110 protein-coding genes, 2 tRNA genes, 2 pseudogenes and 1 riboswitch (2 of these 115 running past the window's edge) are annotated in these 115,343 nt (G+C 35.4%); of the genes and pseudogenes, 72 read left to right on the forward strand and 42 right to left on the reverse strand.

All coding sequences use genetic code 11. The features are described from left to right. Both rmuC and ABWU74_RS01930 read left to right on the forward strand, forming a co-directional pair. On the forward strand, positions 1-297 hold the 3' portion of the coding sequence (rmuC, locus tag ABWU74_RS01925) for a DNA recombination protein RmuC (RefSeq protein WP_038199773.1). Its footprint begins 1,035 nt before the window's first position; 297 of the gene's 1,332 nt are visible here — the last part of the coding sequence; its start codon lies off the left edge, out of view; its stop codon occupies positions 295-297. Between the two features lie 85 nt (positions 298-382). Next, positions 383-577 (forward strand): annotated as a pseudogene (locus tag ABWU74_RS01930) (IS256 family transposase); the annotation flags it as partial. A gap of 760 nt (positions 578-1,337) precedes the next feature. Here the strand turns inward: ABWU74_RS01930 and ABWU74_RS01935 are convergent. After that, positions 1,338-2,510 (reverse strand): NADH-quinone oxidoreductase subunit D, encoded by a 1,173-nt coding sequence (locus ABWU74_RS01935; protein ID WP_010962676.1) that lies wholly within the window; start codon positions 2,508-2,510, stop codon positions 1,338-1,340. A gap of 275 nt (positions 2,511-2,785) precedes the next feature. Between ABWU74_RS01935 and ABWU74_RS01940 the strand changes: the two genes are divergently transcribed. The 5 genes from ABWU74_RS01940 (at position 2,786) to folD (ending at position 7,046) form a co-directional block, all read left to right on the forward strand. After that, entirely contained in the window at positions 2,786-3,964 is a 1,179-nt protein-coding gene (locus tag ABWU74_RS01940) for an aspartate aminotransferase family protein (protein WP_006280246.1), read from the forward strand. 88 nt (positions 3,965-4,052) lie between these two features. Next, positions 4,053-5,336, forward strand: coding sequence for an HlyC/CorC family transporter (locus ABWU74_RS01945; protein ID WP_010962674.1), 1,284 nt, complete (start codon positions 4,053-4,055; stop codon positions 5,334-5,336). 13 nt (positions 5,337-5,349) lie between these two features. Further along, positions 5,350-5,616 carry a DUF2312 domain-containing protein gene (locus ABWU74_RS01950; protein ID WP_010082293.1) on the forward strand — a complete coding sequence of 89 codons (267 nt, stop codon included), beginning with the start codon at positions 5,350-5,352 and terminating at the stop codon, positions 5,614-5,616. Then, positions 5,609-6,184, forward strand: coding sequence for a UbiX family flavin prenyltransferase (locus ABWU74_RS01955; RefSeq protein ID WP_010082294.1), 576 nt, complete (start codon positions 5,609-5,611; stop codon positions 6,182-6,184). The genes ABWU74_RS01950 and ABWU74_RS01955 overlap by 8 nt, the downstream gene beginning before the upstream one ends. Further along, on the forward strand, positions 6,168-7,046 hold the full coding sequence (gene folD, locus ABWU74_RS01960) for a bifunctional methylenetetrahydrofolate dehydrogenase/methenyltetrahydrofolate cyclohydrolase FolD (RefSeq protein WP_209472766.1): 879 nt from the start codon (positions 6,168-6,170) through the stop codon (positions 7,044-7,046). Before ABWU74_RS01955 ends, folD begins: the two co-directional genes overlap by 17 nt. A 523-nt stretch (positions 7,047-7,569) precedes the next feature. Here folD and ABWU74_RS01965 read toward each other — a convergent pair. Genes ABWU74_RS01965 through ABWU74_RS01985 form a run of 4 tightly spaced genes read right to left on the reverse strand, consistent with a single transcriptional unit; the run spans position 7,570 to position 8,613 of the window. Next, complete coding sequence (locus ABWU74_RS01965; RefSeq protein WP_141456809.1) at positions 7,570-7,734, reverse strand: IS3 family transposase; 165 nt, start codon at positions 7,732-7,734, stop codon at positions 7,570-7,572. Continuing rightward, the gene (locus ABWU74_RS01970; RefSeq protein ID WP_010082071.1) at positions 7,727-7,888 is read right to left on the reverse strand and encodes a DDE-type integrase/transposase/recombinase; all 162 of its coding nucleotides are present in this window, start codon (positions 7,886-7,888) and stop codon (positions 7,727-7,729) included. Before ABWU74_RS01970 ends, ABWU74_RS01965 begins: the two co-directional genes overlap by 8 nt. Positions 7,889-7,891: 3 nt before the next feature. Continuing rightward, complete coding sequence (locus ABWU74_RS06675; RefSeq protein WP_144078574.1) at positions 7,892-8,326, reverse strand: IS3 family transposase; 435 nt, start codon at positions 8,324-8,326, stop codon at positions 7,892-7,894. Continuing rightward, on the reverse strand, positions 8,311-8,613 hold the full coding sequence (locus tag ABWU74_RS01985) for a transposase (protein WP_209472831.1): 303 nt from the start codon (positions 8,611-8,613) through the stop codon (positions 8,311-8,313). The genes ABWU74_RS06675 and ABWU74_RS01985 overlap by 16 nt, the downstream gene beginning before the upstream one ends. 270 nt (positions 8,614-8,883) lie before the next feature. On the opposite strand from ABWU74_RS01985, the gene ABWU74_RS01990 reads away from it, so the two are divergent. The 3 genes from ABWU74_RS01990 (at position 8,884) to ABWU74_RS02000 (ending at position 11,352) form a co-directional block, all read left to right on the forward strand. After that, positions 8,884-9,225, forward strand: coding sequence for a hypothetical protein (locus ABWU74_RS01990; protein ID WP_213862869.1), 342 nt, complete (start codon positions 8,884-8,886; stop codon positions 9,223-9,225). 39 nt (positions 9,226-9,264) lie between these two features. Beyond that, positions 9,265-9,906 (forward strand): fructose-6-phosphate aldolase, encoded by a 642-nt coding sequence (gene fsa / locus ABWU74_RS01995; RefSeq protein ID WP_007552982.1) that lies wholly within the window; start codon positions 9,265-9,267, stop codon positions 9,904-9,906. 336 nt (positions 9,907-10,242) lie between these two features. Beyond that, positions 10,243-11,352 (forward strand): ankyrin repeat domain-containing protein, encoded by a 1,110-nt coding sequence (locus ABWU74_RS02000; RefSeq protein WP_209472768.1) that lies wholly within the window; start codon positions 10,243-10,245, stop codon positions 11,350-11,352. Positions 11,353-11,361: 9 nt separating this feature from the next. On the opposite strand, the gene secA is transcribed toward ABWU74_RS02000, so the two are convergent. After that, positions 11,362-14,022, reverse strand: a complete 2,661-nt coding sequence (secA, locus tag ABWU74_RS02005; RefSeq protein WP_353289360.1) for a preprotein translocase subunit SecA — start codon at positions 14,020-14,022, stop codon at positions 11,362-11,364. Between the two features lie 219 nt (positions 14,023-14,241). On the opposite strand from secA, the gene ABWU74_RS02010 reads away from it, so the two are divergent. Beyond that, positions 14,242-16,812 carry a tetratricopeptide repeat protein gene (locus ABWU74_RS02010; protein WP_353289361.1) on the forward strand — a complete coding sequence of 857 codons (2,571 nt, stop codon included), beginning with the start codon at positions 14,242-14,244 and terminating at the stop codon, positions 16,810-16,812. Continuing rightward, entirely contained in the window at positions 16,751-17,740 is a 990-nt protein-coding gene (locus ABWU74_RS02015; protein WP_353289362.1) for a tetratricopeptide repeat protein, read from the forward strand. The genes ABWU74_RS02010 and ABWU74_RS02015 overlap by 62 nt, the downstream gene beginning before the upstream one ends. A 38-nt stretch (positions 17,741-17,778) precedes the next feature. Here ABWU74_RS02015 and odhB read toward each other — a convergent pair whose 3' ends face one another. After that, positions 17,779-18,951 (reverse strand): 2-oxoglutarate dehydrogenase complex dihydrolipoyllysine-residue succinyltransferase, encoded by a 1,173-nt coding sequence (gene odhB, locus ABWU74_RS02020; RefSeq protein WP_010962667.1) that lies wholly within the window; start codon positions 18,949-18,951, stop codon positions 17,779-17,781. 891 nt (positions 18,952-19,842) lie between these two features. On the opposite strand from odhB, the gene hemC reads away from it, so the two are divergent. Continuing rightward, complete coding sequence (hemC, locus tag ABWU74_RS02025; RefSeq protein ID WP_010962666.1) at positions 19,843-20,721, forward strand: hydroxymethylbilane synthase; 879 nt, start codon at positions 19,843-19,845, stop codon at positions 20,719-20,721. After that, positions 20,712-21,599, forward strand: coding sequence for a UDP-N-acetylmuramate dehydrogenase (murB, locus tag ABWU74_RS02030; RefSeq protein ID WP_209472776.1), 888 nt, complete (start codon positions 20,712-20,714; stop codon positions 21,597-21,599). The genes hemC and murB overlap by 10 nt, the downstream gene beginning before the upstream one ends. Before the next feature lie 174 nt (positions 21,600-21,773). Here the strand turns inward: murB and ABWU74_RS02035 are convergent. The 5 genes from ABWU74_RS02035 to ABWU74_RS02055 form a co-directional block, all read right to left on the reverse strand. Next, positions 21,774-22,606, reverse strand: a protein-coding gene (locus ABWU74_RS02035) for an IS5-like element ISWpi1 family transposase (RefSeq protein WP_209472412.1) whose coding sequence is annotated in 2 segments (ribosomal slippage) — positions 21,774-22,237 and positions 22,237-22,606 — 834 coding nt in all. Because the reading frame shifts where the segments join, the coding sequence is not laid out codon by codon here. Positions 22,607-22,783: 177 nt separating this feature from the next. Beyond that, complete coding sequence (locus ABWU74_RS02040) at positions 22,784-23,716, reverse strand: Rpn family recombination-promoting nuclease/putative transposase (protein ID WP_015589057.1); 933 nt, start codon at positions 23,714-23,716, stop codon at positions 22,784-22,786. 315 nt (positions 23,717-24,031) lie between these two features. Next, positions 24,032-25,852, reverse strand: a complete 1,821-nt coding sequence (gene glmS, locus ABWU74_RS02045) for a glutamine--fructose-6-phosphate transaminase (isomerizing) (RefSeq protein ID WP_353286553.1) — start codon at positions 25,850-25,852, stop codon at positions 24,032-24,034. Positions 25,853-25,932: 80 nt separating this feature from the next. After that, complete coding sequence (yajC, locus tag ABWU74_RS02050; RefSeq protein WP_010081840.1) at positions 25,933-26,304, reverse strand: preprotein translocase subunit YajC; 372 nt, start codon at positions 26,302-26,304, stop codon at positions 25,933-25,935. Positions 26,305-26,441: 137 nt separating this feature from the next. Then, a tRNA-Asp gene (locus ABWU74_RS02055) sits at positions 26,442-26,518 on the reverse strand. A gap of 191 nt (positions 26,519-26,709) precedes the next feature. On the opposite strand from ABWU74_RS02055, the gene rpsB reads away from it, so the two are divergent. Genes rpsB through ABWU74_RS02090 form a run of 7 tightly spaced genes read left to right on the forward strand, consistent with a single transcriptional unit; the run spans position 26,710 to position 31,305 of the window. Continuing rightward, positions 26,710-27,558: a 30S ribosomal protein S2 gene (gene rpsB / locus ABWU74_RS02060; protein ID WP_010962661.1), complete on the forward strand. Its 849-nt coding sequence runs from the start codon at positions 26,710-26,712 to the stop codon at positions 27,556-27,558. Further along, the gene (tsf, locus tag ABWU74_RS02065; protein ID WP_070356839.1) at positions 27,539-28,399 is read left to right on the forward strand and encodes a translation elongation factor Ts; all 861 of its coding nucleotides are present in this window, start codon (positions 27,539-27,541) and stop codon (positions 28,397-28,399) included. The genes rpsB and tsf overlap by 20 nt, the downstream gene beginning before the upstream one ends. Positions 28,400-28,415: 16 nt before the next feature. Beyond that, positions 28,416-29,153 (forward strand): UMP kinase, encoded by a 738-nt coding sequence (gene pyrH, locus ABWU74_RS02070; RefSeq protein WP_369800793.1) that lies wholly within the window; start codon positions 28,416-28,418, stop codon positions 29,151-29,153. A gap of 7 nt (positions 29,154-29,160) precedes the next feature. Continuing rightward, positions 29,161-29,718 (forward strand): ribosome recycling factor, encoded by a 558-nt coding sequence (gene frr / locus ABWU74_RS02075; RefSeq protein ID WP_010962658.1) that lies wholly within the window; start codon positions 29,161-29,163, stop codon positions 29,716-29,718. Positions 29,719-29,723: 5 nt separating this feature from the next. Beyond that, on the forward strand, positions 29,724-29,987 hold the full coding sequence (locus tag ABWU74_RS06680) for a hypothetical protein (protein WP_010962657.1): 264 nt from the start codon (positions 29,724-29,726) through the stop codon (positions 29,985-29,987). Between the two features lie 6 nt (positions 29,988-29,993). Beyond that, on the forward strand, positions 29,994-30,689 hold the full coding sequence (gene uppS, locus ABWU74_RS02085) for a polyprenyl diphosphate synthase (RefSeq protein WP_006279327.1): 696 nt from the start codon (positions 29,994-29,996) through the stop codon (positions 30,687-30,689). Next, a complete protein-coding gene (locus ABWU74_RS02090; RefSeq protein WP_209472786.1) occupies positions 30,679-31,305 on the forward strand; it encodes a phosphatidate cytidylyltransferase in 627 nt (208 codons plus the stop codon). Before uppS ends, ABWU74_RS02090 begins: the two co-directional genes overlap by 11 nt. Positions 31,306-31,321: 16 nt before the next feature. On the opposite strand, the gene ABWU74_RS02095 is transcribed toward ABWU74_RS02090, so the two are convergent. Beyond that, a complete protein-coding gene (locus ABWU74_RS02095) occupies positions 31,322-31,513 on the reverse strand; it encodes a zinc-finger domain-containing protein (protein WP_209472782.1) in 192 nt (63 codons plus the stop codon). A 68-nt stretch (positions 31,514-31,581) separates the two neighbouring features. Continuing rightward, positions 31,582-32,088, reverse strand: a complete 507-nt coding sequence (gene coaD / locus ABWU74_RS02100) for a pantetheine-phosphate adenylyltransferase (protein ID WP_006279325.1) — start codon at positions 32,086-32,088, stop codon at positions 31,582-31,584. Between the two features lie 79 nt (positions 32,089-32,167). On the opposite strand from coaD, the gene ABWU74_RS02105 reads away from it, so the two are divergent. From ABWU74_RS02105 to ABWU74_RS02115, 3 genes and pseudogenes are all read left to right on the forward strand, one after another. Then, a tRNA-Phe gene (locus tag ABWU74_RS02105) sits at positions 32,168-32,240 on the forward strand. A gap of 218 nt (positions 32,241-32,458) precedes the next feature. Next, entirely contained in the window at positions 32,459-33,322 is an 864-nt protein-coding gene (locus ABWU74_RS02110; protein WP_353289363.1) for a gamma-glutamyl-gamma-aminobutyrate hydrolase family protein, read from the forward strand. 221 nt (positions 33,323-33,543) lie between these two features. Continuing rightward, positions 33,544-33,922: pseudogene (locus ABWU74_RS02115) on the forward strand (IS4 family transposase); the annotation flags it as partial. 89 nt (positions 33,923-34,011) lie between these two features. On the opposite strand, the gene ABWU74_RS02120 reads toward ABWU74_RS02115, so the two are convergent. Genes ABWU74_RS02120 through ABWU74_RS02140 form a run of 4 tightly spaced genes read right to left on the reverse strand, consistent with a single transcriptional unit; the run spans position 34,012 to position 35,055 of the window. Next, a complete protein-coding gene (locus tag ABWU74_RS02120) occupies positions 34,012-34,176 on the reverse strand; it encodes an IS3 family transposase (protein WP_084741697.1) in 165 nt (54 codons plus the stop codon). Next, complete coding sequence (locus ABWU74_RS02125) at positions 34,169-34,330, reverse strand: DDE-type integrase/transposase/recombinase (protein ID WP_010082071.1); 162 nt, start codon at positions 34,328-34,330, stop codon at positions 34,169-34,171. Before ABWU74_RS02125 ends, ABWU74_RS02120 begins: the two co-directional genes overlap by 8 nt. Before the next feature lie 3 nt (positions 34,331-34,333). Next, on the reverse strand, positions 34,334-34,768 hold the full coding sequence (locus ABWU74_RS06685) for an IS3 family transposase (protein ID WP_144078574.1): 435 nt from the start codon (positions 34,766-34,768) through the stop codon (positions 34,334-34,336). Next, entirely contained in the window at positions 34,753-35,055 is a 303-nt protein-coding gene (locus tag ABWU74_RS02140; protein ID WP_209472831.1) for a transposase, read from the reverse strand. Before ABWU74_RS02140 ends, ABWU74_RS06685 begins: the two co-directional genes overlap by 16 nt. A gap of 85 nt (positions 35,056-35,140) precedes the next feature. Here ABWU74_RS02140 and ABWU74_RS02145 point away from each other — a divergent pair, with 85 nt between their 5' ends. The 3 genes from ABWU74_RS02145 to ltrA all read left to right on the forward strand — a co-directional run bounded on the left by ABWU74_RS02145 (position 35,141) and on the right by ltrA (position 37,469). Further along, positions 35,141-35,404 (forward strand): hypothetical protein, encoded by a 264-nt coding sequence (locus tag ABWU74_RS02145; RefSeq protein ID WP_010082214.1) that lies wholly within the window; start codon positions 35,141-35,143, stop codon positions 35,402-35,404. A gap of 660 nt (positions 35,405-36,064) precedes the next feature. Further along, positions 36,065-36,193: a hypothetical protein gene (locus tag ABWU74_RS02150; protein WP_353289250.1), complete on the forward strand. Its 129-nt coding sequence runs from the start codon at positions 36,065-36,067 to the stop codon at positions 36,191-36,193. Continuing rightward, the gene (gene ltrA / locus ABWU74_RS02155; protein WP_006280268.1) at positions 36,156-37,469 is read left to right on the forward strand and encodes a group II intron reverse transcriptase/maturase; all 1,314 of its coding nucleotides are present in this window, start codon (positions 36,156-36,158) and stop codon (positions 37,467-37,469) included. Before ABWU74_RS02150 ends, ltrA begins: the two co-directional genes overlap by 38 nt. Positions 37,470-37,830: 361 nt before the next feature. Here ltrA and gatA read toward each other — a convergent pair whose 3' ends face one another. Continuing rightward, the gene (gatA, locus tag ABWU74_RS02160; RefSeq protein ID WP_010962643.1) at positions 37,831-39,300 is read right to left on the reverse strand and encodes an Asp-tRNA(Asn)/Glu-tRNA(Gln) amidotransferase subunit GatA; all 1,470 of its coding nucleotides are present in this window, start codon (positions 39,298-39,300) and stop codon (positions 37,831-37,833) included. 389 nt (positions 39,301-39,689) lie between these two features. Here gatA and mtaB point away from each other — a divergent pair, with 389 nt between their 5' ends. Both mtaB and ABWU74_RS02170 read left to right on the forward strand, forming a co-directional pair. After that, on the forward strand, positions 39,690-40,916 hold the full coding sequence (gene mtaB / locus ABWU74_RS02165) for a tRNA (N(6)-L-threonylcarbamoyladenosine(37)-C(2))-methylthiotransferase MtaB (RefSeq protein ID WP_341820273.1): 1,227 nt from the start codon (positions 39,690-39,692) through the stop codon (positions 40,914-40,916). Positions 40,917-40,982: 66 nt separating this feature from the next. Continuing rightward, the gene (locus ABWU74_RS02170; protein WP_264329852.1) at positions 40,983-41,894 is read left to right on the forward strand and encodes a P44/Msp2 family outer membrane protein; all 912 of its coding nucleotides are present in this window, start codon (positions 40,983-40,985) and stop codon (positions 41,892-41,894) included. Positions 41,895-41,901: 7 nt separating this feature from the next. Here the strand turns inward: ABWU74_RS02170 and ABWU74_RS02175 are convergent, their stop codons facing one another. The 3 genes from ABWU74_RS02175 to ABWU74_RS02185 form a co-directional block, all read right to left on the reverse strand. Continuing rightward, entirely contained in the window at positions 41,902-43,389 is a 1,488-nt protein-coding gene (locus ABWU74_RS02175; protein ID WP_353289364.1) for a type II secretion system protein GspD, read from the reverse strand. 134 nt (positions 43,390-43,523) lie between these two features. Continuing rightward, a complete protein-coding gene (locus tag ABWU74_RS02180; protein WP_012673105.1) occupies positions 43,524-44,888 on the reverse strand; it encodes an ankyrin repeat domain-containing protein in 1,365 nt (454 codons plus the stop codon). Positions 44,889-45,591: 703 nt separating this feature from the next. After that, entirely contained in the window at positions 45,592-46,266 is a 675-nt protein-coding gene (locus ABWU74_RS02185; protein WP_209472799.1) for a septal ring lytic transglycosylase RlpA family protein, read from the reverse strand. 26 nt (positions 46,267-46,292) lie between these two features. Between ABWU74_RS02185 and murC the strand changes: the two genes are divergently transcribed. The 5 genes from murC to fumC all read left to right on the forward strand — a co-directional run bounded on the left by murC (position 46,293) and on the right by fumC (position 51,865). Continuing rightward, positions 46,293-47,789, forward strand: coding sequence for a UDP-N-acetylmuramate--L-alanine ligase (gene murC / locus ABWU74_RS02190; RefSeq protein ID WP_038250394.1), 1,497 nt, complete (start codon positions 46,293-46,295; stop codon positions 47,787-47,789). Positions 47,790-47,793: 4 nt separating this feature from the next. Continuing rightward, a complete protein-coding gene (eno, locus tag ABWU74_RS02195; protein WP_010082238.1) occupies positions 47,794-49,068 on the forward strand; it encodes a phosphopyruvate hydratase in 1,275 nt (424 codons plus the stop codon). Then, positions 49,056-50,078 (forward strand): Obg family GTPase CgtA, encoded by a 1,023-nt coding sequence (cgtA, locus tag ABWU74_RS02200; protein WP_006280016.1) that lies wholly within the window; start codon positions 49,056-49,058, stop codon positions 50,076-50,078. Before eno ends, cgtA begins: the two co-directional genes overlap by 13 nt. Before the next feature lie 33 nt (positions 50,079-50,111). Then, entirely contained in the window at positions 50,112-50,249 is a 138-nt protein-coding gene (locus ABWU74_RS02205) for a hypothetical protein (RefSeq protein ID WP_156518039.1), read from the forward strand. 221 nt (positions 50,250-50,470) lie between these two features. Then, entirely contained in the window at positions 50,471-51,865 is a 1,395-nt protein-coding gene (fumC, locus tag ABWU74_RS02210) for a class II fumarate hydratase (RefSeq protein WP_264706075.1), read from the forward strand. A 193-nt stretch (positions 51,866-52,058) separates the two neighbouring features. On the opposite strand, the gene grxD is transcribed toward fumC, so the two are convergent. Both grxD and ABWU74_RS02220 read right to left on the reverse strand, forming a co-directional pair. Further along, a complete protein-coding gene (grxD, locus tag ABWU74_RS02215; RefSeq protein ID WP_006280013.1) occupies positions 52,059-52,382 on the reverse strand; it encodes a Grx4 family monothiol glutaredoxin in 324 nt (107 codons plus the stop codon). Positions 52,383-52,397: 15 nt separating this feature from the next. Further along, on the reverse strand, positions 52,398-52,616 hold the full coding sequence (locus tag ABWU74_RS02220; protein WP_006280012.1) for a BolA/IbaG family iron-sulfur metabolism protein: 219 nt from the start codon (positions 52,614-52,616) through the stop codon (positions 52,398-52,400). A gap of 266 nt (positions 52,617-52,882) precedes the next feature. Between ABWU74_RS02220 and ABWU74_RS02225 the strand changes: the two genes are divergently transcribed. After that, positions 52,883-53,653 carry a P44/Msp2 family outer membrane protein gene (locus tag ABWU74_RS02225; RefSeq protein ID WP_317585890.1) on the forward strand — a complete coding sequence of 257 codons (771 nt, stop codon included), beginning with the start codon at positions 52,883-52,885 and terminating at the stop codon, positions 53,651-53,653. A 14-nt stretch (positions 53,654-53,667) separates the two neighbouring features. Here ABWU74_RS02225 and ABWU74_RS02230 read toward each other — a convergent pair whose 3' ends face one another. Continuing rightward, positions 53,668-54,990 (reverse strand): malic enzyme-like NAD(P)-binding protein, encoded by a 1,323-nt coding sequence (locus ABWU74_RS02230; protein WP_077188090.1) that lies wholly within the window; start codon positions 54,988-54,990, stop codon positions 53,668-53,670. 134 nt (positions 54,991-55,124) lie between these two features. Here ABWU74_RS02230 and pgsA point away from each other — a divergent pair, with 134 nt between their 5' ends. The 14 genes from pgsA (at position 55,125) to ABWU74_RS02300 (ending at position 67,996) form a co-directional block, all read left to right on the forward strand. Next, positions 55,125-55,658: a CDP-diacylglycerol--glycerol-3-phosphate 3-phosphatidyltransferase gene (gene pgsA / locus ABWU74_RS02235; RefSeq protein ID WP_010962629.1), complete on the forward strand. Its 534-nt coding sequence runs from the start codon at positions 55,125-55,127 to the stop codon at positions 55,656-55,658. A gap of 120 nt (positions 55,659-55,778) precedes the next feature. After that, on the forward strand, positions 55,779-55,919 hold the full coding sequence (locus ABWU74_RS02240) for a hypothetical protein (RefSeq protein WP_244662726.1): 141 nt from the start codon (positions 55,779-55,781) through the stop codon (positions 55,917-55,919). A gap of 83 nt (positions 55,920-56,002) precedes the next feature. After that, entirely contained in the window at positions 56,003-56,719 is a 717-nt protein-coding gene (locus tag ABWU74_RS02245) for a hypothetical protein (protein WP_353289365.1), read from the forward strand. A gap of 60 nt (positions 56,720-56,779) precedes the next feature. Further along, on the forward strand, positions 56,780-57,487 hold the full coding sequence (locus ABWU74_RS02250) for an outer membrane protein assembly factor BamD (protein WP_209472811.1): 708 nt from the start codon (positions 56,780-56,782) through the stop codon (positions 57,485-57,487). A 60-nt stretch (positions 57,488-57,547) separates the two neighbouring features. After that, entirely contained in the window at positions 57,548-58,282 is a 735-nt protein-coding gene (locus ABWU74_RS02255) for a YebC/PmpR family DNA-binding transcriptional regulator (RefSeq protein ID WP_209472813.1), read from the forward strand. Between the two features lie 3 nt (positions 58,283-58,285). Beyond that, positions 58,286-59,224, forward strand: coding sequence for a M23 family metallopeptidase (locus tag ABWU74_RS02260; protein WP_353289442.1), 939 nt, complete (start codon positions 58,286-58,288; stop codon positions 59,222-59,224). Between the two features lie 7 nt (positions 59,225-59,231). After that, positions 59,232-60,143, forward strand: coding sequence for an SPFH domain-containing protein (locus ABWU74_RS02265; protein ID WP_264706173.1), 912 nt, complete (start codon positions 59,232-59,234; stop codon positions 60,141-60,143). 76 nt (positions 60,144-60,219) lie between these two features. Continuing rightward, a riboswitch (TPP riboswitch) is annotated at positions 60,220-60,322 on the forward strand. Next, positions 60,311-60,586 carry a SemiSWEET family sugar transporter gene (locus ABWU74_RS02270; RefSeq protein ID WP_006280002.1) on the forward strand — a complete coding sequence of 92 codons (276 nt, stop codon included), beginning with the start codon at positions 60,311-60,313 and terminating at the stop codon, positions 60,584-60,586. It overlaps the preceding riboswitch by 12 nt. Continuing rightward, the gene (locus ABWU74_RS02275; protein ID WP_353289366.1) at positions 60,567-61,223 is read left to right on the forward strand and encodes a thiamine diphosphokinase; all 657 of its coding nucleotides are present in this window, start codon (positions 60,567-60,569) and stop codon (positions 61,221-61,223) included. The genes ABWU74_RS02270 and ABWU74_RS02275 overlap by 20 nt, the downstream gene beginning before the upstream one ends. 490 nt (positions 61,224-61,713) lie before the next feature. Continuing rightward, positions 61,714-61,890, forward strand: coding sequence for a hypothetical protein (locus ABWU74_RS02280; RefSeq protein ID WP_353289251.1), 177 nt, complete (start codon positions 61,714-61,716; stop codon positions 61,888-61,890). 512 nt (positions 61,891-62,402) lie between these two features. Then, positions 62,403-63,797 (forward strand): malonyl-CoA decarboxylase, encoded by a 1,395-nt coding sequence (locus tag ABWU74_RS02285; RefSeq protein WP_209472817.1) that lies wholly within the window; start codon positions 62,403-62,405, stop codon positions 63,795-63,797. A gap of 75 nt (positions 63,798-63,872) precedes the next feature. Beyond that, positions 63,873-65,669, forward strand: a complete 1,797-nt coding sequence (gene lepA, locus ABWU74_RS02290) for a translation elongation factor 4 (protein ID WP_353289367.1) — start codon at positions 63,873-63,875, stop codon at positions 65,667-65,669. A gap of 683 nt (positions 65,670-66,352) precedes the next feature. Then, positions 66,353-67,309 (forward strand): IS5 family transposase, encoded by a 957-nt coding sequence (locus ABWU74_RS02295; protein ID WP_353285926.1) that lies wholly within the window; start codon positions 66,353-66,355, stop codon positions 67,307-67,309. A 312-nt stretch (positions 67,310-67,621) separates the two neighbouring features. Then, positions 67,622-67,996, forward strand: coding sequence for a TrbC/VirB2 family protein (locus ABWU74_RS02300; protein WP_006279664.1), 375 nt, complete (start codon positions 67,622-67,624; stop codon positions 67,994-67,996). Here the strand turns inward: ABWU74_RS02300 and ABWU74_RS02305 are convergent. Both ABWU74_RS02305 and ABWU74_RS02310 read right to left on the reverse strand, forming a co-directional pair. Then, the gene (locus ABWU74_RS02305; protein ID WP_353289369.1) at positions 67,972-68,970 is read right to left on the reverse strand and encodes a pyruvate dehydrogenase complex E1 component subunit beta; all 999 of its coding nucleotides are present in this window, start codon (positions 68,968-68,970) and stop codon (positions 67,972-67,974) included. The two genes, ABWU74_RS02300 and ABWU74_RS02305, sit on opposite strands and share 25 nt — an antisense overlap. Before the next feature lie 547 nt (positions 68,971-69,517). After that, positions 69,518-70,618, reverse strand: coding sequence for an ATP-binding protein (locus ABWU74_RS02310; RefSeq protein WP_265023312.1), 1,101 nt, complete (start codon positions 70,616-70,618; stop codon positions 69,518-69,520). Positions 70,619-71,337: 719 nt separating this feature from the next. On the opposite strand from ABWU74_RS02310, the gene ABWU74_RS02315 reads away from it, so the two are divergent. The 4 genes from ABWU74_RS02315 to ABWU74_RS02330 all read left to right on the forward strand — a co-directional run bounded on the left by ABWU74_RS02315 (position 71,338) and on the right by ABWU74_RS02330 (position 75,990). After that, a complete protein-coding gene (locus tag ABWU74_RS02315; protein WP_265023311.1) occupies positions 71,338-71,511 on the forward strand; it encodes a hypothetical protein in 174 nt (57 codons plus the stop codon). A gap of 270 nt (positions 71,512-71,781) precedes the next feature. Continuing rightward, complete coding sequence (locus ABWU74_RS02320) at positions 71,782-72,987, forward strand: MFS transporter (RefSeq protein ID WP_244663081.1); 1,206 nt, start codon at positions 71,782-71,784, stop codon at positions 72,985-72,987. Between the two features lie 249 nt (positions 72,988-73,236). After that, complete coding sequence (locus ABWU74_RS02325) at positions 73,237-75,060, forward strand: ankyrin repeat domain-containing protein (RefSeq protein ID WP_353289370.1); 1,824 nt, start codon at positions 73,237-73,239, stop codon at positions 75,058-75,060. Between the two features lie 189 nt (positions 75,061-75,249). Continuing rightward, positions 75,250-75,990, forward strand: coding sequence for a hypothetical protein (locus ABWU74_RS02330; RefSeq protein WP_341817853.1), 741 nt, complete (start codon positions 75,250-75,252; stop codon positions 75,988-75,990). A 71-nt stretch (positions 75,991-76,061) separates the two neighbouring features. Here the strand turns inward: ABWU74_RS02330 and ABWU74_RS02335 are convergent, their stop codons facing one another. Genes ABWU74_RS02335 through secG form a run of 3 tightly spaced genes read right to left on the reverse strand, consistent with a single transcriptional unit; the run spans position 76,062 to position 78,419 of the window. Beyond that, positions 76,062-76,469: a nucleoside deaminase gene (locus ABWU74_RS02335; protein ID WP_209472967.1), complete on the reverse strand. Its 408-nt coding sequence runs from the start codon at positions 76,467-76,469 to the stop codon at positions 76,062-76,064. Positions 76,470-76,494: 25 nt separating this feature from the next. After that, positions 76,495-78,099: a CTP synthase gene (locus ABWU74_RS02340; protein WP_353289371.1), complete on the reverse strand. Its 1,605-nt coding sequence runs from the start codon at positions 78,097-78,099 to the stop codon at positions 76,495-76,497. Next, the gene (gene secG / locus ABWU74_RS02345) at positions 78,099-78,419 is read right to left on the reverse strand and encodes a preprotein translocase subunit SecG (protein WP_007548880.1); all 321 of its coding nucleotides are present in this window, start codon (positions 78,417-78,419) and stop codon (positions 78,099-78,101) included. Before secG ends, ABWU74_RS02340 begins: the two co-directional genes overlap by 1 nt. Positions 78,420-78,563: 144 nt before the next feature. Between secG and ABWU74_RS02350 the strand changes: the two genes are divergently transcribed. Next, on the forward strand, positions 78,564-79,079 hold the full coding sequence (locus ABWU74_RS02350; protein ID WP_209472963.1) for a gamma carbonic anhydrase family protein: 516 nt from the start codon (positions 78,564-78,566) through the stop codon (positions 79,077-79,079). A gap of 50 nt (positions 79,080-79,129) precedes the next feature. Here ABWU74_RS02350 and ABWU74_RS02355 read toward each other — a convergent pair whose 3' ends face one another. Next, a complete protein-coding gene (locus ABWU74_RS02355) occupies positions 79,130-80,338 on the reverse strand; it encodes a hypothetical protein (protein ID WP_353289372.1) in 1,209 nt (402 codons plus the stop codon). A 249-nt stretch (positions 80,339-80,587) separates the two neighbouring features. Between ABWU74_RS02355 and ABWU74_RS02360 the strand changes: the two genes are divergently transcribed. The 6 genes from ABWU74_RS02360 (at position 80,588) to ABWU74_RS02385 (ending at position 88,907) form a co-directional block, all read left to right on the forward strand. After that, positions 80,588-83,038 carry a valine--tRNA ligase gene (locus ABWU74_RS02360; RefSeq protein ID WP_209472959.1) on the forward strand — a complete coding sequence of 817 codons (2,451 nt, stop codon included), beginning with the start codon at positions 80,588-80,590 and terminating at the stop codon, positions 83,036-83,038. Between the two features lie 66 nt (positions 83,039-83,104). After that, on the forward strand, positions 83,105-84,619 hold the full coding sequence (locus ABWU74_RS02365; RefSeq protein WP_353289373.1) for an AAA family ATPase: 1,515 nt from the start codon (positions 83,105-83,107) through the stop codon (positions 84,617-84,619). Positions 84,620-84,787: 168 nt separating this feature from the next. Beyond that, complete coding sequence (locus tag ABWU74_RS02370) at positions 84,788-85,906, forward strand: hypothetical protein (RefSeq protein WP_209472955.1); 1,119 nt, start codon at positions 84,788-84,790, stop codon at positions 85,904-85,906. 168 nt (positions 85,907-86,074) lie between these two features. Then, positions 86,075-87,439 (forward strand): hypothetical protein, encoded by a 1,365-nt coding sequence (locus ABWU74_RS02375; RefSeq protein ID WP_353289374.1) that lies wholly within the window; start codon positions 86,075-86,077, stop codon positions 87,437-87,439. A gap of 30 nt (positions 87,440-87,469) precedes the next feature. Continuing rightward, entirely contained in the window at positions 87,470-88,144 is a 675-nt protein-coding gene (gene pyrF / locus ABWU74_RS02380; RefSeq protein WP_209472951.1) for an orotidine-5'-phosphate decarboxylase, read from the forward strand. Between the two features lie 49 nt (positions 88,145-88,193). Then, positions 88,194-88,907 (forward strand): hypothetical protein, encoded by a 714-nt coding sequence (locus ABWU74_RS02385; RefSeq protein WP_353289375.1) that lies wholly within the window; start codon positions 88,194-88,196, stop codon positions 88,905-88,907. A gap of 253 nt (positions 88,908-89,160) precedes the next feature. On the opposite strand, the gene ABWU74_RS02390 is transcribed toward ABWU74_RS02385, so the two are convergent. Continuing rightward, on the reverse strand, positions 89,161-89,454 hold the full coding sequence (locus tag ABWU74_RS02390) for a hypothetical protein (RefSeq protein ID WP_010962608.1): 294 nt from the start codon (positions 89,452-89,454) through the stop codon (positions 89,161-89,163). Between the two features lie 48 nt (positions 89,455-89,502). Here ABWU74_RS02390 and ABWU74_RS02395 point away from each other — a divergent pair, with 48 nt between their 5' ends. Then, positions 89,503-90,702 carry a phage major capsid protein gene (locus ABWU74_RS02395; protein ID WP_065094900.1) on the forward strand — a complete coding sequence of 400 codons (1,200 nt, stop codon included), beginning with the start codon at positions 89,503-89,505 and terminating at the stop codon, positions 90,700-90,702. A 390-nt stretch (positions 90,703-91,092) separates the two neighbouring features. On the opposite strand, the gene ABWU74_RS02400 is transcribed toward ABWU74_RS02395, so the two are convergent. Genes ABWU74_RS02400 through ABWU74_RS02410 form a run of 3 tightly spaced genes read right to left on the reverse strand, consistent with a single transcriptional unit; the run spans position 91,093 to position 93,099 of the window. Further along, positions 91,093-91,725 (reverse strand): amino acid ABC transporter ATP-binding protein, encoded by a 633-nt coding sequence (locus tag ABWU74_RS02400; protein WP_353289376.1) that lies wholly within the window; start codon positions 91,723-91,725, stop codon positions 91,093-91,095. Continuing rightward, a complete protein-coding gene (locus ABWU74_RS02405; RefSeq protein WP_022626279.1) occupies positions 91,718-92,365 on the reverse strand; it encodes an amino acid ABC transporter permease in 648 nt (215 codons plus the stop codon). The genes ABWU74_RS02400 and ABWU74_RS02405 overlap by 8 nt, the downstream gene beginning before the upstream one ends. Further along, entirely contained in the window at positions 92,365-93,099 is a 735-nt protein-coding gene (locus ABWU74_RS02410) for an ABC transporter substrate-binding protein (protein WP_038198776.1), read from the reverse strand. Before ABWU74_RS02410 ends, ABWU74_RS02405 begins: the two co-directional genes overlap by 1 nt. A gap of 125 nt (positions 93,100-93,224) precedes the next feature. Here ABWU74_RS02410 and ABWU74_RS02415 point away from each other — a divergent pair, with 125 nt between their 5' ends. Then, positions 93,225-93,680: an arginine repressor ArgR gene (locus tag ABWU74_RS02415; RefSeq protein ID WP_010081874.1), complete on the forward strand. Its 456-nt coding sequence runs from the start codon at positions 93,225-93,227 to the stop codon at positions 93,678-93,680. A 53-nt stretch (positions 93,681-93,733) separates the two neighbouring features. On the opposite strand, the gene tatC is transcribed toward ABWU74_RS02415, so the two are convergent. From tatC to ABWU74_RS02430, 3 genes are all read right to left on the reverse strand, one after another. After that, the gene (gene tatC, locus ABWU74_RS02420) at positions 93,734-94,495 is read right to left on the reverse strand and encodes a twin-arginine translocase subunit TatC (RefSeq protein WP_182320250.1); all 762 of its coding nucleotides are present in this window, start codon (positions 94,493-94,495) and stop codon (positions 93,734-93,736) included. Next, on the reverse strand, positions 94,492-95,580 hold the full coding sequence (locus ABWU74_RS02425; RefSeq protein ID WP_209472945.1) for a type I glyceraldehyde-3-phosphate dehydrogenase: 1,089 nt from the start codon (positions 95,578-95,580) through the stop codon (positions 94,492-94,494). Before ABWU74_RS02425 ends, tatC begins: the two co-directional genes overlap by 4 nt. A gap of 367 nt (positions 95,581-95,947) precedes the next feature. Continuing rightward, positions 95,948-96,124: a hypothetical protein gene (locus ABWU74_RS02430; protein ID WP_353289251.1), complete on the reverse strand. Its 177-nt coding sequence runs from the start codon at positions 96,122-96,124 to the stop codon at positions 95,948-95,950. Positions 96,125-96,834: 710 nt separating this feature from the next. On the opposite strand from ABWU74_RS02430, the gene ABWU74_RS02440 reads away from it, so the two are divergent. The 3 genes from ABWU74_RS02440 to ABWU74_RS02450 all read left to right on the forward strand — a co-directional run bounded on the left by ABWU74_RS02440 (position 96,835) and on the right by ABWU74_RS02450 (position 99,290). Continuing rightward, positions 96,835-97,368: an HK97 family phage prohead protease gene (locus ABWU74_RS02440; protein ID WP_006280514.1), complete on the forward strand. Its 534-nt coding sequence runs from the start codon at positions 96,835-96,837 to the stop codon at positions 97,366-97,368. A 135-nt stretch (positions 97,369-97,503) separates the two neighbouring features. Then, a complete protein-coding gene (locus tag ABWU74_RS02445; RefSeq protein ID WP_353289377.1) occupies positions 97,504-98,880 on the forward strand; it encodes a hypothetical protein in 1,377 nt (458 codons plus the stop codon). After that, positions 98,850-99,290 carry a hypothetical protein gene (locus tag ABWU74_RS02450; protein ID WP_213863558.1) on the forward strand — a complete coding sequence of 147 codons (441 nt, stop codon included), beginning with the start codon at positions 98,850-98,852 and terminating at the stop codon, positions 99,288-99,290. The genes ABWU74_RS02445 and ABWU74_RS02450 overlap by 31 nt, the downstream gene beginning before the upstream one ends. Here the strand turns inward: ABWU74_RS02450 and ABWU74_RS02455 are convergent. Together ABWU74_RS02455 and ABWU74_RS02460 are read right to left on the reverse strand one after the other, a co-directional pair. After that, positions 99,274-100,449 carry a CCA tRNA nucleotidyltransferase gene (locus tag ABWU74_RS02455; RefSeq protein ID WP_353289378.1) on the reverse strand — a complete coding sequence of 392 codons (1,176 nt, stop codon included), beginning with the start codon at positions 100,447-100,449 and terminating at the stop codon, positions 99,274-99,276. The genes ABWU74_RS02450 and ABWU74_RS02455 overlap by 17 nt on opposite strands. 99 nt (positions 100,450-100,548) lie before the next feature. Next, a complete protein-coding gene (locus ABWU74_RS02460; protein WP_209472929.1) occupies positions 100,549-101,481 on the reverse strand; it encodes a hypothetical protein in 933 nt (310 codons plus the stop codon). Between the two features lie 117 nt (positions 101,482-101,598). Here ABWU74_RS02460 and ychF point away from each other — a divergent pair, with 117 nt between their 5' ends. From ychF to ABWU74_RS02485, 5 genes are all read left to right on the forward strand, one after another. Further along, complete coding sequence (gene ychF, locus ABWU74_RS02465; protein ID WP_353289379.1) at positions 101,599-102,693, forward strand: redox-regulated ATPase YchF; 1,095 nt, start codon at positions 101,599-101,601, stop codon at positions 102,691-102,693. Positions 102,694-102,960: 267 nt separating this feature from the next. Continuing rightward, entirely contained in the window at positions 102,961-104,154 is a 1,194-nt protein-coding gene (locus ABWU74_RS02470; RefSeq protein WP_070356816.1) for an ankyrin repeat domain-containing protein, read from the forward strand. Next, a complete protein-coding gene (locus tag ABWU74_RS02475; protein ID WP_353289380.1) occupies positions 104,147-105,952 on the forward strand; it encodes a pentapeptide repeat-containing protein in 1,806 nt (601 codons plus the stop codon). The genes ABWU74_RS02470 and ABWU74_RS02475 overlap by 8 nt, the downstream gene beginning before the upstream one ends. Next, positions 105,936-106,544 (forward strand): guanylate kinase, encoded by a 609-nt coding sequence (gmk, locus tag ABWU74_RS02480; protein WP_209473330.1) that lies wholly within the window; start codon positions 105,936-105,938, stop codon positions 106,542-106,544. The genes ABWU74_RS02475 and gmk overlap by 17 nt, the downstream gene beginning before the upstream one ends. 282 nt (positions 106,545-106,826) lie before the next feature. Beyond that, on the forward strand, positions 106,827-109,469 hold the full coding sequence (locus tag ABWU74_RS02485) for an ankyrin repeat domain-containing protein (protein ID WP_209472925.1): 2,643 nt from the start codon (positions 106,827-106,829) through the stop codon (positions 109,467-109,469). Here ABWU74_RS02485 and sdhA read toward each other — a convergent pair whose 3' ends face one another. Both sdhA and gltX read right to left on the reverse strand, forming a co-directional pair. Then, positions 109,470-111,269 carry a succinate dehydrogenase flavoprotein subunit gene (gene sdhA / locus ABWU74_RS02490; protein ID WP_264706107.1) on the reverse strand — a complete coding sequence of 600 codons (1,800 nt, stop codon included), beginning with the start codon at positions 111,267-111,269 and terminating at the stop codon, positions 109,470-109,472. A gap of 763 nt (positions 111,270-112,032) precedes the next feature. Beyond that, on the reverse strand, positions 112,033-113,454 hold the full coding sequence (gltX, locus tag ABWU74_RS02495) for a glutamate--tRNA ligase (protein ID WP_010962590.1): 1,422 nt from the start codon (positions 113,452-113,454) through the stop codon (positions 112,033-112,035). Positions 113,455-113,603: 149 nt separating this feature from the next. On the opposite strand from gltX, the gene ABWU74_RS02500 reads away from it, so the two are divergent. Next, entirely contained in the window at positions 113,604-114,359 is a 756-nt protein-coding gene (locus ABWU74_RS02500; RefSeq protein WP_353289381.1) for an ankyrin repeat domain-containing protein, read from the forward strand. Between the two features lie 72 nt (positions 114,360-114,431). Then, on the forward strand, positions 114,432-115,343 hold the 5' portion of the coding sequence (locus ABWU74_RS02505) for an acetyl-CoA carboxylase biotin carboxylase subunit (RefSeq protein WP_353289382.1). Its footprint extends 1,164 nt past the window's final position; the window shows 912 of its 2,076 coding nt (coding positions 1-912); the start codon lies at positions 114,432-114,434; the stop codon falls past the right edge of the window.

Here is a 115,343-nt window from a genome sequence, read left to right on the forward strand (position 1 = left end):
TATGGATGGAAGCAAGAGATGATAGCTGAAAACGCAAAGAAAATCAGTGAACTAGGTCATATTTTATATGAGCGCATTTGCACAATGGGTGAAAACTTTGATAATTTGCGCAGGAGCTTAAAAAGTGCTGTTGATCATTATAATAAAACTGCTGGCTCTCTTGAAGCAAGGGTGTTTCCTGCTGCTCGAGAATTCAATAAGCTTGGTATACATGCAAAAAATAAAAGTTTAAGTGCTGCAAAGGAATTAGAGTCTTTACCACGCAGTTTACATACTGAGGAGCTGAAAGTAGATTAGGCATCTTAACAGGGAATGTTCAAAAAAGTGTGTCAAACCAAAAAAAAAAGTAATAAATTGATATAAAAAAAATGGAGGTTTGACAATGAGTCAGAAAGTAGTAAACAGAACTACCGGTTTGGTAGATTACAAAGAACTGGAAGCAAATATACTGTCATCAATAAGGGAAGGCAGACCATTAACAGGAAGGGATGGAGCATTTACACCATTTATAAAAAAGCTGCTGGAGGCAAGTTTGGAAGGTGAAATAGAAAATCACTTATTAGCTGAAAGTGAAGAGAGGGTTTGGTTGGAAGAAGTGGAGTAGCGAATGGATATACAAAACGCTGGGTCTATATTCAGACTATAGAATAAGGTATTACAAACCGAAAGCATCACCAGCACAATATGTTATAAACTTTGGTAAAGAATCTGCTAGGAAAGCGTAGTGCGGATGCTGCGTTTGACGAGGCGGGAGCTGGAAACGTTAACATGGGAATTTGGATTGAGGCCTATTGTGAAAACAATGGATCAGCCACCAAACCCTAAAGTAGGCGCGCCAGTTCTTGACCCTACATATTTTTTTGAAGGTTAAATCCAGCTTAGGGTCGAGAAACTTAGATAAAGCCATAGCCAAAGTGTTTAAAAATATTAATAATTATACACACAATTATTCAACCATATTTTTGAAGATAGCTATGCCGCCGCGGTATCTCTTAGCCGCTAACAAGTAGCGGGATGACGATTGTTGGTAAATCTAAGTCAGTTTAGCTATAGGCAGCAATTTTCTGTATTTATTTTAAATTGAAGGAAGCTCAAATGAAAGATCATGTTTTGCTAAAAATCACAGAATGCAGTCTAACAGTGAACGGTTACGCTTTTGATCAAAAATGTTGTATAGTACACAATCAATTTTTCTGGATCCAAGTAGTCAAGGCACTGCCTTTGTGTTTGAGGCAAAATCGGCTATAACACTTAACATACTGCCTTTGCAAACAAATGTTCGTACAGTTATGTGTCAGCTACTTGCATGACGCCATTGCCTGAACGGGTACCAATGATTACCTATCAATCTCACCAAAAACTATATCGAGTGAGCCAATAATTGCTGCAACGTCAGCAAGCATGTGTCCTTTTGCCATAAAGTCTAAGGCTTGTAAATGCGCAAAGCCAGGTGCTCTTATTCGGCACCTATAAGGTCTATTGGTACCATCTGAAACTATATACACTCCAAACTCACCTTTTGGTGCCTCAACAACTGCGTAAGCCTCACCTTCTGGTACGTGATATCCTTCTGAATAGAGCTTAAAATGGTGAATCAGAGCTTCCATAGATTTTTTCATCTCTGCTCTTGACGGTGGAGAAATTTTTCTATCTTCAGTTTTTATTTGCCCTTCAGGCATTTTCTCTATGCACTGCTTCACCAAACTGATAGATTGCCTAATCTCTGCCATTCTAACTAGATAACGGTCATAACAGTCGCCATTTTGGCCGATCGGTATATCAAAATCTAGTTGATCATATATCTCATATGGCTGGCTTTTTCGCAAATCCCAAGCAAGCCCAGCAGCGCGCAACATTGGGCCACTAAAGCCCCAATCAAGTGCCTGTTTAATTGATATTTCACTAATTCCTACAGTGCGTTGCTTCCATATCCTATTTTCTGTTAAAAGTTCATCAACATCGTCTATATATTTTGGAAATTGCTCTATAAACTTTGCAATATCCTCAATCAAATCTTCTGGAACATCTGCTGCAATTCCACCTGGCCTGATGTAAGCTGCGTGAAACCTTGCACCTGAAGCTCTTTCGTAAAATTCCAGTATTTTTTCTCTTTCTTCAAAGAGCCATAAAAGAGGGGTCATTGCTCCAACATCAAGTGCTTGAGAAGAAACGTTCAGTAAATGATTTAGTATTCTCGTCAGTTCACAAAACAAGACACGTAAATACTTTGCCCTAATTGGCACTTCACATTGCAACAATTTCTCCACACAAAGTGAATATGCATGCTCTTGTGACATTGGTGATACGTAATCAAGGCGATCAAAATAAGGCAAAGCTTGAAGATACGTTTTATGTTCTATTAATTTTTCAGTACCGCGGTGCAAAAGCCCAATATGGGGATCTGCCCTCTCGATCACTTCACCATCCATCTCTAAAACAAGACGCAACACTCCATGTGCAGCTGGGTGCTGAGGTCCAAAATTTAACATCATTGTCTTTAGATCGGGCATGTCCAGTAGTTTAAGATATTAAAATTGTATAGGCTAAAGTGCGCTCAAAGTCAATAAACTTCTTGCATAGGCTACAACTATCATTCAATAGAAACAAAAACTTTTACAATGGCTAATAAGTGTTGGTAAAACCAAGTCACTTTAGCTATAGAATGACAAAAAAGGTTTGCATTAGCCAAATTTTTAGTTGAAGTAGCATAAGAGGTTAAAGGAAAAGCTTTGTGTTAATGGATTCATTTCAGGTATAGTATAGATAATACCACAATACTTATAAAATGGATCATGTTGTTAATGCGTATAATAGACTTGACACTCCTATAGTCAGGGGAGAAGGGGCATATCTTTTTGATAAAGATGGTAAAAAATATTTAGATTTTGCTGCAGGTATTTCTACAACTTCTTTAGGGCATTGTCATCCATACATTACAGATAAGCTGAAAGAGCAATCGAGCTCATTATGGCACTGCTCTAACATTTTCACTATTCCCGAGCAAGAAAGGCTTGCCGAGCGTTTAACAACCCTTACTTTTGCAGATAAAGTTTTTTTCTGCTCAAGTGGGCTTGAAGCAACAGAAGCTGCAATTAAGTTTATTCGTCGTTACTTTTATTCAAAAGGGCAAGCAAAACGTAATCGTATTATTACAATTGAAGGAGGCTTTCATGGCCGCAGTATTGCTGCAATTTCTGCTGGAGGCAATGAAAAATCACGCGAAGGTTTTGCTCCGCTCCTTTCTGGTTTTGATAAAGTGCCAAGAAATGACATTAAAGCATTAGAAGAAAAAATCAACAATGAAATAGCTGCTGTATTTTTAGAGCCCATACAAAGCGAAGGTGGAGTATATCCACTAGACGTAGAATATCTTCAAAAAGTAAGGGAAATAACAAAAGCTCAAGGAATAATTTTGTGCTTTGATGAAGTGCAGTGCGGATATGGACGCATCGGTTCTTTATTTCATTATCAAAATGTCGGCATTGAACCTGATATGCTAACCTGTGCGAAGGCTATGGGTAACGGTTTTCCTGTAGCTGCATGTTTAGTGAAAGATTATATAGCAGAAGCAATTACTCCAGGAACTCATGGATCAACCTATGGTGGCAATCCACTTGCCATGACTGTTGGTAATGCAGTGCTCGATATAATGCTAAAAGAAGGCTTTTTTGATCATGTTAAAAGAATTAGTAAATATTTAAAAGAAAAGCTGTTGCTTTTAGCTAAAGAATTTCCTGAGATGATTTTAGAAGTTCGTGGAGAAGGGTTACTAATGGGAATAGAACTAGCAACTCTTGTAGCTGATAAAATTATTAGTCGATCTCTTGATAAAGGTTTAATAATAACTAGGGTTTTAAACAACAAAGTAGTAAGGGTAACCCCACCACTTATCATTGAGGATGAGCATGTGAACGCAGCGTGTAATATGCTTTATGATTTGTTTTTTAAGATTAAAGGTATATAAAATTCGGCAATATAAATTCAGGCTTGCAAATGCCTCTCATAACATGTAAAATTAATTTTATTTTTTATCACAATAACATCGTACTTTAATGGATTGGTTATTGGTCTTAGTATCATCAGCAATTTTTGTTTTGTTAGTTTTATCGTTTTTGTTCTCAGGAGCAGAAATAGGCTTAACCTCAATTAGCCGTTCTCGAGTTAATAAGCTAAAGCTAGACGGTAACAAAAAAGCCAGGGTAATAGATCGCTTATTAAATAGGAAAGAATTGACAATAGGAACGGTATTGCTCGGCAATACAATTATTAATATTACTTGCTCTGCTTTATTTACAGCAATATTTATCAATCTTTTTGGAAATGAGGGCATTCTCCTATCAACAATTATAATGACATTTTGTATTTTATTGTTCTGCGAAGTTCTACCAAAAACTTATGCTATTCAAAATCCTGAAAAATTTGCATCATTTTCTGCTTATTTTGTATTGTTTTTTGTAAAGATTTTTTCTCCATTGACACTAGGTATTCAATTTATTGTTAACCTCATCCTAAAATTATGTGGGCTGCATAAAGATAAGGAAGTGATATCTGCAGCGGATGCAATGCGTAATATGATTACTCTTCACCGCAGTGAAGGAACTATGTTGCAACAGGATTTAGATATGCTAAGCAGCATACTTGATTTGGCTGAGACAGAGATATCACAAATTATGACCCATAGAAGAAACCTATTTTCTCTTGATATAGATCGGAATAAAGAAGAGTTAATAAGAGAGATTTTAACCAGCAGTCACAGTAGAGTACCTTTATGGCAGAAGGAACCAGATAACATTGTAGGTGTAATTCACGTGAAAGCTCTAATAAATGCTTTGCGTGAAAAGAATAATAAAGCGGAAGAAGTTGACATTACCCAAGTTATGTCAAGGCCTTGGTTCATACCAGAAAGTACACCGCTCAGCGTGCAACTTCACAACTTCCGTAAGAACAGGAAACACCTTGCATTTGTTATTGATGAGTATGGAGCACTGCAGGGAATTGTAACTCTTGAGGATATACTGGAAGAAATAGTTGGAGAAATTTCGGATGAACATGATTTGATTACGGAGAATTTTATAAAGAAAATATCTGATAATATGTATCACATAGAAGGAAAATCTACTATTAGGGACATTAACAGGCAGTTATACTGGAATCTCCCTGATGAAGAAGCTACAACTCTAGCAGGTATGATTGTGAATGAAATAGAGCGCATTCCTGACGAAGGCGAGGAGTTTTCCATGTATGGTTTTCGCTTTAAGATTTTAAAAAAAGATAAAAATATTATTACTGTTGTTGAAGTGCAAGTAAAAATTGGTAATATTAGTGGCAGCAATTAATTAGTGGAGTTTCATGGAAGATACAGTAAAAATAACGGCTGAAGAGTTGAAGGGTTACATAGAGAGAATCGAAAAACTTGAACAAGAAAAGAGGGATGTGCAAGATCACATTCGTGATGTATATGCAAAAGCCGCAGATGAAGGTTGGGATATAAAAGTGATGAAACAAATTATTAGGCTGAGGAAGATGGATGATGATGACAGAGAGGAACAAGAAATATTGCTTGATACCTATAAACGTGCATTGGGAATGAGCTACGAAGAAGAGTTAAGTGAATAGCAGAATTGTAATTGGAATAAGTGGAGCATCTGGTTCTATTTACGGTGTGCGTATTTTAGAAGCGTTGAAAGACGTCGATTATGAAACTCATTTAGTGATAAGTCGTGCTGGGAAAGTAACTTTAGCTCACGAGATTAAAGAAAAACTTGAAGATATTACATCACTTGCAGATTTTTACTATTCTGAAGAAAAGATTGGAGAAAAAATAGCAAGCGGCTCATTTAAAACCTCAGGGATGATTGTAGCACCATGCTCTATGAAGACAATGTCTGAAATCGCATCAGGTGTTACTTCCAATCTATTGACAAGGGCTGCAGATGTAACGCTAAAAGAAAGAAGAAAGTTAGTTCTTATGGTGCGAGAGTCACCACTGCATCTTGGGCATTTACAAAATATGTTAAAATTAACGGAGATGGGAGCAATTATTGCTCCACCAGTGCCTGCTTTTTATATTAAACCGAAATCGTTGGATGATATTATTAATCATTCTGTTGGCAAAGTATTGGATTTATTTGATATCAAATTACCCGACTTTAAGGAGTGGCAAGGAAGTGACAATTATTATTGATGGTAAAAAAATAGCAAACGACCTATGTGAGAGGCTATCACAAAAAATTGATATTTTAAAGAGAGAGTATAACATTTTTCCTTGCCTGAAAGTAATTCTCATGGGTAGCAATCCAGCAAGTCAGGTTTATGTTCGCAACAAACAGAAAAAAGCAGAATCAATAGGCATAAGTTCTGAGACCATTGTTTTGCCTAATAATATTTTAGAAGATGAATTAATTGAAAAAATCAATGAATTAAATGAAGATCCATCTGTGCATGGCATTTTAGTGCAATTGCCTTTACCAAATCATATTAGTGCAAGCAGAGTAATTAACACAGTAAGTGTTGAAAAAGATGTAGATGGCTTTCATGATGAAAACGTTGGCAAATTAGTTAAAGGTGAAAAAAACTGCCTTATACCTTGCACTCCTAAAGGTTCTTTGCATTTAATTAAGTCAATTGAAGAGAACCTTTCCGGTAAAAACGCAGTGGTAATTGGTAGGTCAAATATCGTGGGCAAGCCAATGTTTTACCTGCTATTGCAAGAAAACTGCACTGTCACCATCTTGCATTCACAAAGCAAGGATTTAGCTGAATATTGCTCTAAAGCGGATATAGTAGTTGCAGCAGTCGGAAAGCCAAATTTTGTTCAAGCAGACTGGATAAAGAAAGGTGCAATAGTGATCGATGTTGGCATAAATAGCGTTAACGTAGGAAAGCTTGTAGGTGATGTTGACTTTGAAGGAATAAAAGGGAAAGCCAAAGCTATGACCCCAGTACCCGGGGGCGTTGGCCCAATGACCATTGCATTTCTAATGATGAACACTGTTATTGCTGCTTGCTTGCAAAAGGGAGTTGATGCTTCTGATTTCATTAGTTGAGGTATGAAGAGGAAAGCTATATGAAGATAGAATGTACCATATCACAATTAATAAAAAATTGAGATTTTTGAAATTCCTCAGTAGTCAAATTTATTAAATATTTAGGATCATCATCTATTCTTTTTTCTCTACAAGTATAGCTAAAGTGGCTTAGGTTTACCTACAATTTGAAAAACAACAAATTCGTCATTCCGCTACTCGTTAGCGGAATCTATGCTGAGATACCGCGGCGGTATGACGTAGGGAAACCTTTCTTGGGTTAGCTATAGTTAGTGGAATTGCAAAGTTTCTAGGCATAAAAAGCTTTGAACCTAATATATGAGCCAAACTTGATTTTCCAACCGTAGATACACCTGTAATAAAAATAATAGTCTTCATTTTGTGAATTTACTTGCTATATGAACTATCGGAGAAATTTTTTTATAGTTTATAGTATCTGACCTTACCCAGAAAAAGTGGAGAGAAAGTTTGGAATGTTTTTCACAAAGAGAATGATGAATCAAAATGCTCAGGAATGCAATAGTTAATAGTGACGTTGTTTGTTATAAAAAATTTCTATATATTCAAATATAGCAGTTTTGATATGCTGTTTAGAGTGCCGAGAGGTGTCTATTGGTAACTCCCTTTTTAGAGAACTGAAGAAGCTTTCCACAACAGAATTGTCGTAACAACAGCCTTTATTACTCATCTATATTCTTTACAGCTAAGAGATATTGATACCCTTGCGCAGTATATTGTGAACCTTGGTCACTGTGCAGCAGTAGATTTTTAACAGGTTTACGCCTATTAATGGCCATTAATAAAGAGTTCATAACCAATTGTTTATTTATTGCACTACTCATTAACTACCATACGTGAGAATTATTGCTGCCAAATATAGCCATCCCTCCTTGGTTTTGATGTAAGTAATCCCATACTTTATTTGGTTGATCAACAATAAAGTTTTGATCTAGTATATTGGGAGCTACAGCTCTATTATCTGTTTGTTGTTTTTTAATTTTAAACTTTCTTCTCAGTATAGCCCTGATGTCATTTTTCTGCATAATACTTTGCACCGTTTTCAAATTGCAACTTTTACCCAAAGCCTTCAATTCAGCATGAATTTTAGGAGCTCCATATCTACATTTAGAAACTTGATATATTTTTTGAATAGCTTCGAGTAGCTCTTTATTTGCTGATTCTCTACTGCTTATTTTTCTTGTGGTCCACTTATAGTAGCCACTAGCAGAAAATCCTACATAATTCCTGTACTTTATAGCAGTTACTATATAAAAAAATATTTTACTCTTTTTGACTGGCCAGGGCTTTTTTTTAAATGTCTCTTTCCCTTGTTACTCTTGCTTTGTAAATCAAACCTCTCTTTGTCGTAAGGAGCCATGTTACCTCTACCTGGAAATGCATTTGCCGCTGACTTTTTTTCGTTATATTTCTTCATCCATTTTCCTAATAAACCACCCTTTATTCCTAAATCTCTTGCTATTTTTGTAATTGTTTGACCTGCCTTTCTTTGTTCATTTGCCAGTTTAACAGCTTCCAATTTGAATTCTGCCGTATATTCTCTTACCATTTCTAATCCTCCAAAATTTTATTTTACCCAAAAAAACTCTTTTCTTTCTCTCCACTTTTTCTGGGTAAGGTCAATATACCAGTGCCGAAAATAGTTGACAAAGATTGTGTATACTTATTACAATTGTTTGGGTACCAGAAGTTTTTACGGCAACAAAGTATGCACTAACTATAAGTAAGGAAGACTTTAAGCAGGCAATAAAAAAAATGAAGTAACGTTTAAAAGAGATTGAAGGAGAGAAGAAAAAGGTAAAAGGGAATACGGCAGAAAATGAATCTTATTACAAATAGCATAAAGGGCTTTTATTCTAGTGTTAAATCGGACCTAGATTGGCAAGCCAAACGTAGTCTTATTAGAACATTAGTAAAAGAAGTCAACATTGATCTTGATAAAGTAGATGTAGTATTTAAGATCAAAGAACTTGAAAACCCCGCCCAGAATGGACAAAATCAAAAGATGGTACATTGTCTAAGGGGTCTGGGCACTGGGATGACATCTTTTTTCTTGGTACAAATTACTCTTATGTCTCAATATTTGTACAGTTGTGTTATCGGCTGTTTGATGTTTACAACGCAGAAAGTTCATACGGTTGTAAGTCAAGCGGTAGGATGACAAGATTTTGCAAGGGTATTTTTTTTATAGGAGATTAATATGGAAATTTTTCTTGATAGCGTTGATTTAAATGAAATTAAAGGACTAAAGGAGTTCATTGACGGCATAACAACTAATCCTTCTTTAATAGCAAAGTCCGGGCGTAAAGATAAATACGAGGATTTAGTGCGTGAAATATGCTCTATTATAAAAGGGCCTGTTAGTGTTGAAGTTGTTGCAGATAGCCATGAAGAGATGATCACAGAAGGTCTGAATTTAGCAAAAATTGCTGATAATGTTGTGATCAAATTACCTCTTACACATGAAGGATTAATTTCTTGTAAAAAGTTATGGACAGAGCATAAAATACCTGTTAACATCACATTATGTTTTTCTCCTGGACAAGCACTGCTTGCCGCTAAGGTCGGTGCTTGTTTTATTTCCCCCTTTGTTGGTCGCCTTGATGATATAAGCTATGATGGCTTATCGCTAATAGAAGATATATGTACTATATATTCTAATTACGGTTTTGATACTAAAGTTCTTGTTGCATCAGTGAGAAGCCCAGCGCATGTAATAGAAGCTGCAAGGCTTGGTGCTGATTCAATTACTGTGCCAGCAAAAGTACTTAGACAATTAATTAATCACCCACTTACTGACCAAGGGCTAGCAATATTTGAAAAAGACTGGGGTGTAAAATAATAGACGGTTACAAATGAACATAAAAATTGGCGTATCCGTTCAGGCAATGGCGTCAACTTAAGAGCCTTCATTAGCAAACTCTCCTAAAGACATGATGGCGTTTGCTACCTTATTGCGGCTGCCCTGGTCGAATTTTAACTTTATAGCTAACCCAAGAAAGGTTTCCCTACATCATACCGCCGCGGCGCTAACGAGTAGCGGAATGACGAATTTGTTGTTTTTCAAATTGTAGGTAAACCTAAAGCTATAGAAAAAAAGAAGAACCAGTTTCTTAGTTCTTCATTGACATAATCCACTCCATATGCCATAATAAAATTTTATATCTTGGAGAAGGAAATGACATTAAGGTTAATACTACAAGAAGTCAACAGTAGTCCAGACCTGAGTGCAGAAAATGTAGTTGAGAAAATCAAAGATGAACTACAGCAGAAGCTTCCAGATATCTACAGTGAGTGGGAAAGTAACCAGTTTGATATAAATCACACATTTGAAGTACTTAATTGTGGTTTATTACTTATAGCAGCTAAAAATGGTTGTGGAAAAGTAGTAAAACACCTAATAAAAAGCGGGGCTAATGTTAATGTACAAGATGTATGGAAAAAAACCTCTTTACATTATTCTGCTCAGTATGGGTATACGCAAGTAGTAGAAGTTTTGCTAGAAGAGGGAGCAGACGTTAATGCACAAGATGAAGATAAAGAGATTCCTTTACATGTAGCTGCTGGCAAAAGAGATATAGAAATAGTGCAAATGTTATTGGAGAAAGTGGCAAATGTTAATCTACAGGATAAATCTGGAGGAACTGCTTTGCACTATGCTACATGTAATGCTAACATATGTACTCCTATGAAGGATGATAGTGCAGCAAAGATAGCGGGACTTTTATTACAAAGAGGAGTAGATGTTAATATAAAAGACGAGGATGGAAAAACTCCTTTGCATTATGCTATTGGTTATGAACTTATACAAACAATAGAAATGCTATTAAAAAAAGGTGCAGATGCTAATATAAAAGACAAGGATGGAAGGGCACCTTTATACTATGCTACTCTTAATTATAGTTACCGTAATATAAGGTTAGGAGGAAAACTGCTACTAGATTGTGACACAACTTTACTAGGTAATTTTTATGAACCTTACAAACCTAGTCCAAGGATGGCAAAACTCCTGCTAAATTATGGTGCAAATCCATCATGCATCCATAGACCTAAAGCTATAACAGCAGGAATTACTGTGGGTGTTATATCTGCTGTTGTAGTTCCACTAGTACTTGCCTATGCCACTGCATTACCTGCACTAGCAATAATTGGAATTACTGTAGCATCTGTACTGATAGTTGGTGGTATTACCTATGGAGTTGCATATAAGTCATCAGAGCATTCATTAAACAGTAAGCTAAGTGAGGTTAGCTGCAGTAATGTTGATGGAAATAAACAAACTGTATAACCATAATTATTAGTTCACCACAGTAACCGCACCATGGCAGTGTTTGTATTTCTTTCCGGAGTTGCAAGGACATTTGTCATTTCTTGAGACTTTGGGAAGTCTGCTATTTCTAGCAGAATGTAACCTATTGCCTATCTCTTGGTTGTCTGCCAACTTAAAGTGTGCTAAGCGGTGAATGGTGAGTTCCTTCCATTTTTCAAGCATTGACTCAAACATCAAGAAAGCTTCGCGTTTAAATTCATTCAGTGGATCTTTCTGCCCCATAGCACGTAAGCTTATGCTTTGTCTTAGGCTCTCTAGAACTGAAAGGTGTTCCCTCCATAAATGATCAAGTGTCATTATCATCATTTGCTTCACGATCGTATTCCACAAATCTGTAGTGTGCTGACTGTTGAAATATTTTTCTTTCTCAGTAAAAAATTCTTGTATCTTATCATTTATATAATTCAAAGCTTCTTGTTTATTCAAAAACTTTGCCAAGTCTTCTTTATCAAGCGTTATTCCATACCTTGTATGGAATTCTTTGGCTATATCTTCAACATAATCTTCGTAATAGCCACTTTGGATTATACCTTCTACTACGCTCTCATTTACTTCGCTATACACTTCAAATATATCATTAATTTCGTTGCCTAAGATATTGTTTCTCTGCTTAAAAATAACTTTACGTTGGTTATTGATTACGTCATCAAACTTAAGTAGAGATTTCCGCACGTCATAGTTTCTAGCTTCAACTTTCTTTTGCGCTTTCTCGAGTGCCTTATTGATCCATGGATGATGAATAGCTTCGTTATTCTTTAACCCTACTTTTTGTAAAAAGCTTCTCATTCTATCAGAGCCGAATATTCTCATTAGGTCATCTTCGAGCGATAAAAAGAACTTAGAAAGTCCAGGATCCCCCTGACGACCAGAACGGCCGCGTAATTGATCATCTATTCTCCTGCTTTCATGTCTTTCGGTTCCAACCACACATAAACCACCAGCTTTTATAGCAATTTCCTTATCTTTTTTTACTCTTTCAACTATTTCTTGGTATTTTTTTTCTCTTTCATCAGCATTTTTTATCTTCTTTAGCTCCACCTTTGCAATCATTTCAGCATTTCCACCAAGCTGAATATCAGTTCCACGTCCTGCCATGTTAGTTGCTATAGTGATACTACCTGGCACTCCAGCTTGCGCTATTATGTACGCCTCTTGTTCATGATAACGAGCATTTAATACTGAATGCTTAAGAGAATGGCTTTGCAAAAGCGCAGAAAGCTTCTCAGAGTTTTCGATGTTCACCGTGCCAACAAGGACCGGTTGAAGGCGTTTGTAGCATTCTTCTATAAACTTCAACACAGCATTAAATTTTTCCTTTTCTGTACCGTAAATTTCATCATCAATATCAACTCTTTTTACAGGTACATTGGTTGGAATTTTTACTACATTTAATCTGTATATATCACGAAACTCTTCTGCCTCTGTTGCTGCTGTTCCCGTCATTCCGGAAAGTTTATTGTACATACGAAAGTAATTCTGAAATGTGACCGATGCTAAAGTTTGGTTTTCATGCTGAATTTCAAGATTCTCCTTCGCTTCAAGTGCCTGATGAAGACCATCGGAATATCTTCTGCCCTCCATCATACGCCCAGTAAATTCATCAATAATCACTACCTTGCCATCCTTTACTATATAATCTTTATCAGCAGTAAACAGCTTATATGCACGTAATGCTTGGTCTATATAATGAGTCATTATCATGCTGTCAGTATCATAGAGCGAGGAATTTTCAGGAATGAGATTGTATGACCTTAGTAGTTCCTCCACTCGTGAAATACCATCTTCAGTCAAGAATACCGTTCTACCTTTTTCATCTACTTCATAATCGGAGTCAACTAATTTGGTTACTATTTTATTGATATGCTTATATATCTGATTGTTTTCCTCAACCGGGCCAGAAATAATAAGCGGAGTGCGAGCTTCATCAATGAGTATTGAGTCCACTTCATCAACTATTCCGTAGTGAAAGCCTCTCTGAACCATGTCTTCTTGAGAAAATTTCATATTGTCTCGCAGGTAATCAAAGGCAAGCTCGTTATTTGTGGAATACACGATATCTGCACTGTAAGCCTCTTTCCTCTCTTCGTCTGTCAAGTTATTCGTAATAAACGCAACAGAAACCCCAAGAGAATTATATAATTTGCTCATCCACTCTGTGTCTCGTTTTGCAAGATAGTCGTTAACAGTTACGACATGTACGCCTTTCCCTTCTAAGGAATTTAGATATGCTGCTAAAGTTGCAACGAGTGTCTTTCCCTCTCCTGTTTTCATTTCTGATATCATGCCATTGTGGAGCACCATTCCACCAATCAGTTGAACATCAAAGTGCCTCATGTTAAGAAATCTTCGAGAGGCTTCACGCACAACTGCAAATGCAGGTACGAGAAGATCATTTAACGTTTTCCCATTTTTCAATTCTCGATTGAATTCTTCAGTTTTACCAGCAAGCTCCTCATCAGATAAGCTCTGCATTTCTGTTTCTAATGCATTTATTTGCTGAACAATTTTCCTAAAGGATTTTATTATCTTCTTGTTTGTTGATCCAAATATCTTTCTTATAAAAAAGAATGACAACGTAAAAATAAAAAATATAAGAATGGCTGTCAAAATTAGCGGAGAATCTAGCATAAACTTAAGTAAAGTCTTATTTAATATGAGATTATATTACTAAATGCAGCCTACAGCAATGACATATTAGATTCGGGGAATCTTTATGCTTAAGACAGCAAACAAAATTGACCCTGTTCGGCACTGTTATTACAATGTTAAAGAATCTGTTGCATTATCTTAGGCACTTGGTGACTTTAATTTTTTATAGAAAGAAGTTATTCGTAGGTTTAGTAGGGTATGAATGTAGAAAACAAACAGTCTGAAGTACTTAGTAATCGTACATTTAAGAAGAGAGATGGCACATCAACAGGTGATCATGGTCGCAAGTATGAAGTAAAATTATTAATGCTGTATCTACTTCATGGGTTAAGTAGTAAAATTGACTTTTGGTTAGCATCAAACATAGAAGGTTTTGGAGCCTTTGATGATATTTTTTTTGAGTATAAAGATCAGAAGAACAAATCGAGAATTATCTTGGTTCAAGCTAAGTACTGCAATACACATCGCTCTTCGAAGAATATTACTTTTGAAGATTTGTTTATTGATGGAAATGATAGAAAGCAACAGAAAGAAGATTTCGGGTTAAACAAATATTTTGAATCTCATCCTGAGATTAAGCAAAACCCTGAGTGTAAGAACAGTGATATTACGCTTGTCATTCATACTAATGTCAATGTGAACCTAAAAAAAGGTACAGAGAAACAAGGAAGCGTAGAAACATTAGAGAAGTATCTGGAAGAGTCAAAGTTAACAAATGATAACACTTTAAATATTTATGAAGGTCAAAAAGGAACGTGCTACAAAATAAAAAATCATACTGAACTGAAAAAATACTTCAGTTGTGGTAGTGACGATGAAATAGAAGATTTTTTACTTAGAATAAGGTTTGTAGTTGATCAACCTAATCATTCAAAATTAGATGATATTATTAAGAAAGAAATAGGGAATATATACAAAATATCAGGGGAAGAAGATATTGATACAGTTTTTGTCCGTGTATATGACAAGGTAGGGAAATGGTGGGCACAACAGGGTAGCAAAGTTTCTTATCTAACAAGAAAAGACGATTATTTTAGGGAAGTTATAGAACATCTTTATAGTCTCAAACCTAGAGAAGATCTATTTGAACGGTGGAACATTCCACCTAAAATAGCTAGTGGAAATTTCATTGAACGAGAATATCTCAATGAAGAAATAGTAAATCATCTAAAGACAAAAAATGAGCCAGTTATATTAACTGCTTTGTACGGGTTAGGTGGAGTAGGTAAAACACAGTCAGTGCTAGATTTTATTCAAAAACATGGGAAAGAATACAAGGCAATATGTTGGTTTAATGCAAAAGATGAAGATCAACTACTCAGTGAATATGTTAATTTAGGAAGAAAATTAAATATTATTCACGATGAAGACAACATTTCTATTGCACAGCGAGCTTATTATGTGAAAAACTGGCTAGAAGATTCTAAACGTGAAGGCTGGTTGTTGATTTATGATAATGTATCAAATTATGAAGTCATTTCTAAGCTCAGACCTACAAAAGGCGGCAAAATAATAGTTACGTCTCGTAATACTGAATGGCCACAAGGGAGTATAGGTGTAGACGTTTTTACTCCCCCAGAATCAGAATTATATGTTAAGAAAATTCTAGGCCAGGTTTCAGAAAGCGATAGGCCAAATATAGGTATATTGGCAGAAAAGTTAGGTAGATTACCTTTGGCATTAGCTCAGGCTTGCGCTTACATCAAAGAAAACAAAATGACTATCTCACGTTACTTAGAAATTTATGCAGAAAGGAAGCTTTATTTATTATCTCATAAAACACTACCTAAGGATTCTAACCATGAGCCTGTGTTTATTACTTGGGATATTACAATGGACGCAATTCGTAATGAGTCTAAACTAGCAAGCAAGTTGTTAGTAGCTTGTGCATATTTAGACAATGATATTCCTAAAGATTTGTTAAGAATATTTCCTGAGATTGTAGAGAACAATTCTGAAGAAAAACCTTTTGAAGAAGTATTAGGTATATTATTGAGATATTCGATGCTAGTGTCCAATGAGCAGAGTAGTAGTGTTTCTATTCACTGTTTAGTACAAGATGTAATTAGGCTAAAGTCAAAGGAAAGTGGAAAAATTAAAAAAGATATAAAAACCGTTTTTCAATTATTAAAAGAAAGCTTCCCTGACGACAGTGACAAATTAGAAGATTATGCTAAGAAACGACAGTTGTTACCACATTTAGAAACGTTCTTATCACATATAGATGATTGGCTAGGAAAAAATCCTTTAGAAAAGCAAACAATAGAGAAGGATTATCTTGTGGATTTGTTAATACGAATGAGTGATGGATATTATTACTTGGGTAATCCTAGAAGACAAAAGGAGTCGCTTGAACGGGCTTTACCTATTTCTGAGAAACATTATGGCCCCGATCATTTCACAATTGCTATAGCACTAACAAACCTCGGTATCGCTTATGGGGATTTGGGTGATCATAAGAAACAAAAGGAATTGCTTGAACGGGCTTTACCTATTTCTGAGAAACATTATGGCCCTGACCATTTCGAAGTTGCTAGGACACTGGCAAACCTTGGTAACTCTTATAGGGCTTTAGGTACTCCTCAAAAAGCAAAAGAGTTGCTTGAACGGGCTTTACCCGTCCTTAAGAAACACTACAGTCCTGATCATCCTGAAGTTGCTATACCACTTGCAAATCTTGGTATTGCCTATGGTGCGTCAGGTAATCATGAAAAAAAAGGAGTTGCTTGTGCGGGCTTTAATAATTCAAGAGAAACATTATGGCCCTGATCATTTTATAGTTGCTAAACTACTGACAAACTTAGGTGGCGTTTACATAGTTTTAGGCGATCCCAAGAAAGCAAAAACGCTGCTTGCACGAGCTTTAATAATTCAAGAGAAACATTATAGCTTTGGTCATTCTGGAGTTGTTAAAACACTGATAAATCTAGGTAATGCTTATGGAGATTTAGGTGATCACAAGAAAAAAAAGGAGTTGCTTGCACGAGCTTTAATAATTCAAGAGAAACATTATAGCTTTGGTCATTCTGGAGTTGTTAAAACACTGATAAATCTAGGTAATGCTTATGGAGATTTAGGTGATCACAAGAAAAAAAAGGAGTTGCTTGAACGGGCTTTACCTATTTCTGAGAAACATTATGGCCCCGATTATTTTGAAGTCGCTATTACTCTGACAAACCTTGGTATCTCTCATGTGGATTTAGGTGACTATAAAAAACAAAAGGAGTTACTTGAACGGGCTTTAGCAATCAAAAAGAAACATTACAGGCCTGACCATTTTGAAGTTGCTAGAACACTGGCAAACCTCGGTAATTCTTATAGGGTTTTAGGTAATCCCCAGAAGGCAAAAGAGTTGCTTGAACAGGCTCTAGCAATTCGAAAGAAACATTACGGCCTCGACCATTTTGAAGTTGTTAAATTACTGGCAACCCTCGGTATCGTTTATGGCACTTTTGGCGATCATCAGAAAGCAAAAGAGTTGTTTGAACGAGCTTTACCTATTTTTGAGAAACATTATGGCTCTGGTCATGTTCAAGTTGCCAAACTACTGGCAAATCTTGGTATTGCCTATGGCGCTTTGGGCGATCACAAGAAACAAGAGGAATTGCTTGAACAGGCCTTGCCTATTTTTGAGAAACATTATGGCCCTGATCATCCGGAAGTTGCTAAACTGCTGGCAGAACTAGATGACATTTAGGTTTTTAGCAATACTGGATTAACAACAATTCATTTGAGCTACACTTCCAAAACTAATCTATTTGGATCTTCTATATAATTTTTTATTTTAACGAGGAAAGTTACTGCTCCTTTGCCGTCAACTATTCTGTGATCGTAAGAGAGAGCAATGTACATCATAGGTCTGATTTCTACTGCATTACCAACAGCAACTGGCCTGTTTTGTATTGAATGCATTCCAAGTATTCCAGATTGCGGAGGGTTTATTATCGGAGTGGAAAGAAGTGAACCGTATACTCCACCGTTTGAGATGGTAAATGTTGCACCTTCCATTTCTGATACTTGTAATTTACCCTCACGAGCTTTTTTGCCAAGAGCAACTAAAGTCAACTCAATTTCTGCAAATGACATCTGATCGGCACCCCGAATAACTGGTACAACAAGACCTTTATCGGTGCCAACAGCAACACCTACGTCATAGTAATGTTTATATATGATTTCATCGCCTGAGATTTCAGCGTTAATTTCAGCAATTTCTTTCAATGCTTGCACCGCTGCCTTTATAAAAAACGACATAAAACCAAGTTTTATTCCATATTTTTTTTCAAAGGCGTCCTTATATTTTGCTCTTAGATCCATGACATTCTTCATGTCAATTTCATTGAACGTGGTCAGTATTGCAGCAGTATTTTGCGATGCTTTCAAACGAGCGGCAATTACTTGCCTTATTTTGCTCATTTTTACTCGTTCCTCTCTTTGCTCTCCATTTACTACACTTTTTGGCAATTCATATTGTTTTATTGCAGGTTGTTCAGCTTTGTTCATATGGCCTATCACATCTGCTTTTGTTATTCTGCCTCCCATGCCAGTTCCTTTGACGCTTTCTGCACTGATTGCATTTTCTTCCATAATTTTACGAGCTGATGGAGCATCTTTTTTAGCAGCACTTTCGCTTTTATCTTCTTTTCTCGCTTCCTCTTTTACTTCTCCCATGGAAAGCTTCGCTAACAATTGATCAGGACTTATTACATCATCTTCTTTTATAAGAAATTCAGTTATTTGCCCTGAAGCTTCTGCAGTTAATTCGAGTGCTGTTTTGTCAGTTTCAATTTCAAAGATCAAGTCATCTACTTTTACTGCTTCTCCAATACCCTTCTTTATTTTTACTATACCTTCTGTAACTGATTCACCACCAAGAGTTTTTGGTGCTCTGATTTCTATAATTTTGCTCATAAAACAACTTCCGTATAAAACTTTCTATAGATTTATACATGAAAAGAGACATGTAATAAACTAATAAATTCATTGAGGCTCTTATCATTTAGAAGTGACAAACGGATAACATATTCCCAAATGTCATTCCAGCACGTGACGCTAGGCCATAAAAATTCCTTGACAAGCTTTGCCATCCCCCCTATCATGAAACTGAAGCTATTTATTTATCTTCGCAATCTGTGCAGGTTAATGACAAAAAACTTAGGGTATTTGGCGTCTCATGTTTAATTTTTCGCACTACGTGCATCGCATGTCTTTAAAAATTTTTAGGTTTTTACCTATATAAGCCGAAACGCGCTTACAAAGCGTTTAAGACAGCAAAAAACGTCAAATTGACAAGGGAGAATTTGAATGCTAGCTACTACGGGGTTTCTTTGCCTTTTTTCCTGCTTAGTAAATTTCTTAAACACTTGCGATGTAGGTTAGTTGCAAGTTAAAAGCAGCTAAATCGCTCTTAATCAAGCGTTTTAGAATAAAAAAAACGCCGATATTTTAGTACATAGTAAATAGCCAACCACCACGGGGCTTCTTTTGCCTTTTTTTCGCTTGGTAAATTTTTTAATATTTATAGCTAAACGACAACCGTCATCCCGCTGCTTGTTAGCGGGATCTAGAGATACCGTGACGGTATGACGGTTCGCGGTGGTATGACGATAAGGTTTATACCTTGTCATGCAAGTACTAGAATCCAGTAAGCTTATTTATGCATATAAAAGGTTATTATTTTGTAAAGTCAAAGTTGCTTTTGGTTTTAAGTTAAAGTACAATAAATGCAAAGGTTTATATAATGAATTAAACTGGATCCAAGTAGTCAGCTACTTGAATGACATCAGACAAACAATCGTACACATGCTAGTCAAAATAGGTACCAGAGGAAGCAAGCTTGCAGTTGCCCAGGCTTTGGAAGCAAAACAAAAGTTGCTGGATTCTTTTCCTAACTTATCTATTGAAATTGTTAAAATAAAAACTTCTGGAGATAAGTATGCAAACGCAAATCTTGCTGAAATAGGAGGCAAAGGATTATTCATTAAAGAAATTGAGACTGAATTGCTCGAAAATAATATAGACATGGCAGTTCATTCGCTAAAAGATATGCCTGCGTTTTTCTCAGGGGGTTTAACAATTCCTTGTGTTTTAGAAAGGCTAAGTTCATGCGATGCGTTTATTTCTCATAAACACAATAGCCTTGAGTCTTTGCCACAGCAGGCTACTATTGCCACTTCTTCAATAAGAAGAAAAGTTCAGTTGTTAAATGTTAGACCAGATTTAAATATAGTACCGCTACGTGGAAATGTAACAACCAGATTGCAAAATCAAAGTTTTGATGGAATAATTCTAGCTGAAGCAGGACTCATAAGATTAGAAAAACATCACTTGATTACAGAGGTATTGCCACCAAAAGTTATGTTAAGTGCAGTGGGGCAGGGGGCGGTTTGTATTCAATGTAGAAGGAATGATGTAAAAATTATCGATCTTTTAGAGAAAATTAATAATAATATGTCTTTTATAGGAGTGAAATCAGAGCGCAGTTTTATGAAGACAGTGAATGGTTCATGTTTTACACCACTTGCAGCTTTGGCTGAATATGTGAGCGAAAATATGCTACACCTTCGTTGTATGTTAGCAAGTGGAAAAAATATATACTTCACTGAGCGCACTTCATTTATAGAAGATGCGGAGAAAATGGGTATGGATGCAGGATTAGAGTTGAAATCAAAATGCTTATAAGCTTACCTAAAGTACGTGGAATCTATCGTTATGATGTCTTAATGTCTAAAGCGACGTGGTTAAATGTTGGTGGACGAGCTGATGTATTATTTAAACCATGTGATATTGAAGATTTAACATACTTGATTAAAAATACTGAACTGCCAGTTAGCGTTATTGGTGCAACATCCAACATAATAGTGCGAGATAGTGGCATTCGAGGAATAACAGTAAAATTAGGTAAGGAGTTTGCATATATTAAAAGTAAGGGTAACAACTCTATTGTAGCTGGGGGAGCTGTGCTGCTCAGCAACCTTGCTCACTTTGCGGGAAATCAGCAGATTAGTGGGTTGGAGTTTCTAGTTGGAATTCCAGGAACAGTTGGTGGCGGAATAGAAATGAATGCAGGTGCATATGGTAGTGATATCGCAAGTGTTGTACAATCCATAAAAGCAGTGAATCTAGAGGATGGAAACCTATATGAGTTCTCCAACGAAGAAATGGGGTATTTTTACCGTGGACATAGCCTAAAAGGAAATTGGATTTTTGTTGAAGCTGAGTTTAAAGGAGTAAACTCAGAGTATGAGCTTATACTGCAAAGGTTAAAGGAAGTTATTGAGAGGAAAAATAAAAGCCAGCCAATAAGAGGAAAAACTGCTGGGTGCATATTCAAAAATCCAAAAAACTACCGAGCATGGGAGTTAATTGATAAATCTGGCTGCCTAGGGTTAAATATTGGTGGAGCTAGAATCTCTAAGAAACATTGTAACTTCTTGCTCAATTACGATAATGCAACTGCATCTGACTTGGAAAACCTTGGCAACAAAGTAAAAGATGCAGTAAAGGATAAATTTAATGTTGAACTTGAGTGGGAAATAAGGGTTTTGGGTAGCTATTAGATAGTTTTTATAGCTTATGTATATTCGTTCAGGAGAACGGCAAATAAGGTAAACAAGTAATCTAAAAAAATAATCATAGAGAAACCGTGAGGTAATGTGGTTAATCTTGTAGAACTTTGCAAGAATCTAGAGAGAAAAATAGCAAAGTTAGAGGTTGTCCGGAAACTAGTAAATTCAAGCATATTCCCTCTTTAACATAACCCTACTCATAGCTAGGTATATGAAATTCTCAGTGGATGTTGTGAGTAAATCATACTCCTTCGATAGCCTTCTATTCCTATTAACCCAAGCAAAAGTCCTTTCTACAACCCATCTTCTTGGCTGTACTTTAAACCCTTGTTCTCTTGTTGGTAGTAGCTCAGGTGGCGTATCTTTGTGCACCCAAAATCTACATGGAGGCCTTTTAACAATTTCAATATCTATGTCATATTCTTCCTTTATGTGATTCTTTAAATTTCTTCCTTGGTATCCCATGTCAGCCCACATTTTTTTAACTTTAGTATATTTTGTTCTCATATTGTTTAATGCTATTTTAATACCATCTCTATCATTTTCGTTAGCAGCGCCTACGTAACAACCTAGTATAAAACCCTGAGTGTCTGTAATTATATGCCTTTTTCTACCCTTTACTTTTTTACTTCCATCATAGCCTTTGATCCCCCCTTTTCTGTAGTCTTTACAGATTGACTATCTACTATACAGGCACTCGGCTGCTCATTCCTTCCTATTTTTCTTCTACTATATTTTGTAATTTCATAATTCATTTTCTCAAAAATTCCCTGCTTCTTCCATTGCCTGAACTGCTCATACACAGTCTTCCATAGCGGAAAATCATTTGGTAAATACCGCCATTGACACCCTGTACGCAATACATAGAAAATTGCTTCTAATATTTCTTTTTTGCTATACTTTGGCGGCCTTCCTCCTTTCTTGTATGATACTCTGAAGTGTTTTTCTATTCTTGCCCATTCCCTTTCGCTTAGATCTGTTGGATACTTTTTTCTCATCTTTACCCCGTACTAAAATTTCAGATATTATAGCCTTTTACTTGTTTCCGGACAACCTCTTAGCTGAACGGACACTATTGTTATACTATATCTTATATACAATTGTGCAATATGGACAATGGCAACAAATTTACTAGCGAAATTCAGTGATTTATGATTGATAATTAAAGTTCTTAATTAGTAACCGTTCACACTTAATTCTTCAATCTCACTAATAGAAAGGCCAGTAAATTTGACAATAGTGTTGACATCAACATTGTTAGCCAGCATTGCTTTTGCGACTTCGATTTTTCCTTCGATTTTTCCTTCAATTTTCCCTTCCTCTTTACCGATTTTGATGCCTCTTTCTTCGCCAATTTGGATGCCTTTTTCAGTAGCAAGGTCAAGTCTGTATTCAAGAATGGCTTCTTCTTTCCGTAGATCCATTATTCTTTCTTCATAAGCTACTAAATCTTTTTCATTCCAGCTAAACCTGTCTAATTCATCGTAGGCTAACTTTATTATTGGTGCTTTTTCTGCTATTTTCCTTAAGTCTTCTTCCGTAGTTTCATCTGCATATTTGAAGAAAAATAACCAACGATCCACTATGCTTTCTAGCTGTTCTTCCTTATTCTTAGGAAATTTAGGTAGTTCAATAAATACAAATTGAAAATCTTTTAAGTCATGCTCATTGGTTTTCTCATCTCTTATAGTGTGGCTGGATATATAATCAAGCTTATCAGGAAATAAATTACAATTAGAGATAGCAATAAAGAAAACCTTCTTTAAATCAATGTACTTACCAGATTTATCAGCTTGCCTTGAGTAAGCCTTAGCAGCATATAGTTGAGCTCGTTTTTCGAAGCCTTTATCGCGAGTGAGCTGCATTTCAATCACATACCTAGCCCCACTAGAGTCCCTGCAAAGAACATCAACTATACTTTGCTTATCAGAGGCAATTTCAGGATCCATTATAGTACTGAGGAATTCCACTTCTTGTATAGTATTTATCTCGGTAAACCCTAAAATATCATTCAAAAAATGTATGAGAATATTCTTATTTTTTTCAGTGCCAAATATTTTTTTGAAGGTTAAATCCAGCTTAGGGTCGAGAAACTTAGATAAAGCCATAGCCAAAGTGCTTAAAAATATTAATAATTATACACTATTATTAACAATTATTCAACCATATTTTTGAAGATAGCTATGCCGCCGCGAACCGTCATACCGCCGCGGTATCTCTAGATCCCGCTAACAAGCAGCGGGATGACGAATTACTTAACCGTCATACCACCGCGAACCGTCATACCGCGATTCATTCGCGGTATCTCGGCATAGATTCCGCTAACTAGTAGCGGAATGACGATTGTGTATCGTGTTTTGCTAAAAATCACAGAATGCAGTCTGGTTACCTTAATTAGAAGTTTAGCTTTAACTTTAAATGGACTACTCAACCGTGACAGACTTAGCTAAATTTCTTGGACAATCTGCATCTAACCCTTTTTTTGCTGCAGTAAAGTAAGCAAGGAATTGCATAGCAACACTGTAGATGATTGGAGAGATAAAATTATCAGTGTCTGGAAGTTGCACCACATCTGCGCAAACTCCCCTTAGGAATGGCGCTCCTTGTTTATCACTGAAGGCAATTACTTTGCCTTTTCTTGCAATAATCTCTTGTATATTAGATAGCGTTTTAAAGAATAAATCATCATAAGGGATAATTGCTATAACAAGCACAGTAGAGTCTATTAAAGCAATAGAACCATGCTTCATTTCTCCCGCTGCAATACCAGTTGTATTGATATATGAAAGCTCTTTTATTTTCAATGCGCCTTCCATTGCAACTCCGTATGAACTTCCTCTGCCGATTAAAATAACGTTATTGTGTTCTAATATACTGCCCGATATATGTTGTATTTTCATCACATTCAAAACGTGCTCAACATACTCGGGAATAGAGTTAATAGCGTTGCTTAGCTGTTTTATTCTCTCTCCACCCAGTACACCTTTTATTTTTCCAAGCTCCACGGCAAAGCATGCTAAAGTTGCAAGTTGCGCAGAAAAGGTTTTTGTTGAAGCAACACCAATTTCTGGCCCAGCAAGAGTATGTAACACAATATCTGAGATCTTTTCAATGCTGCTGCTAAATGTATTAGTTATACTAATGATTGTTTGCTTCTGTGATTTTGCATAACGCAGCGCTTCTATGGTATCTGCAGTTTCACCAGATTGAGAGATAAATAACCCAATGCTGCCTTCTTCCAGCTTGACGTTGCTATACCTAAATTCTGATGAGATTTCTAGATATACTCGAACTTGAGCGACATTTTCCAGCCAATACTTTGCTATTAGCCCAGCAAAATAAGATGACCCGCATCCAACTATAGTAATGTAACTCAGCTCAGAAAACAATTTTTTGTTAGCAAATATTACCTCTTTATATTGCTTGTAAAATTGATTTATTGTTTTGTTTAATGCACGCGGTTGCTCAAAAATCTCTTTTAACATGAAGCTAGGGTAACCATTTTTGCTAATTAGAAAATCACTTGGACTACTATTTTCTATACTGCGTTTAACTTGTGTACCATTGTTGTATATACTAACTCCACTAGATTTTATCACTGCAATGTCATCATCTTCCAAATGCGATATTCTTTCCACAAATGCACTTAAAGCATTAGAGTCAGATGCAGCAAACACTGTGTTACAGTTATAGCCTATTGCTAAAGGCAAATTTCTCTTCGCAACAAATAAGGCGTCTGGATATTCTGCAAATAATAAGACCAAGGCAAATGAGCCATGTAAGTTGTTTAAACACTTAAATAGAGAATCAATTGGCGACAATCCTTCATCAAGATATAAGGTTAGCATGTTTGGTATGATCTCTGTGTCAGTGTCAGTATGGAATGACATGCCCCTTTCTTCTAGACCCTTTTTTAGCAGATTGTAATTCTCAATTATGCCGTTATGAGCAACAACAACATTATTTGTACGAATGGGGTGAGCATTTTTAAGGCCTGGGACTCCATGTGTAGCCCAGCGAGTATGTGCTATACCAACTGTACTGTGAGACATCTTGCTGTCATCAACAACTTCACATAACCTTTCGACTTTACCTTCTGATTTTTTGACTTCTATCTCGCCTTCATTATTTATGATTGCTATACCTGAGGAATCATATCCCCTATATTCCAATTTTTGTAACCCAGTTAGTAAGGTTGGTATTACTGAATCACCGCTACTTACTACACCAAATATTCCGCACACAAATGGATCACCAAACAAACTTTTTTCTAAACATGTTAAGCATTTTTGCCTTTATTACTGGTTGATTTATATTCTTTTTATCATTCTTTCGATTTTACCTTTTTAATTGGTTTAGCTGCTACTTTTTGAGTTTCTTTGCTTAAAACCTCAGATATAGCGGACTTTAGAACTTTTATCTCAACTTTTGGTGCTATTTCTATTATAAATTGTGCATTTGCCTCATCAACTTTATTAACTTCACCTATTATTCCACCAGAAGTAATGACTGTATCACCACGTTTTATTTGATCTATCATCTTTCTATGTTCTTTTAGTTTTTTTTGTTGCGGGCGAATAATGAGAAAATAAAATACCACAAATATTAAAATCAGTGGAATAAAACTAGCAAAAGATGCGCCGATACTTGATGTATTGCTAGTTGCATCTGCTGCAAAAACTTCAGAAATGAGCATATTTAATCCTAATTGTTAATGATAAAAACAAACCTATTTAAGTATTAATTACAATACCATGCCATGTCAAGTTTGGTGAAGGCGTTTCTCAATACCGGCAATAATACTGCGAATTCTAAGTTATGCTAAAACTAATATGGCGGGAGTGATGAGACTTGAACTCACGACCTCATGCGTGACAGGCATGCGCTCTAACCAACTGAGCTACACCCCCCTAATTTCTTTTTAGCATTTTCGGGCTTCAACTTTAAAGCTAATAAACATGTTGCCCTTTGTCAATATTTTTTGTTTGCGCTTTGCTGTCTTTTCTATTACTATGTAAATAATTTAATTTCACACATGGCTTATACAAGTAGTCCCATTAGGGTTATGCCATGGAAGATAAACTATTTGGAGGAATGATATATGACAAATTTGCCTAAAGTCACTGTGCGTGATTTAGCTGAATCTGGTGTACATTTTGGTCACAAAATTAGTCGCTGGAACGCAAAAATGGCTCCATACATATATGGAGTGCATCAAGAAAATCGTATACATATAATTGATTTGCGAAAAACACTACCATTGCTACAGGTGGCCATGAAGGCTTTATATGACGTTGCATTTCAAGGTGGTCGCATTCTATTTGTTGGTACAAAGTTTCAAGCTTTTGATATTATTGCAAGTGAAGCGATTCGTTGTGGTCAATATTATGTGAATCATCGTTGGCTTGGTGGTATGCTTACTAATTGGGGCACTGTTTCTTCTTCGATAAAAACCTTGATGCAATATGAGAAAATATTAAATGACGAGGATAGCATTTTAACAAAGAAAGAATTGGGAAACATTGAAAAGAAAAAGCAAAAGCTTGATAAGGCGCTTGGCGGTATTAGAGAAATGGGAGCAATTCCTGATATCTTATTCATCATTGATACTAATAAAGAGCATATAGCGGTTAAGGAGGCTAAGAAGTTAGGAATTCCAATAGTTGCAATACTTGATACTAATTCTGATCCAGATGGTATTACTTATCTAATACCTGGAAATGATGACTCAAGAAAATCAATAGAGCTCTATTGTAAATTAGCTACCGACTCTATATTAGCTGGAATAGAGTCTAGTCTAGCAAAATCTGGAGTTAAGATTGATGATATAAGGGGTGATGAGTTTATTCAAGAAAAAGAAGATGGTATTGTGCAAACTAAAAGGAGACGTAGTAAAGTTTACAAAGAAGAAGAAAGGGAGGTAGTAACAAATGAAGATGAATCCAGATGATATAAGAGAATTACGTGATAGAACAGGGCTTGGCTTAAGTGACTGTAAAAAAGCATTAGAAGAATGTGATGGTGACATTAAGAAAGCCGTTGATAAGTTACGTACAATAGGTCTTGCTAAAGCTGACAAAAAATCTGATAGAGTAGCTTCAGATGGGCTCGTTGCTATGTGTTTGACTGAAAATTGTGGTGTATTGATTGAACTCAATTGCGAAACCGATTTTGTCGCAAGGAATGAGAAATTTATAGAGTTAGTTTTAAATTTAGCATCAATTGCTCATCAAGAACGCTGTACTAGCGTTGATGAGTTAAAAAATGCCAAGTATGAAAGCATTGGCACAGTGCAGGAAGCTATTATGAATGGTACGTCAGTTCTTGGTGAGAAGCTAGAGTTAAGCAAGCTTTGTTACTTAGAAGCTAAGGATGGAGTTATTGCTGGCTACGTACATGGTGATGTGTGTGGCTTAGGTAAGATTGGTGCTTTAATTGCATTGCAATCATCTGGTGATAAGGCGAAGCTACAAGAGATTGGGAAACAAATAGCTATGCATGTAGTTGCTATGAAGCCTGAAGCTTTGTCTATAGATGATTTAGATCAAATGAAGTTGAACAACGAACGTTCTATAATTGAAGAGCAAGTGAGGAGCTTAAATAAACCTGAAGAAGTAGCAAAAAAAATAGTAGATGGACGAATGGCTAAGTACTATGAAGAAGTTGTTTTACTGGAGCAAAAATTTATAAAGGATGATAAGATGAAGATTTCTGATTTTATAAAATCAAGCGAGTTGAGTGCTGTTAAACTCTCTAATTACAAGTTACTTGTTTTGGGTGATGCAGATTAAATAGCAAAAAATGTTTATTTCAACAAATGAAAAAAGCGAAATAAAATATTCCAGGGTGTTATTTAAAATCTCTGGTGAGGCTTTGATGGGATCAAAGCAATTTGGTCACGATATGGAGACTATAGGTGAGTTATCTAAAGGCATAGTTGAAGTTTGTAATCTTGGAGTTCAGGTATGTATTGTTGTTGGTGGTGGTAATATCTTTCGTGGCACATCTGCGTCTTTAAGTGGTTGTGAAAGAGCAAGCAGTGATTATATTGGAATGCTTGCAACTATAATCAATGCTTTAATTTTACAAAACTTTTTAGAAAAAAATTTAGTAGCTTCTAGGGTATTATCTGCAATACCCATGGCCACTGTATGCGAACCTTACATCAGAAGGAAAGCTATTCGTCATTTAGAAAAAGGTAGAGTGGTAATTTTTGCAGCAGGCACAGGCAACCCATTTTTTACTACAGATACAGCTGCAGCCTTACGTGCTGTTGAAATGAATTGTGATGTTATTCTAAAGGGTACGCAAGTAAATGGTGTATACTCCGCTGATCCGAAAAAAAATGAGGATGCTGTAATGTATGATAGGCTTTCTTACACGGATTTATTGACTCGTGATTTAAAAGTTATGGATGCATCAGCAATTTCACTTGCTCGTGAGAATTCTATTCCAATTATAGTTTTTTCTTTGAAGGGAGAAAAAATAGTCAATATTATTAAGGGTCAAGGTACTTATACTATAGTTTCAGATTGTAAACAGTAGGTAATTTATGTTAAATGAAATAAAAGCTAAAACAAAAGAAAGAATGCTAAAAACTATTCAGTCCTTTCATGATGATATTAAAGGCGTACGCACTGGTAGAGCTAGTGCATCTTTGCTTGATGGTATAGTTGTAAACATCTATGGTGGGCATCAAAAGTTAAATCAAGTTGCAGGCGTTTCGGTTATAGATAACAAAACCCTATCAATTAAAGTTTGGGACATTAGTGTTGTAGGTGAAGTGAAAAACGCTATATTAAATGCTAACCTGAATTTAAATCCTGTTGTCGAGGGTAGCACCATACGTATAGCTCTTCCGGACTTGACACAAGAAACCCGTGAAAAATTAGTGAAATTATTGCATCAGTTTGCTGAAAATGCACGGATTGCCATTAGAAATATACGTAGAGATATTATGGAAGAAACAGAAAAAATGAAGGAAAATAAAGAAATCTCAGAAGATGATTTTCATGGTGCTAAGAAGGAAATACAAAATATTACTGATGATAATATAAAAAAGATTGATGGTGAATTGTCCATCAAAGAAAAGGATATACTGAATCACTAAATGATATGGAGAAAGCTTACATAGCAAATGATGTCATTCCAGTGTTTGACACTGGAATCCAGTCTTTACTATACAACTATCTGATGCACTTGTTTGAAATCAAATTTCCTGGATCCCAGTGTCGGAGCACTGGGATGACACCAATTTTGCATTCAAGTATCAACTATTGGTGTCACTACAGTAACTCTCTTCCTGTCATGCAAGTAGCTGACACCTTCCAGGTGTCCATTGAAATCCAAAAAATTTCACTCAAGTCAAAATTAGGTTAAATTTAAATGTTGAATCAAGAATCTTTACCGAAACATTTAGCAATTATTATGGATGGTAATGGTAGATGGGCGAACAATCAAGGAAGGGTAAAAATTGATGGTTATAAAAAGGGCAGTGAAGTTGCATACGATATTGCCAAGTATTGTACGGACTTAACTATACCCTACTTAACTTTGTATGCATTCTCTATGGAGAATTGGCTTAGACCTAAAAACGAAACTGACTGTCTATTTGATTTATTTTACTCCGTTTTAACTAATGAAGATAAAGTCAATTTCATTTACAATTGTAACATTAAGTTGAATTTTATTGGCAATTTAAGTCTGTTACCCAGTAAAATATTGGATCAAATTAAAAAAGCAGAAGAAATGACACATAAGAACGATGGTTTATTACTCACTGTGGCAGTCAGTTACGGAGCAAAGCAAGAAATTACACAAGCTATAAGCAATATTATAAAAGAAAATATTGCTTATGTATCAGAAGAGGAATTTGAAAAGTTTCTATATACTAAAGATTTGCCAAAATTGGATTTATTAATTCGCACTGGTGGCGAAAAAAGGTTAAGCAACTTTTTATTATGGCAAGCAGCTTATGCTGAATTGTATTTTTGTGATACTTTGTGGCCTGATTTTTCTTGTCAAGATTTGAGCAAAGCATTAGAAGATTATACAAAAAGAGAGAAGAAATATGGTAGATAATAATTTTATAGTTAGAATATTGTCCTCAATAGTAATATTATTCATATTTTCTTTTGCTACATATTTCAGTGATTTATCGTTTTACCTATTGATTTTTTCGATAGCAGTTTTATCTTCTTTTGAATGGTATAATCTAACCCAGGGAAACAAAATTTTATACGTTTTTGCATTATTATTGATTGCACTACCAAGCGCCTCATTAATATATTTATATAATCTACCACAGGGAAAATACGCATTAGTATGGTTCGTCTTAACCATTTGGGGAATTGACGTTACTGCCTACCTGTTTGGCAAGAATTTTGGTGGAGCTAAAATTTGCCCAATTATTAGCCCTGGAAAAACTTGGGCAGGACTTCTTGGTGCGATTTTAGCTGGAGTAGTGTGCACAATTTTTGGATCAATATTTTTTGGTCTATTTTCAATTTTTTATTCTCCAATCATTGGCCTTGCAATTGCTATTCTAGCGCAACTTGGCGATTTCACTGAGTCGCTTGTTAAAAGAGCTTACGGTGTTAAAGATAGTGGAAATATGATACCTGGCCATGGGGGAGTGCTCGACCGTATGGACAGTTTCATTTTTACTGCCCCTCTTATTGCTATTTACATAAGCTAAGTCTGCAGAAGTGCCATTAGAGCTCATCCCTAGTCAGCTCCCCAACCGCTTCTACAGTGCAGTCATGGACAAACGTCTTTTCACAATAAGGGCAGGCTATTTCCTCTTCTTCTCCCATATCTAAATATATTAATGGATGGCCGGAACCCTCATCATTCTCATCACCATAACAACAAACTTTTCTATTATTAACCCTCACTTTTGACATGCTGCTCCTTTAGCTTATAACATTTTATATATTGAATATACCCATTCAGAAATAAAAAACAACAAGCACTATTCTCCATTTTTTATCCTATTCAGGTTAATCAATTCGTTTTGAACACCTTTTGATACAAATTTGCTAACATCTTCTCCTAATCTTGCTATTTCCTTTACAAAGCTTGATGAGATAAATTGAGTATCTTCAGAAGCAGGAAGAAATATGGTTTCGATTTCAGGAAGAAGTTTATAATTTACCCAGCTCATTTGAAACTCGTAATCAAAATCCGATACTGCTCTTAATCCCCTAATAATAACAGAAGCATTCTGCTCTTTGGCAAACTTCACTAGCAACCCATTAAAAGATATAACATCTGCATCAATTCCTAGCCCTTTGATTTCATTTTCAGCCATGCTTGTGCGTAGCTTTGTGTCAAAGGCAGTATGCTTATTAACGTTTTCTGCAACTCCTATTATTAATTTATCGACTAGTTTACACGCTCTTTTGATTATGTCAAGATGCCCAAAAGTTATAGGGTCAAATGTGCCAGGGTAGATTCCTATTTTGTCATTAATGTTCATCCTTTATTTTTATAAACTACTTTAAAAACTTTTGATAGACATAATAACATTTTTTATCTAAAAATAAAAGTATACAGTTGGCCTGATAGCTCAGTTGGTAGAGCAAAGGACTGAAAATCCTTGTGTCGCTGGTTCGATTCCTGCTCAGGCCACCTTCTCTTTCTTGGCAAACTTGCCTTTTTGTTATAAAATACTCTATATCGTAATATAAATATTAGGGAGGCAAGTCATAGTATATAAATATTATAATAAACTATTTAATATCTTATTAATTATAGTTCTATTATTAAGCAATATTACTTATGCTGGCGTTAGTGAAAAACCGGCATCTCAACATGTAACCAGAAAAGAAGAACCAGCGTCAACTGTCTTGACGGCAGAAAATACAGTAAATAATGACGTAGTTGTTGGTTTGTTGAAAACGGAAGAAGCACATGAACTTGGGCTATCTCAAAATATCTATGAGATGTTTAATAACTTTGTGGTTAAGACTGTACTGATTGATTATAATAAGATAATTAGCCTTAAAAAAATTCAGACAGAGTCACTTAATCTCGCAAAACAAGATGAAACATTGGCAAAGAAGCTAACATTAGACCGAATAAAAGTTGAAGTTGCAAAGTTTGTTAAAGAGCACAAAATAAATAGAATATTTATTCCGGATAATTTACACTCAGCACCCACTCCTTATCGCCAGCTTGTTACTGAAGCAATTGTAAAAATAGTTGATGATAACCCTGCAATTCATTTACTTGGCATATGTGAAGGCATAATGAATGCAAAGGGAATTGAAATAGTGAGTGTTGTGAGTGATGAAGAGAAACGAAGATCTCATTTAAAATCAGCACCTAATCCACAGAAAGAGGATGTACCTCTCCAGCAGATAAAGATCGTTCCAAATAGTCGTTTAGCAGAAGTAGTAGCCAAATTCCTAATACCTAATGAAAATGGCTGGTTTTCAACATATTTTCCAGATGCTCATTCAGGAGCAGTAAGTAATACACCAGAAAATAGAAGAAAATTGGAGTCACTTGGATATAAAGTTGCAGCATTTTCCAGTGAGGGGGTAATAGAGGCTATTGAAGATAAGCATGGTAATGTTCACTTTCAAAGTCATCCAGAAGCCCTTGTTGTGAAGTCAGATAAAAACCTCTATTTATCAAATCACAAGGAACGTCAAGTGTCTACACTAGTTGCTATAGCGATTATGAATGATTTTCTTTATCGTGCTTAATGGCTATAGCTTTAGGCTTACCGACGATTTGATAAACGATAGATTTGTCATGTATCCGTTCAGGCAATGGCGTCAACTTAAGGAAAAATATCAGCGATAGTGTATAAAATTTCTCTCCAAATTTTTTATCATTAAATTATCCAAAGAGTGCAAGGGACAGCACTTTTGTTTCTGTTTTATTTCAACAAAGAAGTCTAAAATGTGTCCTTTTTAGGTGAAATATGCAAAAAGGAAAAAACCTTATTCTACAAATTAAAAATATAATATACTCGAAAACTTTTCAGAAAATCCATTGTGTTGAGTTTTACACGAACAAGAAAACTTCCTTTTTCGACAGTATTTTCTATGATTTTAAAGTTAGTTAAAAAAAGTTTGGGAATAGAATGTGAACTTATGGAGCCATTGACATGTACCCTCAAAGCAAGCTTTTTCTAAAGCAAGATATAAGATTTGCCATACAGGCTTTCAAGAATTTAAGCATCCAAACAGCCTATCAGGATGAACCTGAGTTGGAGAGGCTATAGACTTATTGCAGCAGATGGTTCTGGTATGAGATTACCCAGCTCTGGGGAAATTGTATCCGAGTTTGAACCAAATGGAAACTGACCTTACCCAGAAAAAGTGGAGAGAAAGTGTGGAATGTTTTTCACAAAAAGAATGATGCATCAAATTGTTCTGGAATGCAATAGTTAATAGTGACGTTGTTTGTTATAAAAAATTTCTATGTATTCAAATATTGCAGTTCTAGTGTGTTGAGCAGAGTGTTGTGAAGTATCAATAAGTATTTCTCTTTTCAATGAGCTAAAGAAGCTTTCTGCAACAGAATTGTCGTAACAACAGCCTTTATTACTCATCTATATTCTTTACAGCTAAGAGATATTGATACCCTTGCGCAGTATATTGTGAACCTTGGTCACTGTGCAGCAGTAGATTTTTAACAGGTTTACGCCTATTAATGGCCATTAATAAAGAGTTCATAACCAATTGTTTATTTATTGCACTACTCATTAACTACCATACGTGAGAATTATTGCTGCCAAATATAGCCATCCCTCCTTGGTTTTGATGTAAGTAATCCCATACTTTATTTGGTTGATCAACAATAAAGTTTTGATCTAGTATATTGGGAGCTACAGCTCTATTATCTGTTTGTTGTTTTTTAATTTTAAACTTTCTTCTCAGTATAGCCCTGATGTCATTTTTCTGCATAATACTTTGCACCGTTTTCAAATTGCAACTTTTACCCAAAGCCTTCAATTCAGCATGAATTTTAGGAGCTCCATATCTACATTTAGAAACTTGATATATTTTTTGAATAGCTTCGAGTAGCTCTTTATTTGCTGATTCTCTACTGCTTATTTTTCTTGTGGTCCACTTATAGTAGCCACTAGCAGAAAATCCTACATAATTCCTGTACTTTATAGCAGTTACTATATAAAAAAATATTTTACTCTTTTTGACTGGCCAGGGCTTTTTTTTAAATGTCTCTTTCCCTTGTTACTCTTGCTTTGTAAATCAAACCTCTCTTTGTCGTAAGGAGCCATGTTACCTCTACCTGGAAATGCATTTGCCGCTGACTTTTTTTCGTTATATTTCTTCATCCATTTTCCTAATAAACCACCCTTTATTCCTAAATCTCTTGCTATTTTTGTAATTGTTTGACCTGCCTTTCTTTGTTCATTTGCCAGTTTAACAGCTTCCAATTTGAATTCTGCCGTATATTCTCTTACCATTTCTAATCCTCCAAAATTTTATTTTACCCGAAAAAACTCTTTTCTTTCTCTCCACTTTTTCTGGGTAAGGTCAGTATGGGAAAAGGTGAAAGATGTACTAAAAAACCCAGAGATGATAAAAAAGGAATACCAACGTAGAGTATTAGAAAATAAAAATGATGAATCATCAGAGAAAAAGTTTGCAAGAAGAGAAAATCAAATAAAAGAAGGTATCGAAAAATTAATGGAAGATTATTATAGTCAAGAAAATGCAGGAGAGAAAGGATATATAAGCGAGGAAGAATTTAAACAGACAATGAGAAAAATGAAAGAACGCTTACAAGGGATAGAAGAAGAGAAAAAAAGGTAGTTGATCAGAAGGCAGTAGAAAAAGGAATAAGTCTTATTATAAATAGCATAAAGAATTTTTATTCTAGTGTAAAATCGAACCTGGAACAGCTAGATTGGCAAACTAAGCGCGGCATTATTAAAGCATTAATAGGACAAATTAACATTGGTTGTGATCAGGTAGAAGTAGGATTTCAGATCGAAGAACCAGCACAGGATGGGGGAATTCTTAATTTGTATCATTGTACTACACATCATAATAAGGGGGTTGGCAAAATGTGTGCGCCAAGAAGTGCGTAAGGAACAGTTGGTGAAAATCCAACACGGGTAAAGCTTAGCCGGCAACCTGGAACAAACCATTATGCTGCGTAAGGTAACGAGCGTAGTAAAGCTAATGGAATGGACAACATAGGGTGCAACGAAAGTGAAGGTATTGAGTCCCGTAATTCACGCGTCATGGGGGCTGACACTTTACATTTGGTGGAAGGCAACATGGGTAATAACGCTAAGGCAAGATATTACTCACCTCATCGGGATCGAAGGCCGCGTCATGTGTTGAGATGGACCTTACGTGAACTTGGGAGATCCTTTGTATTCCTGTAAGGGTACTCTGGAACAAGTCAATAAAGGCGAGGACTGGAGGAAGATGCAAAGGAAGTCGGACTAACTGATAGTACTCGGAGTGTGGGAAAGGCACATACAAGGGGAAGCGGTTAGCAATATAGTGACTGGTATAGGGATTGCTATACCAATACAACAGAGATTGGAGGAGTATGCAAGGAAAACTAAACCAGATAGCAGTAAGGGCTAAGCAAGATAAGCGAGTAAAATTTACATCATTAGTTCATTTGATTAATGAAGAGAATCTTGCAGAGTGTTATAAGGAACTAAAACGCAACAAGGCTTGTGGTATAGATCGTGTGACAGTGGAAGCTTATGGAGAAAATCTAGAAGAGAAACTTAAAACACTAGTGGATAGTATGAAGAGAAAACAATATCAACCGCTACCAGTGAAAAGGGTATACATACCCAAAGCCGGGAGCAAAGAGAAGCGCGGTCTCGGAATACCATCAACGGAAGATAAGTTGGTACAGGTAATGCTAAAGAAGATATTAGAAAATATTTATGAAGCAAACTTTATGGACAGCTCGTATGGATTTCGACCAGGAAGAAATTGTCATCAGGCGATAAACGCTCTAGATAAAGCAGTTATGCACAAACCAATTAACTATATTGTAGAAGTGGATATCAAGAAGTTCTTTGATAATGTTCAACATAAATGGCTAATGAATTGTCTAAGGGAACGAATAGCTGACCCAAATTTATTGTGGTTAATAAAACGATTTCTAAAGGCAGGAATAGTCGAAGTTGGATGTTATAAAGCAACCGATCAAGGCACACCACAAGGTGGTATAGTAAGCCCTGTATTAGCTAATATATACTTACACTATGTGCTGGACTTATGGTTTGAAAAGAAATTTAAGCCAAAAGCCAGAGGATATTTACAGCTAATAAGGTTTTGCGACGATTTTGTAGTTGGCTGCGAGAGGGAAGAAGACGCAAAAGAATTTCTAGAATTACTGAAACAAAGACTAAGTAAATTTGGGTTGGAAATAGCTGAAAATAAAACAAAAATAGTAAAGTTTGGTAAGAAAGAATGGTATCAAGCAGAAAGAGAGAAACGTAGGACGGCTAGCTTCAACTTTCTAGGATTTACACATTATTGTGGAAAAAGTCGTAATGGTAAACTTATGATGAAGCAGAAAACTTCAAAAATAAGCCTAGCCAGAAAGATTAAAGAAATCAAAGAATGGTTGAAGATGGTACGAAGTCGTATCTGTCTCAAAGATTGGTGGCAGAAACTTAAAGCCAAACTAACAGGACACTATAGCTACTTCGGAGTTAGCGGAAATTATCGGTGTTTGATTCAATTCTATCGACCGGTAACAAAGTTAGCATTTAAGTGGATAAACCGACGTAGTCAAAAGAAAAGTATGGATTGGGAACAATTTATACACTATTTAAAAGTAAATCCATTACCAAAACCAAAGGTATATGTTTCTTTATACACAGGAGCACTAGTGTGAACGCTGTATTGTGGAGCCGTGTGCGGGAAATCCGCAAGCACGGTTCTTTTGGGGAGACTATGGTTATGAGACCAAATCGCTGGTTTCAAGGTCATGAGTCTCTACCAGACGTCAAGCAAGTTTTTTCGTTTCTATAAATCTGGATTTCAGCGTTATGCGCTGGAATGACAACGTGAGGTAAATTTTTCAACATCCCAAAATTACAGAATTCAGTCTGTTTAATTAAGTGTGAACTGTTACACGAAAATTTTGTAAACAGATTAATATACCCTGTTTTTGCTATTCATCTAAAAATGGAACCATAGAGTACGTTGAGGAGCGTAAGCAAATTTTAATGCAAAAATTACTATCAAAAAATAGATTATGCAAGAGGTCTAATTATTCTGCCGCAATTTTGCTCTATCACACTTGCCACATTTAATATTCCAGCTTCATCATAATAATTTCCAATCACTTGCAAGGCAAGTGGTAAACCCTCATTGGAGAGCCCAACAGGAACAGAAATAGCAGGCAATCCTGCCAGACTTGCCGGCACAGTAAACACATCATTGATGCACATAATTAGCGGATCTGGCTTTTCATTTAAGCCAAAAGCTTCTGTTGGAGCAGATGGCACAAGTATGTAATCTATTTTTTCAAACGCTTTTATAAAATCATTTCTGATTAATGCCCTGATACACTGTGCTTTTTCGTAATATTCATTGTAATGACCTGAGGAAAGCGCATAAGCGCCAATTAAAATTCTTCTTTTCACCTCTTTACCGAAACCTTCTGCTCTTGTTAGTGAATACATTTCTTCAAGGGTATCAGCATCAACCCTGAACCCATAACGCACACCGTCATAACGAGCAAGATTGGATGAAGTTTCAGCAGAACAAATTAAATAATAGACTGGTATTGCATATTTAGTATGTGGCAGAGTAACGTCAACAACTTCAGCGCCATTTTCTTTTAAATAGGAAGCAACTTTCTCCCAATTATGGACTATTTCCTCTGAAATTCCATCCATCCTATATTCTTTTGGTATACCAATACGCTTACCCTTGACATCACCATTTATAAAGCTAGAAAATTTAGGCACTGGCTTTTCGCTTGATATTGAATCTTTTGTATCATAGCCACAGATTGCTTCCAGCATTAATGCTGAATCAGAGACAGAACGAGTAATGACTCCTGCTTGATCTAGAGAACTCGCAAATGCAATCATACCAAAACGCGAGCATCTTCCATAAGTTGGCTTTATTCCAACCACTCCACAATAAGCTGCTGGTTGGCGCACAGATCCACCGGTGTCACTCCCTAGTGCTCCAGCGCATAAAAATCCAGCCACCGATGCTGCAGATCCACCAGATGATCCACCAGGAACAACTTTTTCCCCATCACTTTTTCTAATCCACACATTTTCGACAGGGCCAAAATAGCTGTTTGTGTTCGCAGAACCCATAGCAAATTCATCCATATTAAGCTTACCGAGCATGGCTGCTCCACTTTTTAAAAGCAAGTCAGACACCGTAGATTCGTAAGTCGGAACGAAATTTTCCAGCATTTTTGAGCATGCTGTTGTTTTTATTCCTTTTGTACAGAATAGATCTTTGATGCCAACTGGTACACCCATGAGCGGCGAGATTAAATCATCCTTTTGCCTAGAGAAATGTTCATCTGCAGCTTTAGCAGCTTTCATTGCTATCTCTGGGGTTTTTGTTATAAATGCATTTAATTTCTCATTTTCAACCGCACTGATGTGCGCCTCTACGAGTTCAACGGCAGAAAAACTCTTTTTTTTGAGCCCGTCATGCATTTGTGTAATACTTAACTTTCTTAGTTCATTCATCAATATTTAATTTTTAGCAAGACGTTAATTATAACATGGCACGATAAAAAATCCATACATTTATAGTTACAGCTAGAAATGTAGCTAAGGTAACTTAGATTCACCGACAATCGTCATCCCGCTACTTGTTAGCGGCTAAGAGATACCGCAGCGGTATGACGTAGAAGCTATACTTTTATACTCACCAACTCAGTATCCAATCCGGATTGTATCTTAAAAAGGTCAAAAGACTATAATAAGCAAAGGAGTGATACTGTGTCTGAGTGAAAATCGTTGAGATCCCAGTGTCTGCTGCTTGCATAGCATTTATTTACAAAAAAATAGTCATGCAAGAGACTTTGCTTGGATATTTGATATAATTTAGGTCTATTAAAGCAAAAAATACTAACATGAATGAAGTGATAACATTTGGTTGTCGTCTAAATTTTTACGAGAGCGAGTTAATCAAAGAAGCATTAAAAAAAGCAAAGAGAGAAAATGTTGTTGTGGTGCATAGCTGTGCAGTGACAAACGAAGCAGAACGTCAGGTAAAGCAAAAGATACGTAAGATTTACAAAAATGATCCAAATAAAGAAATTATCGTAGTTGGTTGTGCTGTTCAGTTGGATCCAGAAGTTTACAGTAGCATTCCTGGTGTAAGTAAAGTGCTCGGTAATCAAGATAAGCTAAAAGCTGAAAATTACTTACTAAATGACGATAAAATCTTGGTCAGTGATAACCAAGTAGAACCTGTTCTAATTAATGGATTTGAAGATAAGTCAAGGGCATTTATTGAAATTCAAAATGGTTGTAATCATAGCTGCACATTTTGTTCAATTACTGAGGCAAGAGGGAATAATCGATCTGTGCCAATAAACAGTATTATAGAGCAAATCAGGATCTTTGTAGAAAATGGATATCAAGAAGTAGTGTTTACAGGGGTTGATATTACTGACTTTGGTACAGATTTGTTGGGTAAGCCATCACTTGGTTCAATGATTAGGAGAGTTTTAAAGGATATACCAGAGTTGAAGAGGCTAAGACTTTCCTCTATCGATGTTGCTGAAGTTGACGACGAATTAATGGATTTAATAGCTAATGAGTCAAGACTTATGCCTCATTTACATTTGAGTCTACAATCTGGTAATAATTTAATACTAAAGAGAATGAAGCGTCGTCACAACAGAGAACAAGTGATAGAATTTTGTCATAAAATGAAGAGCTTGAGGCCTAATATAGCATTTGGCGCTGATATTATTGCTGGATTTCCAACAGAAACTGATGAAATGTTTCAGGATACAGTTGATTTACTGAAAAAAACAAATATAGTTTACCTACATGCTTTTCCATATTCAGAGCGGAAAAATACACCTGCTGCACGAATGCCACAAGTACCAGAGAATGTGCGTAAAGAACGAGTAAAAAATTTAAGAGAAGTAAATAAAGAAATTATGAGCAGTTTTTGTCAATCCTTGATCAACACTAAGCAAAGTGTTCTGGTTGAGCAAAATAATGTCGGTAGAGCAGAAAATTTTGCATTAATAAAGCTTGAATCAAAAGCTCAAGCCAAGAGTATTGTGGAAGTTAATGTTAAAGGAGTGGAAAATAATTATCTAATTGGAAATATTTTTTCTTAATTTTTGTACATTGAAGAAATATACGATATAGTAATTATACTGTAAATGATAATTGTGAATTCATTTATGATAACTAGAATATCTATTACTTTATTTTTGATTTTCATTTCATGTGTCTATTTTTTTATTACTTATATTAGTAATGATACACACATTGAGCAAGTACAACCCTTAAAATTAGAAACAGACAATAATAAAAGTGTGATACGTTCTGAGGAGGTTACTGCAAAAGAAATACCAATAAAATATCAAGAACTTGAAAGTAGTCCACCTTCTGTTTTCCAAGTAGCTGATCAGAAAAATATGTGGTCACGTATTGCAGATCAAGCTGAGCCTACAAAAGAAAAATCAAAAAAACTTGATTTTTATGTTAGCGCTAACGGTGGTAAGGTATACCATGATAATTCAGAAATATTTGTAAAGGGTATAAAGGCAATAGGGGAGAGAGTCCTAACTTTAGTTGAAAGTCATTATGGTTTTATAATAAAAAATATAGTGGCAGATGAAATTAAAAGTATACAGCAATTTGATGGTAAAATTGATTTCCAGTGGTTTAGCAGCATGTCTTTAGGTTACTATGCTGGAGAAAATGGTAAAATTGATTTTGAAGCCGCGTATTCTATAGCCAATATTGAAGATAGTAATTCTCCTCCGGTATTTGATAAATCAGCAAGTATATTTGCGTTTTTGTTAAACTTCTATTATAATCCCAGCGTTCAGGATACACAATTTGCTCCGTACATCGGTCTTGGTATAGGACCAACAGTTTTTAGATTAAAAAGGATTAATGGGTCACCCCAAAATTCAATGCCACTGAATGTTCCTTGGTTTGCTTATCAAATAAAACTTGGTGTTGATTATTCAATAATCCCAGAAATCAAAACCTTTCTCGGCTATCGTTACTTTAGCGTTCCGATACCTGTTGCAGATGACATATCTACTCACAATATTGAAGTTGGTTTGATATTTAATTTTTAGTGATAATTTAATATATATATAAATTCTTATCTTTTCTATCTAACAAACCAAATGTTGGTACGATTGTTGCTTTTAAAAAAATGACAGTTTCTACTGTTCTAATATTATTCGCTAGCCTTTTTGATTTCTGATGCAATAAGCTTTGCTTATCTTCTCTATGTTCTATAAGCCCGCCGATTACCATAATTTCACCGCTCTTAATTTTTAACATAGAGTTCATTTCTCTGATTTCAACAATTGGAATGTCGCTATTTAATTTCATTTTACTCTGCTGTGCGACGTACTCTATATCTGGATCTTTAGTGTAGCCGTTAATTCTTGATAAAGTTGGATGTATATCCATGAATATTTCACTAGTATCAATGTTAATGCTTGGGTGGATTATTAGCACAACACCTATTGGGACGCTATTCATCTTGGTAATTAAGGTCTGATTAGAGTTTCTAGTATCTTTTTGTATATCGGAGGTAAAATAAATATGGTTTTTAGTAAATGAAATCATCGCTTGCTGATTATTTATAGCATGTACTCTGGGGCTTGAAATTACAGTTGAAGTGCCAAATTTGTCTAAATTTTTTACTAAATCTCCTAGATCATTTGCACCAAAGTTCATTGCTAGGTTAATAATGGAGTTATCTTGATTTATTATAGACTTAGTTCCATCTTGTAAGTCATTTAAGTTCATACCAGAAAGGTATTTGTCATCTAGCACAACTTCAACTATTTTTGCCTCTATCATTACTTGAGAAGACGCTAACTTCTTAACCTTATTAATATATTCTTCAACAGCTTTGTGGATATCTTTTCTAGCATTCAAAATAATAACACCAGCTTCTCTGTTGGATGAAAGGAATTCGCCATCATCCACCCCGTTAACATCCATTATTGCATTCAAGCCTTTTTCTAATGAATTCCATAAGTCACTACTGTATTGAGACTTCATAACATTGTTATAGTCCCTATCAACGTTACTTCCATCACTGTTAGTAATATTGTTATTAATGACGAAACTGCTTTGAGCAGAATGTTGAATATTGATGAAGTCTACGTAATAATTTTGTGCGTATGGCAAGTCCTGCTCAATTCTAATTACACCATTACTTGTTGAGTAACGCAGTTTGGCGCTATTTGCTATACTCTGAATTACTTCGTTTATATCCTTATCTTTTAGCTTTAAAATAATATTACCTGATATTTTTGGGTCCATATCCAAGTTAACGTCAGAAAGTTTTCCTATCTCAATCAGCAAATCCTTTACTGATACTTCTTCACTAACATTAATAGAAATAAGCTGATTACTGATTGTGAGATCGGGAAACTCTATTGGTAAAGGCATAATTTCTGGTATTGACGGTTCATTAATCTCCAAAGAGGTGTTATATTGTTGCAACGGATAATCGTGCTTATAATTGTCTATGTTAATAGGATATTGCTTGGTAGGTAGATGTGTGCAAGAAATAATGAAGAGGAGTATTAAGCATTTAAAAATAGCCATTAGAACAGCATACAAAATCTATACTAATAGATTTCTATAAAAATATTAAAAATGTATTTAATCTCATTTTCATCGAGCAGATAATTGTCGTGTATTAGCTTTGGCTATGTATTTTTTGTATACTCTTCTTGTACTTAAATGTAGACCAGCATAGCCCTAATTTTTTTATATATTGTACTTCTTTCTCTGTATTTAATAATAGGCTTGAAAATAAATGGTAAGCCTATAATTGTTAAGCTTAGAGCTAGGGTTGAAAGTATACAACAGGCTTTGTGTTTACTATGTAGCTCTTTCAGATAAAGCATCAAAAATCTACAAAATTTTTTGTAATTTTCTTCGATGTTTTTTTTGCTATGAGCCTTGCTAATGAACATATCTATTGCGGTATGACCGTTATTGCACTTAATGTTAAGGTCTGCACCTTTTTCTGTTAACAACTGAGCTATATCAAAATAATCCTTTTGAACAGCAAGATGTAGAGGTGCAAAACCTTGTTGCTCACAAATGTTCATATTGGCTCTAACTTCCAATAACATTTTCACAATTTGTGTATGGCCTTTTTTAACTGCGAGTAGCAAGGGAGTTCTGTTACATTTAGTAACAGCATTAACGTTTACCTTAAGCTTCAATAAGAGCTTAACTGTTTTAGTGTTACCATTATGGCTAGCTTTATGCAGCCTAGCGTTACCATTAAAATCTTGATCGTTTGCTTCTATTCCCTTTGAAACAAGAAATGTTACCATTTTTCTATTATTATGCTCAATAGCGCAATCTAACGCATCAAAACCATGGTTGTTTTTTGTGCAAAAAAACTCTTTAAGTTTAATTTTATCGTTACTTGCTTGCTGTTTTTTTGCAATAAGTTTTACTATTTGCATTTTGTTGTTATACGCTGCTAGGAAAAGCGTAGTGTTATTTTCTGCATCTTTGGCTTCTATATTTGCACCTTTCTTTATCAGATATTCTATAATTTCTGCTCTGCTGTCATAATGTGCGGTGCATTGATAAATGGTTAAAAACAAAGGAGTACGAAAATTGTTATCTTCACATTCGAGATTTGCTCCGCTATCAATTAAAATTTGGACGCTTTTTTTAGAACCGTATAGTGAAGCTATATGAAGAGGAGTATAGCCCTCTTTGGCATCTTTTTCATTAATTTTTGCGCCTTTTGTTATCAAAAAATCTATTAATTCCGTGTCATCTTGTAGTGCAGCAAGGTGCAGTGGAGTGAATCCATTTTTATCCTTGGAATTAATTGTCAGTTGGTTAACAAAAAGTTTAGCAACTTTCTTGTGTCCATGCATAATGGCGTAATGCAGAGGGTTTCTATTTTCGTTGTCTACGACATTGAAATCAGCTTCGTGCTCTAGTAATGACTTTACTCCAACTAAATCGCCTTCTTTTGTGAACTTATGCAAGAGAGTGATTCCACTTGCATCTTTTGAGTTAATATCAAATCCATTTTCTACTAATTGGTTTATATCTTCCTCACGCGCCATATCACTTAAATCTCTAATTAAACTCTTTTCGCGTTAATAATACTCCTACTTGATTAAGTTTAAATGAATCTGTGAGAAATGGCTAGTGCATTCTTGCATAACAAACTTTTGGCAGCGCATTGGATGAAACGAAAAACTTACTTGACAAACTCCGCCAGCCCTCCTATCATGAAACTGAAGCTATTTATTTATCTTCGCAATCTCTGCAGTGGATTAATGACAAAAAACTTAATGTATTTGGCGTAAATCATGCTTAATTTTTTGCACTATGTGCACCTCATGTCTTTATAAAACTTTTAGGTTTCTACCTATACAAGCCGAAACGCGCTTATAAAGTGTTTAAGACAGTAAAAGACGTCAAATAGACAAGGGAGAATTTGAATACTAGCTACCCTAGGGTTTCTTTGCCTTTTTTTATTTGGTAAATTTCTTAACATTTATAGCTAAACGACAACTGTCATTCCTGTAAAGGTCAAGTATCCCGCTACTTGTTAGCGGCTGAGATACCGCGAATGAATCGCGGTATGACGGTTAGCGGTGGCGTGACGATAAGCTCGTCATTCCGCTACGTGTTAGCGGCTAAGAGATATCGCGGTGGTATAGCTATAAATTGTTGATATCTTTTTTATATCACATTTTTAACTTACAATAGTTAGCCAGCGTTCCTTACATTAACCAAATCTTTCAAATTCTGCACTCACCACTACCTATAACTCACTTTCACGCAATATTGATCGTTCTTAAAAAGCAATCTAACATTTTTTATTCCTTGATTGCGAAGCTTTGATGCAGCTGATTTAGCAGCCTGAGCACTTTTAAAAAATGCAACATATCCCTTACTTTCTGCACTGTCTTGTTTCGGGTGACGTTTCTGCATTTCTTTTTCATATTGCTTTCTGTAATGAGGAGTATTTTGTATCAATTGTTCTGACATCTTTCTTAGGTATTGAACTTTTACTTTTGCAAGCCCAGATTTATGAAATCCTAAGACTTGAGCTGCTTTTTCTGATAAGTCTATTATTCTGCCTTCAATAAAAGGCCCTCTATCGTTAACCCTTGTAACAAGCTTTCTTCCATTTTCTAAATTAGTGACAAGAACAAAGCAGGGTAAGGGCAAAGTCTTATGCGCTGCAGAGATCAAGTGACGGTTAAACGCTTCACCATTTGCTGTAAGTGTGCCATGATCTTCTATTCCATACCACGATGCTATCCCTATCTCTTCATAGTGTTTACAGTTTTTTGGGTGATAAGTTATACCATTTATTGTGTAGCTGCTGCCAATTTTATAATGACCTGCAGTGCAGTTAAACCTGTTGCTAAAACTGCAGCTACTTATCAAAACAAATATTAGACATAGAAAGGTTAGGTTTTTTATCATTGTATTCGGTAAGAGGGTTCGATACTATGAGGATTTTAAATTATACTATAATAAATTTAGTAATGAGTAAACATCTACTGCTAAATATTAACAAAACTCAAAAAGGAATAATACATATTATTGGTATAGGTGGAATCGGAATGAGTGCCATTGCTGAAATTCTTCACAATTCCAATTGCAAAGTTCAAGGCAGTGATGCACAATCAAACGACAATATAAATAAGTTACAAAAGCTAGGTATAGAGGTTTTTATTGGTCACAATGCTAATAATATAAGCCAAGCTCAAATAGTTGTACATTCTTCTGCAATAGAATCTGATAATGTGGAGTTAATTGCGGCAAAAAATAACAATAAAACCGTTTTGCATAGATCAGACATACTTGCTGAAATTATGAAAGGTAAATATGTGATAGCGGTTTCAGGTTCAAGCGGAAAGACAACAACAACCGCTATGATTGCTTCCATTTTTGATCATTCTGGCATTGATGCGACTGTAACTGTAGGAGGGATATTAAATTCCTATAAGAGCAACTTCAAACTTGGAGGGAGTGACACTTTTCTGATCGAGGCTGATGAGTCTGATGGAACTATGCTAAAAATCCCTGCAAAGATTGCTGTCATAACAAGTATCAACAATGACCACATAGATTATTACGGCACATTTGATAATATCAAAAATGCATTTTCCCAATTCGTGAATAATGCAGGTTCTGCAGTTTTACCTGATTCTGTAGACATCGATTATGATGCGGGTAATTCTATAACGTTTGGGTTTGAGAATGGTAGCATAAGAGCCAGCAACATTAAACAGCATGCTAACAGCATAGAATTTGATGTGTTGAACAACTGGATTCCAGCATTACGTGCTGGAATGACAAAAGGAAAGTGTACAGAGATGTCATCCCAGTGCGTGACACTGGGATCCAGCCCTTTAAAAAACATAGTACTATCAAATGCAATTGGAATTCACAAAGTAAGCAACGCCCTAGCTGCAATATCAGTTGCGATAAAGCTCGGAATTAGCGATGCAGATATTAAAAAAGGCCTTTTGGAATTTCAAGGAGTAGCAAGAAGATTCTCTTTGATTGCCGATATTAAAGGTGTTAAGTTAATTGAGGATTATGCCCATCATCCAAATGAAATATATGCAACTTTAACGGCTGCACGTTCGATTACTAAAGGAAAAGTAATAGGAATTATCGAACCACTTCGTTTTGCCCGCATTCGTAATTTTTTTGATGAATTCATACGAATTTTCATGATGTTTGATTATGTCATCCTCACTCCTGTTCATCCCCCAGAAGACAAGCCTATTCCTGGTTGTGGGATTGATGATATACAAAAAGCTTTAATCAGTAATGGATTTAATAACACAAAAATTATGAATGATGCTTTGCTCATTTCACATTTTATTAGTGATTCGACAAGTCCAAGTGATATAGTATTATTTATTGGTGCTGGTAGTAATATAGCTAAATTGGCAAAGGAAACTGCAGCACTTATTGCGGAAGTTAAGGTTTAATGTAATGAATAAGATAATCAATAACGTATTTGCAAGAGAAATTTTAGATAGCAGGGGTTACCCCACTATTGAGGTAGAAATTGAGCTCTGTGATGGTGCAATAGGCAGGGCATCTGTACCTTCTGGAGCTTCAACCGGTAAATTAGAAGCCTTGGAACTCAGGGACCAAGATGAGAAAAGGTATTGTGGTAAGGGAGTGCTGAAAGCTGTTCAAGCTGTAAATGGGATAATAGCAGATGAAATCATTGGAATGAATGCAGCGGACCAAAATGCAATTGATAAAGCATTAATTGAACTGGATGGAACAAAAAACAAATCAAAACTTGGAGCAAATGCAACTTTGGGTGTGTCTCTTGCAGTTGCAAAAGCAGCAGCAAACAGTTTCAAAATGCCGCTATATAGATATTTGGGAGGAAAGCAGACGAGTGTTATGCCGGTTCCACTCATTAACATAATTAATGGTGGAGTACATGCAGACAATAAGCTCGATTTCCAAGAATTCATGATTCTTCCGGTCGGTGCTGAGACTTTCAGCGAAGCGATTAGAATATCTGCGGAGGTATTCCACAACTTACGTAGCATTCTTAAGAAAAAAGGTTATAGCACAAATGTAGGGGATGAAGGTGGTTTTGCACCAAATATTGAAAGTACTGAAGAAGCACTTGATTTGATCATATACGCTATAGAATCAGCAGGTTATTCAGCGCAAAGTGATTTTGCACTAGGCCTTGATGTTGCTTCATCTACTTTTTATGAAGATGGAATTTACAAATTTGAACATAGAGATCTTACTTCAGAAGAGTTGACTGAATATTATTGTAATCTTGTGGAAAGATATCCAATAATTTCTATAGAAGATGCAATGAGTGAAGACGACTATGAAGGTTGGAAATTACTTACTGCAAAATTGGGGAGTAAAATTCAATTGGTTGGGGATGATTTGTTTGTTACAAATTGTGAACTGATATGCAAAGGAATAGAGGAAAAAATGGCAAATGCTGTACTGATCAAGCCAAATCAAATAGGGACGTTAACAGAAACTTTTGCTGCTATTGAAATGGCAAAATCAAATGGCTATAAAGCTGTTGTTTCTCATCGCTCAGGTGAAACAGAAGACACAACAATATCTCATATAGCAGTTGCGTCAAATTGCGGGCAAATAAAAACCGGGTCGCTATCGCGTTCTGATAGACTCGCGAAGTATAACGAGCTAATCAGAATAGAAAGCGCATTAGGAAAGGATGCTAAATATTATCGTGGGTTAGCATGGGTTTTATAGACGAAGTAAAATTGTGTTTAAAAGCTGGTGACGGTGGTGATGGCTGTGCAAGTTTTCGTCGAGAAAAGTTCGTTGAATTTGGTGGTCCAAATGGTGGTAATGGAGGAAAGGGTGGAAACATAGTTTTCATCAGCGACGCTAATCTCAACACTTTGCTTCATTTTCGTTATAGAAGACACATTAAAGCAGATAGTGGAAAAAATGGTGCAGGAAGGGATAGATCTGGCACAGCAGGGAAAGACGTTATACTTAAAGTTCCAGTCGGTGCACAAATAATTGATGAAGAAAGTGAAGAGATAATAGTAGACCTTGACAAGCCTGGTATGGAATTTCAAGTAGCACAGGGTGGAAAAGGTGGACTTGGAAATACTAATTTTAAATCTTCTACTAATAAGGCACCAAGACATTTTACTTACGGTCAGCCTGGCGAAGAAAAACATGTATTATTAAAACTAAAAGTTTTATCAGATGTTGGAATTATTGGCATGCCAAACGCAGGTAAATCAAAATTTTTGACTCGCTGCTCAAATTCCGATACAAAAGTAGGCGATTATCCATTTACCACCGTAAGACCTCATTTAGGCATGGTAAAAGTGGATGATAGCGAAGTTGTAATAGCAGATATTCCTGGAATAATTACTGATGCTCACCTTGGAGTTGGGCTCGGGCATAAATTTTTAAAGCACATAGAAAGGTGTCAAATTTTACTTCATTTAATCGATGTAACTCACGATGACGTTGTTTCGGCTTATAGTTGTATCCATAATGAATTGGAACTTTACAATAGTGATCTTGTTGAAAAAGAAGAGATTGTAGTATTAAACAAATGCGACTTATTGAGGGAAGCAGAAATTCTGGAAAAGAAGAATCACCTAGCTAATTATCTCAATAAAGAAGTGCTGTGCTTATCAATTAATGGTGATTTACAACCTATTTTAAGATTATTAAGTGAAAAATTGAAAAAGAGTAATTCTAAGGAAATCGATGTATATGATCCTTTTAAAGCGTAAATTTTCTATTTATGGATGTACAAGAATGGTAGCGTGCAACCAGAACTAAGCGTACAGCTGTGCAAACATCGTGATTTGAGTCCACCAGAAGGGTGTCATCCCAGTGCCCAGACACTGGGATCCAGGAATTTTATTAAGTTGGTAAGCATAAAAGTAGCCGTTTTATGTTAAAATACAACGTTTTGATGATTATGAAAAGGCTGGATTCCAGACTGGAATGACACCATCATAAAGTGAATCAGTGTCAGCTACTTGCATCTACCATGCAAGTTAACTGAAAATTGCAATGTTCGTACACTTGACTACTTGGATCTAGTATGATTTAATTAACCAAGAAGTAGGCATGAAAAAATTATGTAGTGAACCAGTTTGCATAACACCAGGAGGAAAATATGGATAGAAAGACGAGAATAGAATCAGACAGCTTAGGGGAAGTAAAAGTACCAAGTGAACATTACTGGGGAGCACAGACTCAGCGTTCTTTAGAAAATTTTAAGATTGGCACAGAAAAAATGCCAGAGCCTCTGATTAAAGCATTAGCAATAGTAAAACTTGCAGCAGCGCGTGTTAATATGAAACATGGTGTTATAGATGATAGGGTAGGGGACGCAATTTGCACAGCCGCGAGGGAAGTAATAGATGGCAAATTTAATAATGAATTTCCGCTTGTTGTTTGGCAAACCGGATCCGGAACGCAGACTAATATGAATATGAATGAAGTGATCAGCAATCGTGCAATAGAGATTTTAGGTGGTAATTTGGGTAGTAAATCTCCAATACATCCAAATGATCATGTGAATTATGGTCAGTCGTCAAATGACACCTTTCCAACAGCAATGCATATAGCAGCAGCAGAGCAAATAAACTGCTTGCTTATTCCAAATCTTGAAAAATTGCATAAGGTGCTGGATAATAAGGTTCAGGAATTTAAAGATATAATAAAAGTAGGACGTACTCATCTGCAAGATGCAACGCCCCTAACACTAGGACAGGAGTTCTCTGGCTATGCAGTCCAGATTAAAAAGGGGATAGAGAGAGTAAAATCAACTTTAAGTGGTATATACGAGCTTGCACAAGGTGGCACTGCGGTTGGCACGGGACTCAATACTAAAAAGGGTTTTGCTGAAGATTTTGCAAAGCAAGTTGCAGGAATTACTAACCTTCCATTTACTTCAGCAGGCAATAAATTTGAAGCGCTAGCAGCAAATGATGCTTTAGTTGAGCTCAGTGGAACACTCAATACAGTAGCAGTCAGTTTAATGAAAATTGCAAATGATATAAGGTTGCTTGGTTCTGGTCCAAGATGCGGAATTGGGGAAATAATGTTACCGGAAAATGAGCCTGGTTCTTCAATTATGCCAGGTAAAGTGAATCCGACTCAGTGTGAAGCGGTGACTATGGTATGCACTCAAGTTATGGGAAATCATGTTGCTGTAACCATTAGTGGTTCAAACGGTCATTTTGAATTGAATGTGTTTAAGCCAGTGATAATTTACAATGTTTTGCAGTCTATAAGACTTTTAGCTGATGCAAGTTTAAATTTTACAGAAAAATGTGTAATTGGTATTAAAGCAAATGAAGAGAGGATAAAAGATTTACTGAATCAGTCGTTGATGTTGGTCACTATATTAAATACGCATATAGGGTACGACAATGCAGCAAAAATAGCGAAGCTTGCTTATAAAGAAAATATCACTCTAAAAGAAGCAGCAGCAAAACTTCAACTGCTCACTGAGGAAGAGTTTGAAAGGATAGTGAAACCAGAAGAAATGGTAAATTATTTGTAACCGCTCACACTTAATTCTTCAATCTCACTAATAGAAAGGCCAGTAAACTTGACAATAGTGTTAACATCAACATTATTATCTTGCTTTGTCTACCTTATTTGCCGCTCCCCTGAACGGATACGGTTTAAGACATAAGATCCTTTTTCATAGCTATACTACGTTATCCAGCGTCTGGGCACTGGTTTCTTGGTACTTATTCCGCAATAATTTTTTTTTCCTTCAATAAACTTTGCAGTTCGCCTTTTTCGTACATCTCGCGAGTGATGTCGCAACCACCAATAAACTCTTCCTTTATATATAATTGTGGAATTGTTGGCCAATCAGAAAACTTTTTTATAGATTCACGTATTTCATCATTCTCCAACACGTTAATATACTTAAACTTCACGTTCAATTTTTTTAGGATTGACACGACGAGTCCAGAGAATCCGCATTGAGGAAAATCAGAAGTGCCTTTCATATACAATACCACATCATTTTCTGTTATATCTTTTTTTATTTGTTCAAAATTGCTCATAAATTCACCTTATTTTTAAGTATTAGTTTCCAGTTGCAAGGCGTGTATAGACTGACCTTCCAGAGCTTTATATACCATTTTATGCTGTTCTATTTTTGTCTTTCCAAGAAAACACTTGGAGTTTATTTTTAAATGATAATGGTCATCATCTCCAGCAAGATCATGAATCTTTATATCAGCGTCGGGGAACGATTGTTTGATGATCCTCTCTAATTCGTGAATTGCAATAGTCATTGATTTGCTTTAAATTACAATACTTTCATTATAAATCTAAAACGATTGAGCGCAATAAAAAGTTGCTATCATAAAAAATAGAAGCATACTATAATAATGGAATGACAAATTATGCAGGGAGGCTTTGTGGTGGGCGAAAGATTTAAATTCACATATCTATTGGTTTTGCTAACTTTTCATTTAGGTGCTTATCTTACGATGATAAAATAAATAACTTAGAGAATGTTTACATCAAAGCTAACTATTTTGGAGCATTCTTCAATGCAATAGGTTCTCTAGAAGGAAAAGAAGATGCAGGTGACAATATAACAGAGGGGGTTTTTAGTTTTAATAAGAAGGAGCGAATTGAAGCTGGATACAGTCCTAAATATGTTCCAGGGTTTGCCGGTAGTGCTGCAATAGGGTATTTATTCAAAAATATGAGAGTTGAGTTTGAAGGCTTATATTCTCAGACTAACTTATATGATGAAGATTATTCAGATAAGAAAAAAGCAAGATATATTGAACTTCGTCGTCACAATGATGCGTCTACTGGAGCGGAATGCAATTCACCTTGGAGAAGTGGAAAGGTTGATATTCACATTCAAGAAAATTGTAGTGTTGAAGCAGAGTTCAGAGCTGCATTTAAGATGAAAAATGAAGGTTTTAATAACTTAGCTGGAATGGTCAATGTATATCGTGATTTTAATATAGCAAAAATGCCATTCACCCCATATGTTGGTATTGGTGCAGGTGTAACTAGGGTTAAATTTCTAGGAAAAACCAGATATGCCTTGGCTTACCAAGCAAAACTTGGTATCAATCACCAACTTACAGCACAAACTCAAGCATTTGCTGGTTTACGCTATTTTGGTATCCTTGATAACCAATTTAAAGATATTGTACCAGGAATAAAGATACTAGCTGGTGAAGGATATATTCCTGCCGGTGGAGGAAGTAAAGTTGATGAAACTGCACGTGTTGAATCAACAACTGCAACCATTACCAATAGGTTTGGCATATATGGCTTAGAGTTTGGGTTGGTTTATCACTTTTAACTTTATCCAATAAATTACATATGTGAAGATAGTAAATTCAGCGTGCTGAGAACATTAGAAAGACGAGATTTTAATTGATTTTCATATTTACTCCAATCTTGTATTGCCTTTCTTGCAACACCTGAATCAACTGCGGCTTTTGCAACAGCAGGAGCTACTATAGAAATTAATCTTGGGTCAAATGGAGTAGGTATTATATATTCACGTCCATAGCCCATTTTACGACCGCCATAGACTGCAGATATCTCACCTGGTACTGGCTCACGGGCAAGCTTTGCTATTGCATCTGCAGCTGCAATTTTCATTTCATCATTTATTGTTGTTGCATGTACATCAAGTGCCCCTCTAAATATATAAGGAAAACCCATTACGTTGTTGACTTGGTTGTTGTAATCTGACCTACCAGTTGCAATTATTGCATCTGGCCTCACAGATTTTGCAAACTCAGGCCTTACTTCTGGATCGGGATTGGCAAGAGCAAAAATAATCGGGTCTTTGCCCATACTCTTTAACATCTCTTCATTTAACACATCTTTTGCAGATAGTCCGATGAATACATCAGCGCCTTTTATTGTATCAAGTAGAGAACGTTCGGAAGTATCAATTGCATACTTTTCCTTCCACTCATTCATATCCTCGTTTCTACCTTTGTATATTACTCCTTGCTTATCACACAGCACTATATTTTTAGCGCCCATGGACTTTAGTATTTCTAAACATGCAATACCGGCTGCTCCAGCACCATTCATAATGATCTTAACGTCCTCTAATTTCTTTTCAACAATATCAAGAGCATTTTCTATGCCAGCTGCAACAACCACCGCAGTTCCATGCTGGTCATCATGGAACACTGGAATATCCATCAGTTCATTCAGGCGTTTCTCTATTATAAAACAATCGGGAGATCTTATATCTTCTAAATTTATCCCCCCCCAACTTGGCCCAAGATACCTTACTGCATTGATGAAATCTTCTATATTTTCTGTACCAACTTCTATATCAACTGCATCAATATCAGCAAAACGCTTAAATAAAACAGCTTTGCCTTCCATGACAGGTTTTGCAGCAAGAGGACCGATATTACCAAGTCCAAGCACTGCAGTGCCATTTGAAATGACAGCAACACAGTTGCTTTTTGCTGTATAATCATAAACAACCTCAGGATTTTTAGCTATTTCAAGGCACGGAGCTGCAACACCAGGGGAATAAGCAAGTGACAAATCATACTGGGTAGATAAAGGTTTTGTTGGCATGATTGAAATTTTACCAGGGTTACCACCTCTGCTGTGATACTTAAGCGCTTCTTGTTTTGTGGTACTATCTAAATCATCGTTCATCATTACATCCTTATATTTTAAGCTTGTATTTTTTAAGTATATGGAGTTTTTATAAATGTTCAATTGTAAATTATTAACTTGTGAACTCTGTTGTACTTCTGTATAAGTTTACCTATTACGTAAGATGATATTACATGCTTAAAAAAAACGTGCCTAATTTGCTTACAATTTCTCGTGCACTTGCAATACCAGCAATAATATTAAGTTTTTATATAGAAAATAAATATGCAGGCCTGATAACAATATCAATCTTTGTGTTTGCGTGCATTACGGATTTTTTTGATGGTTACCTGGCGCGTGCGTGGAAAGTCCAATCAAAGTTTGGCAAGCTATTTGATCCAATTGCTGACAAATTAATAGTGGTTTCAACGATAATTATGCTAGTTTATAAGCATAAGATAAATGATTTTACAATAGTACCATCGATTATCATCATCTGTCGGGAGATATTAGTCTCGGGTTTACGGGAGTTTCTGATAGCTACAAATGTTAGTCTACCTGTAAGCAAAGCTGGAAAAATTAAAACATTTTTGCAGATGGTTGCTGTAGTAGCGCTAATAATGAACGATTATTATATGATTCAATATACAGGTGCGATTTGTTTATGGGTTGCAGCTATTATAACTATGTGGTCAGGCTATAATTATATCCTAGCCGGCATCAAATAGATTGATTAAATCTCCTAGGAAATAGTTAATAGACAAGAGTAGTTAATATCTTAGTGATATTGACTCAGAAAGCAAAAAGGTGTATAATTGTATTAACTTACTACTAATTAGGTTAATATTATGAAAATACCTAGTGGCAAATTTTCTTCTACTAAAAAGGTTCCAGGAAAGAATAAGAAAAAAAGAGATTTTGAACCATTAGAAGAGTTTTTTGGGATTTTTGGCCAACAGTTGATAAAGAAGTCAAAAGAGAAAGGCTAGAACAAGAACTATTAGCACTAAAAAAAAGAGAGCTATATAGAAAATGTGCATCATTGGCAACAATGGTCCCATTTACATTGCTGATGGCGATTGAACTGGAAAAAACATATAGCGATCAGGTATTACTTGGCGTGATAAGTGGCGCGCTAAGCCACACTATATTACCTTTTACAGTCTTATCTCTTATTTGTACGCTATATTTAATTTACAATAATAGGAAGATAGCACAAAAAGAACGAGAGTTGGAGATTATTGAAAATGGAGAGGAAGTAAAGGAAAAAGAGCACAATATTTCTGATATAGGTCAGTGTTTGATCTATATTGAGGCTATAACAACTGCACTGGTTATTGTAGGTATGATAATGGGTGAAACATCTTCACTTGAAGCAGCAGAGGATGCAATTTTATTTCTTGCCAATGCAATTGCTTTTCTTGCAACTCTTGTTTCTTATATTGATAAGCATGAAAAAAATAAGAAAAAGGAAACAGAAAAGTCTGATCTTGATGAGAAATCTAGCAAGAAAACTAGCAATATATCTGTAGCCGGATTGGCGCTTGCTGGTTCTTCTGTATTTTTAATAAGAAGGATAATGTTAATAGCATTAGCATCGTCCTTAAATCCTGCTGTTGGACCTACTTTAGGCTTGGTAGGTATTGCAATTTTTATGGCTGTACAGGTCTTAACTATACATTCCTACAGTAAGACGCTGAAAGATCCAAAAGTGGAAGGACGAGGTGAATCAAGAAATGCAGGTAGTTCTGACCGTAGTTATAAAGAAGAAGGACCGGCTGTTGCCTAAGAAATTTATTTATTTAAGTAATATTTAGGTCTATACTTTATTTTGATCGAAAAAAATCTTATGTATAAGACTTTAATCACGTGCTTTATTTTCCTAATTTGCTCCTTTACACAATCGTATGCGGATGATCTTGAAAAAACTGAAACTGAACTATATGAAGAAGCAGTTGAACTTTTTGACCAGAAAAAATATAAACAAGCTATTAGGGCATTTCATAAGATAGAGGATTTGTATCCTTTTTCTTATTGGGCAATGAAAGCAAAATTATTATCTGGGGTCTCTCACTATAATATGGGTAACTATAGCAGTGCTACAAGTGATATGGATGATTATATATATGTTTATTCAAATGGTGAAGATTTACCATATGTATACTACTTAAGAGTATTATCTTATTACATGCAAATTAATAAAGTGCAACTTGGACAGCAAACTGCATATAAAACTTTAGAGCTAGCCACTGAGTACATTAATCTCTTTCCAGGCAGCGAATATGTAGACGAGATAAAGGAAAGAGCAAAATTAATCACAGAACATATATCAACAAAAGAGTATTCTATCGGTAAATTTTACCTGAGGCGTGGTGAATATTTAGCAGCAATTAAGCGTTTCCAGAATATGGCAAGCTATAAGGATTCTAAATATTTTTCTAAATCTATTAACTATTTAATAGCAGCCCATTCAGCTATTGGCCTTGACTTAGAAGCTGAGCAGTATGAAAGTATGTTATTAGCAGAAAACCTGCAAGATGCCAAGCCGGAGGCTTGAAAATTTGCTTTAGCTTTTTCTATGCTTTTATATATAATTTAGATTTTTAACTATTTGAATATGGCTGGTCATTCACAATTTTCAAATATAAAACACCGGAAAGGTGCTCAGGATGCAAAGCGCTCTCAAAAATTTACGAAGCTGATTAGAGAAATAGCAGTTGCTGCAAAGCAAGGGCTACCCGAACTCAACCCGCGCCTTCGCTCTGCTATATTTGCTGCACGCAAGGAAAATCTACCAAAAGATAAAATAGAAACAGCAATAAAAAATGCAACTGGTAACGTTGCTGGAGAAAATTACGAGGAAATACAATATGAAGGTCATGGGCCTTCTGGTACTGCACTCATTGTCCATGCCTTGACTAATAACCGCAACCGTACTGCTTCTGAGGTACGTTATATCTTTTCTCGTAAAGGTGGAAATTTAGGAGAAACAGGAAGTGTTAGTTACCTTTTCGATCATGTAGGCTTAATCGTCTATAAAGCAGAGGGTGTGAATTTTGATGATTTATTCAGTCATGGAATCGAATTAGAAGTATTGAATGTTGAGGAAAATGACAAAGAAGGATTACACGTTATAACTTGTGAAATAAAAGATTTTGGTAAAGTACGCGATGCCTTTTATGCAAAATTCGGAGAACCAGAACTTGCTCGTCTTTCATGGCAGCCAAAAGATCTGATTGAAATTAGCGATAAAGAGTTGATTGATAAATTATCTGCATTGGTTGAAGAATTAGAAGATAATGATGATGTACAGTATGTGGAAGGTAATTTTACTTTTGTTGATGCTGTTTAAATGATGAAGCTGATTGTATTTATGCTGCTCTTTATCTTACCGTTATATACCGCTGAAACATCAACAGATCTTGCACAGCCATTCCAGCATGGAATCAGAAAAAAAAAAGCTACTTTGACGACAGAAAGTGATAGAAAGTTGTTATTCATATCCAGTACCATAAAATCTTCCTTTTTTGCCACGGAAGGGTTGGCGCCAAATACAGTGGTGAAATTGATCAACATATATAAAGATTTCGGTGTTGATTTTAAAAAAGACATTGTGCCGAAGAGTAAATTGGAGGTTCTTTTTGAGAGATTGCCTAATAATCAGAAGACTGAAGAAAAAATTTTATATACTTCACTGACAATAAACAAGAAAGCTATTAGTTTATATCATTATAAATCGCAAGACGGCAAAGAAAGGTATTTTAATAAAGAAGGAATAAGCTTAAAAAATGGCGAAATTTTTGCAAATCCTTTAAATGGAGATTATCGCATATCCTCAAAATTTGGCAATAGAAAGCATCCTGTTCGCGGTAAAATTGCTTTTCACAAAGGAGTGGATTATGCAGCTAAACTTGGCACTCCCATATACGCTGCTGCAGAGGGTGTGATAGAATATATAGGAAAGAATGGTGGCTATGGAAATTACATCAAAATAAAACACAAAAATGAATATTCAACCTGTTACGCGCATATAAGTAGATTTAGTGGCGATATAAAGTTAGGCTCTAAAGTAAAGCAGGGGCAGATCATCGCTTATGTTGGTAGCACTGGTGTTGCAACAGGACCCCATTTACATTACGAAGTTATATATAATGGCAAACACATTGATCCGCTTACGATAGCACATAAAACTAAAGTAAAATTGCCTGATCATGAATTAAGAGAGTTTAAACTATTTGTAAATAAGATAAATAAAACGATCAACAGAGAGGGTTCAAGTGAAAAAGAAGTTTAAAGACAATATGGATAAGAATACGATAAACGATAGAAATTTGAGTCAAATTCGGTTTTTTCCTGCATTAATACTAGCGGTAATACTAATGGCAATACCGTTATCACTACTTGCGATGTATGATACTCTGGCTTTAATACACAATAGCCTGGTTTCAATGGATGGTACTGCTTTAGTATTAATAATCCCATTTGTGATCCTATTCGTGATCCTATTCATAATTTTACCTACAGGGTTTTTTATCAATCATCCTAATGAAGCAAGAGTGATAGAATTTTTTGGTCATTATATTGGAACTTATTTTAAACCAGGAATGTTTATCACAATCCCATTTACAAACAAACATGTCATTTCTCTAAAATTTCAAAATATCAACACAGAAAAAATAAAAGTGAATGATGCAAATGGAAGTCCAATAGAGATTTCTGCAGTAATTGTTTGGAGAGTGAGCAGTCCTGCAAAGGCGTATTATAATGTTAACAACTATCACGAATTTGTTTTTGTACAAAGTGACTCGGTAATTAGAGAATTGGCGAGCAATTATCCGTATGATAGCGAAAGCGATGAGGAGTCTTTACGTAAAAATTCTGATAAAATTTCAGATGAATTGCGGTCAATGTTACAACAAAGATTAGATATTGCAGGAATTGAGATTACAGAAGCAAGAATATCGCATTTGGCGTATTCGTCCGAGATTGCACAAGCAATGTTAAGGCGTCAACAAGCACATGCTATCACTTCGGCAAGAAGGCATATAGTGCAAAATGCAATAGGAATTGTCGAGGAAGTAATAGCTCATTTTGAAAAAAACAAAAGCTTACAATTAGATGGCAAGCAAAAGGTTCAATTGATAAATAATTTGTTGGTTGCCCTAATCTCTGAGCAAGATGCACAACCGACGATTAGTTTAGATAATAATTAGCATAGAAGCCGATTGGGTTTCATAAATGCAAGTCACTATTAATTTCTTGATTAATAGACTAAATGATGTTATAAATTACACGCATTAGGGGTGCTCTAGAAAAGCTGAGAGTACATAAAGTACAACCCTTTGAACCTGATATTGTTAAAGCAAGCGTAGGAAAATGTATGTATATAAATATTGAAGAATGCTTCGGCTTCATTGCGTTAATTGCATCTCTAATTGGATTATCACCTCAAGTATATAAAGCATATATCACTAAAGTTACTCGTGATGTATCGATGTTAATGTTAGTAAACTATCTTATTTGTTCATTGTCTTGGATTGGCTATGGTCTTTACCAGAGCTCAATTTTTGTGGTGCTTAGCAATATTGCTGGATTAGTGATTAGCATAATATCAATTATTCAAAAATGTTACTACGATGCAAAACCTGCACCATGATCATGTGCTGCACTGCAGTACACAACAACAATATCGTTCTATTGTAGTGCTAAATGGAAAAATACCGAGCTCATCGTTTTTTAAACGAGATATACCTATTATTGCTGTAGATGGAGGAGCAAACAAGCTTCTATCAATTGGCGTAAAACCTGATCTTGTAGTAGGAGATTTGGATAGCGTAAATCTGGATTTACGTGCTAATTTGAATACGATATATCTACCTGATCAAGATTATTGCGACTTTTCTAAAGCAATGGCTCACTTAAAAACAGTAAAGTTATTGCCATCAATAGTAACGGGTATTACTGGAGGAGCAATTGATCACATACTACAGAATATTAACATTTTTCTAAGTACGGGCAGTATCTTTTACACACCTTCACCTCCCATGGTAGGTTACACTTTACAAAAAGGTATTACCCATTTTTTTTCTTTGCCAAAAAATACTAAAATATCTTTACTTGGTATACCGAGAGCTCAAATATCAACTAAAGGATTAAAATGGGAACTGCACCTTAGTAATCTTGCTTTTCCGGGAAAAAATTCTTGCTTTAATCGAAGTTTAGGCAATAAGGTATCCGTAGAAGTACACAGTGGTATATGTCCTAGCAATGATTTATTTAGAGACAGTAGATGATGCTGCAAGACATCATGTGCGTCAAGTTAAGAAGTAAATAGACTTCTTGCATAACCCAAACTAAGTAGAAAAAAGGTATCATCCAAGTAGCTGACACTGGTTCCTTTATGACGTGTCATTCCAGTTTCAGCTACTTGAATGACAGCAGTCCTACGTCATACCGCCGCGGTATCTCTTAGCTGCTAACACGTAGTGGGATACTTGATCTTTACAGGGATGACGGTTGTCAGGCTAGCCTGTCATCCCAGTGCCCAGACACTGGGATCCAGGAATTTTATTAAGTTGGTAAGCATAAAAGTGTTATGTAAAATACAACGTTCTTGATGGGATTGCGTGAAAGGCTGGATTCCAGCGTCACGCGCTGGAATGACAGCAGTCCTACGTCATACCGCGATTCATTCGCGGTATCTCAGCCGCTAACAAGAGATCCCGCTAACAAGCAGCGGGATGACGATTGTCGTTCAGCCACAAACATTAAGAAATTTACCAAATGAAAAAAAAGGCAAAAGAAACCCTGGGGTTATTATCCGCTTTAAAATATTGGCGTTTTTTATGTTTTAAACGCTTGACAAGCGAAATTCAGCTGCTTTTAATTGCAACTAACTTACGCTGCAAACGTTTAAGAAATTTACTAAGCAGAAAAAAAGACAAAGAATCCCCGAGTTAGCTAGTCTTTTACTATCTCTGTCGAGTATTGGCATTTTTTGATGTCTTGTAACTCTTTATAAGCGCGTTCAGCTTATTTAGATAAAAATCTAGATGTAGATGAAGTTTTGTAAAGACATACAGTATCTATATACTGCAAAAAATTGAACATAAGACGCCGATACATTAAGTAATCCTTACCTTTTAATCTGCAGATTGGCGAAAGCAAATACAATAGCTTCAGTTTCATGATAAGTGGGCTGGCGGAGTTTGTCAAGCAAGTTTTTTCGTTTCTACTGAATGACAGTTGTGGCTTGGGAGGTAGTGCAAGAAGTCTATTGTATTACTGAATTATTAATAATTCAGTAATAGTGCCTGCTATGTAGCTAAAATTTTCCTTTAACTTAAGCTATATGTAGCTAAAATAACTTGGGTTTACCGACAACCGTCATCCCGCTGCTTGTTAGCGGGATCTAGAGATATCGCGGCGGTATGACCCTGACTTGCATTAGCTATGTATAATAAAGGGAATCTATGACAAAAGAATCATTGGTAAAAACTGATATAGTGAAAGTTGAAGACAAAAAGGCGGTAAGAAGCTTTTTTAAAATACTAGGTGGAGTGGCAGATGCTGTAAGATCGTGGATTGGTAACATCAGTCCTGATTTAAGCAACAGTCGCGATATCGATAGTTTAGTCTTGAAGATGAACGAGTGCTTAAACCCAAAGGGAGGGGAGGTTTCAGCACGTAAGAACGCTGTATCTCTTGGTAACCTGTACTTGAGCTTATCAGAGAAAGGTAAAATAAAATTTCTACAAACCCTGGCAGAAAAATTTAATCCGAATAAAGCGGAAATAGATGAGAAAATTAGAGAGTATAAGAAAAACCAAGATCCCGAGTTAAACTATAAATTTGAACAGGATTTAATAAAAATTCTTGAATCACCGCGTTCTAAAATATTGAAGCAATTTATTTCTTTACCAGAAGGCCTTAAGTTTATTGTTGATATGCGTTCTGACGTGCTTAAGCTAAAGAACCAATATAGAAGCTTGAATCCACTAGAAAGCGAATTAAAAAATATACTCTATACTTGGGTTGATGTTGATCTACTTGATCTTCGTCAAATCACCTGGGATTCACCTGCATCATTGCTAGAAAAACTTATAAAATATGAAGCTGTGCATAAAATTTCCTCTTGGGATGACTTAAAAAACAGGCTGGGTCTCTGTTTTGCTTTTTTTCATTACAAGATACCAAACGAACCTCTAATTTTTGTAGAGGTTGCATTGGTGGATAAGATTGCAGATAGCATTCAACACCTTTTAGATGAGTCAGTACCTTCAAATGATCCGAGTAATGCAAGCACTGCTATATTCTATTCAATATCAAACACTCAAGCAGGGTTATCTGGAATCAGCCTTGGTAATTTTTTGATCAAAAGGGTTGTAGAAAAGCTATCACAGGAGTTTAAAAGTATAAAAACATATGCAACTCTTTCTCCAATACCTGGCTTTACGAAATGGCTAAAAAACAATCTAAACCAAGATGTCACTTTATTGGGCAAACTAAATATAAAACAATCTAGTGCAGAAATTTTAGAAAGTGCAGAGCAATTAAAAACTAATGTTGAATGTACAAATGAAACTAAACAATACATGCTTAAACTATGTGCATATTATTTACTAAAAGTGAATAATAGTAATGGAAATACTTATGACCCGGTGGCGCATTTTCATTTAAGCAATGGCGCATCAATAAAACAATTAAACTGGATGGCGGATACTTCTGAAAAGGGTATTAGTCAGTCAGCCGGGATGATGGTAAATTATCTATATGAGTTGCCTAAAATAGATAATAATCATGAAAACTATATGGTTAATAAAGTGATTTCCTGCTCGAAAAAAGTGTCGTCTATGTTGAAGGAGTAAATAGTCTCTTAATAAAGGATTGCCCTCACAACACTTAAAATGTAAAATGGTTCTACTTAAGTAAAATAGCCATAAATGAACAACATAAGAAATTTTGCAATAATAGCGCATATAGACCACGGTAAGTCAACGCTTGCTGACCGTTTAATAGAGGAATGTAACGGCCTTGAAGCAAGAGAAATGATCAATCAAATACTCGATTCAATGGATATAGAACGCGAACGTGGGATTACAATTAAGGCACAGACGGTAAAACTCAATTATACGGCAAACGACGGTAATCAATATTGCCTAAATCTCATGGACACCCCAGGTCACGTTGACTTTTCTTACGAGGTAAGCCGAAGCTTAGCCGCATGTGAAGGTTCACTTTTAGTGGTAGATAGTAGCCAGGGCGTTGAAGCACAAACCCTTGCAAATGTATATAAAGCTATTGACAACAACCATGAAATAATAGTTGTGCTCAATAAAGTTGATCTTCCTGCTGCAGATCCAGAAAAGGTAAAACTCCAGGTTGAGGAAATAATCGGTATTGATGCAAGTGAGTCAGTTTTAATATCAGCAAAAACTGGACTTGGAATAAAAGATGTACTGGAAGCAATAGTAGCAAAACTTCCAGCTCCTCAAGGTGATGTAAATGCTCCATTGCAAGCAATTTTGGTTGATAGTTGGTATGACACTTACTTAGGAGTAGTAATTTTAGTGCGAGTTAAAAATGGAGTGCTAAAAAAAGGCATGAGAATTGTTATGATGTCTAATAATGCTACATACCAGATAGATAATATCGGTATTTTCACCCCTAAAAAAGTGATGACGGGTGAACTTTCAGCGGGTGAAGTTGGTTTTATAACTGCTTCAATGAAGGAAGTAGCAGACTGCAAGGTAGGGGACACTATCACTGAGGAAAAGAGACCTTGTAGTGAAGCACTTCCTGGATTTAAAGAAGTTCATCCTGTGGTATTTTGTAGCATTTTTCCTCATAAAACGGATGATTTTAAATATCTAAGAGAAGCTCTAGAAAAGTTACATTTAAATGATGCAAGTTTTACTTTCGAGGCTGAAACTTCAAATGCACTAGGCTATGGATTTCGTTGTGGTTTTTTGGGAATGTTGCATCTTGAAGTTATTCAAGAAAGACTCGAAAGAGAGTTTGATTTAGACCTAACAGCAACTGCACCGAGTGTTATATATAGGGTTACAACACGAAGTGGTGAAGTTTTGAATATTCATAACCCAAGTGATATGCCAGATCCAACAAAGATTGAAATGGTAGAAGAGCCGTGGATTACCGCAACCATAATGGTCCCTGATCAATACTTAGGTGATATTCTATCTCTATGTGAAGAAAGGGGGGGAGAACAGGAGGATTTATCTTACATTGGTAACACAACAACAGCATTGTTAAGATATAAATTACCACTGTCTGAAGTTGTTTTTGACTTTTATGATCGATTAAAATCAATTTCCAAAGGATATGCAAGTTTGGATTGGGAAATTTCCAGCTATCTGGTAAGCCAAATAGATAAATTAAGCTTTTTAATTAATGGAGAGCCCGTAGATGCACTGGCTTGTATCGTTCACAAAAGTAGGGCAGAAAAAAGGGGGCGTGAAATATGTGCACGCTTGAAGGATTTAATACCACGTCAGCAATATAAAATCGCGATTCAAGCGGCAGTGGGCGGAAAAATCATTGCCAGAGAAACGATTAACCCATACAGAAAAGATGTAACAGCTAAACTCTATGGTGGGGATGTAACGCGAAGAATGAAACTACTTGAAAAGCAAAAGAAGGGTAAAAAAAGGTTACATTCTATAGGGAACGTAAATATTCCACAGAATGCTTTTATTCAAGCCTTGAAGATAAGTGATTGATCTTAAAAGACTTCTTGTATAGTTTTTGGCAACAACCGTTAGAAACGAAAAAACTTACTTGACAAACTCTGCCAGCCCCCTTATCATAAACACTGAAGCTATTTATTTATCTTCTCTGTACAGATTAAATGACAAAAAAACTCACGTATCTGGCGTATCATGTTTAATTTTTTGCACTATGTGCACCTTATGTCTTATAAAATTTCTACCTACATAAGCTGAAACGCGCTTATAAAGCGTTTAAAACATAAAAAAACGCCAACTTAAAAAATGGATAGTGAATAACTAGCTACCCTAGGGTTTCTTTTGCCTTTTTTTCTGTTTAGTAAATTTCTTAATGTTTCTAATTTAGATTAGTTGCGGTTTAAAAGCAACTGAATCGCGGTTATTAAGCATTTAGAATAAAAAAACGCCATACTTGAAAGTATAATGTAAGTAATTAGCCAACCACGGGGCTTCTTTTGCCTTTTTTTCATTTGGTAAATTTCTTAATGTTTATGGCTAAACGACAACCGTCATCCCGCTACTTGTTAGCGGCTGAGATACCGCGGCGGTATGACGTAGGACTGCTGCCATCCCAGTGCTTGACACTGGGATGGCTTTGTTGCATAGCAACTGAAAAAATCTGGTGGCTACTGACAAAATTCATTATAAAATAGCCATTTAACCTTGAAAGAAAAAATATGCCACAAAAAATGAGGGTCAGTAACCATAGCGAATATAACAAATTTCTAGAAAAAAGAGGAAATATTTTTCATTATATCAACGAAGCCATAGAAAAGTGGTACGAGAATGGTCCAAAAATACCAGGTGGCAACAATATTTATAGCGATAAAGTTGTAATTTTGGTGCACATAATAACTTGTTTATTTAGAATAGGCCTGAGGCAAACAGTTGGGTTTATAGCAGGATACCTTGAGCAAATTGGGAAAAATTTGCAAGTTATCAGCTATTCACAATCATCAAGAAGGTTTAAGAAACTCAATATTAAGATCAATGATTGCAGAATTGATAAAAATAATATGGAAGATATCGAAATTGCTATAGACAGTACAGGAATTAGTATATACAACAACACTCCTGGTCATAGCAAAGAAAATAGCGAAGATAGAAAGTATCGCAGCTATGAACAGACAAGAAAATTGCATGTAATGTTGAATACAAACAGCAAAAAAGCCATAGCTGTAAAATACAGTAACGGTGTCTACTCTGATCACTATGGAGCTTGTGATTTGCTAAAAGAAGTCGATTTTCAGTATGTCATAAAAGTACTATATGCAGATAGGGCATATGACAGAGAAAAGCTCTATAAGCTGTGTAATCAATATGGTATAAAAACGAAAATTCCTCCGAAAAACAACGCAGCAGAGCATCCAAAGTTAGACTATATGGCTGAGAGAAATTCTGCAGTCAAGCTCATAAAGTCATATGATGAAGATGGTATAAAGAAGTGGAAAAAAGAGATGAGTTATGGAAAAAGATCTTATATAGAAAGTTTTTTCTCGCGACTGAAACAAACATTCGGGTTTAGTTTTAGGAATAAATCTGAGACAAATAGAGAGAAGGAACTACTTGTTAAATGCTATTTGCTCAATAAGTTCACTGATATTGGTATGGCTAAATTTGAGATAGCTTCATAAATTTATTGTGCGTTACCTACTATCCGAAGAGCGATGCAACAAAGCCCACTGGGATCCAGTTGAGCTATTTCAACAAAAATACTGCATTTGAGATGAACGTTCCAGACTTATTTATAAATATAACAATTAAAGTCTGGATTCCAGCGTCAAGCACTGGAATAATATCGTTTACTATGTCTATATTACAATATTTGTGCAGTTGTGTGTCAACTACTTTTGTGGCACCGTTTGTTATTCAATCTTTATGCTAGTTTTACTAAAAATTATAGTATTTTTAGGTATAATTGCAATATCTAAATTTAAGGTATAGAGATGAACCCTAGGAAAGTTTTTAATATTCTTTTTATAGTATTATTTATTTCTTTTTCTCATGTTGGGAGTGCTGCCGCTGACACTAATACTGATACAACTGCTCAAGTAATATGTAACATTATTGGCTACGTTTGGGGAATAGGCGGACCGCTTATGACCGTAGTGATAATAGGTGCAGCTTTGCTTGCGATATTTGGTAGAATGCCATGGCCAGCTCTTTTTGCACTCGGTATATTTTGTGCTGTATTTTTCGGTGCTAAAACTATCGTCATAAAAGTAATGGGTGGTATAGGCGGCACTGGAAATACTTCTTTGATGGACCAATGCGGAACAGGAGACACAAAAAAGAACTATTTTTTTCTAAAACAGACCTGATGCACGGCTTCAACTATATCTTCCACTTGCGGTAATGCTTTTTTTTCTAGATTTGCAGCGTAAGGTAAGGGGATGTCCTTGCCAGTTACACGTACAACTGGAGCATCAAGGTAGTCAAATCCTTGTTCCATAACAACGGCTGACAGCTCTGCTCCTATTCCTGCAAATGGCCATCCTTCTTCTACACTAACTAACCTATTAGTCTTCTGAATAGAGTTAATAACAGTTTGAGTGTCAAGTGGTCTTAAGGTTCTGAGGTCAATAACTTCAGCTTCTATACCTTTACTCGAAAGTAAATCTGCTGCATTTAAGGCATCCATTAATTTTAATGAAAAAGCAGTGATAGTTACATCCTTTCCTTCCCGTATAACAGCAGCTTTGCCTATCTCAAGTAGATAATCTTTGTTTGATAGCTCAGAGTCAGAAACTTCATGCTTATGTCCATAAGCTATTTCGTTTTCTAGAAATATTACCGGATTAGGGTCACGAATTGCAGCTTTAAGCAGACCTCTGCAATCTGAGGCAAAATAGGGTGCTATTACTTTTAACCCCGGTATATGCGAATACCAAGCTGCAAAGCATTGAGAATGTTGTGCAGCAACTCTTGCTGCAGCGCCATTTGGTCCACGAAATACTATAGGGCATCCAAGTTGTCCGCCTGACATATAATTTGTTTTTGCTGCGGAATTCACAATTTGGTCAATAGCTTGCATAGAAAAATTAAAAGTCATAAACTCGACTATTGGCTTTAATCCAGCAAATGCCGCTCCAACAGCAAGGCCAGCAAATCCATGTTCGGTAATAGGCGTATCAACTACTCTGTTTTCTCCAAACTCTTTCAGTAATCCTTTCGTTACTTTATAAGCACCATCATACTCTGCAACTTCTTCACCCATGATAAGCACATCAGAGTCGTTTTGCATTTCTTCTCTAATTGCTGTGCATAAAGCTTCTCTTACACTTAAGGTTGCCATTTATAAACTTTTATAGACTTTAACTAAAGTAACTATATCAGAATTACTGGGGGTAAGTAAAGTGTACAAATTAAGTTTTACAAACATCATGACCAACTCATTCCAAAAAAAAATCTTCTCACGCTTGCTGGTTTTGGTTGCTAAAAATGATTGTATTGCTTGTGTTTTTAATAATATATACTGCTAAGTTAATAATAATTCACTTGGGAATAACAGAAAAATACATGATAATTTTATATTTCAAATAGAATAAAATCCTTTTTATTGATACTGTCTTTTTTTGTAAAAAACATTCCTAACTTTTCCACCACTTTTTCTGGCTAAGGTCAGTATAACTTTTGCTTGAAATAACTGTTTATATGGTGCAATTTACAGCTTTTAGTTGCTAAAATTATAACTCTTAATTTAATAATTTTAATCCAATAAGCTTTCAGGTTAATAAAATTAAATTATTTGAGTAAATGCAATACCATGTCTTTATTTGTGGGTAATAATAAGAATAACGAAGGTTGGCTCAGCTACACTTCTATAATTTCAATTTTTATGTTTACCGTATAAAAGAAGTTTCTTCTATCTGTGTCTTCGCGTTTGAAACTAACTTTATTCTATCTCTTTCTTGTTCTGGACTTAACCTGTGAAGCGCGTAACTGAAATCTTCCTCACTCACTATAAGCCGTCTTTGCGCACCAGCGCTAATTTTTGCTTCATTCACTAATTGCTCTAACTCAGCCCCAGAATAGCCTTCAGTCTTGTCTGCAATGTCTTGGAGGCTTAGCTTTTCATCAGTTTTTGTACCTCGCATATAAAGTGCCAATATCTTTTGTCTCACCTCTATGTTTGGATTAGGGACATAAACCTTCTGACCTAAACGTCCAGGTCTAATAAGTGCTGGATCTATACCACCGATAAGGTTAGTTGCACCAATTACTATTATATCTTTTCTGCTCTTAAATCCATCTATTTCAGTTAACAACTGTGTTAAACTCTCTCGACAATGGTAAGCTGAGTTATTAGCGGTACTTCTTTTTTGAGCAACTGCATCTATTTCATCTATAAAGACTATACAAGGAGAATATTTTTTTGCTATTTTAAAAAGCTCGCGTACAGCATGTGCACCATGACCAATATATACTCCAATAAGTTCAGGACCTGAGATGCTTATGAAATTCATATTTGATTCACCTGCAATTGCACGAGCGATAAGTGTTTTACCATTTCCAGGAGGGCCATATAATATGTAACCTCTTAGTGAATTAATACTTTTATTTCCAAACAGCTTGCGCATTTCTTCTGTCATTTGGTCACAGCAAATCATCTGCAACCGTTGTCTTAAGGAGTCATCAATTATAGCATCAGCAAATGTTATTCTTTTATCATCTGAATTAGCTAATTCTATCGATATAGGCAGCTCTACTTCCTTTAGTTTGCTGAATACTTGATCATATACAAACCAAACAATAAAAAGGAGAACGACAAGTAACACACAAGGCATAGCTTCACTAACATAATGTGCAGCTAACTCATACCCTTTACTAAGCAACATTGTATGCATATAGGCAAACAAAAAAGCGATAGAGATAATAGTTGCCACGCATAGTAAACAGATTGAAATTCTTTTTAGTAATTCTGAAATTTCAATTTTTTTCATCTTAATACCTTATACCAATTTTAAACTAAGAATAATTTTATCTAGCTTACCTATTTTAGCTTGATTAGAGTGTTCAGAAAAATTATCAAGTACGTACTTTAATTTATTAAATACTAAAAACAATATATCACCATATTGTCACATACATCTTTAAAGTTTACCAAATTCATTTTCAAAAAACAAGATTTTATTATTAACCCGAATTCTGGATTAGATTTTAGGTAAATTATTGAAAGTCTTGAATTTTACTAAATTAGTAACTAGTCTTAAAATGCTTACTGCTTTATCGTAAATGCTAAAACAATAAGCTATTGATATTCTTGTTTTTTTTAATCTCCAATCCAGAATTCGGGTTAAAAACGCTAACTTGTATCTTCAAGAAGTAAGACATAATAGCTCTAAAATGTCTTGCAAGGAAAGGTAAAGCTGAACGCTAACTTATGCCAGAAAAATACCGTCTTGTTTGCCTTTTTGAGTAGTATCATCTTATTTTTCCTGTAAATTTTGTTTATAACGCCTAAGATTTACGATATTTTAATCCCGGTAGAATATCTTATAAAATCAGATTATATGTTATACCTATGGAAATAGATAACTTTCAGCAATATTACAACCAAGAAGAAATGAAGACAGTAACATTAGCTCAAATTTATAAAGACTTGGTAATAAAGATATTCGATATAGCCACAAGCAAAATGTAAGCTACTATTAATGGTATTATGGAAATAGCACCAACGATACCACCTACTATACCTACTACCAGAGGTGACGGAGTAGTAAGGCTTAATATAATAAGTGGGAGAGATATAATTGATAGTATTATAGAAATTACACCTACTGTTTTCAGAAGAGATAGAAATCCTTTTGAATCTGAGAGTTCTTTAATTCCTTAAATAATATAAAGAAAATGCTTATACACATTATAGCACAAAGTATTACTGCTGCTATTTTTATTATAGCTGCTGCTATAAGTGCTGCTAAATAAGCTATATTCATTGCAATTATCACACACCATAATAAAAAAGTCAACTCCATATGTTTAGGTTGTAAAATCCCAAAAAGCAGCCAGAATAGAATAAGCAAACATTTACGAATTGAATTTAGTGCAAACAAGGGTGTTGATATCAACCATACTCTGCAGAATCGCAATATGGTATGACTACATGCTTTTTATTGATTTGATTAACATAATCAGCAGAGAGTTTTGTTTTGCAAAAGATGTCTACAGTAACATACTGCAATTATTTGGAATTGTAGGGCTAGGTGCAATTGTAAGGCCACTTGGTGCATTCATATTTGGTCACGTTGGTGACAGGTATGGAAGGAGGATAGCATTAATAATTACTATCTTGCTAATATCGATACCATCAAGTCTCATTGCATTTATTCCAAGTCACAATCAAGTAGGTATAATTTCTACTATATTGCTTCTTGCAATCCATATAACACAAGGAATTGCACTTGGTGGTGAACAAGGAAGTTCTGTTTATCTTATAGAGCATTTATCCAGTAGGAAAGAGAACTTAGGGATGTATTTTGGAATGATGGGTTTTGGTCGCTCCATTGGCGTCTTGCTTTCTGCGGTAATAGTGATTATCTGCAAAAAAACTACTGATTTTTGTACCTGGGGTTGGAGATTGCCATTTATTTTCTCAGCTATTTTAGGATTAATTAGCGCGTATAGCATATACACATTGGGAGAAACTCCAGCATATGAAAAAAATCGAAAACAAAGAAATTTACCTGATTTGCCAATAATAGAGCTTATAAAACGCCACAAGAGAGCTCTTATACTTGCTATTTTAATATCTGTACCTGTTAATGTTGCTGTTGGATTTACCATATTTCTTCGAACTCTCGCAAAGGAAATAGCATCAGTGGATGTTTATGTAACAACATATATCAACGAAATTGTATTGATTATAACCAGTGTATTAATGCCGATATCTTCAATAGCGTTTGGAATGTTGGCTGATAAAGTTGGAAAAGAGCGCACTGCAATCTTATTTATAGCAATTACAATGGCACTGTGTTGTCCTGCGTTATCTATTGCATATTACTATAAAAATTATCTTGTGATTGCGTTGAGCGTAATGGTTCTCTCTATAATAGAAAGGGGTATAGTTCCCATAGGAATAGTTGCATCTGAACTCTTTCCTACCAATGTTAGATTTAGTGGTGTGAGCTTATCACGCAATATCTCTTATGCGTTACATGGAGGATTTACTCCTATGGTTTGTATTTGGTTGACTGTAACATTTCCTCAAACAAACCTTGCTGCTGGGCTTTATATAGTCTTCTGCTTGTTGATCAGTGTGGTAGCAATATTGCAAATAAAACCGCAAGATAAGAAATTTGATTGGTCTTAGTTTTCTCTTAAGTGTGTATTCTCCTAAGTTGAAAAAAGGTGTGAAAAATGCGCTAATCTCGCTAAATGAGAAAATTTTATTGCGGAAAAATTAGAACGATCAAAAACACATGCCATGATAAACTTTTTTATGCGTAACACTAATTTCTTATTCTATTCGTCTAAAAAAACAGTATTTCCAACTGTAAATTTAAGTCTTTACAAGCGTCACAAATATAGTATGATATAAGTTAGGCTTTATAGAGGGTATATGGCAACAGATACAGAAAATAATAATAGAATTAATATAGTACGTGAACAAGCAGGAAATGCTGTTCATTCAGATATTGCTTACTCAGAAAGAATACAAAAATCAGTAGAAAATGAAGCATTGTGTGATGCGTGGTCTAATTTTGAGTACTTTGAAGATGTGTTGAGAATAAAAAACAGCACCGATAGGGAAAACAGAATTAAGCAGCTTATCAAGGAAGATTTAGATATAAATGCTACAAAAAATGGCAAAACTATTCTAGACGTTGCTATAGAAAAAAAATGCTCATCAAAAGTTATAAGTTCATTAATAAGCAATGGCAGTAGGATTGATACTATAGATGCTAGCGATCGTACTGTACTGCATAGATCTGTTAGGAATGAAAATAGAAAAGTTGTTGAGTTGTTTTTAGAAGTTAATGAAAAAGAAGTGTCTCAGTACCTGGTAGCAAGGTTTTTGCCATTGTCTATGTTATGTCAAAAAATAGAAGTAAATGCTAAGGATAATGATGGTTGTACTGCTTTGGATTATGCTCAATATGGCAGTGAAATGTATAGCTTGCTGCAAAAATATGGAGCACAACATAGTGAAAAGTTTTTATACTCACGCAACCTTAATATAGGGGAATTAGATTTAAATAAACTTGTTTCTGACCATAACTACTGCTTTGATGTGCTTACAAAAGCATTAGAGATTGAGGACAGATGCGAAAAGGAAGAGGTTATAGATTGGTTGCTAAAAAATGGTGCTAACATTAATGTTAATAAAGGTGATCAAGCCCTACTGAGTGTTGCAGCTGAAAAAGGTGATGTTGAAAATGCTGTGCTATTGCTTGAAAGGGGAGCACATGAAGGAGTAAATTCTCAAGATGCTGAAGGAAGAACGTTATTACTAAATGCAATTATTCAAGATAAGTTGGGCCATGCAAAATATCTCATAAAACAAAGAGTTAACGTTAATATACCAGATAATAATGGAAATAGCTCACTACACTACGCTGTTGTCAATTTTATTAAGCAGCGCTTAATTGAATGTGATGAAACCTATACAGCTAACGCTACTTTTTATGATTTTCTTAAGAATGGTGCAGATCTCTATATCAAAAATCATGATAACCTTACAGCATTTGAATATGCTTTTCACGCAAGAATAGCTCCTAGGGAAGCTGTTTATTTATTCAAGCTATATATAGAAAGAGGTGATCAGAGTGAAAACATGCAGTTAGTAAAAAATTTCAAATTGCCTTCTGGTGAAACACTATTGGAGTATTTTTTCAACAATAAATTATTTGATAGTGCTCAATCTTGTATAGATCTAGGAGCAAATGTTTCGCATAATGGGTCATCTTTACTGATACAAGCTCTTCAGAATCGAGATATAGAAGGTATCGGGTTTCTTTTACGAAACAGAGCAGACATTCCAAATAACGCAAACATTTCAAATAATAAGAAAAACTGTAAGTTGTATTTCCAAGTAGCGGTTGGATGTGTAGCGATGTTTTCGCTTGGTATGGGAGCTGCAGCCACGTTTACTCTAATTAAAATGTCTCCGCTAGTGTTAGTAATAGTAGCCGTGACCTTCTTTTTGACTGCAATAGCATCTATGTCTCTGTTTGTATTATATAAAAAAGTAAAAGGGGAACGCAAACACGAGGTAATTGTTAATAATGCTGTATTTAACATAAGTCTAGAAGAAGCAGCTAATGATTTGTTTAGCGGGTTATCAACTATAGCAGAAAGAGGAGCAGAAGCAGGTGCACTATACCTGGAAGTAAAGGAAAAGACTGAAAGTGTAGCTAAAAAAATGACATCCAAAAAGGAATGAATTGAAGCAAGATTTCAAAATATACAAGAAAATTTCATTAATAAGTTAAGTAATTTTGAAGAACTTCAAGGTGCTAGAGATTCTAGTACTTTAAAGAAATTCTATGCTGCTGTTAAAGATGTTCTAAAGATACGCTCCAGCATTCCTATTTCCAATTTACATCTATTATCGCTTGTTTACCATTTATCATTGGAAGTATCATATGCTATTTTTCAGGCAATAACTGATCCAACTCTTGGAAGTACAATTTTAACTGCCATAAGTGAAAGAAAATTGCCTGAAGATAAGCAGTGGGCTAAGGTATTAAAAAATACAGTACCAAACTTAATAAGAAATCAAGAAGTTGTGCGGAATGTTATAGTACCAACTCTTACTGATATTTTAAAGAGCCTATCAGAATCAAGAGAAGAAAGAAAATTTATAATCTATACTCTGGTCTGCCTGAAAGAAGTGATTGATGAAGTTTATACGACATCGGTACAAGAGTCATTGTATAGGATATTAGGAGTAGAACTTGCAAATAGTCTAAATGGTATGGTACAGGCAATAAGTAACCTATTAGGCTGCTATGGACACGAAGAAGTAGAACGTGCAAGAACCGCAAATGAGTTAGATTACAGAGTAGGTAAACTTACACCTGAAGAAACGCAGCAATTCGTTATAAACTTAGGAGAGAGAGTAGGATCTCTCAGGGAGTTTGAGGGTCGAGTTACAAATAAACAGTCAATTAGTAAATTGATAGATTATTGTTTGGACCCAAAACTGAATGATAGGGAAGCAGCCGCAACACTATTAAATTATATACTCACATGTACTGAAGATGGTCGTTATTTGGCCGCTGAAGCTGGTACTAATAATAATTTATCTAGCAACTCTAATGTTGTACTTATTACGCACGTGGCAGCAAATCGATCTGCACAGTTAGACTAGAGGCGGCTATATGGAAAAAAGTGAAGATAGTTTCAGAGATAAGCAAGCAAATGACAATTGATAGACTTAAACTATGTTCTCAATTTCTCAAAAAAATCCTTTAACAAAAAAGAGCATTCTGTTTCTAATATCCCACCATAAACTTCAGGTATATGGCTGCAAAATTGAAATATCTTAGCACCATTTTCAATTCCTCCACCTTTTGGATTATAAGCTCCAAAGTACAATCGTTTAATTCTGGCAAAGGAAATAGCTTGAGCACACATCGGACATGGTTCTAATGTTACGTACATATCAGCATCACAAAGCGTGGGAGTTGAAAATGCTTGTCTGATCGCTAACATCTCTGCATGTGCAGTTGGATCGCTGGATATATTGTGTGCAGAAGAAATGATATTGTCTCCACTCACTATTACAGCACCTATGGGCACCTCATCATTTTTTTGAGCGAGTTTGGCTTGCTCTATGGCAAGCTCCATATATTGATACTTAAACACTAGGCACTTATTTCTTATCAATTGCTGCTTTAACGAACGACACGAAAAGAGGATGAGGAGAAAACGGCTTTGATTGAAATTCTGGATGAAACTGCACACCAATAAACCACGGATGACTCTCTAACTCCACTGCCTCTATGCACGTTCCATCTTCTGATATGCCACTGCATAACAGCCCATTTTTTTCTAAGTCATCTTTATAATCTGAATTGATTATGTACCTATGCCTGTGTCTTTCTGAAATAGTAGTGTTACTATATGCATCCATCATTTTAGAGTTTGCATTTATATTACATTTGTATGCCCCAAGTCTCATGGTTCCACCAAGATCGTCATCTTGATCGCCAGCTAACTTAACGATTGGATGTTTACAGTTACGAAATTCTTCAGAGTGTGCATCTTCAAGCTTAACAACATTACGAGCAAACTCAATAATTGCAAGCTGCATACCAAGGCAAATTCCGAAAAATGGGATATTATTTGTACGGGCATAATTTATTGCTAATATTTTACCCTCTACTCCGTCATCACCAAACCCCCCTGGAACAAGGATTGCATGAGAATTCTGTAATTTCTCTCCTATAAGTTTTTCATTTATAGGTTTTTCTTCCTTCTCTCTTGAGTTAACCCAATTTATCCTTACTTTGACTTTATTACTAATCGCACCATGATTTAATGCTTCAACTAGTGATTTATACGCATCAGGGAATTCGGTGTATTTTCCCACTATAGACACAGTAACTTCCTGTGTTGGGTGCCTTATGGAATGCACTATTTGATCCCATTCAGTCAAGCTTGGTCTTGGCTTACTTAAATGAAAGTGCTCCAAAATTTGCGTATCAAGCCCACATTGGCTATACAACACCGGTAACTCATATATATGACTCACATCAGGAGCAGGTATCACATTGGATAAAGAAACATTGCAAAGCTTAGCTATTTTCTCTCTTTGATTATCGAAAATTTCTTTCTCACTGCGGCATAATATAATATCTGGTTGTAACCCCGCGGAATTTAACTCTCGAACTGAATGCTGCGTTGGCTTTGTCTTTAATTCTTGCGCTGCGGTAAGATATGGTATTAAAGTTAAGTGAATAAGGATAACTTTTTGTTTTCCTAATGTGTAGTTAACTTGGCGTATAGCCTCCAAAAATGGTTGGCTTTCAATGTCACCTACAGTTCCACCTATTTCACATATTACAAAATCTAAACCTTCCGTACCATTAAAAATGAACGATTTGATCAAATCTGTTACATGAGGAATGACTTGCACAGTTTTGCCCAGATAATCACCACGCCTCTCTTTCTTCAATAACTCATGATATATCTTACCAGTTGTTATATTGTCATCTTTTGTTGCTTTAATTCCAGTAAAACGCTCATAATGCCCAAGATCCAAATCAGTTTCAGCACCATCTTCGGTAACAAATACCTCTCCGTGCTGAGTTGGGTTCATTGTCCCAGGATCAATGTTGAGATACGGGTCAAGTTTTCTGATACGGATCTTAAAACCGTGAGCTTGAAGAAGCGCACCAACACTCGAAGCAACTAAGCCTTTACCAAGCGATGACACAACTCCACCTGTGACAAAGATAAATTTAGCTTCCTTCATTAATTTTCAAATGGAACAGAAGTAGATTCACTTTCTTGCTTTTTTTCTAATATAATTTTTTCTGCGATCGATTTTTTATGTACGTCTTTTGAACATAATCCTGACAATAGCAATGTGTTTATAATAAACAATCCAGCAACAATAGCCGTTATTCTGCTGAGCGGGTTTTCAGAAGATTTCACCGGAATCATCGAATTGACCCCCTGTTGTGTATTACTAAAACCACTTAACGAACTACTTCCAGGCGGCTGCAAGAGCACTAAAATTACTAACACAACAACCAATATTATTTGAAATATACTTAATACCGCTACTGACATTATAGATAGGGCTGAAAATAAAAATCTTAGCAGTACAAAGCACGTAAGTCAAGAACATCTGTCACCCAAGTAGTTTGAAATCTAAGTATGTATTTACTGCTTACCTTATTTTGATTAACATATGCATAAGACTTTGGGCTTAATATGTATCACATTTTAAAATACAAAGATTATGAACCAAAAATAGACGAAAGTGCTTTCATCGCAGGTGGTTCGCATATCATAGGCAAGGTTGAAATAGGAAGAGATGCAAGCATCTGGTTTAATTGTGTAATCAGAGGGGACGTTGGATCAATAAAAATAGGTAATGGAACAAATATTCAAGATGGAACGGTAATTCATGTGGATAGAAACCCAGGTGGTGACACAATTATTGGCAGCATGTTAACAGTGGGACATTTTTGTGTGTTGCACGCATGCACGGTGCATGATAAGGCGTTTATTGGTATGGGCTCTACCGTGATGGACCATGCAGTTGTGGAGCCTGAAGCTATGGTAGCTGCTGGCTCACTGGTAACACACGGAAAAGTGATAAAAAGTGGGGAAATATGGGCTGGCAGGCCAGCAAAGTTCTTCAAAAAGATGTCGAATGAAGAAATTAAACATATTACACAATCAGCACAAAATTATATTATGCTAATGAAGGAATATAAAAACTGAAGTTCGCGTCAAGTGTTTTGCTTGACACGTACATTTCGGCTTAACCCTTGTTACTTCTTTTTCCCATTCTCATTTACTTCTTGTGCTTTTGCCCCATCTACTTGAGTACTAGGTAATACTGCATATGTAATACCACCGGCTACGAGTGCAGATGCTACTGCTATACCAATCATTACTAACATCTCTAACTTAACTGTACGTTCAAGTGCAGTAAATGCTATCAGTCCAGCAGCAAGACCCATACCAACAGTAGCAGTGTACCGTGCTCCATTGCCTTGTTTTGGTTGCTCAGTTGTTTTGCTTTTATCTTCTAGTTTTCTATTTTTCTCCTCAGCTTCAGTCAATCGATTTTGTAAGTCTTTTGTTTCATCCTTTTTGGCTTTTAACTGAGCAGCAGTATCATTTGGTGCTGCCTTTAACTGCGCAACTTCATCATTTAGTTTATTTATTTCATCCTCTTTGGCTTTTAACTGAGCAGCATTTGGTTGGTTGTTTAACTGTGCTTCTAAATCTTTTATTTTATTTGTTAGTGTTGTTTTTTCACCCTCTAACTTCGTAACAGCAGCATCTGGTTGAGCTTTTAATGCTGTCATTTCATTCTCTTTCTCTGTTAACTTTTGCTGTAACGCCACAGCATCTAATGCTTCCAATTCTGTTATTTTAGCATTTTTCTCTTCTAACTGCTGCTGCAACGCTGTAGAATCTATTGCCTTTAGTTTTTCCACTTCAGCTTCTAAGTCTTGTTTTTCCTGCTGAGCTGTGTCCAATTGATCTTGTAATTCTTGTGTTTTAATTCTCAATTCCTCCTCAGCTTTCTTCTTTGCAGCTTCTAATTCTTCATTTTTCCCCTTTAACTGCTCTTCTGCAGCTTCCAATTCTGTTGTTTTAACATTTTTCTCTTCTAACAATTGTACTGTGGGATGGCAAGATAGGGCTTTTACCATAATCTCCTCTTTCCCATCGTTAAAGCCTAACAGATTTTTCATTTCTTCTAGGCGACTAAAATATTTGCCACCCTTTTTCCCAACGGATTTTACATTCATGATTGTATTATCTCCTAGTTCTTCTTGAGGATAAGAACCAGTAATATATAGTTGTTGATCATTTAGCGTACAGCCCACATAAAACTTGTCATCAATTATAGCACCACTCTTATCTACGTTTTTATACTTTTTAAATTCTTCATAATCATCTTTTTTTATAACAAGGACTATTTTATCATCGGCAACCTGTATTGTACCATTCTTTAAGCTTAGCATAACGAACCTCAATTATAATTTAACATTACATAATACCCTTAGAACCTAAGGTCAAGTAATATTTTTATCATAGCATAGAAAATTTATGTTCGTAAACAAAAAATTTTGGCGTAAAATTGCCGTAATTGTGCTATAGCTAAAGTAATTTAGGTTTACCGACCATCGTCATTCCGCTGCTTGTTAGCGGGATCTAGAGATACCGCGGCGGTATGACGTTGCTAGCTTAAGGTTTAAAATTGAGAAATATTTATGTTAAAAGAAAAATACGGCTTTAAAGAAGTTGAAGACAAATGCAACATATTGTGGGAAGGAAGTAAAGTTTATAAATGGAATGGTGAAAAGGATAACACTTTCACTATAGACACACCTCCGCCGACAATATCGGGAAAACTCCATATTGGCCATATATTTAGCTATTGCCACACGGACTTTATTGCAAGGTTTCAGCGCATGCTGGGAAAAGATGTGTTTTACCCAATTGGGTTTGATGATAATGGGCTTCCCACTGAAAGATTGGTTGAACAAACCTATAAAACCCGTGCAAAAGAAGTTGGCAGAGAAAAATTTATAGAGATGTGCCATGAGGTTATTGAAAAATCAAAGCAAGAATTCAAGGAACTATTTAAATCAGTCGGCATTAGTTATGACTGGGATTTGGAATATCACACGATCAGCAAGGAAACTGTGACGCTTTCACAGATGTCGTTTATTGATCTATATAATAAAGGGTATGCATATAGAAAAATGCAGCCCATCCTTTGGGACCCGGTTGATAAAACAGCAATTGCGCAAGCAGAAATAGAAGATAAAGTTTTTGAGTCATCCTTAAACACGATAGTTTTCTCTACTCAAGAAAATGAGCAGATCAATATTGCAACTACGCGACCTGAGTTACTTCCAGCATGCGTTGCAGTTTTTTGTCATCCAGAGGATGCGCGCTACACTCATCTGATCGGAAAAACAGCCATAGTGCCAATAACAAAGGAAAAAATTCCAATCATAGCTGATGATAAGGTTAAAATAGATAAAGGCACTGGGCTTGTTATGTGCTGTACGTTTGGTGATGAACTCGACATATATTGGCAGCAAAAGCATAATCTGCCGATGAAAATTATCATCGATCAGGATGGGAGGATGAACCTGAATGATGTCATTCAAGTAGCTGACACTGGAATCTATAGTGAAATAAATGGATTGAAAGTTAAAGAAGCAAGAAAGCGGATAATCGAAATCCTAACTCAAAGAGGCCTTTTGATAGAAAGCACTAACATTTCTCATTCTGTTAAGTGTGCAGAAAGATCTGGTGCACCACTTGAGATATTGCCTACTTATCAATGGTTTATCAAGACCTTAGAGCAAAAAGCTCAAGTATTAGATAAAGTAAAAGAATGCAATTGGCATCCAGCTACTATGCGTAAACGCATGGAAGTGTGGATAGAAGGGCTAAATTGGGACTGGTGCATCTCAAGGCAACGTTATTTTGGTGTGCCATTTCCAGCGTGGTATTCCAACCGTAAGGGAGAAGAAGGTAAAATTATTCTAGCTGAGATAAAGGACCTGCCTATAGATCCATTGAAAGATTTGCCAAAAGGGTATAGCAAAGAAGAGGTTATCCCAGATCAAGATGTAATGGATACCTGGGCCACAAGTTCAATTACTCCTCAACTGAGTGCACTGGCAGTAAACAGTGAGTTTAGCTTACCAAATCATCGCTATGATACGATATTTCCTGCAGATCTGCGCAGCCAGAGCCATGAGATAATAAGAACTTGGGCTTTTTATACTATTTTAAAGGCACATTATCATGCAAATTCTTTACCTTGGAAAAACATTATGATCAGCGGTTGGTGTTTAGCAGATGATAAGAAAAAGATGAGTAAATCAAAAGGTAATATCATCACTCCTCATGTAATACTTGAAACTTATGGAGCTGATGTAGTGCGCTATTGGGCAGCGAACTCAAGGCTTGGAGTTGATACAGTCTACTCTGAAAATACATTCAAAATTGGCAAGCGCCTCGTTACAAAACTTTGGAACGCTAGCAAGTTCGTTTCCATGTTCATGGAAAAGCATCAAGTGATGAGCATAAATTCTGCTCACGAGACAATGGATAAGTGGATATTGTCTAAGTTATACAAAGTTATAGAAAGAGCAACAAATAACCTATTACAGTTTGAATACTGCGAAGCTTTGGGCGCAATAGAGGAATTTTTTTGGAAGGATTTTTGTGATAGTTACTTGGAGTTAGTAAAAAAACGTGCGTACGGAAGCAGTGAAGCAACCTTAAGTGCAAAACAAAGCTTGGCGTATGTGTTAAATGTTATTTTGCGGTTATTTGCACCTTTCTTGCCATACATTACAGAAGAGATATACCACCAGTTGTATAGTTATAATTCTGTACACAATCAAAGTAATTGGCCAAGCAAAGAAGAACTTATCTACGATAAATATTCAGAGGAAATGGGAGATAATGTTATTCAGATATTAAACATTATCAGAAAGATAAAGGCAGATAATAATGTATCAGTTAAGCATCTGATAAAAAAGTTGATGATAAAAGCAGATCTACGAGAGGATAAGTTGGATCAATCCGCACAGAATGATTTGCAGGCAGTTTGCAATGCGGAAACGATAGAGTGGATGCAGTCTGAGCTTGAAACTGAAGACGAGAAATACATAGTGAATATAGATTTATATTGATTTTTATAGCTTTACTTCCTTTAATATCCATGCTATTGTAATCATTATTAGTATGAGGGAATAATAATGGGGGGTTTATATAATAAAGCCAATGCACCGTATCTTATAGCTGGTGCTCTTGCTACTTTGGTATTGCTTGCGTCTGGGACACTTGCCGTTGCCCCTTATGTTGAGTTCTTGTCTTCAGTTGCAGCCTTTAATGTAGCTCTTCCTGTTGCTTTGAGTTTGTCTATACTTTCTGTTCTGGTGCTTGTACTTTCATGTAAAATGATCAGCCAGAATAAAAAGCTTGATGCACAAAAAGCAGAACCTAATGAAAAAAATGGATTAGCTAAAGAGCAAGAAAATATAATACAAAGCTTAGAGCCTCAAATCAAAGAGCTAAATAAGAGGCTTAGTAGTCAGTACAATGAGATTGAAAAGCTAATTGCTAGTGCTGCAAAAAAAGAGGAGCTAAATAAGCTTAACAATGAAGTGAAAGAGCTAAAGGTAAAGATTGCTAGTGTTGCAACAAAAGAAGAGATAAATAAGCTTAGTAATGAAGTTGAAAAGCTAATTGGTAGTGCTGCAACAAAAGATGAAATGGAAGAGCTAAAGGCAAAGATTGCTAGTGCTGCAGCAGAAAGTAAAACACAAGAAAAGATTTTTATGAAATTTTGCGCAAAAGGTGAAAAAAGAGGGAAGAAAGCATTTGAGGATTTTATATTTATAAAAGAGATAAAAACAAAATTAGTAAATATTTATGAATCAATAAAAAATAATATTAATATAGTGTCTTCAGCAAAATCAGGTGATTCAGAAGAAGAGCAAGAAAAAATACAAAGAGGATTCATTTTTCACGGTCCAGGAGGAACTGGTAAGAGTTCAATTGTTGAGGCGATTGGGGATCAGCTGATATCTCTAACTACATTTATAAAAGTTTCTGGAGCTGATTTGCTTGAAAAATCAAATATAAATGAGCTTTTTAATAAAGCAAACGAAAACGCTCCTTGTATAGTTCTTATAGATGAAATCGACAGCTTTGGCAAGGGACGCACTGATGCCAATCGAGTACCTTTAAATTATTTTTTCACTAGATTCGATGAAGCTGATAAAGGTGTGACGGTGTTTGCTACAACTAATGTTAGTCTGCAAGATTTAGATGCATCACTTGTTAGGGGAAGTCGTTTGAGTAGTAAACTCAAGTTTACTATGATAGAAGGAAGTATACTTAAGAATATACTGAAGGATGGTCTGAATGAAAAATTAAAAAATAAAAAGTACAAGCATGCTATCTTAAGAATTTTAAACGAAACAAGACTTACAACACTCTCTATCTCAGCAGCAGATGTGGAATGTTTTATAAATTATATAGTTGAAAAGTTAAACAACAAGATTGGAACTTCTGCTTATACTATAATTAAAGATTTTTGTATTGAATATAATATTGGAGAGGTGTCGAATAAGCAGACTAACAGGAAAATTGAAAATTCTATAGGAGAATCACAGCAATACACATCCAGACCATCACATAAGCTGAATGACGCTTTATGTGATTCTGGATATACCAGTATGTTCTACCCCCGATCAATAGCTAACTAGACTTATAAGTACAATGGTACACTCGATACACAAGGTCTAAGTCATTTTTTAGCTAGCAGACTGAAGATGGGAAGTTTGTTGTAGGTGCAGCACTATAATTCCTCCACAGATAAGAGAATTTTAATAAATATATACAAGACTGCTGAACGTGGGGGGAGGAGGGGAGTAATGAGCAATTTGCTTAGTGAGGCTAACACATTTTATTTTATAGCTAGTTCCTTAGCTACTCTTACGTTACTTACATCTTTAGCGCTTATTGTAACTTCTAATGTGCCTCTTCCTCTAATTCTTGCTTTAGCTACATTATCTATTTTGGTGCTTGCACTTTCATGTAAAATAATTAGTAATAATGTAGAATTGGAAGCAAAAGTAAAAGGTCAGTTAGAACATAAGGAGGAGATGCTTTCTCTTGAACACCAAGAGTTACGTGATGAAAATACAAGATTGAATGAAAGAGTGGATTCTTTAATGGAGGAATTGTGTCAATGCAAATTAGAAAGTGAAAAGAATAAGTTATGTTTAAAGTCAGAATATGAAGATGAGTTACGCTTAAGATTGGAATATGAAGATGAATTAAACTTGGAATTAGAACATAAAAGTAGGGAAGCTTCTTCTCTGCGTACTCAATTAACTATGTTAAGAAAAAAAGTAGAAGTAGAAGAAGTAAAACAATTAAAAACTTTAGAATCGGAAGAACAACATGAGAGCTCAGAAAGCGACATAGAAGAATTAGAGAAGAAGTTATGCCAGTCGGAAAAGGAAAAGAAAGAATTAGAAGGTAAAGTTAGTGATGAACGTCAAAAGCGCACTGATCTTGAAAGTAAAGTTGATAAATTGTGTACAAAGGAGAAAGAGTACTTATCTAAAATTAAGGAGCTGGAAAAGGAGTCATTATCTTTACAAAAAGAAGAGAAAGAATCTGATAACACATTAACAACAGTGAATGATGATCGCGATAATAAGGTGAAAGAATTAAACAGTTCACTTTTGAAGCAATCCTCTCAAATAGAACAACTTCAAAAAGCTTTATTGGAAAAGAAAAAAGAAGAAGTGCTTTTTTTGCAACGGATGATAGAATATGTAACAGATGAGGTAGAAAAATTAGTAAGGGAAAATGAAGTGATCAGAGATGATGATAAAAAAGTAATATTACAAGTGATTCAAGCAACAAAGTCTGTGTTAGTAGAAGAAGCTGCACAATATTTGCCAGGCGAAACGTCTGTTCCTTCATTTGTGGAAGATCCTGGATATACCAGTGGATGTTCTACCCCGATCAATAGCCACTAGACATTTTGAGTACAGTTGTACACTGGATACATAAAACCTTAGCCATTTTTAGCTAGTAGACTGAAAAAGGAAAGTTTGTTGTAGGTGCAGCACTATAATTCCTCCACAGATAAGAGAATTTTAATAAATATATACAAGACTGCTGAACGTGGGGGGAGGAGGGGAGTAATGAGCAATTTGCTTAGTGAGGCTAACACATTTTATTTTATAGCTAGTTCCTTAGCTACTCTTACGTTACTTACATCTTTAGCGCTTATTGTAACTTCTAATGTGCCTCTTCCTCTAATTCTTGCTTTAGCTACATTATCTGTTTTGGTGCTTGCACTTTCGTATAAAATAATTAGTAATAATAAAAAAATAGAGGTTGAGAGAAATAAATTCGCTCAGAAAGAGCAAGAGTTAGAAAATAAAATAACTCTAGGAAAGGAAGCTGAAAAAGCTGCAAACAAAGAAGTGGAAAAATTAAAACATGAATTAACTCGAGAAAAGCAAAATTTAGACAAGAGAGCAAAAAGATTGGATCAGAAAGTAAATGAGTCAGAAGTTGAGAGAGAATCTCTTCTTGAAGAAAAAAAATCTTTAGAGAAAAAATTAGAAACAGCAAAGAATCGTACGTTTGAAATAGACAATGAATTGGACAAAACAAGAAAGGAAATAGGTAAGCTTAATGAGCAGGAAGAGAAATTAAAACTTGAAATCTCATGTTTAAAGAAACAGTTGGAAGAAAGAAGTAGATTTATTGCAAAGCTGAAGATGGAAGTGGATGATAATAAACATTTAGAGCTAGAGAATAAGGGGTTAAATGATAGAATAGAAACGTTACGTGAAGTACAAAAGGCACTACGTGAGAAAAAACATGAACTTAGTGAAAAAGTAGAGGCATTGAATAAGGAAAAAAATAAACTTTCTAAAGAAGTAGAGGCATTGAATAAGGAAAAAAATAAACTTTCTAAAGAAGTAGAGGAATTACGTGAAGAACAAGAAAGGCTGCATGCAAACTTAGATAAGCTACAATGTAAAATTAAAGAGGTCAACAAAGAAAAGAAAAATTTATCTAAAGAATTAAAAGAGAAATTTGAAGAGTTAGATGAAGCAAATGGTTTAATTAAAAATCAATCTTTTGAGTTAGATGAGATAAGAAAAGATTGTAATAATGAAGTAAAAAGTTTAAGAAATTCACTTTTAGAACGAGACAGTCAAATAGAAGATTTTTTGAAAGAGAAAGAAAAACAAGTGAATTTTGCGCAACTGTTGATAAGATGCGTAACAGACAATATAGAAGAACCAATAAGAAATAATGATGGAAAAGCAATATTAGATACGATTCAAATATTAAAGTCTGCGTTACAAGGAGAAATTGCACGGCTTTTGCCAGAGGAAACGCCTTCTTCTTCGCTGGAAGATCTTGGATATGAATCATTATTTGTCAGTCGCTCATCCACCCCGACCAAGTTGCCAAATTCACTATTGACAGAATCTTATGAACGCAGTCAGTTCAATCAGAGTGAAAGTATTTGCAAAACACAACAATGAGTCTTATTATAAGATAAATCATGCAAGATAATGAACCCAATAATATGCGCACTGGATACACAAGACTTAAATAAGGCTATTTCTCTAGCTAATGCTCTGCGTGGTAAAGTTGGCATGGTAAAGCTGGGATTAGAATTTTTTGCTGCTCAAGGTCTTTCTGGAGTGCAAGAAGTTGCAAAATGCAATGTACCAATTTTTTTAGATCTGAAATTGCATGACATTCCAAACACTGTAGCCAAAACAGTTGAAGTAATAAAAGTTCTGAACATTGAAATGTTAACTCTGCACATCAGCGGTGGAACAAAAATGCTTGAAGAAGCGCTAAGTGTAGTGCAAGGCACAAAAATAAAGCTGATTGGGGTGACAGTGCTAACTAGTATGAGCAATGAGGATTTAAACGAGCTTGGAGTAGCAAGAGAAGTAAAATCACAGGTAATTTTGCTTGCAAAGCTTGCAAAAAAGATTGGACTCTATGGAATAGTCTGTTCTGCATTGGAAGCTCAGGAAGTGCGCCGAGAATGCGGTGAAGACTTTAAAATTATTACTCCAGGAATTCGTATAGATCCAGGTCATGACGACCAAAAAAGAACAGCAACACCAAAAGAAGCAATAAATTCAGGAGCTGATTATATCGTCATTGGCAGACCCATTACAAAAACTACAAGTAGTGCGGAGCTAATATTGAAATCCATGAAAGAATTTTAATATAATAACTTAATTTATAAAAATACTAACATATTAATTAGGAATAAGCATGAGTAATATCAATAGAATAATACGCGAAGTAATCAAGGAATTCCGCTCAAAATTACCAGATAAGGAAATAGAGGAATATTCTGGCAAATTGAATAAGCTACATATCTACCAGTGCAATAAGCATATAATAGAAAATAAGAAGCTATATCATTATACAATAAATGGGAAAACCCATGCTATGGGTCAGCATGGGCATAATTTTGTCAAGAGTTTAGAAGTTATCTTGAGGAATAAGCCACAAATTTCCTTAGAAGAGGTAATTAATTTTGGTATTGATAGTTGTTATGGAGCATTTGAGATGATATTTGAATCTCGCTCTGGTGTTACAATAGATGATGCAGTTAATTTTGTAAAAGATAGCTTATCTAGTAAATTTTATAGATTCCATGGCAGTGGGATTTTCAAAGTAATATTAGAACTTAATCCAGAGAGCTCTCTTGAAGAGATAGAGAAACAATTTAGCAAAGTAGTAGATCCTTACTTTCTTAATGCTTGGAGTCGAGAAAGTGAAAGGGCTTTTGCTAAGATATGTAGGTTATGTAGAGAAGGACATGTGGAGAATATGCAGAAATTTGATTTTAGCAATTTTAATTTAGATCAAGATAGTGCTGGAGCATTAAGAGCACTGTTACAGTATTGTGTTGACGTTTCTAATCAAAAAGCTTTAGGTGATTCACATGAATTGCATAGAGAAGAGATGGAGGGGATATAAATTTGATGATAATTACGATTTAAATTTAGATAGTGATCATAATGATAGTATCTGGCATTGAAATTATACTACAATAATAAAATAACTGGATAAAAATTATCACCAAAAAAATTCAAAAAAGTGCTTGACATAAAAGAACGAACATTATATAGTGTCATTATCTTTTATTTTACCTCGCTTAATTTAATTACTGGATTAAGCTTACAGTACTAAGCGTGGCACAAAGTGCCACGCTATTTTTCGGTTTACATTTTCAACAGATAAAAAATGATGCCATTTCAGTGCCAAGCACATAACTGTACGGATATTCATTTTTAAAGGTAAATTGCACAACAGATGATGTCATTCCAGTGCTTGACACTGGAATCCAGAAATTTTGCTTATAACTGAGCTGATGAGCTAAAGGTAGTTGTCTTACGCTAAAACAAACGTTTTTAATTAAGTTGCATAGAAGCTGGATCCCAGTGTCAAGCACTGGAATGACATCGTTTACTATGTACCATATTGCAATATTCGTACAACTGTGGGAAACATCTATGGATGCCATTCCTATTACCTTATTTCCATTTTTATTTCATTTTCAAAGGAGGCTATTATGTCACTTACCGATATCGCTCACCGTATCAATGAACTCGCTTCATCATGGGAGCAATTTAAATTAATAAATGATCGCAAACTAAAAGAAATTGAAAGCAAAGGGCGTGCTGATTCTGCAACAATTGAGCAGCTATGCAAGGTAAATAATGCCATTGATAGTTGCAAAGAGCGTTTAGACTTGATCGAAACTGCAGCTCAACGCCCAGAAGTAAATACAGATTTTAGCACAAGCGATAAATATTTTTCTGATTATATCCGCAAGGGAATGGAAAGCGGTTTATCACACAAAACCCTCAGTGGAGATGACAGTGATATCGGGGGTTATCTAGTTACTCCGCATATTGTAAAACGCATAAACAAGCGCGTAACTGATTCGTCCCCAATGCGACAAATATGCTCCAGTCAAAGAATCTCTACTGAAACATTGGATTACATTATAGAAGATTTTGACCGCGCCGGTGCAGGTTGGAGCAGTGAAACAGTAGATGATGAGGACGGTGGCAATAAGTCTAAGTATGATTTTGCAAAAGATACGGACACGCCCAAAATCCAAAAGATTTCCGTCACAACTTACGAGTTATATGCTCAACCACAAATATCACAAAAGTTACTCGATGATGCGTTTGTCGATGTTGAGAGTTGGCTGGTGGAAAAGATTGCCGAGACTTTTAGTAAGGAAGAAAGCGAAGCCTTCATTAAGGGTGAGGGCACTTTTCAACCAAAAGGAATTTTAGCTTATGAAAATGGAAACAGTTATAATAAAATAGAGCAAGTTAAAACTGAAAAATTAGATAGTGATTCAATAATGATGTTGTATTACTCTCTGGACGAATATTATTCCAAAAATGCGTCATTTTTGATGAACAGGAGTACGTTGAAGGATATCAGGCTGCTAAAATCTCAAACAGGTCAGTATCTCTGGCAGCCAAGTCTGTCGCTTGAAGCTCCAGATACTTTAATGGGAATACCAGTATATCAATCTGCCGATATGCCACCAGCGCCAAACAATCAGCTACCAGTAATTGCGATGGCAGATTTCAAACAAGCTTATAAGATTGTAGATAACAGAGGAATGAGAATATTAAGAGACCCTTATACGAATAAACCTTATGTGAGGTTTTTTGTCACTAAGCGTGTCGGCGGAGAGGTTGTAAACACCAGTGCTATTAAATTGTTGAAAGTTGCGAGCAAGTACTAAAAACTTCCGCAGCATCATCTTTATAGCTGATCAAAGCAACACGTCATACCGCGATTCATTCCATAACTGTACGAACATTGTGATTTTGGCCCATCAGGAGGGTGTCATCCCAGTGCTTGACACATATAGCTAAACTGACTTAGATTTACCGACAGTTTGAAAAACAAAAATTCGTCATTCCGCTACTTGTTAGCGGAATCTATGCTGAGATATCGCGGCGGTATGACGTAGGAAAACCTTTCTTGGGTTAGCTATAGTTTGCTATATTATGTGATTTTATTTTTAGCATTGCTTCTTACATTATGTAATTTTGTTTTCCATAATGTATATTATGTAATTTTCGATGCTAAAATCTGTTATAGCTCTCAGTATGATATGAGTGATTCTCTTTTAATAATTATTTTTTAAATAGTTTGTTGGTTCATCAATTTCTTTAGGATTGATATCTACAATTATTTTTCCGTTTTTTAACAGAATAATCCGATCTGATATTTTTGTTAAAAAATCCAAATTGTGAGAAGCGATAATCATAGTAATACCCATATCTCTAACTGATTGTAATAGTTCCACAACGTCGACTATTGTTGCTACATCTAAACCAGACGTTGGCTCATCGCATAATAGAATCCTTGGATTCATCATTAAGCTTCTGGCAAGCGCAACCCGCTGTTTTTGCCCACCGGATAGATTACTAGGGTAATCATTTTTTTTAGAGGCAATACCCAAAGACTCAAGTAGTGAATCACTTTGATCCTGAGTTTTGTTTTTAAGTTTGGGAGCATATGTAAGATTTTCCCAGACAGTCATATGTGAGAAAAGTTGAAAATCCTGAAATACAAAACCAGTACTATCATTGCATTCAATGCTACCAGAATCTAAAACTTCGAGTTTTTGTATACAACGTAACAATGTTGATTTACCACTACCAGAAGGACCAGCAAGACCAACTATAGATTGCTCTATAATCAGGTTAATATTATTAAGTACTGGAATATTATTAAATAATTTACAAACATTATGCATTTTTATCATATATACCTTTCTGTTCAATCTTTTTGCCTATATATTCAATTAGTAATACAAGAGCGTAATAATAAGCCCCAGCAAGACAAAGTGGTATAAAATAAGTAAATTGTTCTGCTGCAAGCATTTGCGCAGAGCGCATAATATCAACACCACCAATAGTAGAGATTAATGCCGTTTCTTTAAGGAGTGCAATGATCTCATTTATCATTGCAGGAAGAATATTTTTAATAACTTGTGGTAATATAATATCTCTCCACATATAGAAACTAGGTATTTGTAAAGTTTTAGCTGCTTCAAACTGGTTTTTTGATATAGTTTCAATACCAGCTCGTAAAATCTCAGCAATATAAGCACAGCTATTTAGACCAAATGCTATAATGCCAGCACTAAATATGTTTAATTTAATTCCTGCAATGGTTGGGGTCATAAAATAAACAACACTTAACTGTAATATAAGGGGGGTGCCACGTATTACAGATATAATTCCATTAATTAATGGAATACAGATCTTATTATATCTGAGTACTGACAATAATCCCCCTAGACTCACACCTAAAAGCAGTCCTCCAATCAATAATTTTAAAGTAAAGGCAAGGCCTGTTCCAACAAACAAGAAATTAGAAATTAATTCCTGCATCAGTTATCTCCTAGCCATTTTTCTGCTATTTTTTGTATTACACCTTTACTTTCTAAACTTTTTAATGCCTCGTTTATTTTATCCTTTAAAGCAGATCCTTTATTCACAGCAATAACATAACCACCATCTAACTTGGCAGTGGCTGACCATGATAGACCAGGATTTTTTTTGCTAAATACTTTACCTTGGAATTCATCAATTAGGACGCCATCAACATGACCAGACTTTAATGTTTCTACAGCTTGATTATTATTGTCTATAGCAATAATTTGAGCTGTTGTAGGAACATGCTCTTTTAGCCAAATTTCCATGACAGTTCCTAGTTGAACGGCTATCTTCTTGTGAGTTAAGTTGTTTATACCGGCTATGGGTTTATTTTTGTGATATAGAATACCAAATTCCCCTGTATAATAACTATTTGAAAAATCAAAATTTTTTTCACGCTCTTCTGTGCTACCAATAGTAGATATAGCAGCATCTACAGAATTACTTTGCAATGCTGCAAATATAGCACTAAACTGCATATCTTTAAATATCGCTTCTTTACCTAACTCTTTTGCTACTAATTGAGCAAGCTCAATGTCAAAGCCAGTAAATTTACCATTTTCATAATATTCAAAAGGTGGATAATCTGCAGAAATTGCAAATCTAATGATATTATCGTGTTTATTTTCCTTGCATCCTGTTAATAGAATACTTATCACTATAATAGCATTTAAAATATATTTTTTCATATTACTAATTTATATTCATATTTTATTCATCTTATGAATATAGACATTAAAAATTGAATAGTCAAGAAATAATGAATATAATTTCAAATATACTTATTACATATTCAATATGAGGAAAATGCATAATGCATGACAACACACTAGGTGAACATATTTTAAATATTATTCAAAATCACGAAATTTTAGAGCAGAGCGATTTACAGACCTTGCTTAAAGAAAGAGGGCACAACATTCCTCAGGCTACTTTATCAAGAAAATTAAAAAAACTTAAAATTGCCAAAGTTGCTGGTATGTATAAAGTAATTGACATCAACCAATATCGATTACCATTAATACTTAATATGCAAATTTCGGATTTTGGTTTAATAGTACTACACACTCAACCAGGACAAGCTAGCAGCCTAGCTTACTTTCTAGATCAGAAGTATGTTATTTATTCATTAAATAATAGCAAAAACATAGGAATTATAGGAACTATAGCAGGTGATGATACAGTATTATTGATCATCAAAAGTAAGGCTGAACTTAACAAAGTATTACAATCAATTTATGAAACATTTCCATATTTAAGTCCTGAATAAGAATGTTGTAAGTTAAAAATGTGATATAAAGGAGATAAGAGGGATTTCTTTGTTTAAATCTTTGTCTTCTTTTTTTCAATATACCTACATATCAGAATGGACAATTCATATAGAATCAGCATAGGTATTGCAAGCCCTACTTGGCTTAATACATCAGGTGGAGTTAAGATTGCAGCGATAATAAAAATTACCACTATCGCGATTCTGCGTTTATTTGACAAACTTTGTGTAGTGAGTAACCCTACTCTCACCATTAATGTGAGTATTACTGGAATTTGAAATGCAGTGCCAAAAGCAAACATAAATTGGAGAACGAGGTCTAAATATTCGCTAACTGATGGCATAAACTCTATCGGTATATCGAAGGATTTACCACTGTGTTCGAAGTTGATAAAAAACTTCCAGGCTAAAGGAAATATATAGTAATAGACTACAGTAGCTCCCGTTACAAATAAAACCGGTGTTGCAATTAAGTATGGCAACAACACTGCCCTTTCACTTTTATATAACCCAGGTGCTAAGAACATATAGAATTGCCATGCAAACACAGGAAAAGAGAGCAAAAGTGCACTCATTACAGCAACCCTAAGATATACAAAAAATGCCTCTGTTAAGTCTGTGTAAATCAAAGAAAAACCTTTGCTACCTTTTGTTGCTTCTATTAAAGGTGCAAGTAAAAAACGGTATATATTTTCCTTAAAGTAGTAACAAAAACCAAAAGCAACGCAAAAAAATAGAAAGCAAAAGATAACTCTTTTTCTGAGTTCCGCAAAGTGCTCATAAAATGAGGCGTATTTGTTTGAGTTCCAGTTCATACTTTACTATAGCTCAATAATGCTATGTCTAACATTCTCAGCGAAAAAGCCCACTCATTGTCATACCACGCTGCAACCCTGCATATATCACCTGTAACATATGTACCAGTTAAATCCACAATTGCACTATAAGGGTTATGCACAAAATCTATTGAGACTAAAGGTTCCTCGCATATAGAAAGTACATTTGACATTGGATAACCCTCTGTCATCCTAGTACCCTCTGATGTCATCCGAGTAGCTGACACTGGATTAGATTCCAGCGTCACGCGCTGGAATGACGTAGACGAGAGAGCTGCATCCTTAAACATTTCATTGATTTCTTTAACGGTCGCTTTCTTATCAGTCGTAAATGTAAAATCAACCATAGAAACATTGCTAACCGGAACTCTGACGGCAGTGCCATCTAGCTTGCCCTTTAATTCAGGAATTATAGAACCAATTGTTTTTGCTGCCCCGGTTGTAGTTGGCACCATAGATAATCCGCAAGCCCTTGCTCTACGCAAATCTTTATGATTACCATCAAGAACATTTTGATCATTCGTGTAGGCATGTATAGTAGTCATAAAACCGCTTTTTATACCTAAACTGGAGTGTAGGACTTTCACAATCGGAGCAAGGCAATTTGTAGTGCAAGAACCTGCTGATATCACTTTATGCTCTTTTTCGAGCATATCGTCATTCACACCATAAACTATAGTGACATCAGCATCCGGAACTGGAGCAGAGACAATTACTTTCTCTGCATTGTGCCTTATTGCTTCTTCACGTTTATTGAATGCACCAGTACATTCAAGTATTACATCAACATTCCAAGGAATATTTTCAGGATTCCGTTCTCTATATAAAGAAAACTTTTTGCCATTTATAGAAATCCAATTTTGAGACTCATTAAAATCAATATCACCACTGAATTTGCCATGAACAGAATCATATTTAATCAAATGTGCATGCTGCTCAGCACCGAGCGATCCATTGATAGCTACAACTTCTATTTGCTCACTATACTTTTCTATTTCATAAATAGCACGCAATACACTTCTGCCTATTCTACCCAGACCATTAATTCCTACGCGAACCGTCATCTCTTCATTCAAAAAATTTAATTATAGAGGATATCACTTGATATTTCATTCTATTCTTTTGCTTTTCTATCGATATGAACATTATAGCAAGGAGACAGGGCTAAAAACTTGCTTGACAAACTCCGCCAGCCCACTTATCATGAAACTGAAGCTATTGTATTTGCTTTCGCCAATCTGCAGATTAAAAGGTAAGGATTACTTAATGTATCGGCGTCTTATGTTCAATTTTTTGCAGTATATAGATACTGTATGTCTTTACAAAACTTCATCTACATCTAGATTTTTATCTAAATAAGCTGAACGCGCTTATAAAGAGTTACAAGACATCAAAAAATGCCAATACTCGACAGAGATAGTAAAAGACTAGCTAACTCGGGGATTCTTTGTCTTTTTTTCTGCTTAGTAAATTTCTTAAACGTTTGCAGCGTAAGTTAGTTGCAATTAAAAGCAGCTGAATTTCGCTTGTCAAGCGTTTAAAACATAAAAAACGCCAATATTTTAAAGCGGATAATAACCCCAGGGTTTCTTTTGCCTTTTTTTTCATTTGGTAAATTTCTTAATGTTTATAGCTAAAAGAGCCCAAGAGAGGTCAATGCCCCTGTGATGTCATTCCAGTGCTTGACACTGGAATCCAGCCTTTATTATGCAGCCACTTGGTTGAAATTAAGTCTTCTGGATCCCAGTGGGCTTTGTTGCATCGCTAGCTATGATGGATTAAAGATAAAAAAGATAGGGAATATCAGTAGCTTATTATTCTGGTATTTATAACAAGAACGGTCAATGAATACCTAAATTTGAGTAAAAGAAATTTCACTACCATTTACCAATCCGGCTAAAATTCAAGAATTTCAATGCTTTAGCTATTTTCAATAGAATTAAATTTATTAATATAAATAACAAATTACTATTCTTAAATTTGATCAGATTGATTGCAAAAAAACAAGATTTTCAATAGGTTGCTTATAATCCTAACTATAGTTAGCCTTTCATAAGTAGCGATGCAACAAAGCCATCCCAGTGTCAAGCACTGGGATGACAAAAAAAGGAGGCTACTCGGATGACAGGAGAAGGTACTGCCGTCATAAAGGAACCAGTTTCAGCTACTTTCATGACATCGTTGTAACATTGTACCATATTACAATTTAGCGTTTTTAGTAACTAAGAAAAGTGCTTCCCCCTTTTAGAGCACTGCATATAATAGAATTATATCGCAGTGCATTGCGAAACAAAATTCCCAATACTACAGGAGGCTTTATGAATAAGAAATTTCTCTATTCACCATTGTCAATAAAAAGTATAGGAGAAAACGGTGTATTTTCTGGTTATGCGAGCGTTTTTAACATAGTTGATAAACAAAATGATCTGATATTGCCCGGAGCATTTAAGGAAAATTTAAACAGAAATAAAATAAAACTCCTTTGGCAGCATAATCCTGACGAACCTATAGGTAGTATCATAGATATTTATGAAAATGATGTTGGCCTGTATATAACCGCACATTTACTTTTGGGTATTCAGAAAGCAGAAGAAGTGTATTTGATGCTCAAAACTGGGGCAATTAACGGACTTTCCATCGGCTATATACCTATAGAGTATGATGTTGATCATAAAAGTGGAGCTAGAGTGTTAAAACAAGTGGAATTATGGGAAGTCAGTTTGGTCACTTTTCCTGCAAACTTGGCTGCTCAGGTAATCAATGTGAAAAATCAGAACAATGAACAGGAAGTGTTAGCAAGAGCGATAGAAAAAGCAAATGCTGTACTTGCAGACATGTACATTTCTGCTTAAAGTGTATTAGGCGGGCAAAGACTTTACCATAATTTGACACCTGTGTTAGTATTTGTTTAACATTTATACTAATATATATAACTTTATTACTATTAAAATTTTCTGTAAATTAAAGTTAAAAAATAAGGTAATTTTATGCTAAATATTAATAATAAGGTTAATTATGAAATTAATATTAAGCGAAAGGAAAAAAAATACAGCTGGTCTACTGTATTTGCTTGGTTATATCTAAAAACGATTGGACGAATATTGCCCAAGAGATGGAATAGATGGGCAGAAAATATTTTGTACTACGATAAAACTACTGCAAACAATGAAGTTCAAACTGATGCTTTTAAGACAATAGATGGAAGTGTTCAAGTTGACTTAAAACCTGAAGTTGTAGAGAAAGAGAGCCAAAGTGTAGTGATAAACAAAGATGGAGGGGTTCAGACTGATGGAGTAGTATTGATAACAGAGGAAGATGATGAAGCATTAGAAGAACAGCTGGAGGGCATAAATCAGGAATTAGAACTTGAACGTTTACAAAATGCTTCCTTAAAAGAAGAAAATAGAGAATTACGATCTGCAATTGAAGGACTTGAAAAGAGTTATAAGGGACTTACAGAAGATGCAGGCGAACGAGAAGAGGAACTAACCAAATACAAACAAGATAAAAAAGCAATGCAGGATAAAGTTGATGAACAACAGAAAACTATATTTGATCAATACATGATAATAAGAGAGCAAGGAGAAGAAATTGAAGCTACTAGGAAAGATAATGAAAGTCTGCAAGCACAAATAATAGAACTTAAGAGTAGGTTAAAGGACAAGGAGGATAAATTAATTGAATTGAATCAACAATGGCAAGCTAGCAAATTAGTGGCTTTACTTAAATCACAGACTGATAAATTGTGTCAGGCTAAAGACAAAAATACTGAATTAGAAAATAAAGTCAGTGACTTAGGTCATGAAAACAAAGCTCTACGATTAAGTGTGAATACATTGACTGCTCAATTGGGTGAAATGGAGAACTTGGGGAAGCAATTACAAAGTGTTCAAGAATCTAAACAACAATTGGAGATTGATTTAGAAGGTCAATTGAAAGCTGACACTAAGAAACTACAGGAAGCAAAAGAAGGTCAATTGGCTAAAAAGGCAGATACAGTGAGTACAGTATCTACTGCAAAATCAACTACTGGTTCTATGAAGTCAAAAATTCCAAAGGGTTTATCTAAGCTTCGTGGGAATGAGAATTGCGATAAATTTTTATCTGATAAAAATAAAGAGTTGAAAAAAAGTTTTTCTGAATTTGAAAAGAAACACTTTTGCCATAACGTGCTTAATGAAACTATAAAGTCTCTATCAAATCAAGATGATGGCAAATTTGAAAGCAGTAAGCTGCTTGAATTATTAGAAAGTAATTTGAAACAATCCGCAAGGGAGATCATAGAAGCTAAGGTTAAAGAAGTTGTCAACGAACATTGTAACATTGAAAAAATATGGGTAAAGAACTACGAGATGACACGTTAAAAGCCAAGTTGTCACCTTCTGTTAGAAAATGCGTAAAAAAATTAGAATTTAACAAACAAGAAGGGGTAAATAAGATTGTAGACTCTATCTTGCACAGCTTTAATAGCAAGAATAATAATAATAACGACTCAGGAGAATTGCTTAAAGAAATTGTTACAGGAAAATTAACAGAGGCTAAAATGAAATGTTTTTCAAATAAGATTCAAGAGTTACAACTGGCATTAAGCATAAGAGATAAATTTTTATCTCCAGATCAGGGAATGTGTAATCAAACTCAAGGAGGAGTAAACGAATATCAATTAACAGAAAAAGCTAAAAAAGAACATATACCTAATTCCTCTATGAGTTCCCCTAATATTGCAAGCATACATTCATTGAACAGTCAGAAAGCAGTTAGAATAGGCTCTTAGCATAAAGCACCAGCTCCTCTTTTGTTAAAGTGTAGGAGCTATCTTCCCAATGTTGTTTTAGCAATTCCAAGTTTCTACCTAAACTTTTTCCTGGCTGGTGACCTATACTTATTAAATCATCGCCAGATAAAGGAAATTTTGGAATATTGAATGTGTTAGCAAATGAAATGTATTCATCAACATTTTCTCCAGACTCAACACCACAAATTTTCACTAAATCACAATATAATTCTCTACCAAATAAAGATATGTATTTTTTTTGCTCTTTTTCTGAGAGTTCTGTTTTGATATCGTTGGATAGTAAAAATAGCAGCTTTTTCTTTTGCTTGTTTGAAAGACGTAAAAATTTGCTTACATATTCTCCAAGACTTAGCCTGTCATTTTTTTTAGTAGTCCTAAGGAGTAACGCTAATTTTACTAGTGCATCAGTGCCCAAAAGAAGTGGCGAAGACAGAATTTCGCATTTTACTTCTTTTGGGATAATCTTTTGCAAAACATCAGATTCTTGCATGCTCTTAAGTGTTGGAAAAGGATCATTGCACTCCAGCAATTTAAGTATTTCATCTCTTATTCTCTCTCCAGAGAGGTTTTGAATCATATGCGAATGCTTTTTGCATACGTTTAGTATTTCATCACTCAAATCTCCGACACATATTTTTGCATGAAAACGAAATGCTCTTAAAATACGTAGATAGTCTTCTTTAATTCTATCTTCAGCGTTGCCTATAAAGTTTAACCTTCGCGCTTTTAAGTCCTCTATACCACCAAAGTAGTCATATATATGGCCATGCTTATCTGCATACAGAGCATTAAATGTAAAGTCGCGCCTTGAAGCATCCGCTTGCCAATTATTGGTAAATTCTACTTTTGCATGCCTACCATCACATTTCACATCATGCCTTAGTGTTGTGATCTCAAAAGATCTTTGATTTAGAACCACAGTGATAGTTCCATGTTTTAAGCCAGTTGGAATAGTTTTAATATTACGGAGTTTTAGCGCTTTAATCGTTTGATTGGGAAGCAAATTAGTAGCTAAATCGATGTCGTGGACATCACGCTGCAAAATTGAGTCTCTCACACACCCGCCGACAAGCCTAGCCTCACCACCAAATTCCTCTATGGCATCAATAATTAAACTAGTCTCATGGTCAACTTGCATTTAGGTTAGTACGTACTGCAAATTCATATTATATGAAATGCTTGCAAAAGCCCTATATAAAAATATACAGGGCTATGAAGATTTATTTTACACTTCCAATTATGATATTTGTTGTTGATGAAATGTTTTTTCTGTTCTTGATTCCTCCATACTACATCTTGGTAAACTTGAAGGGTTTTGCTCTTCAGAGCACTCTATGCGCTGCTTTATCTCACTAACGCACTGCTCTACAACATCACCAATTTTTCCATCAGCATTTTCTGCCAATAACTTATCAAATCCCTTTTCAACCTCTGCTCTCTCAGAGATATCCTTTGAAAGGTTACAATATTCTAAGATCTCGTCTAGCTGCAGTTTTTTTGCTAATAGGAAATCTTCTTGTTCTTGCTCTTGTTTAAGTTTGGTTTCCTCTTGCAGTTGTTTTGCTAAACTTTTATTTCTATCAAGCAATGGTTCGAAATGCAATCCGCTTTTGTTTATTATATGCACAATACTACTATCATCATAATCAACTTTATTGTATTCACCTGCACTTTTTGAACCTGAATTGTCTATTAATTCATGCAAAGACAGATCTTGGTTATCAACAGTCTGGTTCTCTATAACATGTAGCTTTACCTTATACTTTTCACAAAGTATTCTGCCTTCAACGTCAGGATCACCCCACCTACTGTTACGCATAATGTCTGCTGTATAATCATCTACAGTTTCACTACGGTGCTGGCCATTGTTATCATGACTATTGACAATTGCATTTGTAAACCACTTTGGTGGATTCTTTTGCGCAAATTCCCTACAATCATTTCTTAATTTTTCGGCAGTAACTTGCTCTCCTGTCTGTTGTTCTAGACTTTGCCTGAACGAGTCAAAAAAACAGCTTCCATTACCAATTGCTTGTCCTACATAGAAATTGTCAGGGTAAGGGTTACTATTTAAAAGAGTTATTTCTTGCCCTGAGATCCTGGGCCTTTTTATTCCAACCTCAACATCATGAAAGTCACTTGGTAGTTTCCGTTTCTTAGCTGTAGTCATAGTTTTACCTTAATTTAAGCTATATATTACTATACCAACAAAATTGTCAATAAGCGACTAATTAAGTATAGCAGAAATTTTTAAATTATGCAATAGTTATAATTTTACATAGCAAATATGAGTTTTAACTGCGGTATAGTTGGGTTACCAAACATAGGAAAATCAACCTTATTTAATGCGCTTACAGAGTCAAGTGCAGCCGAAGCTGCAAATTATCCTTTTTGCACAATCGAGCCAAATATAGGCAAGATTTCGATAAAAGATCAACGTTTGAAACAAATCGCAGCAATTGCAGGCTCAGAGAAGGTAATCTACAACCAATTAGAAGTTGTAGATATTGCAGGTCTGGTAAAGGGTGCGAGCAAAGGCGAAGGGCTTGGCAATAAATTTTTAAGCCATATCAGAGAAGTTGATGCCATCGTTCATCTGCTCAGGTGCTTTACGGATGACGATATCAGCCATATACACAGTAAAATAGATCCAATATCAGATGCTGAAGTGGTAGAAATGGAATTCATCCTAGCTGATATTGATAGCATAGAAAAAAGGCTTCCTCAATTGGAAAAGAAAGCAAAGCAAGGTGATAAAGAGCTAAAGAGACAACTTGAATTAATGCAAGAGGTATTAGCTACTTTAAAATTAGGTAAACCTGCAAGAAGTTTGGAGAATATCAATGAAGATGAGATGAAGTTGCTTCAATTGCTGACAACAAAGCCCGTTATGTACGTTTGCAATGTTGAAGATACAAATGTTATAACTGGCAATGAATTATCTAAAAAGGTAGAGAGGATGGCGGAGGAAAATAAAAGCAAATTTTATTGCATTTCAGCAAAACTCGAAGCAGATATTGCAAATCTTGATAGTGAAGAGGAAAAACAGAGTTTTTTATCAGAATTTGGCTTACAAGAATCAGGCCTTGATGGAGTAGCGCGTATTATGTATGAAGTGCTGAGTATGATAACTTTCTTTACTGTGGGCCCCAAAGAAGCACGGGCATGGCCAGTAAAAATAGGGTCAACAGCCGATAAAGCAGCAGGTGTAATCCACACTGATTTTGAGAAAGGCTTTATAAAAGCAGAGACAATAAGCTTTGCAGACTACATAAAGTATGGAAGTGAATCAGCTTGCAAAGACGCAGGAAAAATTCGCTTTGAAGGCAGAGATTATATCGTGCAAGATGGCGATATAATGCACTTTAGGTTTAATGTGTAGTTTATTATGCAGCCACTTATTTAAAGTTAAGTTTTCTGGATCCCAGTGTCTGGGCACTGGGATGACATCCTCCCTAGCGGAGATTGCTCTCAAATCACAATGTTCGTACAGTAAGCACTGACCACTTTGCTTCAATATTTGCGATGCCCCTGAACAGATACAAAAAATCTATTGTTTTTTTATAAATTAAATCCTAAGGCATTTTTTACTGTAGATTAATCATTTGATTATAGTATCATTTTAATTAAGCTTATGCTTGGGATATTTATGAAGAATATTTTATATTTTATATTATTAGCTGTCGTATTCGGATCACCCATCCTGTTTGCCGTAGAGCAGCTTGAAGAAAAGAAAATTGAATCAGTTCATAAAAACGAAAATGTAGGTGTAAGGAAGCAAGATAGCACAAATCAAAAAGATGAGTTAAAAAGCAACGTCGATGCTAAACAAACACAAGAGGCTGAGAGCAAAAGATTAGACGGCACTACCGATAAAGAGAAACTGCAACACAACGAGAACAAAGCTTTCGTGGTTGAAAAAACTATAAGTGAAGGTGAAAGGATTGATAAAGATTTGCCAAATGACCAGCTAGAAGGAAGCACAGACAAATTTGCTCAAAATTTACCAAATGTGGCCAATAAAGAAGTGAATAAAGATTTGAAACCAGAGCCTTTGCCTTTAAGTGCTGATTTAAATGAGAATACAGCTAACCCGCAAAAAAATCTACAAGCTGATCAGAAGATTGATATAAAAGATAATGAACTTTCAAAAAGTGATGCGAGTCAATTATTAGAGGGAAAAAAAGAAAAAGTAGAGAATCAGTCTGAAGAAAAAAAAGTGAAAGAAACAAACAGTAATTCCAAGGACCGCAATAGAGTAAAACCTATAACTAAAAAAGATGAAGAAGAGCAAAGTGAAAAGAAAAGTTTACAAAAATGGACAAAGCTAAACAGAGAACCAATAAAAGAATGGGGTCATAAAGACATACAAAGCAAGTCAATATATAAACGACAATATGATAGCCTTAATGAGCATCTTCCTACAACTGTGTTTATTGATGATTACAGTAAGCAATTTTTTTACTGCATTAAGAAGAACAACTTAACTTGCTTAAGAGGAGTAATAAGTAAGCTAGAAAAAATTGGATTAACAATTCAAGAGATACTAAGGTTTAGAAATAAATTGGGTGATACTCCTCTCATTTATTCAGTTAAACAAGGTGAGGTAGACATAGTGCGCTTTCTCTTATTACAAGGTGCTGATCTTAGAGTAGTTAACAATAATTTTCAATCCCCAATTGATATAGCAATCGAAAAAAAGCAGATTAATATAATAAATGCGATTGCCGAAATGATGCCACATCTTTTGGAGGATAGAAAAATAGACAATAAAGAAAGCTCAGCAATGTACGATTGGGCTGTGAAAACGAAAGAAATACAGTGCGATAAGCAAGATGATTAGATTTTTGATATTAATTTTAGTTGGTCATTTATGTTATGGAAACGAAACAAATGATGAAAAAAATCAGATTAGTGATTTTTTAAACGCTTTGCGTGATGCAAAATACGTATCTTACAGTAAAAAAGACTTTGCTGAATTTTTGGTGCAGTGCCACAAAGAGGGCGTGCCAGAAGATTTTAAGAGAGGTTTTGGTTCTAACTTAAATGGAGCTAATTTTAACCAACTGTACCTAAGTAAATCTGTTTTTGATGGAGTAAGTCTGATTGGTGCCGATTTTTCTAACACCGATTTATCCGATGTGTCTTTCATTGATGTTGATTTACGTGGTGCTAATTTTTCCAATGCTAATTTACATGGCATTAAAATAAAAGGTACAAATTTGAGTTTTACAAAATTTGTTTCTGCAAACTTAACAGATATCGTATTTGATCAGTCTAATGTTAGTTATGCTGATTTTATCAGTTCCGATCTCAAAAAAGTAAGTATGCACAACGTAATTGGTTTGCATACTAATTTCTCGAATGTGAAAATGAATTTCTCCAACTTATCAAACTCGAATGTTAGCCACGTAAATTTTAGTGATAGTGAAATAAACGATACTGTTATGCAGAAAAACAACCTTGATAATGCAAGTTTCTTTGGAGTGGATGCATATAAATTAAAGATACAATTTTCTTCATTAAAAAATGCTAACATATATGGTGCAGAGTTAAAAGAATCAGACTTTACAGGTAGCAATCTTTCCGATGCTTGCCTTAATTCTTCTATCATAATTAACAGTAACTTCGACGAAACTGATTTAAGCAACACACAAATTTCCTATGTGAATGACGATAATTCAAGTTTTGTTCAATCTATACTAAATGGTTCCAAGATAAAACATGCATATGTTTCTGAAGCAAATCTTCATGATGCTGATTTATCCAATATTGATTTTAGTTTTAGTGAACTGCATCAAGTTAATGTCTCTAATGCTGACATTCGTCACGGAAAGTTTCATAATACTAAAGTTGCAAATTCTAACATGAATGGCTCATTTTTTGACCATTCACTATTCACCTATGTGAAGATAGAAGATTCAGACCTTTCTACAACTTCAATGTATAAGATAAAAATCCAAGACTCTCAAGTTTATAACAGTACACTTTCTCGCCATAATATTGATTCCAGTGAAATAGAAAATTCAACATTCTTTAATTTATTAGCTGATAATTCGAGCTGGTCCAATTTAAAAGCAACTAATTCAAATTTTATTGAAAGCGATTTCAGATCTTCTTTGCTTCACGCTAATGCCTTTAGGAAAACTAGCTTTTTTCTTAGCAATTTGAGTAATTCAACAATTAGTGATATGTCTTTTCTCTCTTCAAGCATATATAAAAGTTCAGTTGTTGATGCTCACTTAACAGGTTGCAAATTTGATAATTCAATTTTGATTGACAATAAAGGACAGAAAAAACTTGCAGGTTCAGAAAATGCTATAACTTCGATTAAAGATTTGCAAGAGAAAATATCACAGGGTGAAAAATTTAATGTAAATTATTCTTACTTTGAATTTAAGAATATGAATTTAGAAAATGCCGATTTTTCTAATTCAACATTGAGTAGAGCAAAGTTTGTAAACGTTAATTTGAATAAGGCAAATTTTGAAAAGACCGATTTGCGCTATACTGTCTTTGATAACTCTTCTCTTATTGGCACCAACTTATCAAATTCTAATTTAGAAGGTTCTAGCTTTTTAAACTCTGATCCAAAAAGCACCATGTTAAAAAATGCAAAGAAAAATGACCGTAAAAAGTGAGGGCGTATTATTGGTTCTATCCTCCCCTTCTGGAGCTGGAAAAACTACTATATCAGCAAAATTACTTGAGCAATCAACTAATTTAGTTAGGTCTGTTTCTATGACTACACGCAAGCCTCGCCCCGGCGAAAGAAATGGAAAAGACTATTTTTTCGTTACCGAAGAAAAATTTCACGAGTTATGCAAAGCTGGCCAAATGCTTGAATACGCCAAAGTTTTTGAGAATTTTTATGGTATACCAAGAAATTTTATAGAGCAAAACTTAAGCAATGGAATAAGCGTTTTACTCAGCATAGACTGGCAAGGAGCATTTCACTTATTCAAGCTCATGAGAAAAAAAGTTGTAAGTGTTTTTATACTTCCCCCTTCAATGGAAGAGCTTAGGTTGCGTTTGCAAAAGCGTAATAGTGATGATGCAAGCGAAATAGAGCGCAGATTAGCCGAAGCTCAAAAAGAGATAAGCAAACGTGATAAATATGATTATGTAATAATCAATGATGATATTGATAAAAGTGTAGAAGAGATAAGCTCCATACTAAATAAAGAAAGACTTAAAAAATCAGAAGAAAAACCAAGCCTGGAAGATTTATAAAAAATCAATTTGGATATTTGCAGCTATAGTTTCTTATCCTATTTTAGCCAATAGCACATTTCACAGTTTAGCTATATTTATTATTTTTTAAGATTAAATGGTTAAAATAGTAGCAACTGTTCAAGTGAGGATTTGACTATGACAACAGATTTTCTAATAGAAACTAGTTTTCTGCCTTTCCACCTATACATATACAACGTTTAGCTCAATTTAAAAGTCAAACTTCTTGGTTGTTAGTTTAGTGCTGACAACTTAAATAGCTTTTAATATTGAGGTTTTAGTATGGGTATAGATATAACTGCACTAACTACTAATGCAGATAAATTAGGTGAATGCATAGATAAAAATAAAAAGCAAGAGCAGGATAGAAAAGACGAACAATTATATGGCATTATAGAGAGAAAGGTAAAAAAAGAAGAACACAAGCGTGAAAAACCAAGAGGTCAAGATGGAACCCTCAAGAAGTGTAAAAGGTTATTTGAGGAAGGTGCTAGCTCTGAAGTACTAACTAAATTAGAAGAATCACTTAGAGAACAAGAAAAATATTATAAGTATTATGTCCAATGCTTTCTTCCGGTATTGAATAGAAAAATATCGAAAGAACTAGACCCTATAAAAAAAGAGGAAATAGGACAAGCAATTTCAGAAATTACTTATAATAGCAGATATTGTTTTACCCACAACCGTAGGGACAGCGAAACAGAGAGTGGCTACGGCAGTGATGTTGAAGATGATCATGAAGTAGAAATAAGCAACGAAATAACAAATAACAATGCTCTACTACTAAAAGCGATCAAAAATGGAAATAACAGGAAATTTAGAAAATATCTAAAAGATTGTACGGATATTAGCAGCATAAAAGCTGAAGAAGGGAAAAATATTTTACACCTCATTGCGTCGTTGGAAAAGAAACAGAAATGCAAGTTTCTGGGTACCCTAATAAAAACGGTCACCAAGGAAGATTTAGCACAACTTGTTGATAGTGAAAATCAGGACGAAAAAACTCCTCTTCAGGTGGCACTAATTAACAAGATAACAAAAGAAAAACATGAGTCTCATACAATCCAAGATAACGATAACACACTTAAGTTTCTTACAAAATTGTTAGAGCATGGGGCCAGCTCTGATAATTTAGGATTATCTACAAAAAAATTACAAGACTTAAAAGAAGAGCAAAAGACATACTATCGTAATTTCTTAGAAAAATTAGCAGAGCAAGGAAAGAACTCTAAATTAAAGCCAGAAATAAAAATCAATACAGAAGCAAAAATTAAAGAAATTATACCACGTACCATAAATACTCCAGATAGTAATGATAATTATCAATTACATTTAGCAATTAAAAATAATGATAAAGAACTTTTTAAAGAACTATTGCAAAAAGGGGCAGATATTAGCCTTAAAGACACAGATGATAATAATGCTTTACACTTGATTGTTAAACCTGAAACAAAACAAAAACTTAAACTTCTCCATATATTGCTAGAAGCAAGCCAAAAAGAACAATTTATAAAAGCTGTAAATGATAAAAAAGAAGGGCAAACACCGCTCCACCAGGTACTCCAGTGCATACAAGAGAAGAGTGAGAACCGATCACTTAAGAAATTTGAGAAAACTAAGAGATATAAAACCCTAGAGCTATTACTACAAAACGGTGCAGATATTACTGTGCAAGATAAAGATGAAAAAAATGCTCTGCACTATATTGCTTCATTCAAAGGAGAACAAAAAGTTGCATGTTTGAAGTTGACTTTAGGTAAGGATGAATTTAGTAAGGCTATAAATGCTGTTAACGGGAAAGAGCAAACACCGCTCCATCAGGTACTCCAGCGCATACAAGAAAAGAGTAAAGAACCTTCATTGAAAAATAAAATAAAGAATGTAATAAAAAAAGAATTTAAGGATACTGGCAGGTATAAAACCTTAGAGTTATTTCTACAAAACGGTGCAGATATTACTGTGCAAGATAAAGATGAAAAAAATGCTCTGCACTATATTGCTTTATTCGAAGGAAAACAAAAAGTTACATGCTTGAAATTAATATTAGGTTTAGTAAAAGAAAGAAAAATATCTGAAGATCAATTAAGAGAGGCTGTGAATGCACCTAATGGAGAAGGGAACACACCCCTAGAATTGGCATTAAAGAAAAAAGCAGAAAAAAGAAGTATCGAACACCTATTGCAAGGAACAATTTTTGATACAGCAACTGCTTATGACAATACAACAAAATTTTGTACAATGCTGCTAGAAATAGGCGCTGATCCCTGTTCTCTGGAGCTGAAAGATCCAAAATTCCATACTAAAAAGTACTATTTAACTTTACGAGATCTAAAAGATTATTCAGGGACTCCACAGAAAGCACAGGAGAAAGCTAAAGAACTAAAAGAGAAGCTTGAAGAAAAATACCACTGTAAAACTGCTTCAAAAAAATGCAAGTCTGGCATTAAAGAAGCAGGTTCTGGTATAAAAAAAGGAGTATCTGCTGTAGCAGGATTCATAGATCCAGCAAAAAGGACCCGCGAACTGTTAGCAATCACGATAACGATTACTGTTATTGCAATGGTAACATTTGCTTTCTTTCAGGGTCAAATGGCAATTGGAGCAGCCATTCCTATCATAGCTACTGCTGGAGTTATATGTCTTACTTTAACTTTAGGATTTAGTGGTATTAAGAAATTTTTTGAAAAATCAACCAACAAAGCACAGGACATATTTAACGACAAAAACCGCTCTAATTCAACAACAGAGCAGAATCAAGCTTCGAAGAACCCTATTGACAATGATCAACAGAATTTAGGAAATGATTCTGAAGACCTAGCAGCAAAAAGACAACAAAATCAATCAGAGCATACAGAAAACCCAGCTACCAAAATGAGCGATGTATCAATAATGAACTCGTTGAAAAATTGTGTAGGGATAGTGTAACTAGTAAACCCTCTTCTCTGGCGCTATGAAATCAATCTCACCGCTCAGAGTTTTTTCAGCCACTTTTTTATAATCAATTTTTACGTTAATTTGCCCTTTCTTTTCTTCAAGCCACGCTATAGTGTGCTTCATCCAGTTTTTGTCATCACGTTCAGGAAAGTCTTCACGAGCATGGGCACCTCTGCTTTCCTCGCGATTAGCTGCGCATTCCATGGTAATAACCGCTTGTGGGATCATGTTAGCAAGCTCCAGTGCTTCAACTAAATCACTATTCCACATCATACTGCGATCCTCAAGTGAAATATCAGGCATCATTTTTGCTACCTTTTTTATAGCTTTTTTGCCTTCTTCTAAAACTTCAGCAACACGGAACACTGATGCGTACTTTTGCATAGTGTTCTGCATTTCACTGCGTATTTTTGCTACTTTTAGCCCACCGGAAGCAAATCGCATTTTATTGAATCTATCTACTATCCAGTCTGTGCAGTCTGAATGCAATTTTTTATGTGGTGTACCGGATTTTAGTTTCTCTCTTGCTCTGAGCGCTGCAGCTCTGCCAAAAACCACAAGATCAAGAAGCGAGTTAGAACCAAGTCGATTTGCACCATGCACAGAGACGCACGCAGCTTCTCCAATTGCAAATATTCCATCTACCACTTCTTCCTTACCTTGCTTCAGCGTGATCACTTCTCCATGATAATTGGTTGGAATGCCACCCATGTTATAGTGAACAGTCGGAATGACCGGTATTGGATCTTTAGTAACATCAACTCCTGCAAAGGTCTTTGCGGTTTCGCTAATGCCCGGCAATCTGAGTTTTATTACTTCCGGATCAAGATGCGCTATAGTTAAATACATGTGATCTTTTTTAGGTCCAACTCCCCTTCCCTCTCTAATTTCAATTGTTATTGCACGACTTACCACATCACGGGAAGCTAAATCTTTTGCTTTTGGTGCGTAACGTTCCATAAACTTCTCGCCCTGAGAGTTAACAAGGTATCCCCCTTCGCCACGGCATCCTTCTGTCATCAAGCACCCTGAGCCATATATTCCTGTCGGATGAAATTGCACAAATTCCATATCTTCAAGTGGTAATCCAGCTCTTACTACCATGCCATTACCATCACCTGTGCAGGTATGCGCACTTGTTGCAGAGAAATAAACACGTCCATATCCACCTGTTGCTAACACCACTCTATGCGCACGAAATCTATGTAATGTGCCGTCGCATAGCGACCAAGCAAGAACTCCGCAGCATGTTTCGCTATCCATAATTAAATCAATCACAAAGTATTCAACAAAAAATTCAGCGTTGAATTTAAGACACTGCTGATATAGAGTGTGAAGGATTGCGTGCCCAGTCTTATCTGCTGCCGCACAAGTGCGCTGCGCTGATTTTCCTTTACCAAAGTGAGTTGTCATTCCACCAAAGGAACGCTGGTATATTTTGCCATCTTCTGTACGAGAAAAAGGTACGCCAAAATTTTCAAGTTCAATAACAGCTTTAGCAGCGTTTTTACACATATATTCTATTGCATCTTGATCACCAAGCCAGTCTGAACCTTTTATTGTGTCATATGCATGCCAGCGCCAATCGTCTTCACCGATATTACCTAAAGCTGCACTAATTCCGCCTTGTGCTGCAACTGTATGACTTCGTGTAGGGAAAATTTTAGAAATGCAGGCAACTGAAAAATTAGTTGCAGCCATCCCAAGCGTTGCTCTGAGCCCTGCTCCACCTGCACCTACTACTACCACGTCATACTCATGTTCTATGATCTCATACGCTGACTTATCCATATTTACTTATTTTATCATTACAGGCTTATGATATCACAGAAGTAGAAAAAATCTATACAAGTTTTCTATAGTTAAGACGTCATGCCGCCGCGGCGCTAACAAGTAGCGGGATGACAGCAATCCTACGTCATACCGCCGCAGTATCTCAGCCACTAACACGTAGCGGGATGACGAGCTTATTGTCATGCCGCCGCGAACCGTCATACCGCCACGAACCGTCATACCGCGATTCATTCGCGGTATCTCTAGATCCCGCTAACAAGCAGCGGGATGACGATTGTCGTTCAGCCACAAACATTAAGAAATTTACCAAATGAAAAAAAAGGCAAAAGAAGCCCCGTGGTTATTATCCGCTTTAAAATATTGGCGTTTTTTATGTTTTAAACGCTTGAAAAGCGAAATTCAGCTGCTTTTAATTGCAACTAACTTACGCTGCAAATGTTTAAGAAATTTACTAAGCAGAAAAAAAGACAAAGAATCCCCGAGTTAGCTAGTCTTTTACTATCTCTGTCGAGTATTGGCATTTTTTGATGTCTTGTAACTCTTTATAAGCGCGTTCAGCTTATTTAGATAAAAATCTAGATGTAGATGAAGTTTTGTAAAGACATACAGTATCTATATACTGCAAAAAATTGAACATAAGACGCCGATACATTAAGTAATCCTTACCTTTTAATCTGCAGATTGGCGAAAGCAAATACAATAGCTTCAGTTTCATGATAAGGGGGCTGGCGAAGGATGTCAAGTAATTTTCTTATTTCATTTAAATTGCTTGTAACCTTCTTATACACTCATCTTTACCAAGAATCACCATGATATCAATGATTCCAGGTGCATCCATTACTCCAGTTATAGGGGCGCGTAATGAGTGGTATACATCGCTTATTTTCATATCGTGCAATTTTGCACATTCCTTGATCTGAGAAGATAAAAAACCCTTATTCCAATTTTCATCACCGATCTTTGACAGAAATGACGCGAGTAACTTGATTATATCGAGGTTAGATTTGACAATTTGCTCAGCCTCTTCACTTAAATCAAGTGGCGGATCTTGAATATAAAATTTTGCTAAATCCAATAATTCGGTCAGGTAGTTTGCTCTTTTTTTTAGCTCTGTCAGTCCCTGCAGTAAATAGCCCTTTTTTTTGTCAGTTAGAGTATTTTCTCTAAGCATTAGAGTCAGAATATCTTCATTGCTCATATTACTAATATAGTGGTTATTCAAATGCTCCAGTTTTTTGAAATCGAGCCGTGCAGGTGAACGACCAATACTTTCTAAATTAAACCACTCTATTGCTTGCTCATCGCTAATAATCTCATCGTTGCCGTGACTCCAGCCAAGTCTCAGCAAGTAATTACGCATCGCTTTTGGCAATATTCCCATCTTTTCATAATCGCAAACGCTTGTGGCACCATGCCTTTTGGATAGCTTATTCCCATCTTCCCCATGGATAAGCGGCACATGTGCAAAGCGTGGAATGTCAAAATCAAGAGCCTGGTATATTAGCAGATGTTTAAAGGTATTAGTGAGATGGTCAGAACCACGTATTATATCAGTTATTCCAGCATCATGATCGTCAACTACCACGGCAAAAATATATGTTGGAGTGTTATCAGAGCGTAAGATCACTATATCATCAAGCTGGTCGCTATTTACTTTGATTTGGCCGTATATTTTGTCATCAATGACGATCTCTTGCGAATCTGGCACTTTAAAGCGGACAACTGACCTCACACCCGATGTCATTCCAGCGCGTGACCACATATTTTTCCAGTGTCGGCTACTTGGATGACAAGAAGGAGGTTTTGTAGTACATTTATGCTTGTATATCTTGCCCTCTTCTCTTGCTTTTGCCTTCTTTTCTGCAACTTCATCTTCAGGGCAGTAACAGTGATACGCCCTACCCTTTTCAACTAAAAGGTTTGCTACTTCTTTATGCCGCTCTATTCTTTTTGACTGATATACTATTTCCCCATCATAGCTCATACCGAGCCATCTTAGCCCTTCTATAATTGCATCAATTGCTTCTTGTGTTGAACGTTTTCTGTCGGTGTCCTCAATTCTTAGCAAAAACCTGCCACCATGATGCTTTGCATAGAGCCAATTAAATAACGCAGTACGAGCTCCTCCAATGTGCAAAAATCCTGTTGGTGATGGAGCAAATCTCGTGACTATACCTGGCATATTTGTCTGTTACAGTAATGTAAATGATGATAGCTAAAATTTATGTTTGTAACAATTTAGAATTTATTTGTTCTGAGAGATAAAATTTACTTGTTTTTCATAAATTGTGTTGTATAATTTAGTATTGGTTGAATATAGCGAGGTGAGTTATGGATGGACCTGTAGATATAGCAAAATTGCTTTCAGATAATGAAGCTAATATCAATTGGCGTTACACCGGCCCTTTTGATAAAACAAAACAAAGAGTACAGGCAGGTAATCTCCTGCATTTAGCTGCAAGAATACAAAACAAAGGTAAATTTGTAGACATTTGTAAGAAGAACATTGCTTCTGTAACTGCGCATAATGAATATGGAGATAATCCACTTCATGAAGCAGCAAGAAGTGGAATTTTACTGCCTGCAGTACAAGAGATTGTGAATGACTTAGAGAAGGAAGCTAATAACAAAATTACGAAAGCAGAAGAAGCTGGAGATCGGAAAGAAGTAAGCAGATTGAAAGAGGAACTCAAATGTAATAAAAAATATATTAAAGATGCGCTCTGCAGTAAAGGCTATGCTTTTAATAAGAAGAGGGAAACTCCTCTTTATTACTTAAATGCTGCACAACAGAAAGAAATTAAGCAAATCGCAGGCATAAAAGACAGCTTTATATGTAACCAGAAGTTTCACCTGTGCTTATATATAATAGGAGCGATAGCATGTATCGCTGCTTTATGTTTGTCTTTATACTTTTTATTTTTAGTTTCTCAATCTTTTGCACTAAGCTCGATGGTTGCAATAGCTTCTGGCGGAGTCACATACCTGTCAGTTAAAGCATGTAGCGAGATACATGCCTTGCATAACGAAAGCACTTTAGTGGAAAATGCTAATGTACAACTTGCAGGAGAAAGTTTAGGTGTTTGATGAAGCTAGAAATTACTTGCAGGCAATGATATAGAAATTTACTTTCTTAACTTCAGAAAGTATACTCATACGATGATAGAAAAGAAGTACAGTAAGATTTTAATAGCAAACAGAGGAGAGATTGCCTGCAGGATTATCAGAACTGCCCATAAGATGGGTATATCTTGTGTGTGCATATACTCGGATGCAGATGTAAATTCTGTGCATGTAAGACAAGCAGATGAGTCAAGATATATCGGCCCTTCGCCATCTTGCCTCAGTTATTTAAACATTGAAAAAATATGTGAAGTAGCAGTTGAAACAGGTGCTGAGGCAGTTCATCCTGGCTATGGTTTTTTAGCAGAGAATCCAGATTTTCCACGTGCTCTTCAAAAACATAATATAGACTTCATCGGTCCCAGTGCAGAAACAATAGAAGTTATAGCCAACAAAATAACAGCAAAAGAAGCTGCAAGAAAAGCTGGAGTGAATGTAGTGCCAGGATATATGGGTAAGATCAGCGATGCTGCCCACGCAGCTCAAGTTGCTAAAGAGGTCGGTTTTCCCGTTATGCTCAAAGCTGCATCAGGCGGTGGTGGCAAAGGAATGCGAATTGTAAACTCCAAAAAAGAAATTAAACTAGCATTTACATCAGCCACAAATGAAGCAGAGAAAAGTTTTAAGGATGGCAGTATCTTTATAGAGAAATATATAGAGTTGCCAAGACATATTGAAATACAAATCATAGCAGATAAATATGGCAATATAGTTTGTCTTGGAGAAAGAGAATGCTCGATACAAAGGAATAATCAGAAAATAATAGAAGAAACGCCAAGCCCATTCATTAGTGAAGAAGTAAGACAAAAAATGTATGTTCAATGTGTTTCTCTGGCAAAGCAAGTTGGCTATTTTTCAGCAGGCACTGTTGAGTTTGTTGTAGATAAAGACCAAAACTTCTATTTTCTTGAGGTAAATACGAGATTGCAAGTTGAGCATCCAGTAACA

The sequence above is a fragment of the Wolbachia endosymbiont (group A) of Paraperithous gnathaulax genome (genome assembly GCF_964028485.1).
GTDB lineage: Bacteria > Pseudomonadota > Alphaproteobacteria > Rickettsiales > Anaplasmataceae > Wolbachia > Wolbachia pipientis.

Bases quoted from the DNA above. Each gene is read 5' to 3' on its own strand.
- pyrF (WP_209472951.1), top strand. From the start codon at position 87,470: ATGAACCCAATAATATGCGCACTGGATACACAAGACTTAAATAAGGCT.
- ABWU74_RS02470 (WP_070356816.1), top strand. From the start codon at position 102,961: ATGAAGAATATTTTATATTTTATATTATTAGCTGTCGTATTCGGATCA.
- odhB (WP_010962667.1), bottom strand. From the start codon at position 18,951: ATGAGCAAAATTATAGAAATCAGAGCACCAAAAACTCTTGGTGGTGAA.
- fsa (WP_007552982.1), top strand. From the start codon at position 9,265: ATGGAAATTTTTCTTGATAGCGTTGATTTAAATGAAATTAAAGGACTA.
- ABWU74_RS02255 (WP_209472813.1), top strand. From the start codon at position 57,548: ATGGCTGGTCATTCACAATTTTCAAATATAAAACACCGGAAAGGTGCT.
- ABWU74_RS02340 (WP_353289371.1), bottom strand. From the start codon at position 78,099: ATGAAGGAAGCTAAATTTATCTTTGTCACAGGTGGAGTTGTGTCATCG.
- ABWU74_RS02395 (WP_065094900.1), top strand. From the start codon at position 89,503: ATGTCACTTACCGATATCGCTCACCGTATCAATGAACTCGCTTCATCA.
- hemC (WP_010962666.1), top strand. From the start codon at position 19,843: ATGCTAGTCAAAATAGGTACCAGAGGAAGCAAGCTTGCAGTTGCCCAG.
- ABWU74_RS01935 (WP_010962676.1), bottom strand. From the start codon at position 2,510: ATGCCCGATCTAAAGACAATGATGTTAAATTTTGGACCTCAGCACCCA.
- ABWU74_RS02475 (WP_353289380.1), top strand. From the start codon at position 104,147: ATGATTAGATTTTTGATATTAATTTTAGTTGGTCATTTATGTTATGGA.
- ABWU74_RS02300 (WP_006279664.1), top strand. From the start codon at position 67,622: ATGAACCCTAGGAAAGTTTTTAATATTCTTTTTATAGTATTATTTATT.
- sdhA (WP_264706107.1), bottom strand. From the start codon at position 111,269: ATGGATAAGTCAGCGTATGAGATCATAGAACATGAGTATGACGTGGTA.
- ABWU74_RS02295 (WP_353285926.1), top strand. From the start codon at position 66,353: ATGCCACAAAAAATGAGGGTCAGTAACCATAGCGAATATAACAAATTT.
- ABWU74_RS02485 (WP_209472925.1), top strand. From the start codon at position 106,827: ATGGGTATAGATATAACTGCACTAACTACTAATGCAGATAAATTAGGT.
- ABWU74_RS01965 (WP_141456809.1), bottom strand. From the start codon at position 7,734: ATGAGTAATAAAGGCTGTTGTTACGACAATTCTGTTGTGGAAAGCTTC.
- ABWU74_RS02315 (WP_265023311.1), top strand. From the start codon at position 71,338: ATGGAAATAGCACCAACGATACCACCTACTATACCTACTACCAGAGGT.
- cgtA (WP_006280016.1), top strand. From the start codon at position 49,056: ATGGGTTTTATAGACGAAGTAAAATTGTGTTTAAAAGCTGGTGACGGT.
- ABWU74_RS02040 (WP_015589057.1), bottom strand. From the start codon at position 23,716: ATGGCTTTATCTAAGTTTCTCGACCCTAAGCTGGATTTAACCTTCAAA.
- murB (WP_209472776.1), top strand. From the start codon at position 20,712: ATGCTTATAAGCTTACCTAAAGTACGTGGAATCTATCGTTATGATGTC.
- ABWU74_RS02230 (WP_077188090.1), bottom strand. From the start codon at position 54,990: ATGAACGATGATTTAGATAGTACCACAAAACAAGAAGCGCTTAAGTAT.
- ABWU74_RS02445 (WP_353289377.1), top strand. From the start codon at position 97,504: ATGCTAAATATTAATAATAAGGTTAATTATGAAATTAATATTAAGCGA.
- murC (WP_038250394.1), top strand. From the start codon at position 46,293: ATGAGGATTTTAAATTATACTATAATAAATTTAGTAATGAGTAAACAT.
- ABWU74_RS02250 (WP_209472811.1), top strand. From the start codon at position 56,780: ATGTATAAGACTTTAATCACGTGCTTTATTTTCCTAATTTGCTCCTTT.
- lepA (WP_353289367.1), top strand. From the start codon at position 63,873: ATGAACAACATAAGAAATTTTGCAATAATAGCGCATATAGACCACGGT.
- ABWU74_RS01985 (WP_209472831.1), bottom strand. From the start codon at position 8,613: ATGGTAAGAGAATATACGGCAGAATTCAAATTGGAAGCTGTTAAACTG.
- ABWU74_RS02260 (WP_353289442.1), top strand. From the start codon at position 58,286: ATGAAGCTGATTGTATTTATGCTGCTCTTTATCTTACCGTTATATACC.
- ABWU74_RS01945 (WP_010962674.1), top strand. From the start codon at position 4,053: ATGGATTGGTTATTGGTCTTAGTATCATCAGCAATTTTTGTTTTGTTA.
- ABWU74_RS02240 (WP_244662726.1), top strand. From the start codon at position 55,779: ATGAAAATACCTAGTGGCAAATTTTCTTCTACTAAAAAGGTTCCAGGA.
- ABWU74_RS02285 (WP_209472817.1), top strand. From the start codon at position 62,403: ATGACAAAAGAATCATTGGTAAAAACTGATATAGTGAAAGTTGAAGAC.
- ABWU74_RS02280 (WP_353289251.1), top strand. From the start codon at position 61,714: ATGAAAAAAAAGGCAAAAGAAACCCTGGGGTTATTATCCGCTTTAAAA.
- secG (WP_007548880.1), bottom strand. From the start codon at position 78,419: ATGTCAGTAGCGGTATTAAGTATATTTCAAATAATATTGGTTGTTGTG.
- ABWU74_RS01940 (WP_006280246.1), top strand. From the start codon at position 2,786: ATGGATCATGTTGTTAATGCGTATAATAGACTTGACACTCCTATAGTC.
- ABWU74_RS02335 (WP_209472967.1), bottom strand. From the start codon at position 76,469: ATGGAGCTTGCCATAGAGCAAGCCAAACTCGCTCAAAAAAATGATGAG.
- ABWU74_RS02015 (WP_353289362.1), top strand. From the start codon at position 16,751: ATGAAAAAAAAGGAGTTGCTTGTGCGGGCTTTAATAATTCAAGAGAAA.
- ABWU74_RS02375 (WP_353289374.1), top strand. From the start codon at position 86,075: ATGAGCAATTTGCTTAGTGAGGCTAACACATTTTATTTTATAGCTAGT.
- ABWU74_RS02385 (WP_353289375.1), top strand. From the start codon at position 88,194: ATGAGTAATATCAATAGAATAATACGCGAAGTAATCAAGGAATTCCGC.
- frr (WP_010962658.1), top strand. From the start codon at position 29,161: ATGTTAAATGAAATAAAAGCTAAAACAAAAGAAAGAATGCTAAAAACT.
- ABWU74_RS01950 (WP_010082293.1), top strand. From the start codon at position 5,350: ATGGAAGATACAGTAAAAATAACGGCTGAAGAGTTGAAGGGTTACATA.
- ABWU74_RS02325 (WP_353289370.1), top strand. From the start codon at position 73,237: ATGGCAACAGATACAGAAAATAATAATAGAATTAATATAGTACGTGAA.
- ABWU74_RS02455 (WP_353289378.1), bottom strand. From the start codon at position 100,449: ATGCAAGTTGACCATGAGACTAGTTTAATTATTGATGCCATAGAGGAA.
- ABWU74_RS02355 (WP_353289372.1), bottom strand. From the start codon at position 80,338: ATGCTAAGCTTAAAGAATGGTACAATACAGGTTGCCGATGATAAAATA.
- ABWU74_RS02430 (WP_353289251.1), bottom strand. From the start codon at position 96,124: ATGAAAAAAAAGGCAAAAGAAACCCTGGGGTTATTATCCGCTTTAAAA.
- ABWU74_RS02415 (WP_010081874.1), top strand. From the start codon at position 93,225: ATGCATGACAACACACTAGGTGAACATATTTTAAATATTATTCAAAAT.
- ABWU74_RS02120 (WP_084741697.1), bottom strand. From the start codon at position 34,176: ATGAGTAATAAAGGCTGTTGTTACGACAATTCTGTTGCAGAAAGCTTC.
- grxD (WP_006280013.1), bottom strand. From the start codon at position 52,382: ATGAGCAATTTTGAACAAATAAAAAAAGATATAACAGAAAATGATGTG.
- ABWU74_RS02220 (WP_006280012.1), bottom strand. From the start codon at position 52,616: ATGACTATTGCAATTCACGAATTAGAGAGGATCATCAAACAATCGTTC.
- ABWU74_RS02010 (WP_353289361.1), top strand. From the start codon at position 14,242: ATGAATGTAGAAAACAAACAGTCTGAAGTACTTAGTAATCGTACATTT.
- ABWU74_RS02125 (WP_010082071.1), bottom strand. From the start codon at position 34,330: ATGAGTAGTGCAATAAATAAACAATTGGTTATGAACTCTTTATTAATG.
- gmk (WP_209473330.1), top strand. From the start codon at position 105,936: ATGACCGTAAAAAGTGAGGGCGTATTATTGGTTCTATCCTCCCCTTCT.
- ABWU74_RS02450 (WP_213863558.1), top strand. From the start codon at position 98,850: ATGGGTAAAGAACTACGAGATGACACGTTAAAAGCCAAGTTGTCACCT.
- gatA (WP_010962643.1), bottom strand. From the start codon at position 39,300: ATGAATGAACTAAGAAAGTTAAGTATTACACAAATGCATGACGGGCTC.
- gltX (WP_010962590.1), bottom strand. From the start codon at position 113,454: ATGCCAGGTATAGTCACGAGATTTGCTCCATCACCAACAGGATTTTTG.
- ABWU74_RS01970 (WP_010082071.1), bottom strand. From the start codon at position 7,888: ATGAGTAGTGCAATAAATAAACAATTGGTTATGAACTCTTTATTAATG.
- eno (WP_010082238.1), top strand. From the start codon at position 47,794: ATGAATAAGATAATCAATAACGTATTTGCAAGAGAAATTTTAGATAGC.
- ABWU74_RS02400 (WP_353289376.1), bottom strand. From the start codon at position 91,725: ATGCATAATGTTTGTAAATTATTTAATAATATTCCAGTACTTAATAAT.
- ABWU74_RS02270 (WP_006280002.1), top strand. From the start codon at position 60,311: ATGTATATAAATATTGAAGAATGCTTCGGCTTCATTGCGTTAATTGCA.
- fumC (WP_264706075.1), top strand. From the start codon at position 50,471: ATGGATAGAAAGACGAGAATAGAATCAGACAGCTTAGGGGAAGTAAAA.
- uppS (WP_006279327.1), top strand. From the start codon at position 29,994: ATGTTGAATCAAGAATCTTTACCGAAACATTTAGCAATTATTATGGAT.
- ABWU74_RS02140 (WP_209472831.1), bottom strand. From the start codon at position 35,055: ATGGTAAGAGAATATACGGCAGAATTCAAATTGGAAGCTGTTAAACTG.
- pgsA (WP_010962629.1), top strand. From the start codon at position 55,125: ATGCTTAAAAAAAACGTGCCTAATTTGCTTACAATTTCTCGTGCACTT.
- ABWU74_RS02460 (WP_209472929.1), bottom strand. From the start codon at position 101,481: ATGACTACAGCTAAGAAACGGAAACTACCAAGTGACTTTCATGATGTT.
- tatC (WP_182320250.1), bottom strand. From the start codon at position 94,495: ATGAACTGGAACTCAAACAAATACGCCTCATTTTATGAGCACTTTGCG.
- ltrA (WP_006280268.1), top strand. From the start codon at position 36,156: ATGCAAGGAAAACTAAACCAGATAGCAGTAAGGGCTAAGCAAGATAAG.
- ABWU74_RS02090 (WP_209472786.1), top strand. From the start codon at position 30,679: ATGGTAGATAATAATTTTATAGTTAGAATATTGTCCTCAATAGTAATA.
- ABWU74_RS02370 (WP_209472955.1), top strand. From the start codon at position 84,788: ATGAGCAATTTGCTTAGTGAGGCTAACACATTTTATTTTATAGCTAGT.
- ABWU74_RS02305 (WP_353289369.1), bottom strand. From the start codon at position 68,970: ATGGCAACCTTAAGTGTAAGAGAAGCTTTATGCACAGCAATTAGAGAA.
- ABWU74_RS06680 (WP_010962657.1), top strand. From the start codon at position 29,724: ATGGAGAAAGCTTACATAGCAAATGATGTCATTCCAGTGTTTGACACT.
- ABWU74_RS02360 (WP_209472959.1), top strand. From the start codon at position 80,588: ATGTTAAAAGAAAAATACGGCTTTAAAGAAGTTGAAGACAAATGCAAC.
- ychF (WP_353289379.1), top strand. From the start codon at position 101,599: ATGAGTTTTAACTGCGGTATAGTTGGGTTACCAAACATAGGAAAATCA.
- ABWU74_RS02390 (WP_010962608.1), bottom strand. From the start codon at position 89,454: ATGGCATCCATAGATGTTTCCCACAGTTGTACGAATATTGCAATATGG.
- secA (WP_353289360.1), bottom strand. From the start codon at position 14,022: ATGCTAGATTCTCCGCTAATTTTGACAGCCATTCTTATATTTTTTATT.
- ABWU74_RS02000 (WP_209472768.1), top strand. From the start codon at position 10,243: ATGACATTAAGGTTAATACTACAAGAAGTCAACAGTAGTCCAGACCTG.
- rpsB (WP_010962661.1), top strand. From the start codon at position 26,710: ATGACAAATTTGCCTAAAGTCACTGTGCGTGATTTAGCTGAATCTGGT.
- coaD (WP_006279325.1), bottom strand. From the start codon at position 32,088: ATGAACATTAATGACAAAATAGGAATCTACCCTGGCACATTTGACCCT.
- ABWU74_RS02170 (WP_264329852.1), top strand. From the start codon at position 40,983: ATGATAACTAGAATATCTATTACTTTATTTTTGATTTTCATTTCATGT.
- ABWU74_RS02185 (WP_209472799.1), bottom strand. From the start codon at position 46,266: ATGATAAAAAACCTAACCTTTCTATGTCTAATATTTGTTTTGATAAGT.
- ABWU74_RS02410 (WP_038198776.1), bottom strand. From the start codon at position 93,099: ATGAAAAAATATATTTTAAATGCTATTATAGTGATAAGTATTCTATTA.
- ABWU74_RS02310 (WP_265023312.1), bottom strand. From the start codon at position 70,618: ATGAAAAAAATTGAAATTTCAGAATTACTAAAAAGAATTTCAATCTGT.
- ABWU74_RS02440 (WP_006280514.1), top strand. From the start codon at position 96,835: ATGAATAAGAAATTTCTCTATTCACCATTGTCAATAAAAAGTATAGGA.
- ABWU74_RS02365 (WP_353289373.1), top strand. From the start codon at position 83,105: ATGGGGGGTTTATATAATAAAGCCAATGCACCGTATCTTATAGCTGGT.
- ABWU74_RS02500 (WP_353289381.1), top strand. From the start codon at position 113,604: ATGGATGGACCTGTAGATATAGCAAAATTGCTTTCAGATAATGAAGCT.
- ABWU74_RS02275 (WP_353289366.1), top strand. From the start codon at position 60,567: ATGCAAAACCTGCACCATGATCATGTGCTGCACTGCAGTACACAACAA.
- mtaB (WP_341820273.1), top strand. From the start codon at position 39,690: ATGAATGAAGTGATAACATTTGGTTGTCGTCTAAATTTTTACGAGAGC.
- ABWU74_RS02320 (WP_244663081.1), top strand. From the start codon at position 71,782: ATGCTTTTTATTGATTTGATTAACATAATCAGCAGAGAGTTTTGTTTT.
- ABWU74_RS02180 (WP_012673105.1), bottom strand. From the start codon at position 44,888: ATGGCGCGTGAGGAAGATATAAACCAATTAGTAGAAAATGGATTTGAT.
- ABWU74_RS02350 (WP_209472963.1), top strand. From the start codon at position 78,564: ATGTATCACATTTTAAAATACAAAGATTATGAACCAAAAATAGACGAA.
- ABWU74_RS02405 (WP_022626279.1), bottom strand. From the start codon at position 92,365: ATGCAGGAATTAATTTCTAATTTCTTGTTTGTTGGAACAGGCCTTGCC.
- ABWU74_RS02245 (WP_353289365.1), top strand. From the start codon at position 56,003: ATGGCGATTGAACTGGAAAAAACATATAGCGATCAGGTATTACTTGGC.
- yajC (WP_010081840.1), bottom strand. From the start codon at position 26,304: ATGCTCATTTCTGAAGTTTTTGCAGCAGATGCAACTAGCAATACATCA.
- ABWU74_RS02175 (WP_353289364.1), bottom strand. From the start codon at position 43,389: ATGGCTATTTTTAAATGCTTAATACTCCTCTTCATTATTTCTTGCACA.
- ABWU74_RS02425 (WP_209472945.1), bottom strand. From the start codon at position 95,580: ATGACGGTTCGCGTAGGAATTAATGGTCTGGGTAGAATAGGCAGAAGT.
- ABWU74_RS02095 (WP_209472782.1), bottom strand. From the start codon at position 31,513: ATGTCAAAAGTGAGGGTTAATAATAGAAAAGTTTGTTGTTATGGTGAT.
- tsf (WP_070356839.1), top strand. From the start codon at position 27,539: ATGAAGATGAATCCAGATGATATAAGAGAATTACGTGATAGAACAGGG.
- ABWU74_RS02265 (WP_264706173.1), top strand. From the start codon at position 59,232: ATGGATAAGAATACGATAAACGATAGAAATTTGAGTCAAATTCGGTTT.
- ABWU74_RS01990 (WP_213862869.1), top strand. From the start codon at position 8,884: ATGAATCTTATTACAAATAGCATAAAGGGCTTTTATTCTAGTGTTAAA.